General features: G+C 63.6%; 78 protein-coding genes and 3 pseudogenes. 44 read left to right on the forward strand and 37 right to left on the reverse strand.

Annotation, left to right across the window (positions count from 1 at the left end; all coding sequences use genetic code 11):
* Nucleotides 1-59: 59 nt before the first annotated feature.
* From kynA to kynB, 3 genes are read right to left on the reverse strand one after another with little or no spacing between them, the layout of a single operon-like run.
* Complete coding sequence (gene kynA / locus BMI01S_RS19655) at nt 60-1004, reverse strand: tryptophan 2,3-dioxygenase (protein ID WP_028231433.1); 945 nt, start codon at nt 1002-1004, stop codon at nt 60-62.
* 10 nt (nt 1005-1014) lie between these two features.
* The gene (gene kynU / locus BMI01S_RS19660) at nt 1015-2265 is read right to left on the reverse strand and encodes a kynureninase (protein WP_028231434.1); all 1251 of its coding nucleotides are present in this window, start codon (nt 2263-2265) and stop codon (nt 1015-1017) included.
* 56 nt (nt 2266-2321) lie between these two features.
* Nucleotides 2322-2966 carry an arylformamidase gene (kynB, locus tag BMI01S_RS19665; RefSeq protein ID WP_028231435.1) on the reverse strand — a complete coding sequence of 215 codons (645 nt, stop codon included), beginning with the start codon at nt 2964-2966 and terminating at the stop codon, nt 2322-2324.
* 139 nt (nt 2967-3105) lie between these two features.
* Between kynB and BMI01S_RS19670 the strand changes: the two genes are divergently transcribed.
* Nucleotides 3106-3612: an Lrp/AsnC family transcriptional regulator gene (locus BMI01S_RS19670; RefSeq protein ID WP_028209519.1), complete on the forward strand. Its 507-nt coding sequence runs from the start codon at nt 3106-3108 to the stop codon at nt 3610-3612.
* A 60-nt stretch (nt 3613-3672) separates the two neighbouring features.
* On the opposite strand, the gene BMI01S_RS19675 is transcribed toward BMI01S_RS19670, so the two are convergent.
* Entirely contained in the window at nt 3673-4185 is a 513-nt protein-coding gene (locus BMI01S_RS19675; protein WP_028209520.1) for a flavin reductase family protein, read from the reverse strand.
* Between the two features lie 180 nt (nt 4186-4365).
* Here BMI01S_RS19675 and msrA point away from each other — a divergent pair, with 180 nt between their 5' ends.
* Complete coding sequence (gene msrA / locus BMI01S_RS19680) at nt 4366-4914, forward strand: peptide-methionine (S)-S-oxide reductase MsrA (RefSeq protein WP_028231436.1); 549 nt, start codon at nt 4366-4368, stop codon at nt 4912-4914.
* A 44-nt stretch (nt 4915-4958) separates the two neighbouring features.
* On the opposite strand, the gene BMI01S_RS19685 is transcribed toward msrA, so the two are convergent.
* From BMI01S_RS19685 to pdxH, 3 genes are all read right to left on the reverse strand, one after another.
* Complete coding sequence (locus tag BMI01S_RS19685) at nt 4959-6428, reverse strand: DUF72 domain-containing protein (protein WP_081723458.1); 1470 nt, start codon at nt 6426-6428, stop codon at nt 4959-4961.
* A gap of 123 nt (nt 6429-6551) precedes the next feature.
* On the reverse strand, nt 6552-7766 hold the full coding sequence (locus tag BMI01S_RS19690) for an SAM-dependent methyltransferase (RefSeq protein WP_028231437.1): 1215 nt from the start codon (nt 7764-7766) through the stop codon (nt 6552-6554).
* A 203-nt stretch (nt 7767-7969) separates the two neighbouring features.
* The gene (pdxH, locus tag BMI01S_RS19695; protein ID WP_028209523.1) at nt 7970-8605 is read right to left on the reverse strand and encodes a pyridoxamine 5'-phosphate oxidase; all 636 of its coding nucleotides are present in this window, start codon (nt 8603-8605) and stop codon (nt 7970-7972) included.
* A gap of 175 nt (nt 8606-8780) precedes the next feature.
* Between pdxH and tcdA the strand changes: the two genes are divergently transcribed.
* On the forward strand, nt 8781-9653 hold the full coding sequence (gene tcdA, locus BMI01S_RS19700) for a tRNA cyclic N6-threonylcarbamoyladenosine(37) synthase TcdA (protein ID WP_028231438.1): 873 nt from the start codon (nt 8781-8783) through the stop codon (nt 9651-9653).
* Between the two features lie 96 nt (nt 9654-9749).
* On the opposite strand, the gene BMI01S_RS19705 is transcribed toward tcdA, so the two are convergent.
* The gene (locus BMI01S_RS19705) at nt 9750-10484 is read right to left on the reverse strand and encodes a Crp/Fnr family transcriptional regulator (protein ID WP_028231439.1); all 735 of its coding nucleotides are present in this window, start codon (nt 10482-10484) and stop codon (nt 9750-9752) included.
* A gap of 746 nt (nt 10485-11230) precedes the next feature.
* Between BMI01S_RS19705 and BMI01S_RS19710 the strand changes: the two genes are divergently transcribed.
* A complete protein-coding gene (locus BMI01S_RS19710) occupies nt 11231-12736 on the forward strand; it encodes a mannose-1-phosphate guanylyltransferase/mannose-6-phosphate isomerase (RefSeq protein WP_028231440.1) in 1506 nt (501 codons plus the stop codon).
* Nucleotides 12737-12801: 65 nt separating this feature from the next.
* Here the strand turns inward: BMI01S_RS19710 and trxA are convergent, their stop codons facing one another.
* Nucleotides 12802-13650: a thioredoxin gene (trxA, locus tag BMI01S_RS19715; protein ID WP_028231441.1), complete on the reverse strand. Its 849-nt coding sequence runs from the start codon at nt 13648-13650 to the stop codon at nt 12802-12804.
* A gap of 133 nt (nt 13651-13783) precedes the next feature.
* The gene (locus BMI01S_RS19720) at nt 13784-14665 is read right to left on the reverse strand and encodes a pirin family protein (protein ID WP_028231442.1); all 882 of its coding nucleotides are present in this window, start codon (nt 14663-14665) and stop codon (nt 13784-13786) included.
* A gap of 214 nt (nt 14666-14879) precedes the next feature.
* Here BMI01S_RS19720 and BMI01S_RS19725 point away from each other — a divergent pair, with 214 nt between their 5' ends.
* Complete coding sequence (locus BMI01S_RS19725) at nt 14880-15776, forward strand: EamA family transporter (protein WP_028231443.1); 897 nt, start codon at nt 14880-14882, stop codon at nt 15774-15776.
* 133 nt (nt 15777-15909) lie between these two features.
* Here BMI01S_RS19725 and BMI01S_RS19730 read toward each other — a convergent pair whose 3' ends face one another.
* The gene (locus BMI01S_RS19730) at nt 15910-17484 is read right to left on the reverse strand and encodes an N-acetylmuramoyl-L-alanine amidase (RefSeq protein ID WP_028231444.1); all 1575 of its coding nucleotides are present in this window, start codon (nt 17482-17484) and stop codon (nt 15910-15912) included.
* Nucleotides 17466-18068, reverse strand: a complete 603-nt coding sequence (tsaE, locus tag BMI01S_RS19735) for a tRNA (adenosine(37)-N6)-threonylcarbamoyltransferase complex ATPase subunit type 1 TsaE (protein WP_028231445.1) — start codon at nt 18066-18068, stop codon at nt 17466-17468. Before tsaE ends, BMI01S_RS19730 begins: the two co-directional genes overlap by 19 nt.
* A gap of 143 nt (nt 18069-18211) precedes the next feature.
* Between tsaE and queG the strand changes: the two genes are divergently transcribed.
* From queG to BMI01S_RS19765, 6 genes are all read left to right on the forward strand, one after another.
* Nucleotides 18212-19504, forward strand: coding sequence for a tRNA epoxyqueuosine(34) reductase QueG (gene queG / locus BMI01S_RS19740; RefSeq protein WP_081723464.1), 1293 nt, complete (start codon nt 18212-18214; stop codon nt 19502-19504).
* A 111-nt stretch (nt 19505-19615) separates the two neighbouring features.
* Nucleotides 19616-20101 (forward strand): methylated-DNA--[protein]-cysteine S-methyltransferase, encoded by a 486-nt coding sequence (locus BMI01S_RS19745; protein WP_028231447.1) that lies wholly within the window; start codon nt 19616-19618, stop codon nt 20099-20101.
* 10 nt (nt 20102-20111) lie between these two features.
* Nucleotides 20112-21086: a site-specific tyrosine recombinase XerD gene (gene xerD / locus BMI01S_RS19750; protein ID WP_028231448.1), complete on the forward strand. Its 975-nt coding sequence runs from the start codon at nt 20112-20114 to the stop codon at nt 21084-21086.
* Nucleotides 21087-21127: 41 nt separating this feature from the next.
* The gene (ybaK, locus tag BMI01S_RS19755) at nt 21128-21619 is read left to right on the forward strand and encodes a Cys-tRNA(Pro) deacylase (protein WP_028209535.1); all 492 of its coding nucleotides are present in this window, start codon (nt 21128-21130) and stop codon (nt 21617-21619) included.
* A gap of 175 nt (nt 21620-21794) precedes the next feature.
* Entirely contained in the window at nt 21795-22415 is a 621-nt protein-coding gene (gene plsY / locus BMI01S_RS19760; RefSeq protein ID WP_028231449.1) for a glycerol-3-phosphate 1-O-acyltransferase PlsY, read from the forward strand.
* Nucleotides 22416-22616: 201 nt separating this feature from the next.
* Entirely contained in the window at nt 22617-24416 is a 1800-nt protein-coding gene (locus tag BMI01S_RS19765) for a methyl-accepting chemotaxis protein (RefSeq protein ID WP_028231450.1), read from the forward strand.
* A gap of 170 nt (nt 24417-24586) precedes the next feature.
* Here BMI01S_RS19765 and BMI01S_RS19770 read toward each other — a convergent pair whose 3' ends face one another.
* The gene (locus BMI01S_RS19770; protein WP_028209548.1) at nt 24587-25072 is read right to left on the reverse strand and encodes a YajQ family cyclic di-GMP-binding protein; all 486 of its coding nucleotides are present in this window, start codon (nt 25070-25072) and stop codon (nt 24587-24589) included.
* A gap of 268 nt (nt 25073-25340) precedes the next feature.
* Here BMI01S_RS19770 and murB point away from each other — a divergent pair, with 268 nt between their 5' ends.
* A complete protein-coding gene (murB, locus tag BMI01S_RS19775; RefSeq protein WP_036045415.1) occupies nt 25341-26396 on the forward strand; it encodes a UDP-N-acetylmuramate dehydrogenase in 1056 nt (351 codons plus the stop codon).
* Nucleotides 26397-26432: 36 nt separating this feature from the next.
* Here murB and BMI01S_RS19780 read toward each other — a convergent pair whose 3' ends face one another.
* Nucleotides 26433-27260 carry an EAL domain-containing protein gene (locus BMI01S_RS19780; RefSeq protein ID WP_028231452.1) on the reverse strand — a complete coding sequence of 276 codons (828 nt, stop codon included), beginning with the start codon at nt 27258-27260 and terminating at the stop codon, nt 26433-26435.
* Nucleotides 27261-27514: 254 nt separating this feature from the next.
* On the opposite strand from BMI01S_RS19780, the gene hmgA reads away from it, so the two are divergent.
* Entirely contained in the window at nt 27515-28864 is a 1350-nt protein-coding gene (gene hmgA, locus BMI01S_RS19785) for a homogentisate 1,2-dioxygenase (protein WP_036045417.1), read from the forward strand.
* Nucleotides 28861-30174 (forward strand): fumarylacetoacetase, encoded by a 1314-nt coding sequence (gene fahA, locus BMI01S_RS19790; RefSeq protein WP_028231454.1) that lies wholly within the window; start codon nt 28861-28863, stop codon nt 30172-30174. Before hmgA ends, fahA begins: the two co-directional genes overlap by 4 nt.
* 81 nt (nt 30175-30255) lie before the next feature.
* On the opposite strand, the gene BMI01S_RS19795 is transcribed toward fahA, so the two are convergent.
* Complete coding sequence (locus BMI01S_RS19795; protein ID WP_028231455.1) at nt 30256-31413, reverse strand: MFS transporter; 1158 nt, start codon at nt 31411-31413, stop codon at nt 30256-30258.
* Nucleotides 31414-31538: 125 nt separating this feature from the next.
* The gene (locus BMI01S_RS19800; protein ID WP_028231456.1) at nt 31539-32723 is read right to left on the reverse strand and encodes an MFS transporter; all 1185 of its coding nucleotides are present in this window, start codon (nt 32721-32723) and stop codon (nt 31539-31541) included.
* 349 nt (nt 32724-33072) lie between these two features.
* On the opposite strand from BMI01S_RS19800, the gene BMI01S_RS19805 reads away from it, so the two are divergent.
* On the forward strand, nt 33073-33339 hold the full coding sequence (locus tag BMI01S_RS19805; protein ID WP_028209557.1) for a hypothetical protein: 267 nt from the start codon (nt 33073-33075) through the stop codon (nt 33337-33339).
* Nucleotides 33340-33402: 63 nt separating this feature from the next.
* On the opposite strand, the gene BMI01S_RS19810 is transcribed toward BMI01S_RS19805, so the two are convergent.
* Nucleotides 33403-35223, reverse strand: a complete 1821-nt coding sequence (locus BMI01S_RS19810) for a winged helix-turn-helix domain-containing protein (protein ID WP_028231457.1) — start codon at nt 35221-35223, stop codon at nt 33403-33405.
* A 228-nt stretch (nt 35224-35451) separates the two neighbouring features.
* Entirely contained in the window at nt 35452-36252 is an 801-nt protein-coding gene (locus BMI01S_RS19820; RefSeq protein ID WP_028231459.1) for a crotonase/enoyl-CoA hydratase family protein, read from the reverse strand.
* Between the two features lie 115 nt (nt 36253-36367).
* On the opposite strand from BMI01S_RS19820, the gene BMI01S_RS19825 reads away from it, so the two are divergent.
* Nucleotides 36368-36928 carry a plasmid fertility inhibition factor family protein gene (locus BMI01S_RS19825; protein ID WP_063619603.1) on the forward strand — a complete coding sequence of 187 codons (561 nt, stop codon included), beginning with the start codon at nt 36368-36370 and terminating at the stop codon, nt 36926-36928.
* A 76-nt stretch (nt 36929-37004) separates the two neighbouring features.
* On the opposite strand, the gene BMI01S_RS19830 is transcribed toward BMI01S_RS19825, so the two are convergent.
* Nucleotides 37005-37985 (reverse strand): LysR family transcriptional regulator, encoded by a 981-nt coding sequence (locus BMI01S_RS19830; RefSeq protein ID WP_081723459.1) that lies wholly within the window; start codon nt 37983-37985, stop codon nt 37005-37007.
* Between the two features lie 113 nt (nt 37986-38098).
* On the opposite strand from BMI01S_RS19830, the gene BMI01S_RS19835 reads away from it, so the two are divergent.
* Nucleotides 38099-39232, forward strand: coding sequence for an RNA-guided endonuclease InsQ/TnpB family protein (locus tag BMI01S_RS19835; protein WP_028231460.1), 1134 nt, complete (start codon nt 38099-38101; stop codon nt 39230-39232).
* A gap of 645 nt (nt 39233-39877) precedes the next feature.
* On the opposite strand, the gene BMI01S_RS19840 is transcribed toward BMI01S_RS19835, so the two are convergent.
* Complete coding sequence (locus BMI01S_RS19840) at nt 39878-41122, reverse strand: MFS transporter (RefSeq protein WP_042290269.1); 1245 nt, start codon at nt 41120-41122, stop codon at nt 39878-39880.
* Between the two features lie 456 nt (nt 41123-41578).
* Here BMI01S_RS19840 and xdhA point away from each other — a divergent pair, with 456 nt between their 5' ends.
* The 4 genes from xdhA (at nt 41579) to BMI01S_RS19860 (ending at nt 46539) form a co-directional block, all read left to right on the forward strand.
* Nucleotides 41579-43120, forward strand: a complete 1542-nt coding sequence (gene xdhA, locus BMI01S_RS19845) for a xanthine dehydrogenase small subunit (protein WP_028231461.1) — start codon at nt 41579-41581, stop codon at nt 43118-43120.
* Between the two features lie 20 nt (nt 43121-43140).
* On the forward strand, nt 43141-45513 hold the full coding sequence (xdhB, locus tag BMI01S_RS19850) for a xanthine dehydrogenase molybdopterin binding subunit (protein WP_028231462.1): 2373 nt from the start codon (nt 43141-43143) through the stop codon (nt 45511-45513).
* Nucleotides 45510-46100: a xanthine dehydrogenase accessory protein XdhC gene (gene xdhC, locus BMI01S_RS19855; RefSeq protein WP_042290271.1), complete on the forward strand. Its 591-nt coding sequence runs from the start codon at nt 45510-45512 to the stop codon at nt 46098-46100. Before xdhB ends, xdhC begins: the two co-directional genes overlap by 4 nt.
* A 172-nt stretch (nt 46101-46272) precedes the next feature.
* Nucleotides 46273-46539 (forward strand): AbrB/MazE/SpoVT family DNA-binding domain-containing protein, encoded by a 267-nt coding sequence (locus tag BMI01S_RS19860; RefSeq protein ID WP_042290274.1) that lies wholly within the window; start codon nt 46273-46275, stop codon nt 46537-46539.
* 38 nt (nt 46540-46577) lie between these two features.
* Here BMI01S_RS19860 and BMI01S_RS19865 read toward each other — a convergent pair whose 3' ends face one another.
* From BMI01S_RS19865 to BMI01S_RS19880, 4 genes are all read right to left on the reverse strand, one after another.
* The gene (locus BMI01S_RS19865; RefSeq protein WP_028231464.1) at nt 46578-47570 is read right to left on the reverse strand and encodes a LysR family transcriptional regulator; all 993 of its coding nucleotides are present in this window, start codon (nt 47568-47570) and stop codon (nt 46578-46580) included.
* 152 nt (nt 47571-47722) lie between these two features.
* Entirely contained in the window at nt 47723-48376 is a 654-nt protein-coding gene (locus BMI01S_RS19870) for a 2-hydroxychromene-2-carboxylate isomerase (RefSeq protein ID WP_028231465.1), read from the reverse strand.
* Nucleotides 48373-49785: an RNA-guided endonuclease IscB gene (iscB, locus tag BMI01S_RS19875; RefSeq protein ID WP_028231466.1), complete on the reverse strand. Its 1413-nt coding sequence runs from the start codon at nt 49783-49785 to the stop codon at nt 48373-48375. Before iscB ends, BMI01S_RS19870 begins: the two co-directional genes overlap by 4 nt.
* A 364-nt stretch (nt 49786-50149) precedes the next feature.
* A complete protein-coding gene (locus tag BMI01S_RS19880) occupies nt 50150-51619 on the reverse strand; it encodes a TAXI family TRAP transporter solute-binding subunit (RefSeq protein WP_028231467.1) in 1470 nt (489 codons plus the stop codon).
* A 585-nt stretch (nt 51620-52204) separates the two neighbouring features.
* Between BMI01S_RS19880 and BMI01S_RS19885 the strand changes: the two genes are divergently transcribed.
* Both BMI01S_RS19885 and BMI01S_RS19890 read left to right on the forward strand, forming a co-directional pair.
* Entirely contained in the window at nt 52205-52558 is a 354-nt protein-coding gene (locus BMI01S_RS19885; protein ID WP_028231468.1) for a BON domain-containing protein, read from the forward strand.
* A gap of 319 nt (nt 52559-52877) precedes the next feature.
* Nucleotides 52878-53138: a hypothetical protein gene (locus BMI01S_RS19890; RefSeq protein WP_028209568.1), complete on the forward strand. Its 261-nt coding sequence runs from the start codon at nt 52878-52880 to the stop codon at nt 53136-53138.
* A gap of 63 nt (nt 53139-53201) precedes the next feature.
* Here BMI01S_RS19890 and BMI01S_RS19895 read toward each other — a convergent pair whose 3' ends face one another.
* Nucleotides 53202-53990 (reverse strand): sulfite exporter TauE/SafE family protein, encoded by a 789-nt coding sequence (locus BMI01S_RS19895; RefSeq protein WP_028231469.1) that lies wholly within the window; start codon nt 53988-53990, stop codon nt 53202-53204.
* 325 nt (nt 53991-54315) lie between these two features.
* Here BMI01S_RS19895 and rarD point away from each other — a divergent pair, with 325 nt between their 5' ends.
* The 3 genes from rarD (at nt 54316) to BMI01S_RS19910 (ending at nt 56985) form a co-directional block, all read left to right on the forward strand.
* A complete protein-coding gene (rarD, locus tag BMI01S_RS19900; RefSeq protein WP_028231470.1) occupies nt 54316-55203 on the forward strand; it encodes an EamA family transporter RarD in 888 nt (295 codons plus the stop codon).
* 154 nt (nt 55204-55357) lie between these two features.
* Nucleotides 55358-55738, forward strand: coding sequence for a DUF5594 family protein (locus BMI01S_RS19905; protein WP_028231471.1), 381 nt, complete (start codon nt 55358-55360; stop codon nt 55736-55738).
* A gap of 278 nt (nt 55739-56016) precedes the next feature.
* The gene (locus BMI01S_RS19910) at nt 56017-56985 is read left to right on the forward strand and encodes a quinone oxidoreductase family protein (protein ID WP_028231472.1); all 969 of its coding nucleotides are present in this window, start codon (nt 56017-56019) and stop codon (nt 56983-56985) included.
* A 63-nt stretch (nt 56986-57048) separates the two neighbouring features.
* Here the strand turns inward: BMI01S_RS19910 and BMI01S_RS41985 are convergent, their stop codons facing one another.
* A complete protein-coding gene (locus BMI01S_RS41985) occupies nt 57049-57504 on the reverse strand; it encodes a host attachment protein (RefSeq protein WP_028231473.1) in 456 nt (151 codons plus the stop codon).
* 313 nt (nt 57505-57817) lie between these two features.
* On the opposite strand from BMI01S_RS41985, the gene BMI01S_RS19920 reads away from it, so the two are divergent.
* Nucleotides 57818-58510 carry a pyridoxamine 5'-phosphate oxidase family protein gene (locus BMI01S_RS19920; protein ID WP_036045421.1) on the forward strand — a complete coding sequence of 231 codons (693 nt, stop codon included), beginning with the start codon at nt 57818-57820 and terminating at the stop codon, nt 58508-58510.
* A 26-nt stretch (nt 58511-58536) separates the two neighbouring features.
* Here the strand turns inward: BMI01S_RS19920 and BMI01S_RS19925 are convergent, their stop codons facing one another.
* From BMI01S_RS19925 to BMI01S_RS19935, 3 genes are all read right to left on the reverse strand, one after another.
* Entirely contained in the window at nt 58537-59640 is a 1104-nt protein-coding gene (locus BMI01S_RS19925) for an MraY family glycosyltransferase (RefSeq protein ID WP_028209574.1), read from the reverse strand.
* A gap of 463 nt (nt 59641-60103) precedes the next feature.
* Complete coding sequence (locus tag BMI01S_RS19930) at nt 60104-61396, reverse strand: calcium-binding protein (RefSeq protein WP_244884660.1); 1293 nt, start codon at nt 61394-61396, stop codon at nt 60104-60106.
* Between the two features lie 206 nt (nt 61397-61602).
* Nucleotides 61603-61854 carry an acyl carrier protein gene (locus BMI01S_RS19935; protein WP_028231475.1) on the reverse strand — a complete coding sequence of 84 codons (252 nt, stop codon included), beginning with the start codon at nt 61852-61854 and terminating at the stop codon, nt 61603-61605.
* Between the two features lie 319 nt (nt 61855-62173).
* Here BMI01S_RS19935 and BMI01S_RS19940 point away from each other — a divergent pair, with 319 nt between their 5' ends.
* The 9 genes from BMI01S_RS19940 (at nt 62174) to BMI01S_RS19980 (ending at nt 74117) form a co-directional block, all read left to right on the forward strand.
* Complete coding sequence (locus tag BMI01S_RS19940) at nt 62174-63238, forward strand: sugar transferase (protein ID WP_028231476.1); 1065 nt, start codon at nt 62174-62176, stop codon at nt 63236-63238.
* Between the two features lie 119 nt (nt 63239-63357).
* Complete coding sequence (locus BMI01S_RS19945; RefSeq protein ID WP_036045425.1) at nt 63358-64596, forward strand: polysaccharide biosynthesis/export family protein; 1239 nt, start codon at nt 63358-63360, stop codon at nt 64594-64596.
* A gap of 55 nt (nt 64597-64651) precedes the next feature.
* A complete protein-coding gene (locus tag BMI01S_RS19950) occupies nt 64652-66892 on the forward strand; it encodes a polysaccharide biosynthesis tyrosine autokinase (RefSeq protein WP_028231478.1) in 2241 nt (746 codons plus the stop codon).
* 47 nt (nt 66893-66939) lie between these two features.
* Nucleotides 66940-68025: a glycosyltransferase gene (locus BMI01S_RS19955; RefSeq protein WP_154671304.1), complete on the forward strand. Its 1086-nt coding sequence runs from the start codon at nt 66940-66942 to the stop codon at nt 68023-68025.
* A gap of 236 nt (nt 68026-68261) precedes the next feature.
* The gene (locus BMI01S_RS19960) at nt 68262-69365 is read left to right on the forward strand and encodes a glycosyltransferase family 4 protein (RefSeq protein ID WP_028231480.1); all 1104 of its coding nucleotides are present in this window, start codon (nt 68262-68264) and stop codon (nt 69363-69365) included.
* Nucleotides 69353-70570 carry a glycosyltransferase family 4 protein gene (locus tag BMI01S_RS19965; protein WP_028231481.1) on the forward strand — a complete coding sequence of 406 codons (1218 nt, stop codon included), beginning with the start codon at nt 69353-69355 and terminating at the stop codon, nt 70568-70570. The genes BMI01S_RS19960 and BMI01S_RS19965 overlap by 13 nt, the downstream gene beginning before the upstream one ends.
* A gap of 85 nt (nt 70571-70655) precedes the next feature.
* Nucleotides 70656-72044, forward strand: a complete 1389-nt coding sequence (locus tag BMI01S_RS19970; RefSeq protein WP_042290277.1) for a hypothetical protein — start codon at nt 70656-70658, stop codon at nt 72042-72044.
* 28 nt (nt 72045-72072) lie between these two features.
* Nucleotides 72073-73011 carry a glycosyltransferase family 2 protein gene (locus BMI01S_RS19975; protein ID WP_244145375.1) on the forward strand — a complete coding sequence of 313 codons (939 nt, stop codon included), beginning with the start codon at nt 72073-72075 and terminating at the stop codon, nt 73009-73011.
* Nucleotides 73008-74117, forward strand: coding sequence for a glycosyltransferase family 4 protein (locus tag BMI01S_RS19980; RefSeq protein WP_028231484.1), 1110 nt, complete (start codon nt 73008-73010; stop codon nt 74115-74117). Before BMI01S_RS19975 ends, BMI01S_RS19980 begins: the two co-directional genes overlap by 4 nt.
* Before the next feature lie 14 nt (nt 74118-74131).
* On the opposite strand, the gene BMI01S_RS19985 is transcribed toward BMI01S_RS19980, so the two are convergent.
* Entirely contained in the window at nt 74132-75298 is a 1167-nt protein-coding gene (locus BMI01S_RS19985; protein WP_081723461.1) for a glycosyltransferase family 2 protein, read from the reverse strand.
* Nucleotides 75282-76826, reverse strand: coding sequence for a flippase (locus tag BMI01S_RS19990; protein WP_028231485.1), 1545 nt, complete (start codon nt 76824-76826; stop codon nt 75282-75284). Before BMI01S_RS19990 ends, BMI01S_RS19985 begins: the two co-directional genes overlap by 17 nt.
* Before the next feature lie 356 nt (nt 76827-77182).
* Here BMI01S_RS19990 and BMI01S_RS19995 point away from each other — a divergent pair, with 356 nt between their 5' ends.
* The 3 genes from BMI01S_RS19995 to BMI01S_RS20005 all read left to right on the forward strand — a co-directional run bounded on the left by BMI01S_RS19995 (nt 77183) and on the right by BMI01S_RS20005 (nt 80687).
* Entirely contained in the window at nt 77183-77968 is a 786-nt protein-coding gene (locus tag BMI01S_RS19995; RefSeq protein ID WP_028231486.1) for a glycosyltransferase family 25 protein, read from the forward strand.
* Nucleotides 77969-78038: 70 nt separating this feature from the next.
* A complete protein-coding gene (locus tag BMI01S_RS20000) occupies nt 78039-79163 on the forward strand; it encodes an SGNH/GDSL hydrolase family protein (protein ID WP_244145374.1) in 1125 nt (374 codons plus the stop codon).
* Nucleotides 79164-79646: 483 nt separating this feature from the next.
* Complete coding sequence (locus BMI01S_RS20005) at nt 79647-80687, forward strand: cupin-like domain-containing protein (RefSeq protein ID WP_244145373.1); 1041 nt, start codon at nt 79647-79649, stop codon at nt 80685-80687.
* A 747-nt stretch (nt 80688-81434) separates the two neighbouring features.
* Here the strand turns inward: BMI01S_RS20005 and BMI01S_RS20010 are convergent.
* A pseudogene (locus BMI01S_RS20010) lies at nt 81435-81809 on the reverse strand (integrase core domain-containing protein); the annotation flags it as partial.
* A 231-nt stretch (nt 81810-82040) separates the two neighbouring features.
* Between BMI01S_RS20010 and BMI01S_RS20015 the strand changes: the two are divergent.
* The 3 genes from BMI01S_RS20015 to BMI01S_RS38175 are packed head-to-tail and all read left to right on the forward strand — an operon-like array spanning nt 82041 to nt 85916.
* Complete coding sequence (locus BMI01S_RS20015; RefSeq protein WP_154671305.1) at nt 82041-83570, forward strand: hypothetical protein; 1530 nt, start codon at nt 82041-82043, stop codon at nt 83568-83570.
* A 42-nt stretch (nt 83571-83612) separates the two neighbouring features.
* Nucleotides 83613-84800, forward strand: coding sequence for a glycosyltransferase (locus BMI01S_RS20020; RefSeq protein ID WP_036045428.1), 1188 nt, complete (start codon nt 83613-83615; stop codon nt 84798-84800).
* Between the two features lie 54 nt (nt 84801-84854).
* Nucleotides 84855-85916: a glycosyltransferase gene (locus BMI01S_RS38175; RefSeq protein WP_081723462.1), complete on the forward strand. Its 1062-nt coding sequence runs from the start codon at nt 84855-84857 to the stop codon at nt 85914-85916.
* A gap of 280 nt (nt 85917-86196) precedes the next feature.
* On the opposite strand, the pseudogene BMI01S_RS39135 reads toward BMI01S_RS38175, so the two are convergent.
* From BMI01S_RS39135 to BMI01S_RS20040, 5 genes and pseudogenes are all read right to left on the reverse strand, one after another.
* A pseudogene (locus tag BMI01S_RS39135) lies at nt 86197-86480 on the reverse strand (IS3-like element ISAzo10 family transposase); the annotation flags it as partial.
* Between the two features lie 204 nt (nt 86481-86684).
* Nucleotides 86685-88181 (reverse strand): glycosyltransferase family protein, encoded by a 1497-nt coding sequence (locus BMI01S_RS39140; RefSeq protein ID WP_081723463.1) that lies wholly within the window; start codon nt 88179-88181, stop codon nt 86685-86687.
* 525 nt (nt 88182-88706) lie between these two features.
* Nucleotides 88707-91004: a condensation domain-containing protein gene (locus tag BMI01S_RS20030; RefSeq protein ID WP_244145372.1), complete on the reverse strand. Its 2298-nt coding sequence runs from the start codon at nt 91002-91004 to the stop codon at nt 88707-88709.
* Between the two features lie 18 nt (nt 91005-91022).
* The gene (locus BMI01S_RS20035; RefSeq protein ID WP_051381451.1) at nt 91023-100952 is read right to left on the reverse strand and encodes a hybrid non-ribosomal peptide synthetase/type I polyketide synthase; all 9930 of its coding nucleotides are present in this window, start codon (nt 100950-100952) and stop codon (nt 91023-91025) included.
* A 420-nt stretch (nt 100953-101372) separates the two neighbouring features.
* A complete protein-coding gene (locus tag BMI01S_RS20040) occupies nt 101373-102053 on the reverse strand; it encodes a 4'-phosphopantetheinyl transferase family protein (protein ID WP_244145371.1) in 681 nt (226 codons plus the stop codon).
* Between the two features lie 700 nt (nt 102054-102753).
* Between BMI01S_RS20040 and BMI01S_RS20045 the strand changes: the two genes are divergently transcribed.
* A complete protein-coding gene (locus tag BMI01S_RS20045; protein ID WP_244145370.1) occupies nt 102754-103641 on the forward strand; it encodes a glycosyltransferase family 2 protein in 888 nt (295 codons plus the stop codon).
* Between the two features lie 130 nt (nt 103642-103771).
* Nucleotides 103772-104042, forward strand: a pseudogene (locus BMI01S_RS43075) (IS5/IS1182 family transposase); the annotation flags it as partial.
* Nucleotides 104043-104090 lie beyond the last annotated feature (48 nt).

The following is a 104090-nucleotide window of genomic DNA, read 5'->3' on the forward strand; positions in this document are numbered from 1 at the left end:
TCGACTCGCTTGCAAAAGTCAGGCTGACCATAGATTTTTCTTTGTGTGCGGCTTTTGCGTTACAGCACCGTGCGCACGTGCCAAAGCTCAGGGAAAAGCACGATATCGAGCATCTTGCGCAGATACGGCGCACCGTTCGTACCGCCCGTGCCCTGCTTGAAGCCGATGATCCGCTCGACCGTCGTCACGTGGCGGAAGCGCCATTGACGGAACGCGTCTTCGAGATCGACGAGCTCTTCGGCCATCTCGTACAAATCCCAGTACTGCGAAGGATTGCGGTAGACCTCGAACCATGCCGCCTCGACCGTCGCGTCGTGCGCGGTCGGCAGCGTCCAGTCGCGCGCGAGACGCTCCGGCGCGATCGCGAAGCCGCGCCGCGCGAGCAGGCGGATCACTTCGTCGTAGAACGAAGGGGCTTCGAGCGTCGCCTTCACCTGCGCGTGAACCTCGGGCCGATGCTCGTGCGGCTTGAGCATCTGCACGTTCTTGTTGCCGAGCAGGAATTCGATCTGCCGGTACTGATACGACTGGAAGCCCGATGAAGCGCCCAGATACGGCCGCATTGCCGTGTACTCCGAAGGCGTGAGCGTCGACAGGACATTCCACGCCTGCACCAGTTGCTCCATGATTCGCGACACGCGCGCGAGCTGCTTGAACGCGGGCGGCAGCGCGTCGCGATGCACGTTGGCGAGCGCCGCGCGCAGCTCGTAGAGCGCGAGCTTCATCCACAGCTCGCTCGTCTGATGCTGCACGATGAACAGCATCTCGTTGTGATCGGGCGAGAGCGGATGCTGCGCGTTGAGCACGGCATCGAGCGCGAGATAGTCGCCGTAGCTCATCGACTTCGAGAAGTCGAGTTGCGCGTCGTGCCAGCCTTCGCCCCCGGCCGTCGCGGGAGCGGGCGCTGCACCGTGCCCGAACGGGCAGCCGCCGTGTGCCGCGCTGTCGGTCGTGGTGGTCTCGCCCGCGTCGGGCATGCCGGGAATCTGCATGTGATCGTTCATGTTCCGCTCCTCAGGTCACCGCGCCGCGTTCGGCGAATTCGGGCTTGCGCCAGGACTCGGTGGCGAGCACGTCGCGCAGCGTCTCCACGGCGTCCCACACATCGACGTAACGCAGATACAGCGGCGTGAAGCCGAAGCGCAGCACGTGCGGCTCGCGATAATCGCCGATCACGCCGCGCGCGATCAGCGCCTGCATTACCTCGTAGCCGTGCGGATGCTCGAAGCTCACATGCGAGCCGCGCTGCGTGTGCTCGCGCGGCGTGACGAGCGTGAGGCCGTATTCCTTGCAGCGCGTTTCGACGAGTTCGATGAAGAAGTCCGTGAGCGCGAGCGACTTGCGGCGGATGGCCTGCATGTCGGTTTGGAGGAACACGTCGAGACCGCATTCGACGAGCGCCATCGAAACGATCGGCTGCGTGCCGCACAGATAGCGGCCAATGCCGTTGTCCGGACGATAGACCGGATTCATCTCGAACGGCGACTTGTGGCCCCACCAGCCCGAGAGCGGCTGCGAGAACGCATCCTGATGACGCCTCGGCACCCACACGAAGCCCGGCGAACCGGGGCCGCCGTTGAGGTACTTGTACGTGCAGCCCACGGCATAGTCGGCGTTCGCGCCGTTCAGGTCCACGGGCACGGCACCGGCCGAATGCGCGAGATCCCACAGCGCGAGCGCGCCCTGCGCGTGAATGTGTTCGGTGAGCGCGCGCATGTCGTGCATCTCGCCGGTGCGGTAGTTCACGTGCGTGATCATCGCCACGGCCACGTCTTCGCGGATCGCGGCGCGCAGTTCGGAAGCGTCGTCGACGAGGCGCAGCTCGTAGCCGCGGTCGAGCTGCTCGATGAGCCCTTGCGCGATGTACAGGTCGCTCGGGAAGTTCGAGCGCTCGGAGACGATCACGCGGCGCTTCGGGTCGCGCGCGTTCTGCATGCGCAGCGCGGCGGAGAGCGCCTTGAAGAGGTTGATCGAGATGGTGTCGGTGACGACGACTTCGTCGTCGGCCGCGCCGATCAGCTTCGCGAGCTTGTTGCCGAGGCGCTTGGGCATGGCGAACCAGCCCGCGCTGTTCCAGCTGCGGATGAGGCCTTCGCCCCATTCGGCGCCGATCACGGCTTGCGCCCGCGCGGCCGAGGCCGAGGGCGGCACGCCGAGCGAGTTGCCGTCGAGATAGATGGTGCCGGCGGCGAGCGTGAATTGCTCGCGCAGGGCGGCGAGCGGATCGGCGCGATCGGCTGCCAGGGCTTCGTTGCGGTCGTTCATGTCTACGTTTCTTCGTTTCGCGGATTGAGCGGGATAGCGGGGATTCGGTCGTCTCTTCAGGATGCGGCTGGCGATGGCAGCGCGCGCAGCACGGCGCGCACGGGGCTTGCATCGAGCGTGGCGAACTTCAGCGGCAAGGCGATGAGCTCGTAGTCGCCGGGCGCAATCTCGTCGAGCACGACGCCTTCGAGTATCGCCATGCGATGCGCGCGGATGCGGTGATGCGCGTCCATCGTCTTCGAGTCCTGCGGATCGAGCGAAGGCGTGTCGATGCCGACGAGGCGCACGCCGTGAGCCGCGAGCAGATCGATGGTTTGCGGGGCGACCGCGCAAAACGCGCTGTCCCAGCGGTCTAGCGGCGCGTGCGCGTAGGTGCGCAGCAGCACGCGCGGCGGGATGCCTTGCAGCGCGCCTTCCACGTGCTCGGGCAGCACCAGCGGCGCGGCGCCTACACAATGAATCACGCGGCACGGGCCGATGTACGTTTCGAGCGCCACCGCGCCGATCGGCGCGCCTTCGGCGTCGTAATGGAGCGGCGCGTCGGTGTGGGCGCCGGTGTGCGGCGACAGCGTCACGCGCGCGACGTTGACCGGCGAGCCGGCCTCCATGCGCCACACGCGCTCGATGCCAACGGGCGTATCGCCGGGCCAGACGGGCGTTTCGGGGCGAATCGGCGGGGAAATGTCTTTGATCTGTGTCATGTCAAAGGCGTCTTGGGTACGTTGTCACCTGATGCTTCGAATGATAGGCAACCCCACGCGAAATGTGCTTGCGAAAAAAGCGCCGCAAACTTCTTTTGTTGGCACATAATTTGTCTCAAGCCGCGAAAGGAGACCAAATATGAACGCAATCTCGCTAGATGCTACCGATTGCCGTATTCTCGCCGTGCTGCAGAACGAGGGACGGATCAGCAATCTCGATCTGGCGGAGCGCATTTCGCTCTCGCCGTCGGCGTGTTTGCGCCGTTTGCGGCTGCTGGAAGAGCAAGGCGTGGTGGAGCGTTACCGCGCCAGCCTGAACCGCGAGATTCTCGGCTTCGAGATGGAGGCGTTCGTGCAGGTGTCGATGCGCAACGACCAGGAGAGCTGGCACGAGCGCTTCGTCACGGCGCTACGCGACTGGCCGGAGGTGGTGGGGGCTTATGTGGTGACGGGCGAGACGCACTACTTGCTGCGGGTGCTCGCGCACAACCTCAAGCACTACTCGGACTTCGTGCTCAACAAGCTGTACAAGGCGCCGGGCGTGATGGACATCCGCTCGAACATCGTGCTCACGACGCTCAAGGTGGAAGCGGGCGTGCCCGTGGATCTGATCGCGCAACGCGAGCCCAAGAGCACGCAGGTATAGGGTAGAGCGGGCGCGGCGGGCGCTGTGTCTGAGCGCCCTTGGCTTACCCGAAGCGCCGGATCAGAGCGACTGGATCTGGTGAAACGCGCCGCCGTGGAACACGAGCGGCGAAGCGTCGTCGCCATCTTCGCGCACGCCGCAGCGCTCCACCTCGCCCACGAAAATCACGTGGTCGCCTTCGTCGTAGCGGCTGCGGTTGTGGCACTCGAACCATGCGATCGCGCCGTCCAGCACCGGCATGCCGGAGTCGCCGGCCGCGTGGGAAACCCCCTCGAAGCGGTCGCCCTTCACGGTCGCAAAGCGCTTGCACAGGTCGAGCTGCGACGCGGCGAGCACATTGATCACATAATGGCTGTTCGAGCGGAACACGGGCATGGAAGCCGAGCGCGTGGCGAGGCTCCACAGCACGAGCGGCGGATCGAGCGAGACCGAGTTGAACGAGCTGGCCGTGATGCCGATAAGCTGGCCGTCGGGGGCGCGCGTCGTGATCACGGTCACGCCGGTGGCGAACTGGCCGAGCGCGCGGCGGAACGCGGCGGCGTCGAAATTGGGCGGGCTGGCGTGGCGGGTCATCGGCGCAGGCCCTCGCGGGGCGCGCGAGCGGCGGCGGGAGCGGAAGTCGGAATCAACGTCATGTGGAAATTCGGCGAATTGCCACAATTTTAGCGGAAGCGGCGGACGGCGGGTCTCGCGGGCTACCGCGCGGCGATGTCCGCGATTGTGTCCGCACTCACGATCAAAGGAGCGAACAGCATGAGTCAGTCAATCGAAACGGCCACCCTGGGCGGCGGATGCTTCTGGTGCCTGGAGGCGGTGTATCTGCGCGTGAATGGCGTGAGCGCGGTGGAGTCGGGCTACGCGGGCGGCCACGTGGCGAACCCGGGCTACGAGCAGGTCTGCGACGGCGACACCGGCCACGCGGAGGTCGTGAAGGTGGACTTCGATCCCGCGACGATCAGCTATCGCGAGATTCTCGACATCTTCTTCGCGATTCACGACCCCACACAGCTGAACCGCCAGGGCAACGACGTGGGCACGCAGTACCGCTCGGCGATCTTTACGCACTCCGAGGCGCAGCGCGAGACGGCCGAACAGGCGATCCGCGAGCTGGCCGCCGAGGGCGTGTACGACGGCAAGATCGTCACTCAGGTGCTGCCGCTCGACGGCAACTATTTCCCCGCAGAGGCGTATCACCAGAACTACTTCGCCCAACACCCGAACCAGGGCTATTGCTCGTTCGTGGTCGCGCCGAAGGTCGCGAAATTCCGGCAGAAGTTCGCGCACCGGCTCAAGCCAGAGTAAGCGGCGAACCGCGCGCGGGCGGTTTTGTTCGCATCCCGCGCGCGTCAGCCGTCTTCTCGTTTCTCTTCCTGTGCGCCGGGCTGCACGTCGTCCGGCGCATCTGCCTGTCCGACCGTTGGCGGGCTCGTCGCTTCCAGCATCGTTTCCCCGCGCAAGCGCTCCATCTCGTCGGCAATCGCCCGCGCGAGCTTTGCGCACGTGAGCGGCGCCGAGCCCTCCGCCTTGTTGTTGGTCGTGATCAGCACGGGCTGGCCCGCCATCGCGTAGCGCGCAGCCAGTTCGGCAAGTGTGACGCACGTATGCGGGTCTTCGTCGACGAGCTTGTCGAACGGCTCGTAGCGCGCCTTCGCCTGCTCGTACTTGAAGCCGCTGTGCAGGCTCCAGCGCACGATCAGCGGCCCGGCGGGCGTTTCGCCGTCCATCAGCGCGAGCGCCGCGGCCTGGCGCAGCGGATCCGGCATGCGCGCATGCAGGCCCACGCAATAGCGCACGCCCGCGGCGCGCAGCATGCGCACGAAGCGTGGCGTGAGGAGGATCGCGTCGCGGATTTCGACCGCATAGCAGGGGCCGTCGACGCCCTCGGCGGGTTCGGGCAGCGGGGGCAACGCGGCGAGAAACGCCGCAAGGCGCTCGACGAAGGCCGCCGGGTCGGCGAGCAACGGGTCGGGCAGCGGCGGAAACTGGAACACGAGCGCGCCCGCCTTGATCCCAAGGCCCGCGAGGCATGGTTCGACGAACTCGCGTGCGGCCAGCTCCGCGTTGAGAAAGCATGGGTTCGCCGAGACGGGCTCGCCACGCTCGCCGCGCACGCTGGCGTCGGTGACGAGCGCCGGCGCCTTCACGATGAAGCGGAAGGAGTCGGGTACCTGCTGCGCGTAGCGCAAGTAATCGGTGACGGTGAGCGGCGCGTAGAACGAGCGGTCGATGCTCACCGAGCGCAGGAGCGGATGCGCCCCGTAAGCCGAGAGGCCGTCGCGCGCGAGCTTCGACTGGCTGTAATCGTCGCCGTAGACGATGCCGCGCCAGCCCGGAAACGACCACGACGAGGTGCCGAGGCGCACGCTCGCGGGCAGCGCGGCGGCCGTGTCGAGCGTGTCTTGCGTCGCCACGGCAGGCAGCACGCCGCGGCCGCGGCCGCGGCGTTTAGGGGCGGCCGGGTTGGCAGCGGGCTCCTTCGGCGGTTTCGCGCGCGGTCCGCGTGGCTGTGGCTCGCCTTCGTCGCGTTCTTCGATTTCGGCGTCGTCGTCCGTGGCGCGGGCGAGGCGTTTCGTGGCGGGCTTCGGCGTGGGCGCGGGTGCTGCAAAGCCGAACAGATCGGGCTGCGGCTCGGCGCGCGTTTCGGTTGTCCGCGCCATGCGGCGCGCCGCCTGGCACAGGCCGTCGCGGCCGGAATCGTTCGCCGCCGCGCGCGGCCCTTCACCGGCTGGGCCGCCCGTCGTATCGCCAAACAGGTCGTGACCCGCGCCGTGGCCCAGATCCTGGCCCAGATCGCGGCCGTCGTCGCGTTCGTTCATGCAGTTGCGTCGCGCTTTGCGTTGTGATGGCGGTCGAGGGGCGAAGCCGCTCGTGCCACGCTCAACTGCCGGGCAGTCGAATCGCGGGCGGCGCAGCGAGCGAGGGCCGCCGCGCCGCTTGCGTCAGAGCGGCTTCTCGTACATATACCGGCGCGACCACGGCAGCGTTTTCGCGCTGCGGCCGGCCTTGCGGCAGACGATCTGGAAGATCGACACGTCGTCGTGCTCGAACGCGTACGCGCAACCCGCCAGATAAACGCGCCAGATGCGGAACTTCTCGTCGTCGACGAGCTTTCTCGCTTCCTCGGCGCGCGCCTCGAAATTCTCTGCCCAGATATCGAGCGTGTGCGCATAGTGACGGCGCAGGCTCTCCACGTCAACCGCCTCCAGGCCGCCGCGCTGCGCCGCTTCGAGCGCGAGGCCGATGTGCGGCAGCTCGCCGTCGGGGAACACGTAGCGGTCGATGAACTCGCCGCCGCCGAGCGCCGTTTCGCCCGAGTCGGCGTCCGACGAGGTGATGCCGTGGTTCATCGCGACGCCGTCGTCGGCGAGCAGGTCGTGGACCTTGCGGAAATAGCCCGGCAGATTCTTGCGCCCGACGTGCTCGAACATGCCCACGCTCGTGATGCGGTCGAACTGGCCGTGTATGTCGCGATAGTCCTGCAGCCGGATCTCGATGCGGTCTTGGAGGCCCGCGGCCTTCACGCGCGCGGTGGCGAGATCGAACTGGTTCTGCGAGAGCGTTACGCCCACGCAGCGCGCGCCGAACTTCTGCGCGGCGCGCAGCACGAGCGCGCCCCATCCGCAGCCGATGTCGAGCAGCGTCTGGCCTTCCTCGAGCTGGATCTTGGTGAGGATGTGGTCGATCTTCTTCAGCTGCGCGGTGGCGAGATCTTCGTCGCCGTTTTCGAAATACGCGCACGAATAGACCATGTTCTCGTCGAGCCACAGCTTGTAGAACTCGTTCGAGACGTCGTAGTGATACTGGATGGCCCGTTTGTCCGTGGACTTCGAGTGCGTGAAGTAGCGGCGCACGCGCGCGAGCTTGCTGGCGTTCGTGACGGTGCTGCGCGCGAGCGAGTAGCTGATGTTGATGATGTCGGCGAGCTTGCCCTCGATATCGATCTTGCCCTTCACGTAGGCCTCGCCGAGGTTGTCGAGGCTCGGCTCCAGGAGGAGCGGCAGCGCCGCCGCGCTATTGACCTTGAGCGTGACCTGCGGCGCGGCGAAGTGGCCGAAATCGTACTGCTGGCCGCTCCACAGGACGAGGCGGGCGGGCAGATCGGCCCGGTTGCGTACTTCTTCTACCCACTGTGCGAGTTTCTTCTCCCAGAACATGCGTTTCTCTCCATGTCAGATGAACGGTTGAAGCCCAATGACAAAAGCGAATTGCGATGCTTGATATCTGGCAACGGCGTCTGGCAACAGCGTTTTTTGCAGCAGGGTTGTGGCAACAGCGATGTAGCAAAAGCCAGCTACCCACGAGGGTGAGACGAAAACCCCGTCGCGCGGCGCGCGTGTGCGACGCCGCGCGCATGCGCTCAGGGCGCGAGACGTTCGATGCGCCAGAGCGCGCCGTCCCGAACGTAGTGGATGCGGTCGTGCAGCCGCGAGGGCCGGCCTTGCCAGAACTCGATGGCGCTCGGCACGAGCCGGTAGCCGCCCCAGTGCGGCGGGCGCGGCGGCGCTTCGCCATATTGCGCGGCGATCTCGCGCTCGCGCGCTTCGAGCGCCTCGCGGTTCGCGATCACCGTGCTCTGGTCCGAGGCCCACGCGCCGATGCGCGAGCCGAGCGGGCGCGAGTTGAAATAGGCGTCGCTTTCCTGGGCGCTCGTGAGCTCGACCTTGCCCTCGATACGCACCTGCCGCTCCAGTTCGATCCAGTAGAAGAGTAGTGCCGCATGCGGATTCGCGGCCAGCTCGCGGCCCTTGCGGCTCTCGTAGTTCGTGAAGAACACGAAGCCGCGCTCGTCCACGCCCTTGATGAGCAGGATGCGGGCGGCGGGGCGGCCCGCTTCGTCGACCGTTGCGACCGTCATGGCGTTGGGCTCGGGCAGCTTCGCGTCGAGCGCCTGGGCGAACCAGGTCTGGAACTGGCGAATCGGATCGGGATCGACGTCGGCGACGTCGAGCGAGCCGAGCGAGTAGTTCTTGCGGAGATCGGCGAGGGTTGTCATCTTTTATGCGGATGCTTCAGTGGGGACGAGTATAACCGGCATGAAACGAACAGGCGGCGAGGCAGGGCGCGCCGGGCCTCAGGGTGGCCCAGCGGGCGCGATCAGGCAAAATACGGGTCTTGCGAGGACTGCTGCGCGCCGTGCGCGGCCGGTCCGCTCACGATTGCCAACTGTCATGACCCTTACTCCGCTTTCCCCCGCCGCCGGCTCCGACGATCTTACCGCGAGCCCTGCCGCCGATGTTGCCGACCGGGCCCGCCGATTCGGCGGAATCGCGCGGCTTTATGGCGCACCGGCGCTCGACGCGTTCGAGCGCGCCCACATTGCCGTGATCGGCATTGGCGGCGTGGGCTCGTGGGCGGCCGAGGCGCTCGCGCGCAGCGCGATCGGCAAGCTCACGCTCATCGACCTCGACAACGTGGCCGAGAGCAACACCAACCGCCAGATCCATGCGCTCGACGGCAACTACGGCAAGCCGAAGGTCGAGGCCATGGCCGAGCGTATCAAGCTCATCGATCCGGCGTGCGATGTGCGGCTCGTCGAGGATTTCGTGGAGCCGTCGAACTTCCAGGCGTTGCTCGGCGGCGGCTTCGACTATGTGATCGACGCCATCGACAGCGTGCGGACCAAGACCGCGCTGATCGCCTGGTGCGTCGAGCATCGGGTGCCCCTCATCACGGTGGGCGGCGCGGGCGGGCAGCTCGACCCCACGCGCATCCGCATCGACGACCTCGCGCTCACGATCCAGGATCCGCTGCTCTCCAAGGTGCGCGGCCAGTTGCGCAAGCAGCATGGCTTTCCGCGCGGGCCGAAGGCCAGGTTCAAGGTGAGTGCGGTGTATTCGGACGAACCGCTCATCTATCCCGAAGCCGCCGTGTGCGATATCGATCCCGAGGCCGAGCACGTGAGTACGTCGCCGGGACATCATGGGCCGGTTGGATTGAACTGCGCAGGCTTTGGCTCCAGCGTGTGCGTGACCGCGAGCTTTGGTTTCGCGGCGGCGTCGTATGTGCTGCGGGCGTTGGCGCATCGCGCCGTGGTGCGCTGACGCCGGGCGGCGGGGACGGACAAAGCGTGCCTCGCGAGGCACGCTTTGGTGTAGCCGGGGAAACCGGGCTGGCGGACGAGCCCGGCACCAGCCGGCTTATTCGACGGCTTCCGCTTCGTGCAGGCGCGGAAGCAGGCGATCGAATTCGCGGCGCACGAGGCCGTAGCATTCGCAGGCGCGCGCTTCGAGGCGCGTGCGGTCGAGCACGCGAATCTTGCCGCGGCTGTGATGGATCAGGCCTTCGTCGTGGAGCTTACCGGCCGCTTCCGTGACCCCTTCCCGGCGCACGCCGAGCATGTCGGCGATCAGTTGCTGCGTCACGGTCAGGTCGTTCGAGTCGACGCGGTCCACTTCGATCAGCAGCCAGCGACACAACTGCTTGCTCAGCGAATGATGACGGTTGCAGGCGGCCGTTTGCGCGACCTGGGTGAGAAGGGCATGCATGTAAAGGAGCGTGATGCGGCGCAGGAGGTCCGAGCGCGCGAACTGTTGCTTGAGCGCGTGTGCGCTGATGCGATAGGCGAAGCCGGAGCTTTGCACCTGCACGCGGTTCGGCATGGTTTCGCCCCCGGTCAGCACCGGCACGCCGGTCATGCCTTCACGGCCCACGGCTGCAATTTCGACGGAGCTGCCGTCTTCCATGGTTGAGAGCATCGAGATGACGGCCGTCGTCGGAAAGTACACGTGATGAATGCGCTGGCCGCAGTCGCAGAGGAGTTGTTCAGTGCGCAGTTGAACGAGCTCGAGATGCGGCGCCAATGCCTGCCACTCGTTGGACGGGAGCGCGCCCAGCAAATGGTTGCCGTGCAGATCGGATTGAAGGGTCAACATGATTGGTCCTCGCGTGAAGCGGCGCGCCGCCACCTGTTCTTTGTGATTCCGGTCGCCGAACTTCTTGTTATCGCCGCTACCCGTACGGCTATTCGTTCGTTGCGCCGGCCCCATAAGCCCCGTAGCGTTTGGCGATCTCGTTTGTCGGCGTCCGCGCCTCGGTGGCCAGCTCTACTTAGCAGGGCTTGTGCCAGCAACGGCGAAAGTGAGGACGCGTGCGGCTTGGCGAGGTGATAGCTATTTCGGAAGCGACGCAATGCCGCATTTATTGTTTCAGTTTTGTACTGCCTCCGCGCCGCGGTACTTGTGAAGTCACCGAAGTTTGTTTTGTCTAACTCTTTGATTTCGTGCGATTTTTTCGTTCTATATGCGGGAGAGCGGAAATGAGTCCTCCCTGAAACATCGTCGAGCGACGGCCGTGAAGACATTGCACGATGGCCTCTGAGGTGGCGCGGATTCGGTTCAGTTCTGTTGGGGCTTCGCAGACAACTCTCACAGAAACGTTCGGATGTGAAACATCACGTCGCGCTGCCGCATTCGCACATCGTGCGTTGCCGCACATAACGACGGCTGAGCCACCAATGGCCAGAAAAAGTTCGTGGCGGTCGCTGCAATCAATGTGGTTGCGCGAACAGATTCGCCTGATGCGGCTTGTTCAAATGCTAACCGTACCCGACTCAACAACGGCCAGGCGAATTGCTGCGGGAGCGACTCGAATGAACAACGATGTGACGTCTGCTGGCCTGATGGCCGCGTTCGACAAAGGTGAAGCCGAGCTGATCGTTCAGCCCGTCGTGCTGGCGGGTGGATCCGGCACGCGGCTATGGCCGCTTTCGCGCGAACACTGTCCAAAGCAGCTGATCGATCTGCTCGACGGCAAGTCGCTTCTCGAGGCGACCGTGCGGCGCCTCGATGGCGTGTTCCAGTGCGCCGGCGCCACGCCTTCCGAAATGCACACACAGGTTCGGAAAATTGCGCCCTTTGTCGTGAGCAGCGAGGACCTACGCCATCTGACCGCGGACCGTCTTGGGCGTAGCGGCTTGCCTGCACGCTTCGTGCTGGAACCGCTCGCGCGAAACACGGCGCCCGCATTGACGGCGGTCGCGCTTGCCGCGAGCGCTGACGGCGATCCCGTGCTGGTTGTCACGCCAGCTGACCACCTGATTGCCGATGGCGCCGCGTTCGCCGCCGCCCTCGAAGAAGCCGTGATCCATGCAGCCCGCGGCGCCATTGTCACGCTCGGCGTGCCGCCGCAGCGTGCCGAAACGGGCTACGGCTACATCGGCGCAGGCTTGCCGCTTGGCAGCAGCGGGGCGCGAAGCATCGAGCATTTTGTGGAGAAGCCCGATGCGGCGCGCGCGGCGAGCTATGTCGAATCGGGCAATTATCTTTGGAACAGTGGCATTTTCGTTGTGCGTGCATCGGTCTGGCTCGGGGCGATCGCACACAGCAGGCCACTCATCGCGGCGCAGTGCGCGGCGGCTTTCGAACGCGCGGTTTTCGACGCCGACGGCACCGTTCATTTGGACCGCGATGCGCTCGCTGCCTGTCCGTCCGATTCGATCGACTACGCTGTGATGGAGTCGGTCGGCGTGAATGCGCGGCTCGCGGGCGTGGTCGTGCCGCTTCGTTCGGGCTGGTCAGATGTCGGGGCGTGGGATGCACTCTGGCAGGTCTCGGAGAAGGATGAGAACGGCAACGTCGCGCGGGGGCACGTACTCTTCGAAGACGCGGCGGATACCTTTGCGCACTCGGATGGCCGGCTCGTTGCTTGCGTGGGCGTGCGGAGCATGGTGGTCGTGGAGACGGCGGATGCTGTGCTCGTTGTCGCGAAGGACCGCGTACAGGACGTCAAGGCGGTGGTCGCCAGACTGAAGGCGCAGCACAGCGAGGTGGCGCGCCAGCACCGGCGCGTGGAGCGCCCTTGGGGCTGGTACGACTCGGTCGATCAAGGCGAGCGCTTTCAGGTCAAGCGCATCGTTGTGAAGCCGGGTGGTCGGCTCTCACTGCAGATGCATCACCACCGCGCGGAGCACTGGACCGTGGTGCGCGGCACGGCGCGCGTGACGCGCGGCGACGAGGTGCTCCTGCTTTCCGAAAACGAATCGACCTATATCCCGCTTGGCATGACGCACCGGCTGGAGAATCCGGGCAAGACGGCGCTCGAGATCATCGAGGTGCAGTCGGGTTGCTATCTCGGCGAAGACGACATCGTGCGTTTCGACGATCAGTACGGTCGCGTTCTGGCATAGCCGGCTGAGCGCAAGACGAGCACGCAATGCGGAGGGCGCGCGCTGCGTCCTCTGCGCGCGCAAAATCAATTCAACGTCGCACTCAGCTTGCGGCGCCACTCGCTCACGAGCTGCGGCTGGTGCGCCGCGAGGTCGAATACGGAGAGCATGGTCCTGCGGCCCACGTCGTCGCGGAACGCGCGGTCGCGCTTGACGATCTCCAGCAGATGCTCGAGCGCGCCCGCGTACTTGCGACGCGCGATCAGCGCGTTCGCCAGATCGAAGCGCGCTTCGAGATCGCCGGGGTTGGCGGCCACCTGGGCCTCGAGCGCGTCGGTGGGAGGCAGGTCCGCGGCGGCGTCGAGCGCGTCGAGGCGCGTCTTGATCGCGTTGAAGCGCGCATCGATACCCTGCGTGGTCCTCGGCGAGAGCAGTTCGACTTCCTTTTGCGCGTCGTCGCTGCGGTTGTCGGCGAGCAGCATCTCGATCAGATCCATACGCACGTCATCGTTGCCCGGATCGAAGGCGAGCGCGGCCTGCAGCGCTTCATAGGCTTCGTCGCGGCGGCCCTCGGCCAGCGCTTCCTGCGCGGCTTGGCGCGCGGCTTCGGCGCCGTCGGGGATCAGGCCGTCGAGGAACTGGCGCAGCTGGCCTTCCGGCAGCACGCCCACGAACTGGTCGACCGCCTGGCGATCCGCGAAGGCCACGACGTGCGGGATGCTGCGTACGCCGAAATGCGCGGCTAGCTCCTGGTTTTCGTCGACATTCACCTTCACGAGCTTCCACTTGCCCGCGTATTCGGCCTCGAGCTTTTCGAGCATCGGGCCAAGGCTTTTGCAAGGGCCGCACCAGGGCGCCCAGAAGTCGACGAGCACCGGCGCCAGCGCCGACGCTTCGATCACGTCTTTTTCGAAAGTGGCGAGAGTGGTGTCCATTGCGTCCTCGTTGAGAAATCCGTCATGTCGGTAGTTGGGGACGAAACGCCGGGATTTCAATCGGCGACTTTTGCGGCCAATTCACCGGCAACCACCGGCAACCAGCGGCACCGGCGGGCACCAGCCGGTACCTTCAGCGCGGCTTCTTCTCCGGCAGCGGAATCCATTCCGTTTCGCCGGGGACATGCCCCATTTCCTGGCGCGTCCATGCCGCCTTGGCGGCTTCGATCTTTTCGCGCGAGCTTGCCACGAAATTCCATTCGATGAAGCGCTCGCCTTCGAGCTTCTCCCCGCCGAGAAGCATCACCCGTGCCCCGCCCGCGCTCGACAGCGTGACGGTCTCGCCGGGCACCAGCACGGCCATCGTGTGCTGCTCGAGCGGCGTGCCGTCGACGGCGAGGTCGCCTTCCACGAGGTAGACGCCGCGCTCTTCATGCTCCGCGTCGAGCGCGAGCGCGCTGCCCGGCGTGAAATCTGCTGCCACGTAGAGCGTGCCGGAGAACGTCTCCACCGGCGAAGTCGCTCCGAACGCCGAGCCCGCGATCACCCGTATGGACACGCCGTTGCGCTCGATCTCGGGCAGCGTCGCGGCGGCGTGATGGAAGAACGACGGTTCCGCGTCTTCGTGATCGAGCGGCAGCGCGACCCAGGTCTGGATGCCGTGCATGACGAGGCCGGTGGGGCGGTCCTCGTCGGGCGTGCGCTCGGAGTGGACGATGCCGCGCCCGGCCGTCATCCAGTTCACGTCGCCGGGGACGATCTTCTGGCTGGAACCGATGCTGTCGCGATGCATCAACGCCCCGTCGAACAGGTACGTGACTGTGGCAAGGCCGATATGCGGATGGGGACGCACGTCGACGCCCGACCCCGGCGCGAGCGTGGCGGGGCCCATGTGATCGAAGAAGATGAACGGGCCGACGAGCCGTGCCGCGAGCGCGGGCAGCACGCGCCGCACATAGAGATTGCCGATGTCGCGTTGATGAGGCTTGAGAACCGCTTTGATCGATGAGGACATGAGGCTTCCTTGATGGGTCGTACGGCGTAATGGTGTTGGCGAATCGGTGTTGGGGAAATCGACGCGCAGGCAGCGCGTGAGGCAGGTTGGCGCTCATTCTAACGCCGGCCCTACCGACGTGTGGCTAAGGCGTTGGCGCCGCGGCGCCCCTCGCGACGAGGCGGTAACATTGCTGACTCGTTTCGCAAGGGTCGACGTAACAGGAGGAGCAGGGATGTCGCCGAAGGACTTGTTGCTCGCGATGGTGGTGGTGCTGGCTTGGGGTGTGAATTTCGTGGTGATCAAGGTGGGGCTGCACGGCGTGCCGCCGCTTCTGCTCGGCGCGCTGCGCTTCATGCTGGCGGCCTTTCCGACGGTGCTGTTCGTGAAGCGTCCGAAAATGCCGCTGCGCTGGTTGATCGCCTACGGCGCGACTATCTCGCTCGGCCAGTTCGCGTTCCTCTTCACGGCGATGTACGTGGGCATGCCCGCGGGGCTCGCCTCGGTCGTGCTGCAGGCGCAGGCGTTCTTCACGCTCGGCTTCGCGGCGCTCTTCCTCCACGAACGCTTTCACGCGCAGAACGTGATCGGACTGCTGACCGCGGCTGCCGGCCTCGCGCTGATCGGCCTGGAATCGACCGGGGCCGCCGCGCAAGGCATGACCATCGCCGGCTTCCTGCTCACGCTGTGCGCGGCCTGCATGTGGGCGCTCGGCAATATCATCACGAAGAAGGTGGGCAAGGTGGATCTCGTCGGCCTCGTGGTGTGGGGAAGCCTCGTACCGCCGTTGCCGTTCCTGCTGCTTTCGTACTGGATGGAGGGGCCGCAGCGCATCGGGCAGGCGCTCGCGGGCATCGGCATGACTTCGGTGGGCGCGATCGTCTATCTTGCGTTCGTCGCCACGTTGCTCGGTTATAGCCTGTGGAGCCGCCTGCTCTCGAAATATCCGGCCAGCCAGGTGGCGCCATTTTCGCTGCTCGTGCCCATCGTCGGGCTGGCCTCGGCATCGCTCCTGCTCGGCGAGCGTCTCACGGCCGCCGAGATCGGCGGCGCCGTGCTCGTGATGGGCGGCCTCGCCGTCAATGTGTTTGGCGGGTGGGTCAAGCAGCGGGTTGCCGACGCGCGCTCCTGAGCCGGCTCGCCATCCCGTTCCGAACCCGGTTTGAATCCCGTTGAATCCACGATTGAACCCGGAATCCCTTAGCGCCAAATGACAACGCCGCGCAGCCCGAAGGCGTGCGCGGCGTGCTCCGGGCTGCGGGGGGTCAGGTCATGCGGCTCTTCGCGAGCGGCGGATTGGCAGCGAAGTAGCGCTTGATCCCCTTGAGGATGGCGTTCGCCATCTTGTCGCGATAGGCGTCGTCGTTGAGCTTGCTCTCTTCCTCGGGATTGCTGATGAAGGCCGTCTCCACGAGGATCGACGGAATGTCGGGCGCCTTGAGGACCGCGAAGCCCGCTTGCTCGACGGAGCCCTTGTGCAGCTTGTTGATCTCGCCGACTTCGTCGAGCACGAAGCCGCCGTAGCGCATCGAGTCGCGGATCTGCGCCGTCGTCGACATGTCGAAGAGCGCGCGGTTCACGGCGGCGTCGGCCGTTTGCAGGCTGATGCCGCCGATCTGGTCCGACGAGTTTTCCTTGGTCGCCATCCAGCGCGCCGCCGCGCTCGAGGCGCCGTGCTCCGAAAGCGCGAACACTGACGAGCCGCGCGCGGCGGGCGTGGTGAACGCGTCGGCGTGGATCGAGACGAACAGGTCCGCGCCCACGCGGCGCGCCTTCTGCACGCGCACGTTCAGCGGCACGAAGAAGTCGGCGTCGCGCGTCATCATCGCGCGCATGTTGGGCTGGGCGTCGATCTTCGCGCGCAGCTTCTTCGCGATGTCGAGCGCGACGTGCTTCTCGTAGGTGCCCGCGCTGCCGATCGCGCCCGGGTCCTCGCCGCCGTGGCCGGGATCGATCGCGACGGTGAGCAGGCGCGTGGTGTTGCCCCGGCCGGACTTTGGTGGCGCCGTGAAGCCGTAGCTGTCGTCGGTATTGCCATCGACGTTGCCGCCGTTGTTACGCTGCGCGACGACGGGCGGCTGCGGCCTGGGCGCGGACTTGCCCGGACGCGGCGCCGCCACGCCAGGCGTCACCGGCGGCACCGGCGGAACCCGCGACGAGGAACGCGGCGCGGCGCTCGTGTCGTTCTGCGCATAGCGCTCGAAGAAGGCGTCGCTATTGTCATGCGCGGGCGCATTGGGGCCCGCGAGCGTCGACGGCGTGGAAGGCGGCGCGCTGTCCTTCATGGCCTCGTTCGCGTCGAGTTGCTGCTGCTTGCGCTCGGTCTGCGCGAGCAGCTCCATGAGCGGGTCGGGCGCAACCGCGGGATAGAGGTCGAACACGAGCCGGTACTTGTACGAGCCGATAGGGGCAAGCGTGAACACCTGCGGCTTCACTCCGCCCTTGAGGTCGAACACCATGCGCACGACGTGCGGCTGGTACTGGCCCACGCGCACGGCCTGGATCTGCGGATCGTTCGGCGTGATCTTGGAGACGAGGTTCTTGAGCGCATCGTCGAGATCGAGCCCGCTCAGATCGACGACGAGACGGTCGGGGCCCTGCAGCAATTGCTGCGAGTTCGAGAGCGGCTGGTCCGATTCGATGGTGACGCGCGTGTAATCGCGCGCGGGCCATACGCGCACGCCGATGACCGAGGCGGCCCACGCGAGGCGCGGCGCCGCAAGACCGAGCACGAGCGTGGAGGCACCCGCCTTCAGGATCTGCCGGCGGCGCCAGTTGTGCGTGGCGGTGGCGGCCGATTCGATCGAGCGGAACGGTTTGATCAACATCTTTCTAGACATGCCTTTCCTGATGCACTGTATGCGTAGGCGGTGAGCACGCGGCCGTCGCCGCTTGCGTCCGGCTCGAGCGAAAACACGAGATCGGGCACGCCCAGCAGGCCGCCCGCGCGTTGCGGCCATTCGACGAGGCACACCGCATCCTGCGCGAAGTATTCGCGAAAGCCCGAGTCCGCCCATTCGGCCGGATCGCTGAAACGGTACAGATCGAAGTGATAGAGCGGGAGTTCCCCGCTCGGTGTTGCCGCCGTGTACGGCTCGACGAGCGTGTAGGTCGGGCTGCGCACGCGCCCCGTGTGGCCGAGCGCGCGCAGGGTGGCGCGCACGAGCGACGTTTTGCCCGCACCGAGGTCGCCGTGCAGTTGCACGTGCAGGCCGTGGAAGGGCGGCGTGCCGCGATCTTGCGCGCCGGCTTGTGCAGCGTTGTGCGCATCGTTCGCGCGCAGCGATTCGAGCGCCTGCGCAAAGCGTGCGCCGAAGGCGTCGGTGGCGGCTGCATCTGCGAGATCGAAACGGCGTTCGAGAAGAACGTCGGCAGAGCGTTCAAGCGGAAGCGGCGCGTGGTCGTGACCGGGCGTGTCGGGCATTCTCGTAAAATGACATGATGAACCCCACGCATTCCCCTTCCAACTTCGCGCAGGACGTGCGCGCGTCTTCGGAGGCGCTCGACCCGACGTCTCATCAAGCGCATGCGCTGCGAGAATCGTCTGTGCCTGCTGCTGAGCAGGCCATGCCGCTCAATGACGCGGCGCTCGCCGCGCTCGCGGCGCGCATCCGGACGTGGGGGCGCGAGCTGGGGTTCGGTGCGATCGGCATCAGCGACACCGACCTTTCCCATGCCGAGGCGGGCCTCGCCGCGTGGCTCGAAGCAGGCTGCCACGGCGAGATGGATTATATGGCCAAACATGAGATGAAACGCGCGCGGCCCGCCGAGCTTGTGGCCGGCACGCGACGCGTGATCACGGCACGCATGGCCTATTTGCCCATCGATACGCTCGCGCCGAATGCGACGGGAAAGCGTCACGAAAGTGCTTCGCAAGGCGGCGACGAGGCAAGCGCCGCTGCTGGCACCCGGGCTGGCGCCCCGGTCGGCACCACGGGTGAGTCGGCACCCGGCACGGACGTTGCCAATGAGAGCCTTCATGCCATCCACGCCGACTGGCGCCTGCGCGAGCACGCGCGCCTTGCCGACCCGAATGCCGCCGTCGTATCGATCTACGCGCGCGGCCGCGACTATCACAAGGTCTTGCGCGCTCGTCTGCAGCAACTCGCCGAGCGTATCAAGGCCGAGATCGGCAAGTTCGGCTTTCGCGTGTTCACGGATTCCGCACCTGTGCTCGAAGTCGAACTCGCGCAGAAGGCCGGCGTGGGCTGGCGCGGCAAGCACACGCTGCTTTTGCAACGCGATGCGGGTTCGCTGTTTTTCCTCGGCGAGATTTACGTGGACGTGCCGCTGCCCACCGACGCCGACGACCCGGCCAGCGCCGCGCCAGAAACGCCCGGCGCGCATTGCGGGAGCTGCACGCGTTGCATCGATGCATGCCCGACGGGCGCGATCACCGGTCCGTATCGCGTGGATGCGCGCCGCTGCATTTCCTATCTGACGATCGAATTGAAGGGCAGCATTCCCCTGGAATTACGCGAGCTGATCGGCAATCGTGTGTATGGCTGCGATGACTGCCAGCTCGTCTGCCCATGGAACAAGTTTGCCCAGGCCGCGCCGGTGGCGGACTTCGACGTGCGCCACGGGCTCGACCGCGCGAGCCTCGTCGACCTGTTCGGCTGGAGCGCCGCGCAGTTCGACGAGCGCATGCAGGGCAGCGCGATACGGCGCATCGGCTATGAACGCTGGTCGCGCAACATCGCGGTCGCGATGGGCAACGCGCTGCGCGCGACGCGAAAGCGCCCGGCGAATGCGGACGATGCCGCGCGCGATGCCATCGTGAAGGCGCTGCGCGCGCGCGAGCATGACGAATCGGCGATCGTGCGCGAACACGTGCAGTGGGCGCTCGAAGCGGCCTGAAACGACGATGCGAGGAAGAACATGGGCGTGAAAATGCAGAGCGGCGTGCTGGAAATCGCGCGCGCAACGCGGCACCATGGCGTGCAACGCTCGCGCACGAAGGAGGCAGCGATGTTCAACGCAGTGATCGACGCACCGTTCGGCAAAGTCGGCATTCGCACCGGCGGCGAGGCGCTGCGCGAGATCGTCTATTTGCCGGCGCACACGGCGAGCGTCGAGCCCGATGGCGAACTCGCCGCGCGCGCGGCCGCGCAGATCGCGCGGTATTTCGAAGACGCCGACGCCGGCTTCGACCTGCCGCTCGCGCCGCTTGGCACGCCGTTCCAGCGGCGCGTGTGGGACGGCATCTGCGCGATCGAAGCGGGCGAGGTGCTCACCTATGGCGAACTCGCGAAGCGCATCGGCAGCGACAGCGCGCGCGCCGTGGGCCAGGCCTGCGGCGACAATCCGTTTCCGATCGTCATTCCGTGTCATCGCGTGGTGTCGGCGAGCGGCCTCGGAGGTTTCGCCCATCATGGGGGCGAGGGCTTCTTTCGCGACGTGAAGCGCTGGCTGCTGGCACACGAATGCACGACGAACCGGTTTGAGCTCCGATAACACGATGACGATGACGACGAACCCGCCGCCGCTTCCCGAGAGCGAAGCCGCCGAAGAAACGGAGCAAGCGCTCGAACCCGCTGCCGCCGAAGCGCTCGCAGCGAGCCTCGCCTCCATCGACACGTTTTGCGACGCGATGTGGCTCGAGCACGGCCTCTCGCGCAACACGCTCGACGCCTACCGGCGCGACTTGCGCCTCTTCGCGCAATGGCTCGCGCGCGAGCGCGCCAATTCGCTCGACAAGACGCGCGAAGACGATTTGTTCGCCTACAGCGCGCGCCGCAAGGACGACAAATCCACGTCGGCGAACCGGCGCCTTTCGGTGTTTCGCCGCTACTACGGCTGGGCGTTGCGCGAGCAGCGCGTGCATGCGGACCCGACCGTGCGCATTCGCTCGGCGAAGCAGCCGCCGCGTTTTCCTTCCACGTTGAGCGAGGCGCAGGTCGAGGCGTTGCTCGGCGCGCCCGATGTGAACACACCGCTCGGCCTGCGCGACCGGACGATGCTCGAGCTGATGTATGCGAGCGGCTTGCGCGTGACCGAACTCGTCACGCTCAAGACCGTCGAGGTGGGCCTGAACGAAGGGGTCGTGCGCGTGCTCGGCAAGGGCTCGAAGGAGCGCCTCATTCCGTTCGGCGAAGAGGCGCACGCGTGGATCGAGCGTTACTTGCGCGAGGCGCGGCCCGCGTTGCTCGGCGCGCGCACGACCGACGCACTGTTCGTGACCGCGCGCGCCGAAGGCATGACGCGCCAGCAGTTCTGGCACATCATCAAGCGCCACGCGGCGGCGGGCGGCGTGCACGCGCCGCTCTCGCCCCACACCATGCGCCACGCGTTCGCCACCCATCTGCTCAATCACGGCGCCGATCTGCGCGTCGTGCAGCTGCTGCTCGGCCACAGCGATATCTCCACCACGCAGATCTACACGCACGTCGCGCGCGAGCGGCTGCGCTTGCTGCACGAGAAACACCATCCGCGCGGGTGAGCCGGCACCGCCCGTGCGGGCCGTGCGATTACAATGCGCCGATGAGCAAAACGAAACATGTCTCCGAAACGCCCGCCACGCAGATGCTGCGCCGCGCGGGCGTCGCCTTCGGCGAACACCCCTACGAGTATGTCGAGCATGGCGGCACGGGCGAGTCCGCGCGCCAGCTCGGCGTGGACGAGCATCGCGTCGTCAAGACGCTCGTGATGGAGGACGAGCACGCCAGGCCGCTCGTCGTCCTCATGCATGGCGACCGCAAGGTTTCGACGAAGAATCTCGCGCGCCAGATCGGCGCGAAGCGCGTCGAGCCCTGCAAGCCCGAAGTGGCGAACCGGCATTCGGGTTACCTGGTGGGCGGCACGTCGCCGTTCGGCACGAAGAAAAGCATGCCCGTGTACGTCGAATCGACCATACTCGACCTCGACCAGATCTGGCTCAACGGCGGTCGGCGCGGTTATCTGGTGAGCCTCGCGCCTTCGGTGCTCACGACGCTGCTCGACGCGAAGCCGGTGCAGTGCGCGAGCGTCGAGTGACGCACGAGGTCCCGGACCCGCTTCACTTTGCTTCCCTGAATACCCTGGCTTGCGGCGCCTGCGTGGGCAGCTGGCGCCCGCGCTTGGGTAGAATGAGCGCCGTCGCGCGTCGCCGGGCGGGAGCGCCAAGTCTCAAACCCGGCGCGCATCGTTCCACTTTCTCCGGGTTTCGTGCATGTACAACCTGTTCGTCGCCGTTCTCGCCTATCTGATCGGCTCGATTTCGTTCGCCGTGATCGTGAGCGCCTTCATGGGCCTCGACGATCCGCGCTCCTACGGCTCCCGCAACCCCGGCGCCACCAACGTGCTGCGCAGCGGCAACAAGAAGGCCGCGATCCTCACGCTGATCGGCGACGCCTTCAAGGGCTGGCTGGCCGTCTGGCTCGTCGTGCGCTTCGGCCCCCGTTACGGTCTCGGCGACGCGGCGATTGCGCTGGCCGCCATCGCCGTGTTCCTCGGGCACCTGTACCCGGTGTTTTTCCGCTTCAAGGGCGGCAAGGGCGTCGCCACCGCGGCCGGCGTGCTGCTCGCCGTGAATCCGATCCTCGGCGTCGCGACGCTCGCCACCTGGCTCATCGTCGCGTTCTTCACGCGCTACTCGTCGCTCGCGGCGCTGGCGGCCGCCGTGTTCGCGCCGCTTTACTACGTGTTCATGTTCGGCCCGCGCATCGTCGCGCTCGCCATCCTCGCCATGAGCGTGCTGCTGTTCTGGCGGCACCGCGCGAACATCGCCAAGCTGATCGCGGGCAAGGAGAGCCGCATCGGCGAGAAGAAGACCTCTGGCGCCGTGAAGTAGCCTGCCAGCGGTCATGGGGCACTGCGTCATTAATCTGACTATTTCGCCCAACCTGAGGCTATCTTCGGGCAAGTAGCGAAAAGTGGCGCGCGTTCTGCAGTGGCGCCCTCAAGAATGCCGTGCGGCCTGCCGTAATCCCGGTTGTTTTCCGACCAGGTTTTTACGGCTTTCCTCTTCATTTCCCACACGGCAATCCCCCCCATGTTTTCCACCATCCGCTCGCGCATCGTCGCGCTATGCGTCGTCATTGTCGTGGCCGCACTCGCCGCGAATACGGCGCTCAACTATTTCGTCGCGGATTCGCACAACAAGGATTCGATCGACAGCACCCTCTCGGCGCTCGAAGAGAGCCACGCGCAGGGCATAGGCGAGTGGGTCGCGACCCACACGCGGATGATCGACTCGCTGCAGGACGCCGTGCTCGGTGCGGACCCCGTGCCGGCGCTCAAGCAGATCGCGGCGGCAGGCGGCTTCCAGAACGTCTACGTGGGTTATGCCGACCGCACGGCGAAGTTTTCCGACGCGAACGGCATTCCGCCCGACTACGATCCGACCGGGCGCCCCTGGTACAAGCAGGCCGTCGCGGCCGGCAGGGCGGTCGTTACGCCGCCCTATGTCGATGTCGGCACGGGCAAGCTCGTGGTGGCGTTCGCGGAGCCGGTGATTCGCGACGGCGCCGTGAAAGGCGTCATCTCCGGTGACGTGACGATGGACAGCGTGATCGCCAACGTCCGCTCGATTCATCCCACGCCGGCGAGCTTCGGCATGCTCGTCGACGCGAGCGGCGCGATCGTTGCGCACCCGGACGCGCAACTCACGCTCAAACCCGTCGCCGAACTCGCGCCCGACCTCGCCGGCGATCGTCTGAACGCATTGTTCGCGGCCAACGCGCCGTTGCAGGTCGACGTAAAGGGCGATACCAGGTTCATGCGTGCGCAAACGATTCCGGGCACCGACTGGCGCGTGGTCGTCGCCTACGACCGCGCCGATGCGACGGCCGGCATGCGCTCGCTGCTCACGGCGTCGCTCATCGCGCTCGTGGTGATCGCGGTGGCGGCTGCGGCGATCGTCGCGGCGGCCACGGCCGTGTCGTTCCAGCGCCTTTCGCGCGTGCGCGACGCGATGGACGCGATCAGCGCCGGCGAGGGCGATCTCACGAAACGCCTTCCCGCCGTGGGCAACGACGAAGTCGCGCAGATCGCGCGATCGTTCAACGCGTTCATGGACAAGCTGCGCGACGTGATGCGCAACATCCGCGACGCGAGCCAGTCGGTGCGTACCGCGAGCGACGAGATCGCGGCGGGCAACGTCGACCTGTCGGGCCGCACGGAGTCGGCGGCGGCGAGCCTCGAAGAGACGGCCGCGTCGATGGAGCAGATCACGGCGACGGTCGCGCAGTCGGCCAACGCGGCGCAGCAGGCCGACGTGACGGCGGCAACGGCTTCGCAGGCGGCCTCGCGCGGCGGCTCCGTGATCGGCGACGTCGTGCATACGATGGGCGACATCGAGAAGGCTTCGGTGAAGATCGCCGACATCATCGGCGTGATCGACGGCATCGCGTTCCAGACCAACATTCTCGCGTTGAACGCCGCGGTGGAAGCCGCGCGCGCGGGCGAGCAGGGCCGCGGCTTCGCGGTGGTGGCGGGGGAAGTGCGCAGCCTTGCGCAGCGCAGCGCGCAGGCGGCGCGCGAGATCAAGGCGCTGATCGAATCGACCGTTTCGAGCGTGACCTCGGGCTCGCAGCTCGTGCGCCGCGCTGGCACGACGATGGACGAGATCGTGGCGAACGTCTCGAACGTGACGACCATCATCTCCGAGGTCACCAACGCGGCCAGCGAGCAGACGCGCGGCATCCAGGAAGTGAACCGCGCGGTGAGCCAGCTCGACGAGATGGTTCAGCAGAATGCGGCGCTCGTCGAGCAGTCGACGGCCGCAGCGGCGGCGCTGCGCAGCCAGGCCGCCAGTCTCGCCGACGCGGTGGGACAGTTCAGGCTCGATTGACGAGGGAACTCGCAGGCAGTGAGAAAGCGGCGCCGCTTTCTCACCTTCAAATATGGCGCTGTCGAATTTGAAGACGCCGGAGACGGCTCGCGGTGATAAAGGAAAGTCTTGCGAAGCGCCAGGCCAGCGGGGCGGGCCATGCCGCCTCGCCGTGTGCCTGAGAGGCGGATTTAATCGCGGAAGTTGTTGAAGTCGAGCGGCGTGTCGGTCACGTCCTTGCGCAGCATGGCGATCACGCTCTGCAGATCGTCGCGCTTGGCGCCCGTCACGCGCACGGCGTCGCCCTGGATGCTCGCCTGCACCTTGATCTTGCTGTCCTTCACGAGCCTGACGATCTTCTTCGCGAGGTCGCCCGACACGCCCTTCTTCACGGTGATGACCTGCTTGACCTTGTCGCCGCCGATCTTCTCGATCTTGCCGTAGTCGAGAAAACGCACGTCCACATTGCGCTTGGCCATTTTCGAGACCAGCACGTCCTTCACCTGGCCGAGCTTGAAATCGTCGTCGGCGAACGCGGTCAGTTCGCGCTCCTTCTGCTCGACGCGCGAATCCGAGCCCTTGAAGTCGAAGCGCGTGGAGATCTCCTTGTTCGATTGCTCCACGGCGTTCTTCACTTCGATCATGTTGGCTTCGCTGACGACGTCAAACGATGGCATTGTTTTCTCCCAAAAGTACGAGGTGCAGAACGACTGCGCAAATCACGACGCTAACGAGCGAGGCAAAAGCGACGCAAACGAACAACGCAAAAGCGACGCAAACTGCGCGCCCGGGCGCTGCGGCTGCATTCGTGGCCGCATTTTGAGGCAGCGGCTCGCACACTCGCTATAATCACGGACCGACGCCATTCTACCGGCGCGGTTGCGTTTGCCCAAGGCGGCTTTTCCTGCCTGATTTCGTCCGCTGTCCGTGTTCCGTTCTCCCCCAATGCCCCTCGTTCCAACGCCCGTCGATACGTCTCCCGTGTGGTTTGCCGCCGGCTATCCGCTGCGCGCGCACAACACGTTCGGCTTCGACGTGCGCGCCCGCTATGCGTGCCGGGTCGAAAGCGAGGCCGATCTCTCCGCTGCCGTGCGCGATCCGCGCGCCCAGGGCTTGCGCACGCTCGTGCTGGGCGGCGGCAGCAATGTCGTGCTCACGCGCGACTTCGACGGTCTCGTGCTGCTCGTGGCGCTCCGCGGCAAGCGCATTGCCCACGAGGATGGCCAGTCATGGTACGTGGAGGCGGCCGCGGGCGAGAACTGGCACGATTTTGTCGCCTGGACGCTCGAAGCCGGTATGCCGGGCCTCGAGAATCTGGCGCTGATTCCGGGCACGGTGGGCGCGGCGCCGATTCAGAATATCGGCGCGTATGGCCTCGAGATGGCGGAGCGCTGCGTGTCGGTCAGGGCCATCGAAATGGCGACCGGCCGAGCGATGGAGTTCGACGCGGCCGCCTGCCGCTTCGGCTACCGCGACAGTTTCTTCAAGCGCGAGGGGCGCGCTCGTTTCGTCGTTACGTCGGTGACGTTCCGCCTGCCGAAGGTGTGGCAGCCCAACGCGGGCTATGCCGACCTCGCGCGCGAACTGGCTCAGTGCAACGCCGGCGAGGCGCCGCATGCGCGCGCGGTGTTCGACGCCGTGGTGGCGGTGCGGCGCGCCAAGCTGCCCGATCCGCTGCAACTGGGCAACGCGGGCAGCTTTTTCAAGAATCCCGTGATCGAGGCGTCGCAGTACGACGCGCTCGTCGTGCGCGAGCCGCAGATCGTTTCGTACCAGCAGTCGGACGGGCGCGTGAAGCTCGCGGCCGGCTGGATGATCGACCGCTGCGGCTGGAAGGGCCGCGCGCTGCGCGCCGCGGCCGTGCACGAGCGCCAGGCGCTCGTACTCGTCAATCGCGGCGGAGCCACCGGCGCGGACATTCTCGAACTGGCAGAGGCCATCCAGCGCGACGTGCTCGCGCGCTTCGGCGTCGAGCTCGAGCAGGAACCCGTCAGCCTCTAGGTCGCGCGTCAGCCCGCCTACGCGCCGGAATCACCCTCAAACCACCTTGTCCTGGGCCGCGAACACCGGCCCCTGCACGAAGCGCACGTCGTACTGCTGCAACTGCTCGAACTGCGCCGCATCGGTCACGCGGTTGAAGATCAGCGGGATGCGCAGCCGCGCCGCATAGCTCACGAGCGGCTTCACCATCGAATCGCGCAATGCCGACGACGCGTCCATCTTCAGGAAGTCGGGTCGCGGCATGTCCGATACCGAGAGGATTTGCCCGGCGTTCGGCAGATTGCCCGCCACCTTGAACCCATAACGCTGATAGCTCTTCGTGAGATAGCTGAGGAAGGTGCGGTGCGCCACCGCCGCCGGCGGCAGCTCGATCACGATGCGCCCGGGATTGAGCCCGAACGACACCAGCACGTTCGAGAAATGCCGCCCGTGGTCGTACTTCACGCTCTTGAGCAGCCGTTCATGCACGCGCAGGAAGAGCAGCCCGTGCTGCTGGCCCCCCAAAAAGTTGATCGCGTGCAGCGCGCGCACCATGCGGTCCAGCGCGACCAGCTCGGGATCGTCGAGCGCGTCGCTGAACGGGTCGAAGGGCGCAAGGGCGCCGTCCTGTTCGCGCAGCGTCACCGCCTGATACCCGAGTTCGTCGCCAAAGCGCGAGGCCAACGAGAGGTCGGCGGTGAGCGACTGCGCCCCGCTGTGCACGCTGATGTCGTAGATCGGCTCGTAGGCGCTCAGCAGTTCCACGCTGCGCCGCCGCGCTACGGCCTCTTTGGCGTGCACGCCGCTGCCCATCGCGAGGTGCTCGCCCAGAAACGGATGGTCGGCGGCACGGGCGACGAGCTCGGGAATGGTGGGAGCAATCATGGTGGTGTAGCGGGGCGCGAGTGAGAGGTGCGAGCCCGACCCGGGGCCGCATGGACCGATGGTAGCAGCCCGCAGCCGCGCCGGATGGACTGTTTGGTCATAACGTTATCGGCCGCGCCCGCGCTTTCTGGAGGCCTGCCGGCGTTTGGCAGGGATTGCCAGGGTATACACGTAATTTCACTAAACGTAATTCGTTTTACCATCCGTAAATCGCGTGACCTGATGTCATGACCCGAGAACGTGGAGAGACGGCAATGAATGCACCTTTGCGGCACCCGACCGAAGTCCAGCACGGCTACATGAGCGGCTTCGCCAACGAGTTCGCGACCGAGGCGCTGCCGGGCGCGTTGCCCGCAGGGCAGAACTCGCCGCAGCGCTGCGCCTACGGCCTGTATGCTGAGCAGCTTTCCGGCACGGCGTTCACCGCGCCGCGCTCGCACAACCGCCGCACGTGGTTCTACCGGATCCGTCCGGGCGCCGTGCACCAGCCGTTCACGCCGCTCGCTTCGCATCCGGACACGAACGGGGCGCCGCGCCTCGTCGCCGATTTCGGCGACGTGCCGCCCACGCCGCCCAACCAGTTGCGCTGGGACGCGCTGCCCATGCCCGCCGAGCCCACGGATTTCATCGACGGCTGGGTGACGATGTCGGGCAACGGCTCGGCGGCGTCGATGAGCGGCTGCGCGATCCACCTGTACGCGGCCAACCGGCCGATGGTCGACCGCTTTTTCTACAACACCGATGGCGAACTGCTGATCGTCCCGCAGCAGGGGCGCCTTGCGATCCGCACCGAGATGGGCCGGCTCGACGTCGAGCCGTTCGAAATCGCCGTGATTCCGCGCGGCGTGCGCTTCACGGTGGATCTGCCCGACGGCGAAGCGCGCGGCTACATCTGCGAGAACTTCGGCGCGCTGCTGCGTTTGCCCGATCTCGGCGTGATCGGCTCGAATGGCCTCGCCAATCCGCGCGACTTCCTCACGCCCGTCGCCGCCTACGAAGACCGCGAAGGCAATTTCGAGCTCGTCACGAAGCTCAATGGCCAGCTCTGGCGCGCCGACATCGGCCATTCGCCGCTCGACGTCGTGGCGTGGCACGGCAACTACGCGCCCTACAAGTACGATCTGCGCCGTTTCAATACGATCGGCTCGATCAGCTACGACCATCCCGATCCCTCGATCTTCCTCGTGCTGCAGTCGCCGACGGACACGCCCGGCGTCGACGCGATCGACTTCGTGATCTTCCCGCCGCGCTGGCTCGCGGCCGAGAACACGTTCCGGCCGCCCTGGTATCACCGCAACGTGGCGAGCGAGTTCATGGGTCTCGTGCACGGCGTGTACGACGCCAAGGCCGAGGGCTTCGTGCCGGGCGGCGCGAGCCTGCACAACTGCATGACGGGCCACGGCCCCGATGCCGAGACGTTCGAGAAGGCCTCGGCTTCCGATACGACCAGGCCGAACAAGGTCGACGACACGATGGCCTTCATGTTCGAGACCCGCACGCTGATCCGCCCGACGCGCTACGCGCTCGAAACGAGCCAGTTGCAGGCGAACTACTACGAGTGCTGGCAAGGCCTCAAGAAACACTTCAATCCGGAGCAGCAATGAGCAGCACGATGACGGACGAACTCAAGGCGACGCTCGATCCCCAGCGCAAGAGCTGGATCGAGCGTGCGAACGACGCACAGTGCGATTTCGCGATCCAGAACCTGCCATTCGGCGTGTTCAGCGATACGGGTAACGGGAACGCGCGCGTGGGCGTGGCGATCGGCGCTCTCGTGGCCGATCTCGCGGTGCTGCACGAAGCGGGGCTGCTGCGTCTGCCCGCGAGCGCGCCGCAAGACGTGTTTGCGCGCCCCGCGCTGAACGACTTCATCGCGCTCGGTCGCGACGTGTGGCGCAGCGTGCGCGTGCAGCTTTCGTCGCTCCTCGCACGTGAAACGCCGACGCTGCGCGACGACGCGGCGCTGCGCCAGCGCGCCTTCGTCAAGCTCGCCGATGCAAAGCTGCATCTGCCCGTGCAGATTCCCGGCTACACCGACTTCTACTCGTCGAAGGAACACGCGACGAACGTCGGGGCGATGTTTCGGGATCCGAAGAATGCGCTGCTGCCGAACTGGTCCGAGATGCCGATCGGCTATAACGGCCGCGCTTCGTCGGTGGTGGTGAGCGGCACGCCGGTGCGCCGCCCCAATGGCCAGTTGAAGCTTCCCGATCAGGAGCGTCCGGTGTTCGGCGCGTGCCGCAAGCTCGATATCGAGCTGGAGACGGGCTTCATCGTCGGGCGCGGCAATGCGCTGGGCGAGCCGATCGCTTGTGAAGACGCCGAGGATCACATCTTCGGCATGGTGCTGCTCAACGACTGGAGCGCGCGGGACATGCAGCAGTGGGAATACGTGCCGCTCGGGCCGTTCAATTCGAAGGGCTTCGCCACGACGATTTCGCCGTGGGTCGTCACGCTCGACGCGCTGGAGCCGTTCCGCGTCGCGCAGCCCGCGCAGGAGCCGCAGCCGCTCGAATATCTGCGCCACAAGGGCGATCACGCGTTCGACATTGCGCTGGAAGTGACGATGCGGCCCGAAGGCGCGACGGATGCGACGACCATCGCGCGCACGAACTTCCGCCACATGTACTGGACGATGGCGCAGCAGCTCGCGCATCACACCGTGGCGGGCTGCAACACGCGCGTGGGCGACCTGATGGGCTCGGGCACGATCTCGGGCCCGACGCCGGACTCGTTCGGCAGCCTGCTCGAACTCACGTGGAACGGGAAAAATCCGCTGGAATTGAAGAGCGGTGGCACGCGCGCTTTCATCGAGGATGGCGACGAGCTGACGCTCGCGGGCTGGTGCCAGGGCGATGGCTATCGCGTGGGTTTTGGCGCCTGCACAGGCAAGATCCTGCCGGCGCTGAAATAACGAAAGCTCAAGTCTGGAAAGCAGGACGGCCGATGCGCTACAGAGGCGCATCGGCCGTCTTTCTTTGTCGGTTGGACGACGCTACGCGCGCGCTTGCGCCAACCCTCGCGAGCGCTCCCAGCGCAGCGCGCCGAGAAAGACGAGCGCGCCCGCGAACAGCACCCATAGCATCGAATCGCGCCCCGCGTGCTGCATCAGCGCGCCGGTGACGATCGGGCCACCGAAGCTCGCGGCGCTCCACGAGGCGCTCACGAGCGCGCTCGCGGAGACGAGCGCGATGCCTTCGAAGCGCTCCCCGCACGCGACGATGGCGAGCGTATAGATCGACCCCGCCGCCGCGCCGAGCACGAAGAGGAGCGGCCAGCGCAGCCACGGCGTATCCACGGCGAAGGGCAGGAGCGGCAGCAGCGCCGCGACGATCACGCCCATGAGCGCATGCACGCGCTCGCGGCCCAGGCGATCGGCGAGCCAGCCGATGGGGAACTGCATGGTCGTGTCGCCGAGCAGCACGACCGAGGCGAACAGCACGGCCACCTCGCTGCCGATGCCGTGACCCATGGCAAAGAGCGGCAGCAGCGAAAGCGCGAGCGTGTCGAAGAGCGCGAAAAAGCCCGTCGCGACGATGAGCGCCGGCATCTTCGGCATGACGTGACGCCAGCTGCCGTGCGGCTCGTGCAGATCGGTTTGCTGCGGATTCGAGCGGATTGCCGCGAGCATCGGCAGCGCAATGAGGAAGAGCGCGCCGCAGATCGCGAAGCGCCACGCCGTGTAGCCCGCGATCTGGCTCACGAGCACCGGGCCCGACATCTGGAACAGCGTGAACGTCGTGGCATAGATGCCGACCACGCGGCCGCGGTTCGAATCGTCGGCGAGTTCGTTGACCCACGCTTCGCCGATCGTGAAGAGCAGCATGAGCGCCGCGCCGCAGAGCATGCGCAGGAGCGCCCAGAGCCACAGGTTGGCGCTCGCCTGCATGAGCGCGGTCGCGATGGCGACGGTCAGCACCGAGCCGACGATCACCTGGCGTGAACCGAAGCGCGTGGAGATCCACGCCGTGAGCGGCACGACGGCCAGGCCCCCCAGCGCCTGCGCGGCCGTGAGCAGCCCGACGATGGCGGTGCCGTAGCCGGCGTCGGTGAGGGCGAGAGCGGTGAGCGGGAGCGTCGCGCCGGAGCCGAGGCCGACCACGGCCACGCTCAGGATCAGCGCGAGGAAGTCGCGGGTGAGGACGGTTTTCATCGGCCGCAATGCTACTACGGGGCGGCTACAGCCGCGTGCGTAGCTTGCTGCAGCCGCGCCTCACGGTGGGCAGTCGCGGTGTGGCACCGCCACGCGTGCCGCCCGCAGGAACGCATAGAAGCGCATCAAGCGCAGGAAGTCGGTCCCGAGACCGCCACGCGCCGTCGCGCGCGCCGGTCGATCTGCGCCGAGACGAGCGTGAGCCCGAGCGCCGCGAACGCCGTTGCGACGCCCACCCACGGCAGCGCCGTGAGCGGCGCGCCCGCGCTGATCGCCACGCCGCCGATCCACGCACCGCCCGCGTTGCCAAGGTTGAAGGCGCCCTGGTTGAGCGTGGAGGCGAGGTTGGGCGCGTCGCTGGCGCGGTTCACGATCAGCATCTGCAGCGGCGGCACGATCGCGAACGCGAGAATGCCCCAGACGAAAATCGTCGCCATCGCGGCGATCGGCTCGTGCATGGTCAGCGAGAAAACGGCGAGCACAACGGCGATCGAGGCGAGGAACGTGAGCAGCGAGCGCATGAGCTTCCAGTCGGCGAGCTTGCCGCCCAGCGTGCTGCCCACCGTGAGCCCGAGGCCGAACAGCAGCAGCACGAACGTGACTTCGTGCGGCGAGAAGCCCGTCACGTCTTCGAGGATCGGCGTGATGTAGGTGAACACCGCGAAGAGGCTGGCCGAAGCCAGCACGCTCATGCCGAGCACCATGAGCACCTGCGGATTCCTCAGTACCCCGAACTCGTGCACGAGGCTCGCCTTCTGCATTTCGATCTTCGCGGGCAGGCACACCTGCAGCACCGCGGCCGCGAGGACGCCGATGGCGGTCACGGCCCAGAACGTCGTGCGCCAGCCGGCGATCTGCCCGAGCGCGGTGCCGAGCGGCACGCCTAGCACGTTGGCGAGCGTCAAGCCCGTGAACATGAGCGCGATGGCCTGGGCGCGGCGGTTCGGCGCGACGAGCCCGGCCGCGACCACCGAGCCGATGCCGAAGAACGCGCCATGGCAGAACGCCGTGACGATGCGCGCGGCCATCAGGATCGAATAATTCGGCGCGAGCGCGCACAGCAGGTTGCCGACGATGAAGATGCCGATCAGCCGCATGAGGGCCTGCTTGCGCGGCACGTTGGCAACGGCGATGGCGACGATGGGCGCGCCGATCGTCACGCCGAGCGCATAGGCCGAGACGAGCATACCCGCCGCGGGGATCGAGACGCTCAGGTCGCGCGCGACGTCGGGCAGCAGGCCCATGATGACGAATTCGGTGGTACCGATACCAAAGGCGGCAACGGCAAGGGCGAGGAGAGGCAAGGGCATGGCGTGGGCTCGGCGCGGACCGGCGGCGGGGCAGGCCCGAAGCCGTGGTCATTTAAGTCAACGCGGAATTGTACTGAAACCTCACGCCTCGCATACGGCACGCTTTTCTTCGCTGCCGGGAAAACAACAGCTTTTCCGGGGCGGCGGGGATCCACCATTCGTCTTATTTCTTGACGATTTCTACAGGTTGTCTGCATGGTGCATCGCACTCGCGCGCAGCACGATACCGACACGAACCAGCGCGGCGAAGCTTCCCTGTCCGGGCCGCCCGCCGGCATGGCACCGCCTTGGCCTCGTCCGTTGCGCGCATGACGGCCACGAACATGCGCGACCTTCCTGGAGCGATGACATGAACACGATGAATACCGTACGCATCGCGGTGGCCGCTGCGGCCGCCTTCTTCGCAGGTAGCGCGCTCGCTCAGTCGCAGAGCGATCAGCAGACGCAGGCCAGTGCGCCGCCGCCTGCGCAGGACGTGGGCGGATCGCCCATGTCGACGGGGGCTGCGGGGGCGCCAATCGCGCTCACGCACGCGCAGGTCTATCAGGATCTAGTGCGCTCCCAGCAATCGGGCCAGCAGAAGGCCCTGACTGAAGGGCTCTATCACGGCAACTGAGCGAGGGGATGCTGGCGTTGCAGGACGGCGACCCCACACGCGTTCGCGAACCGCGCCAGTCGCTCAGCGCGTCGGGCCGCCGGCAATATGTTTTTCGATGAGCCGCATGCGCCCGGTCGGGCGCCATGGCGCGAACCACGGATTGGTGCGCAGTTCGCATAGCCGCGAACTGCGCTCGGCAAGCGCGGTTTCGAGCCAGTGGAACATCTCGTCGGGTTGCGCGACGCGCGCATAGGCTTCGGCGATGAGCAGCGGCGACGTGTACCGCGAGCGCCGTCGAGCGAGCAGATCCTCGAGATACCAGCGCAGCACCGCGTCATAGCCGCCTGCTTCCCAGCGGGCGCGAATCGTCGTGGCGCGCGCGTGCTGGTTGCAGTGCTCGAGCGCCTCGACGGTGGCGTCCACGGCCTGCGCATAGAGCTTCTTCACTTCGAACGCCGTGGCGAGCAGCTGATAGACGAGCGGCGGATGCTCCATGTGCCCCGGCGCGAGATATTCGTTGACCACTTCGGCGTGCCTGCCCGACATCACCATGCCGAACGCGCGCGACCCCTGGAACGCCAGCGGATCGATCCGCTCGGCGCGCTCCATCGCGGCGTCGCCCTCGGCGCGCCGCCCCGCCGCGACGAGCATGCGCGCGTACAGCCGATGCGCCTCCGGATAGCTCGGATTGCGCCGTAACGCCTCGCGAAAACCGGCCTCTGCCTGAACCCAGTCCCAATCGTAGAAGTAACGTACGGCCGCGAGCGCATGGTGCGCCTCGGGCAGGTCCGGGTCGAGTTCGAGCGCGCTTTCGGCGAGTGCGCGCGCGACCGGCCAGCCATCGTCGGGCGCGATGAAACCGTGCACCACCGTCGATCCGTAGTAGTTCGAAAGACCTGTGTAGCCGAGCGCATAACTCGGGTCGCGCTCTAGCGCGGCCTCGAAGTACGCGCGGCTGCGCACGAAGTCTTCGCCGCCCAGACCGTGATGCGCGGAAAAACCCGCCTCGAAATGCACGCGCCGATACCAGAAGAAGCGCCCGCGCACATACGCGTCGTGCGCGGCCGGATCGACGGGCAGGCGCCGCGCGAGCCGCGTGCGCTGCTGCTCGGAAAGCGTCGAGGCGAGGTCCGCAGCGAGCGCGGCGACCGCCTCCTTGAGGATCTCCAGCGCGCCCTGCGTGGCGCTCTCGTGCGCGCGGCTCCAGATCTGCACTTCGTCGGCGCAACGGATAAGACGCGTGAGAATGCGCGTTTGCTGCCCGGCGCGCGTGAGCGAGCCTTCGAGCACGTAATCGAGGGCCAGCTCGCGCGCGATCTCGCCGATGCTCTTTTGCGTCGCGCGATAGCGTGCCGCCGTGGTCCGCGCGATCGTGAGAACCCGCTCGGGGTTGAGCGCGCCGAGCGTGACCGAAATTTCGTCGGCGAGCGCGCAGCACAGGCTCTCCTGGCTCGCGTCGTCGGTGAGGTTGGCGAACGGCAGCACCAGCATCCGTACGGGGTGCTCGCCGCGCTCGCGCTCGCGCGAAGCGTGCGCGTCGTGCGCGGCGGCGAGACTGGCATCGTGCGCCTCGGCGACCGGGGGCAGGATGCCGTCGAAGCGGTAGCCCTTGCCTTTGACCGTGATGAGATGGCGCGGAGCGGCGGGGTCGTCGGCAAGCGCAATGCGGATTTTGCGGATCGCCGTGTTCAGGCCGTTATCGGTGTCGCGAAATGGACTGCCGGCCCACAGCCGGTCGACGATATCCGCGCGCGAGATCAGCTCGCCACGGCGCGAGGCAAGCAGGATCAGCAGATCCATGGGCAAGCGTTCCAGGCGAACCTGCACGCCTTCGCGACGCAGCTGGTAGCGCTCGACGTCGAGTTCGAAGTCCGCGAAGCGGATGATTCGATCCGTCGGCATGAAATCTCTCCCATGATGCGGCATCAGGGAAGGGGCGCCGGGGCGGTTCGTCGGAGGATGGCCCTGGACGCGAGCGTGCTCGACGTCGTAGGGGATCGCGGCAGGAGCGGGGGCTGCGGCGCGGATCAATTCAATCTAGTGCGTCTCGCGCGCGCCTTCAAGAATCAGGCGCGGCCCGCTGGCCATTGGCGTGTCAGTCCGGCAAGCCGGTTCTTTTCGCTAATTGCCTTACTCGTCTAGCGGCTCGCCGTGGCGACCCGCGCCGGCCGCGAAGCGCGCCGCGTGCGCGAGCCCTTCCTCGAGCACCGCGCGATAGCCGTGCGCACCTTCGCGGCGCAGCGCCTCGGCCAGATCGGGCAGTTCGCTGTGGTCGATCGCGGAGCGGCGGTCCGCGAGCAGCGCAGCCTGCGGAAGCGCCGCGAGTTGCGCGGCGATCTGCTCGGCCGCCTCGCGCGCGCCGCCTTTGGGCACCACGCGATTGGCGAGCCCGAACGCGAGCGCTTCGTGTGCATCGACGGCGCGCCCCGTGAGGATCAGATCGAGCGCGCGCGAAAGGCCGATCAGCCGCGGCAGGCGCACGGTGCCGCCGTCGATGAGCGGCACGCCCACGCGCCGGCAGAACACGCCAAGCACCGCGTCTTCTTCGACGACGCGCAGATCGCACAGCAATGCCAGTTCGAGCCCACCCGCCACGGCATAGCCCGCCACCGCCGCAATCACGGGCTTGCTGAGCGACATGCGCGTGGGGCCTAGCGGCCCGGGGCCGCTACCGTCCTCGCGGATTTCGTTGCGGCGCTCGGGGTCGGCGAGCGCCGTCAGGTCCGCGCCCGCGCAGAAGGTGCCGCCCGCGCCGTACAGCACGCCCGCGAGCCAGGCGGAATTGCCCTCGAAGCGTGTAAAGGCGGCTGCCAGCGCATTCGCCGTGGGCCTGTCGATGGCATTGCGCCGCGCCGGGCGATCGAGCACGATAATTGCTACACGTTCTTGGACTTCGATGCGCACATGTTCGCCGAAGGTTTCGATGGTCATGGGCATCTCCTCGATGCGCCCTGCATTCGTCATAAAAATTTCATGGTCCATCCGTAGCTTAGGCCGGTTTCAACTTGTCAACTGCTTTCCCGCCCCCTGCATGCAATCGACGTCCATGTCCCCCCTCGCATCCTTTCCGGATTCCTCGGCGTCTCCGTCTTGTGGACCTTTCTGGACCGTCCCGCTGCCCGCCCACGACGCGTACGACCATGTGCGCTTCAAACGTGTCTTCACAGCCGATGGCACGCGCCATGAAGTCGTGATCGTCGATTTGCACAAGCTGCTCGTCTGCGCCGATCGCGACGACACCGACTACGTCCTCAAGCCCGTCGACGACTGGCATAGCGGCAAGGTACGAGGCATTCGTGAATTTCTCGATCCCGACAACGAGCGCGTGCCGCAGATGCCCTATGTGACGATCTCCAAACGCCGCACGACGGGGCTGGCCGGATGGCTCCGCCTCGCGCACGAAGGCGTGGTGGCGTTCCGCAACGGCCAGCATCGGGCGCGCTACCTCGCGTGGGCAGGCGCGCTATGGCTGCCAGTGGAAGTGCACGAGCGGGAAGCCGCGCTGCTGCGCGAACTGTGTGGCGCGGCCGAGGTCCCGGTCACCTTCGACGACGAGCGTGCACCCCGTTCTGATGCTTCGAGGCGGCGCGAGCGGCGTGTTCGCTAACGGCTGCGCGCTGCCCTGGTGCATCGATATCGAACGTGTGCATCGCGCGCCAGCATGACGCGCGGCCGTTGGGTGTTCACGCGACGCTCATCGGCCTGATCGGTGCGCCAGTCGAATCCGCTTTCAATGACGATGGCGTCCCATTCGCAGCAGTGCCGGCACACGCACGATCGAAGTGCTCGAGCGCATAGTCGACGAAGGAGCGCGTCTTCGCAGGCACGTACTGGCGGTTCGAATAGACGATGCACATGCGCGAGTCGGGGTCGTCGATCTCGTAGTCGGGCAGCAGCCTGCGCAACGTGCCGGCGGCCAGGTCGTCGGCCACGAGCGGCGCGGGCAAGATCGCCACGCCCATGCCGGCCAGCGCGCCGAGCCGCAGCATCAGCACGTTGTTGACGGTGTAGCCGGGCAGCAGTGTGACCTGTTGCGCGCGCTCGTCAGGCCGCGCGAACTGCCACGTCGTACTGCGTTCCTCCGGCGGCAGCGCCACGGCGGGGCACTGTGCGAGTTGCGCGGGCGTGCGCGGCTCTTCATGTTCCGCGAGCCACGCGGCCGACGCGCATGGCACGAACGCCGTGGTGGCCAGCGCGCGTTCCACGAACGCGCCGTGGCGTGCGGTGGCGCCGACGATGGCCACGTCGAAGCTGTCTTCCACGAGATCCACAGGCCCTTCGGCGAGCGTGAGGCGTACATTCACGCGCGGATAAAGGCGCCGGTAGCCGCCGATGAGTGGCGTGAGCGCGGCGAGCGAAGGCGTGCCGGCGGCGATCACGCGCAGGGTTCCGCTCGGCTCGCTTTCCGTCTGTGCGACGCTGCTCTCGAGATGATCGAGTTCTTCGAGCACGCATCGGCAGCCTTCCAGATATCGCAGGCCTGCCTCCGTCAGCGAGAGATTGCGCGTGGTGCGGTTGATGAGCCGCGTGTTCAGGTGCGCCTCGAGCATGGCGATCGAGCGCGTGACGAGCGCGTTGGACACGTCGAGCTGCTGTGCTGCACGACGAAAGCTCTCGGTTTCCGCAACCCTCACGAAGACGCGCATTGCGTGTATCTGGTTCATCAGCTGTTGCTCCCAGAAATCCGGTCGTTCAGGCCGGGGAGTGAAAGGAGCGCGGGCGAAGCCCGCTTTTCCGAGGATGGGTGCACACACAACCACGTGATATTATGTGACGCGTGGAAATTAAACGCGCCTACCGCTTCCGGTTTTACCCGACGCCCGAGCAGAAAATGGTTCTTGCCCGGACGTTTGGTTGCGCCCGTTTCGCCTATAACCACATGCTCCAGTTTCGTACTGACGCGTGGTATCAGCGTCAGGAGCGCATCGGCTATCACGAGACCTCCGCTGCGCTCACGGCACTTAAGAAGACGCCCGAGTATGCGTGGCTAAACGAAGTCAGTTCGGTTCCGGTGCAACAGGCGCTCCGGCACCTGCAAACCGCATTCGCTAATTTCTTCGCCAAGCGCGCCAAGTACCCGAACTTCCGTTGTAAAGATGGCATGCAGTCGGCCGAGTACACGACGAGCGCCTTTAAATGGGATGGCAAAGCGTTGACGCTGGCGAAAATGAGAGAGCCGCTGGCGATCCGCTGGTCACGAACCATCCCCAAGGGGTGCAAGGTAACGACCTGCATAGTGTCGAAAGACGCCGCAGGTCGATACCACGTATCGATGCTTTGCAAAGATGTTGTGTGCCCAAAATCCGAAGTCGACGCGAAGGTTGGCGTCGACTTGGGCCTGACGCACTTTGCAATCCTATCGACGGGCGAAAAGATCGGAGCACCGAACGCGTTCCGCAAGAGCGAGAAGAAACTCGCGAAGCTGCAACGCAGGCTCGCGAAGAAGCAGAAAGGCTCGGCCAATCGCAACAAGGCAAAGCTAAAGGTTGCACGCATGCATGCGAAGATAGTGGATGCCCGCAGAGACTTTCTGCACAAACTTTCGACCCGGCTGATAAACGAAAACCAAGTGATCGTCATCGAAAGTCTTGCCGTCAAGAACATGCAGAAGAACAGCCGCTTGGCGAAGTCGATCAGCGATGCAAGCTGGTCTGAGTTCCTCAGGCAATTGAAATACAAGGCGCAGTGGTACGGGCGTACGTTGGTCCGCATCGATCGCTGGTATCCGTCCAGCAAGCTGTGCTCAGACTGCGGGCATACGGCGGCGAAGATGCCGCTATCCGTCCGCAGCTGGACGTGCCCGGAATGCGGGTCGATCCACGACCGCGACATCAACGCTGCGCGCAATGTTTTGGCCGCCGGACTGGCGGTGTCAGCCCATGGAGAAAGCGTAAATCCCATGTCTCTTTGAGGTGATGTCGGGTTGCATTCTGCGAAGTGGGAATGCCCTCCCTTCAGGGAGGGGGATGTCAAGTCTAGCCTCGTATGCATATCGGTTGAATGCGCACTGCTACTGCTGGCGGAAGTGCCTGAAGAAGCGGCCTATGGCCTCGCTCTCGCCAATGAACCTCGAAAGCGGAACCTCGGTAATCCAGTAAAAATCATATTGGCAGTTTGTGAGAATTACAATGTTGTCCCAGCAAATGTCAGCATTGCGCCGTTGTAAAAGATTCAATAATTCTCAAGACGCACAACAGATTGACGAATGCGACTGTGCATATCGCATATTCAATTGGGCGCCATTCCGGATAGCGGGTTCGCCCGATTCATGCCGGCTCTCACACGTTGCTGCGGGGCGTGCACGTGCGAATCGCAACGGGTATGCAGTAAATTTCATAGGATGGTGAGCCATTGCACTTCGCGAATTAGACCTGATTTGCAAGCCGGCAATCAGCGCGCGTGAATTTCCATGTCATGCAAAAGAATGATTGTGCATGACATGGCAATGGCTTGAATGTTATTTAATATGCATTCCCGTCCGTTCTTCGATAGCGCTTTCAAGAGAACTAAAGCGTATCCCGGCAGCCGCGAGCCGCCCCTGCTGCATGCGGTTGCTTTATTCGCCGTGTTGGGCGGGGGATGCGGCCGTGCCTTGCGCGGTGCCTGCGCTTCGCGCGCGCAGGCTCTTGCGATGGAGCGAAACCGAAAGCGCCACGGCGGACGCTGCCGCGATCGCGGCGAAGAGAAAGACCGAGCCATACCCGAACAGATTTGCGACATAGCCCGCGAGCGGTCCGGTAATGCCGAGCGAGAGATCGAGGAACACCGAGTAGGCCGAGAGCGCCGCGCCGCGGCTCGCGGGCGGCACGAGCCCGACCGCCTCGACGCCGAGCGCCGGAAACACGAGCGCAAAGCCGAAGCCGGTGAGCGCCGCGCCCGCGAGCGCGATTTGCGGCGTGGGCGCGAGCCAGAGCAGCAGCAAGCCTGCGCACTCGAACGAGAACGAGGCGATGGCGACGCGGAAACCGCCGAAGCGTTTGATCGTGTTCGCGAACAGGAGGCGCGCGCCGATGAACATCACGCCGAACACCGTGAGGGTGAACGCCGCGTTGGGCCAGTGGCGCGCCGCGTAGAACAGCGTGACGAAGGTGGCGATGGAGCCGAAGCCCGCCGAGCCGAGCGCGAGGCCAATGCCGTGCGGCAGCACGCGCGTGAACACGCTGCGGTACGACATGCGCTCGCCGTGTACGAGCGGCACCGGCGCGATCGGGCGCGCGAGCCAGAAGCCGAGCGCGGCCAGCGCGATGACCGAAACGCCGAGTGCCCAGTAGCCGAGGAAACGCCCCATCTCCACGCCGAGCGGCGCACCGATCGCGAGCGCGCCGTACGTGGCGATGCCGTTCCACGAGATGACCTTCGCGTTGTGCGCGGTCCCCACGCGGCCGATGCCCCAGAGAATCGCGCCCGTGCCGCACAGGCTCTCGCCGCACCCGAGCAGCAGGCGGCTCACGACGAGCAGTGCGAGCGCGAGGCCGGGCCAGTGATCGACGAGCGTGCCGAGCAGCAGCAGCACGCCGCTCGCGCCGCAGATCGTCAGGCCGATCGTCACGGTTTTCTTGGGACCGAGCGTATCCGCCGAGCGGCCCGCGAGCGCGCGCGAGCAGAGCGTGGCGATGTACTGCACGCTGATCGCCGCGCCCGCCACCACGGTGCTGAAACCGAGATCGTTGTGCACAAAGCCCGGCAGGACGGCGAGGGGGATGCCGATCGTCAGGTAGCAGAGGAAGGTGAAAAAGACGACCGGGATGATCTGCAGGGTCGTCGATGCGGCGTTGCGCGGGGGCGCCAAATCGGCAGACATGGGGAAAATGCGGATAGCGAACGGCGGGAAAGGCGTGATTGTCCCATGGAACCGGTTCTCGTGCAGAAATGGACAAGCGTTGCGGATACGCGGAGCGCGCTTGTTTCGCGCTGAGCCAGTGCGCTGCCTGGCGGACGCTACCCTTCGAAGATGCCGCGACATCACGGGACGTTGGCCGCAATTCGTGCAGATTCTGTCTCTGTGTCCGACCGTTCGTGCCGAGGGCGACGTCAATCGACCGTGTCCGCTACTCGCACATCCACCAGAAAACCGCGCAATCGAGCCATCCGAACATAAGTGCGGCGTCATCGCAGCGCACGGATTTATCGATCCAGCGATATATCCCCCATGCTCCCCTAGCTATGGGTTGCCAATATTGGCAGTGATAGTTTTCGAAGCGTCCACTCGAGCGGCACACGCCTTTTGCGAGCCGCAGCCAACGACGAGCCAGAACCCATGAGTCAGCCGATCCGCTTCTATCACCGCAACGCCATCCGCGAAGTCAGCGACGCGGGCGTCACGCGCACCGTTCTTCAATATCTGCGCGAAGACGCGCGCTGCACCGGCACCAAGGAAGGCTGCGCCGAAGGCGATTGCGGCGCCTGCACCGTCGTGGTGGGCGAACGCGACGAAGCGGGCGGCGTGAGCTTCAAGGCCGTCAACGCCTGCATCCAGTTCCTGCCGACGCTCGACGGCAAGGCGCTCTTCACCGTCGAAGACCTGCGCCAGCCCGACGGCTCGCTGCATCCCGTGCAGCAGGCCATGGTCGACTGCCACGGCTCGCAATGCGGCTTTTGCACGCCGGGCTTCGTGATGTCGATGTGGGCGCTCTACGAGAAGTATGGCCACGAGCACGGTGGCCAGGCCGGCAAGGGCGGCTGCGCGGGCAAGGGCGCGTGCAGCGCGCCTTCGCGCGACGAGATCGCCAACGCGCTCACGGGCAACCTGTGCCGCTGCACCGGCTACCGGCCGATCCTCGACGCCGCCGAGCGGATGTTCCAGATGGATGCGCCAAAACAGCCCGTCGACGTGAAGGCGCTCACGCAGACGCTCGCGACGCTCCAACGCAAGGACACGTTCCACTACGAGCACCGCGGCCAGCGCTACGATGCGCCGCGCACCGTCGAGGCGCTCGCCGCGATCAAGGCCGAGCGCCCGAGCACGCGCATTCTCGCGGGCAGCACCGACATCGGCCTGTGGGTCACGAAGCAGATGCGGGAGCTGGGCGACGTCGTCTATGTGGGCCAGATCGATGCGATGCGCGACGTCAAGGTGAGCGACGCGTGGATCGAGATCGGCGCGGGCGCGACGGTCGAGCGCGGCTATGCCGAGCTCGCGAAGCATTACCCCGAACTCGAGGAGATGTGGCTGCGCTTCGCCTCGCTGCCGATCCGCAACGCGGGCACGATCGGCGGCAACGTGGCGAACGGCTCGCCCATCGGCGACTCGATGCCTGGTCTCATCGCGCTCGGTGCGCGCGTGGTGCTGCGCGGCGGCGAGATCGAGCGCGAAATGCCGCTCGAAGACCTTTATCAGGCGTACCAGAAGAAGGACATGGCGGAGCACGAATTCGTGCTGACGCTGAAGGTGCCCACGCGCACCGGCGCGCGCGCGAACCTGCGGTTTCGCACCTACAAGATTTCGAAGCGCTTTGATTCGGACATCTCGGCCGTGTGCGCCGCGTTCGCCTGGATCGCCGATGGCGACGTGATCCGCGAGCCGCGCATCGCGTTCGGCGGCATGGCCGCGACGCCGAAGCGCGCGAGCCACGCGGAGGCCGTGCTCGCCGGCGCGCAATGGCACGAGGCGACGGTACAGGCCGCGATGATCGCGCTAGGCGACGACTACGCGCCGCTTTCCGACATGCGCGCGACGAGCGAGTACCGCCTCGAAGCCGCAAAGAACACGCTGTACCGCTTCTGGCTCGAAACGCGTGCGCACGATCCGCTCGCGCCACAGGCGCTCAATGTGCGCAACGTGACGGCAGAACCGGCCTGAGATATTCGGAGAACGAAACAATGAACCAGCAAGCCGAACCGTTCCTGGACGAACTGAAAGCGCACGACCCCGTCGAGTCGTTCACGCAGGTGCACGTCTCGCGTCCGCACGAATCCGCCCATCTGCATGTGAGCGGGCGCGCCACGTACACCGACGACATTCCGCTCGTGGCAGGCACGCTGCACGCCGCGCTCGGTCTCTCGCAGAAGGCTCATGCGCGCATCGTCTCGATGGATCTCGCGAAAGTGCGTGCCACGCCGGGCGTGGTGGCCGTGCTCACGGCCGACGACATTCCCGGCGTGAACGATTGCGGCCCGATCATCCACGACGATCCGGTTCTCGCCGATGGCGTCGTGCAGTACGTCGGCCAGCCGATGTTCATCGTGGTGGCGGCTTCGCACGACACGGCGCGCCTCGCTGCGCGCCGCGCCGAGGTGCGCTACGAAGAGCTGCCCGCGGTGCTCACGGCGCAGCAGGCGCGCGCCGCCGGGCAATCCGTGCTGCCGCCGATGAAGCTCGCGCGCGGCGAGGCGTCCGCGCGTGCCGCACGCGCCGCGCATCGCCACGAGGGCGAGATGCTGCTCGGCGGGCAGGAGCAGTTCTATCTCGAAGGGCAGATCGCGTACGCGGTGCCGAAGGACGACGACGGCATGCACGTGTGGTGCTCCACGCAGCATCCGAGCGAAATGCAGCACCTCGTCGCGCACGTGCTGGGCGTCGCCTCGCACAACGTGCTGGTGGAGTGCCGCCGCATGGGCGGCGGTTTTGGCGGCAAGGAATCGCAGTCGGGGCTCTTTGCCTGCTGCGCCGCGCTCGCCGCATGGAAGCTGCTTTGCCCCGTGAAACTGCGCCCCGACCGCGACGACGACATGATGGTGACGGGCAAGCGCCACGACTTCCATTACACCTACGAAGTAGGCTACGACGACGCGGGCACGATCGAAGGCGTATCGGTCGACATGACTTCGCGCTGCGGCTTTTCCGCAGATCTTTCCGGCCCGGTGATGACGCGCGCCCTCTGCCACTTCGACAACGCCTACTGGCTGCCCGACGTATCGATTTCCGGTTTCTGCGGCAAGACCAACACGCAGTCGAATACGGCGTTTCGCGGCTTTGGCGGCCCGCAGGGCGCGTTCGCGATCGAATACATCATGGACGATGTCGCGCGCTCGCTCGGCCTCGACTCGCTCGACGTGCGCCGCCGCAACATCTACGGCAAGACGCACAACAACGAGACGCCCTATGGCCAGGTCATCGAGGACAACGTCATCCACGAGCTGATCGACGAGCTCGTCGAAACGAGCGGTTACCGCGCAAGGCGTGCGGCGATCCGCGAGTTCAACGCGAACAACGAGGTGCTCAAGAAGGGCATCGCGCTCACGCCGGTCAAGTTCGGCATTGCGTTCAACGTCACGCACTTCAACCAGGCGGGCGCGCTCGTTCACATCTACACCGACGGCTCGGTGCTCGTGAACCACGGCGGCACCGAGATGGGCCAAGGCCTCAACACGAAGGTCGCGCAGGTCGTGGCGAACGAGCTCGGCATTGAGTTCGGCCGCGTGCGCGTCACCGCCACCGATACGAGCAAGGTCGCCAACACTTCGGCCACGGCGGCCTCGACGGGCAGCGACTTGAACGGCAAGGCCGCGCAGGACGCCGCGCGCCAGCTGCGCGAGCGCCTCGCCGCGCTCGCGGCGACCACGTGGGGCAAGGGCGAAGTCAATGCCGCCGACGTGCAGTTCGCAAACGACTGCGTGATCGTGGGCGAGGAGATCGTGCCGTTCGAAACGCTGGTTTCGAAGGCGTATCTCGCGCGCGTGCAGCTCTGGTCGGACGGCTTCTACGCCACGCCCAAGCTGTACTGGGATCAGGCATCGCTGCGCGGGAGGCCGTTCTACTACTACTCGTATGGCGCGGCGGTGTCGGAAGTCGTGATCGACACGCTCACCGGCGAAATGCGCGTGCTGCGCGCCGACGCCCTGCACGACGTGGGCGCTTCGCTGAACCCCGCGCTCGACGTGGGCCAGGTGGAAGGCGGTTTCATTCAGGGCATGGGCTGGCTCACCACGGAAGAACTCTGGTGGAACGCGGACGGCAAGCTGATGACGCATGCGCCCTCCACCTACAAGATCCCGACCGTGAACGACACGCCCGCCGAATTCAACGTGAAGCTCTTCAAGAACCGCAACGCGGAAGACAGCATCCATCGCTCCAAGGCCGTGGGCGAGCCGCCGCTCCTGCTGCCGTTCTCGGTGTTCTTCGCGATTCGCGACGCCGTGGCGAGCGTGGCCGACTACCGGTTCAATCCGCCGATGAATGCGCCTGCCACCGCCGAGGAGATCCTGAAGGGCGTGCGCGCGGTGCGGCGTGAGGCGCGGAGTTTCGAACCATGAATCGTCATCCTGAACATTGTGTGCGCGTCGACGAAACCGGGCGTGTGGTCATCGGACGCCGCAGCACGCCCGTGCCGCACTACGGGCCCATGCATATCGTGCTGTTCGGCGCAGGACACGTGGGCCACGCGCTCGTCACGCTGCTCGGCATGCTGCCGTGCGTCGTGCAGTGGGTGGACGAGCGCGACGAGCTGTTCCCCGACGAAGTGCCCGCCAACGTCCAGATCGAGGCCACGGACACGCCGGCCGCGATCGTCGACGAGGCGCCGGCGGGCGCGTACTTCCTCGTGATGACGCACAATCACGCGCTCGATTTCGAGCTGACCGAGCGTATCATGCGCCGGCGCGATTTCGCATGGTTCGGGCTGATCGGCTCCAAAACGAAGCGCGTGAAGTTCGAGCGGCGGCTTCTTGATCGAGGCATCGCCGCGGAGCAGCTTGGCGAGATGACCTGTCCGATCGGCGTGGCGGGCATCGTCGATAAGGCGCCTTCGTCAATCGCGGTGGCCGTGGCCGCGCAGCTCATGCAGATGCGGGTGGCGCAGCGGCCGGCCGTTGTGAAAACGGTTGCGCTCGAAGGAGGCTGAGCGCAAGCATGCGCGGCCGTGTTGCGCTGCATCTGCAAGCCGTTGCCGAAACTGATTCCGGCGATAGACGCTTGCCGATATCGCGTCTCGTTGGCGGCATGGGGCGTCGACGGTTAGCCTTGGCATTTCCGTTTGCCTTACGTTAGAGTAAAGGCGTCTCGGAGGTGCCTTTATGACTGCAGCAACGATCACTTCGAAGGGCCAGGTCACGATCCCGGTAGACGTGCGCGACCAGCTTGGCCTCCAGGCGGGAGACCGGATCGAGTTCAGTTTCAATGAGGCGACGGGGCGCTATGAGATCTTTCCGGCCACGCTCTCGCTTGCGTCGCTCAAAGGCATCGTGAAGAAGCCCGCGAGACCGGTCTCGATCGACGACATGAACCGGGTCGTCGCCGGGCGGGGGACGATCTCAACAAGTCATCACGGCGCGAGCCGATAAAAAACGCGGCAGGACGAGAAGCGAGACCGGCGCCTCGTTCAGTGAGGCGCCTCGTCGCCAGCCGCGCGTGCGGCCCTGTTCGCTCCCGGGCGCTTTCTTTCGCGCTCGGCCGTCAACCTCTGCGACACTTCATCGATCAACGCCCGCAGCCATCCCACATCGCTGGGCCTGTCCGGCTGCGGATGCCACATCTGGTAGCAGCGAATGCGCGGGAACGCGAACGGCGTATCGATCACGGCAATGGGCAACAGCTTCGCGTAATGCTGCGCGAAGCGCCGCGTCGTCGTGAAGATCAGATCCGACTGCATCAGCACCTGCGGTACGAGCCCGAAGTAGGGCAGCGTCGCGACGATGCGACGCTCGGCTTTTGCCTTCGCGAAGCCCAGATCGATCGCGCTCGCGTGTGCGCCCGTGTACGGCGTAGGCGCGAGATGCGGTGCGGCGAGATAAGCCTCGCGCGTGAGCTCGCGGCGCGCGAGCGGATGATCCGCGCGCATCATGCATACCACCTTGTCCGAGAACAGGTCGCTGCGCGTGAAACGCGCTTCGGGCTTCGGCCAGTTGCCGATCACGATGTCGAGCTCGCCTGCGTCCAGGGCGCCGTGGTGATCGAGCGTCGGCGAGAGCGAGAGAATTTCCAGCCGCGCCGCGGGCGCCGTCTCGCGAAAGCGCGCGATGAGCGTCGGCATGAAGAAGTCGTTGAGATAGTCGGGGGCGGCGAGGCGAAAGGTGCGCTTCGAGCGCGCCGGGTCGAAATCGCCGTGCGGCGTAGCCACGAACTCGACATCGCGCAGCACGCGCTGCGCGTGTTGCAGCAGCGACTCGCCGTACTCGGTCGGCACCATGCCGGCCTTGCCGCGCACGAGTATCGGGTCGCCCAGGATTTCGCGCAGCCGGCGCAGCGCCGTGCTGATGGCGGGCTGCGTCTGGTTCAGGCGCAACGCGGCCTGCGTGACGCTGCGCTCCACCAGCAGCGTGCGCAGCACGCGCACCAGCCAGATGTCGAGGGAGAGGGCGGTATCGTCGTCCATGGAGTCGTGGCGGGCAAAGACGCGTGCGCGCATCGACACGAAAGCGCGCACGGATTCAGCCATAACCATAAGCCGGCTCGCGCGCCGCCGCCATAGGGCGCGCGGCATGCCGGGAATCAGACGGGCGCGCTGCCCGTCACTCCGCTACTCCGTTACTCCGCTGCGCCCTTTGCGAGTCCCGAAGGCAACGCCGTGATGCGCCTGACTTCGCGGGAATCGAGCCAGTTCGGCGAGCGAGCGCAGTAGAGCACCATGGGCAACGCGTCCTCGCCCCAGAAGAGCTGCTTGTTCATCCAGAACGTCGGCACGCCGAACACGCCCATCGCGATCGCGTCATTGGTGTTGCGGCGCAATTGCGCGCGCACGGCTTCTTCTTCGATCAGCGACTCGCCGTGCGCGATGCCCACGCGGTCGCAAAGCTGCTCGAAGCCCTCTTCGGTCGACGGGTCGCGCCCCTCGCGCCAGATGAAGCGGAAGATCTCGCGCACGCACGCGAGGTCGCCTCCGGCCGCGATGGCGAGCAGCATCGGCTTGATCGAGTCGAACGGGTGCGCGGGCGGCATCTTGAACGGTATGCCGAGCTGCTCGGCGCGAAAGAGCGCGTGCCGGTAGGTGAAGACGCGTTTGGCCGGGATCGCAGAGCTGAGCGGCTGGCCCCAGTGGCGGTACAGCTCGGAGAGCAATACCGGCGTCGGCACGAAGTCGAAGCCGGGCCACTTGTCGTGCTGCTCCAGCAACAAATACGAAAACGGCGATGCGAAGTCGTAGAACCAGGTTGGCTGGTTGGCGTCGATGCCGTTGATCATCCGATTGCGCGAGAAACCTCGGCCTTCAGGCCGGGGAGGGATAGCGCGGACCGCGGCGAAGCGGTCCCTGTTCCCGCGACTCCTTCTGGAGTGGCTATCCTTGAGTACGCGTAGCCATCACTACGCTGAACGAATCGGCAATGACGGTGTGCAACGCCCTGCACCACGCCGCCAGCCCCCTGAATGTTGAAGCTGCCCGAGGCCCGCACCGCCACGCGCCCCACATAAGTACCGGCCTTCTTTCCGGTGGGCACCGACGCACGCACCAGATCACCGGTCTGAAACCCGAAATGCTGCTTCTCGCGCGTCAGATAGCCGCGCGGAAAACCATACTTGTCCAGGCGCGTGCGCTGATAGCTGCCGCGCCCGGAGCACTTCACCGCCAGCGTCGGTTTTTGCCAGGCGACGATATGGGCGAGCTCGCCGACGCAGGCCGCATCGAGCGCGTGCGTCTTCGGCACGCTGAGCATCGCCCGGTTGAACTTTGTCCGGCCGCCGGAGGCAAATTCTACAGGCAGACCAGTGGCTCGAAGTGCATTGGCCAATGCCCAGCGCGTCACGTTGACGGCTGCCGCATCCTTGAGTGGGCGCTTCGCCTGCGCCAAGATGCGCGCCAGGCGCTTGGGATCCTTCGCCAGAAACACCTCGACCGGCAAGGCTGCCTTGGCCTTGTTGCAGCAGCGGCACGCCAGCGTCAGGTTGCTCATGCGGGTTGAGCCACCGCGGGCTTTTGCCACGATGTGCTCAACTTGCAATGGCACATCGGTCTTGTCGCAGTATGCACACTGACGACACCACTTCTCGAGCAGATACTCGCGTACCTCGTAGCCAGCGAGCGTGCCCTGCTGATACTCGATGCCGGATATCTCCGGATTCTCGAGCGCCTGCATGTCGAAACGCACCAGCTCGCTTGAGAGCGCCGTCACCGGCGCCCAGCGCTGTATGCGCCGCACCCATGCCATCGTTGAGTCGACCCGATGCTGCAATGACGGCGGGAGCCAACCGGTCTTTCTCGTGCGGTTCAGAAAGCGCGGGGCGCGATACCGCAGGCTGCTGCGCCGGCGACGGCGCATCGCGCGCCGCGCGCTCAGCGCTTCACTGATTTGCCGGCCGCGATGTACCAGTTCGAAAAGATTGAGCACTGCCGCGCCGCGCTGGATCTCTCCGCTATCGGCTACGACGACTTCACTGTCACGCACCAGCGCCATGCCTGTGGTCTTGCTACCCGGATCGAGCTTCAGGCGCAGGGGCTGGGTTGCGCACGAGTCGCGGTGGCGGTCGACGAGCCGAATGACAAAGGGCATGACACGATGTACGCGTGCGCGGCTACGCGCGAGCAACAACCTCGCGCGCTTCTCGCTACACGGCATCAATGGACTGCCTTGTTTGTCCAGCACGAACACCGACATTGCGGCTCCTTGTTAATCCAGGCCGTCTTTCCGGCTGTCAGCCCTTACGGGCCTTGTGACGGACGCCTTGCGGCGCCGCTCCCCTCGACCATGTTGTGTAGCAGGTGGTGAGTTGCCTCACCGGTCGCAGCCCGTTTCGTGCCTACCCGGGGCTTGTCTGCTGCTGCGACTTCCAGTTGCACCGGACTGAGGAAGCATCCGGCGGTGGGTCTGCTCGCTTCTACACAACGTAGCGCCTTGCGGTGCTCGGTCTGTTCAAACTCGAGCTAGTGAATGACTTCACAAGCTCCGGCCTTCAGGCCGGGGTGTTTGACACTGTTCCTCCGCTCTAGCGCGCAACTGGTTCAAAATTCGTGCGGCGGCGCTAGTGCGTGCGCTCGCCTGTGTCGTTGCCGCCGCTTTCTTCTGCATGGCTCGCCTCGTTGCCTGCTGTGTCCGCTTCCTGGCTTTCGCCTTCCTGCGCCGCTTCCCCTTTGGCGCGATCGGCGGCCCGCGTATCGCGCGCCTCCGCGAGCCGCGCGCGCACGAAGCCGATGTGCTCGCGCAGGACGTAGAACTGCTCGGCGTACGCTAGCGGCATTTTCATGCCGTTCACCGACTCTTCGATGGAGTCGAGCCGGCGCAGCAGCGCTTGCCGCTCGGCTGGCGAGATGTCGGCCATGGCCGCGCGCTCGAGCGCGATGAGCGAGCCGTACCAGCGGTAGATGCGCGATTTTACCCGCCAGGCGTAGAGCGACGGCACGATCCGCATGCCGGGAATCAGCACGACGATGATCGGCACCAGCAACACGACGAGCCGGTCGGCTAGGCTCGCGACCCAGAACGGCAGCACGCGGTACAGGAAGCTCTTGCCCGACTTGTAATAGCGCGCGGCGTCGGCGCTAATCGGGAAGTCCTGGGCGCGCGGCGAAGGGAACTCGCCCGCGCGCTGCAGCAGCGTCGAACGGCCGTGTACTTCCTTGGCCGCTTCGATAAGGAGGTCCGAGAGCGCCGGATGCAGCGAGTCGCGCGCCACCAGCTCGGCCGTGGGCGCGATGAACTGCAGCGGCTCGGGAGGCAGATTGCGGCCGAAGTCGAACGCGCCCATCGGAATCGTGATGGCCGTGAGGTAGGGGAAGCGGCGCGCGTAGGCGTCGGCCTGCGTGAAGTCGAAAAAGCGCACGCCAGGCGTGCGCATGAGGCGGCCCATCACCGGCGGCTGCGCGGAGTCGCCTGCCAGAAAGGCGACGTCGGTCTTGCCTTCCACGAGCGCGCGCGCGGCGTCCTCGCCGGAGAGCGGCAGAAGCTTCGTTGAGCCGCCCGGCTCGATGCCGTTCGCCTTCAGCAGGGTGAGCGCCAGCTCGCGCGTGCCGCTGCCTTCCGCGCCGATGGCGAGCCGCTGGCCCGCGAACTGCGAGAGCCGCGTGGCGACGGGGCCGTGGTAGAACACGACGAGCGGCACGTAGGCCACGCTGCCGAGCGAGACGAGACCGTCGGGCACCTTGCTCGCGAGGCCGTCCTGCACGAACGCAACGTCGACGTGCGCGTCCGGATCAGCCACCCGATGCAGGTTCTGCAGCGAGCCTTCCGATTCGAGCACGGTCAGCGCGATCTTGTTGCGCGCGAGGATTTCCTTGTACTTCTGGGCGGCGTTCCAGTACGTGCTGCCCTTGGGGCCGGCGCTCATGGTGAGCGTGTTGGGCGGCGCGGGCTGGATGAGGCGCACCGCGAGCCAGATGGCCGCCGCGCTCACGAGCAGGATGGGGCCGAACGTGACGGCCAAGTCGCGCCACGAGATCGCCACGAAGCGCGCGACGAGACGGGGACGAGGTTTGCGGCCGGTGGGGGACTTCATCGGGGTGGAGCGGCCTTGGGTGGTTCGGGGTGGGTCCGGGTTGGGTGATGGCGCGCATCGCGCGGCCTACGTGCGCCGATGGTACATGAGAATCGACGTTGCGGCGGCATGCGCCGTGCCTCGCCCAACACACTGCGCACACACAACGGGCGCCTGCGCTAAAGTCTTTGCGCTTGTGGCGCGGCCAGGCTAAATTGTGTCTCGCTTGCTCGCGTGAGGCTTGCGGCGGCGCACCGAAAGGGCTTCGGGCGCGGCGCGAGCCACCCTGCATGACAAGCAGGAAACGGGCGTAGACCCGTCCCGGTGGGCGCAATCATTAAATCGCGTGAAGAAGCCCGCATCGTTCACGCGCCGTTCTGTGTCCTTCATCCTTGCCTCTCGCATCGCGTCCAGACCCTGGCGGCGCTTGCACGCGCGCATTGCGCCTGGCGCTGCCATCGGTGGTCGTAACGAAGCCGTCGGACCATGGCTGACGGGCGGCACTCGAGCCGTCCGCCGGCGGGGAAGGCGGTCCTATTTCCAGGCAGAAGCCCGGAAACAACCAGTGAAACAACCGGCAACAACGCGAAGACACAAGGAGAAAACATGAAATCGGTCGCTATTCTGAAGACGCTGGGCGCGGCACTCTGCCTGACGGTGGCTTGCAGCGCGTCCTATGCACAGGACGAGTCGGCGAGCGCCCCCGCCGCCACGACCTCGGCCGCTCCGGCGCCGTCGGCCAAGAAGGCCGATCAAAAGCTGGGTTACGCGGTGCGCAAGGCGCTTTCGAAGACCAAGGGGATCGACGTTTCGGATATCCATGTCCGCTCACACGGCGGTGCCGTGACGCTGAGCGGCACGGTGCCGGATCAGGGTCAGATCGACAAGGCAGGCGAAGTCGCGAAAGGCGTGACGGGCGTGACGTCCGTGACGAACAAGCTGACGGTCAAGCAGCAATAAGCGCTGAGGGCGTCCCGCGCAGGGGTGCCAGCGGCACAGCAGCAGGACAAGGCAGAAAAAGGAAGCCCCGGCTGCCGAGGCCGGGGCTTCCTTTTTGCACGCGTGGCGGGTGACTGGCTGGCGGCGGCCCGCCGGCATCCAACTTGCGTGGCCCACTGATGCCGCCAGCTCGCGGGCGATATGCGAGTCCTCGATGTTGCATCGCCCCCATCCCGTGTGGCGTGACACACAGTTTTCCCGCAGTTCGGGGTATACCGTGGTTATCGCGCGCTTTTCCCGAGGTCGAGCGCGGCCTCTTCGCCGAAAGCAGGAAATCGCCATGACCATTCATACCTATACCGACTTGCCGCTCGTCGACCGGGCGGCCTTCGAACTGGCCTGTGCGCGGCACGGCTTCGCGCCCATGCAGTTCGACATTCATGGCGAAGCCGATCCGAACGACCCGGAGCATGGCGACGTCCTGATCGTGCGGCGCGGCGCCTGGGCGCAGGCGTACCGCATCGACGCGCGCGGCCAGTGGCTGCGCGAGTTCGAAGTCGATCTCAACGGGAAGTTCTTTCGCCAGGCGCCCCACGCCTGAGAGTGCCGGCGCGCCGGGAATCGGCGGACTTGACGTCGCCGACGTGGCCGATGTGCCCCCTGCTCAGGAAAGCACGAGCCGCACGCCCACCAGCGTGAGCGTCGCGGCGAGCAGCACGCGCAGGAGCTTTTCGGGTGCTTTCGAAGAAAGCAGGCTGCCGATCACGATGCCCGGCAGCGACCCGCATAGCAGCGAGAGCAGCATCTGCCAGTCGATCGAGCCGAGCAGCCAGTGGCCCGCGCCCGCGAGCAGCGTGAGCGGCACCGCGTGCGCCACATCGGAGCCGACGATGCGCAGCGTCGGCAGTGTTGGGTAGAGCAGCAGCAGCACCGTCACGCCGATGGCGCCCGCGCCCACCGAGGTGAGCGAGACGAGCGCGCCGAGCACTGCGCCAGTCAGGATGGTGAGGAACAACGTGCGCGCCTCCCCCGGCGCGTGGCGATGGTGCGAGGCGAATGCCGCGAGTTGCGGGCGGAAGATGAGCGCGACGGCCGTGATGAGCAGCGCCACGCCCAGCACGGCCTGGATCAGATGCCCCGCGCGCGGCGTGTCCATGCCGAAGCGATGCAGCAGGATCAGCGTGATCGTCGCGGCGGGCACGCTGCCGGCCGCGAGCCGCAGCGTGACGCGCCAGTCCACCGACCCCTTGAGCCCATGCACGAGCGTGCCCGCCGACTTGGTCGCGGCCGCGTACAGCAGGTCCGTGCCGACTGCGGTGGCGGGGTGCACGTTGAAGAGCAGGACGAGGATCGGCGTCATCAGCGAGCCGCCGCCCACGCCGGTCAAGCCGACCAGAAAGCCGACGAACAGGCCGGACAGCGAATACAGCAGATCGATATGGGGGAAGGACATCGCGTGCGAGGAGGCCGGTTCGGGAGGCTTCAGTGGACGTTAGGGATTTCGGCGCTGTCCGCGCTAGCGGCCAGCGCGCGCTGTAAGCGTTGCGTCAGGCTGGACAACGGGCAAGGCTGGCGGCGAAAATCCGCTATTGTCGCAAAACCGGCGCCCAGGCGCTGGGTAAAGCAAAAACCCGGCAAAAACCCGGCAAGAACTCCGGCAAGAGCCGGCGCAGCGCGGCCGCCTTTCGACTGCCTTCGCGCGAAGGACTGGCGAGTCGCGGGCCTTCAGTGCGGCGCCGGCGTGCGGCTCGCGCTCGTGCGCCATCAACAGAACCAATATGAATCCCGGCATCCTCTACGCGTTCGCTGCCTTCGCCGTTTGGGGGCTCTTCCCCATCTATTTCAAGACGCTGCACCAGATTCCCGCGCTCGAAATGCTCGCCCACCGCATGGCGTGGTCGCTCGTGTTCGTGATCGCCGTGCTCGTCGTGCGCCGACACTGGCGCTGGCTCGGACCCACGCTGCGCGACCGGCGCCTGCTCGGGCGTTTCGTGGCGAGCGCCGTGCTGCTTTCGGCCAACTGGGGCATCTATATCTGGGCCGTCAATGCGGGGCACATCGTCGAGGCGAGCCTCGGCTACTTCATCAATCCGCTCATCAACGTGCTGTTCGGCTATGTGTTTCTACGCGAGCGGCTGCGCGCGCTGCAATGGGCGGCTGTGGCGCTGGCCACCGCGGGCGTCGCGTGGCTCACCTGGCAAAACGGCGCGCCGCCCTGGATCAGCCTCGCACTCGCCGTGACCTTCGGCGGCTATGGGCTCTTGCGCAAGACCGCGAAGCTAGGCGCGCTCGAAGGCCTCGCGCTCGAAACCGTGCTGCTTTTTCCCGTCGCGATCGTCTATCTGACGATCGTGGGCCTCGCGGGCGCAAGCCATTTCACGCACGCGCCGCGCGGGCTGCAGCTGCTGCTCGCGGCCTCCGGCCCAATCACGGCCATCCCGCTGCTGCTCTTCGGCGCGGCGGCGCGGCGCATTCCGCTATCGATGCTCGGCCTCATCCAGTACGTCACGCCCACGCTGCAACTGCTCACCGGCGTGCTCATCTACGGGGAGCCGTTCGGTGCGGTGAATGCCGTGGGCTATGGCGCGATCTGGGCCGCACTCGGCGTCTATTCGCTCGAAGGCGTGCGCAGCCTCGTGGCCGCGCGGGAGCGCCGGGCGGCGTGAGCCCGTTGCATGCGCCTCGAGGCGTTGGCTGATGCGCTGACGGCGCGGTAGCATCCCGGGACGGTGCGCGGGATCGGCGCGATCGAATTGCGTGAAGTCCATCGCCGCCGGCAGCCCCGTCACCCTGGCCAATCCTCTCTGGAGTGCCTAGCGCATGAGCATCGAAGCCGTTCGCCGATTCGAGGAAGAATTCGCACCGCGCATCGCGGCGAAGCTGGCGCAACAGTTCGGCCCGTCCGTGCACGTCGATGTCGTGCCGGGCGCCGGGCACCGTCAGCCCACGCGCGTGCGTATGCGCGGCCTCGCGAACGAGCACCGTCATCGGTATGTCTATCCGCTGAATGTCTCGCTCACGTGGGACATCGACGAGATCGAGAGCCTCATGGGGCCCGGCGGCGAAGCGCGCTTCGAACACTACCTCGAAGCGACGGTGCGCAAGATGGCGTCGTGGGAGTCGGCGCGTCCCGTCGATTTTGCTTCGCGCACCCAGGGCGAGCCGGAGGTGCTCATCGGCGGGCTCGATTTCGAGGGGTGATCGAGCGATGATCGTTGGTGGTGCTGGCGTGACGCTGTTCACAGCATTTGTCTCGTCAATCATGCGGCCCGCTCGTCCTGTCATGATTGGCGTGTATTTCAGGTCCCTAGGGTGGCGCGGTTCAGCGCTGATTGAAGGGATTCATTGCGATCGGCGCCGCAGTCCGAGTATGGCCTAGCGCGCATACCCCCGGGATGCCATGCAAGCTAGACTTCCGTTCCATGCGCTGACGCCTGTTACCCGGGATGCGCGCGCGCCCGAATCCACGGAGTCCCCCCATGAAGGCCATCCAGTTCAAGACCTTCGGCGAGCCCGAGGTGCTCGAATACGTCGATCTGCCCACGCCCGCGCCCGGCGCGGAAAGCGCGCTAGTGCAGATCCTGAGCGCCTCGGTCAATCCGAGCGACGTGAAGAACGTCTCGGGCCATTTCGAGCACACGGTGCCGCCGCGCGTGCCGGGTCGCGACTTCAGCGGCGTGGTGGTGGCGGGTCCGCAAGCCTGGCTGGGCGCCGAGGTCTGGGGCACGGGCGGTGACATCGGCTTCACGCGCGACGGCACGCACGCCGAGTTCGTCGAATTGCCCGTGGCCGCGCTCGCGCGCAAGCCTTCGGGCCTCTCCCATGCGCAGGCCGCGTCGATCGGCGTGAACTTCGTGGTGGCGTGGCTGGGCACCGTCGATTACGCGCGCCTCACCGAGGGCGAGACGATTGCCGTGATCGGGGTGTCGGGCGGCGTGGGCGGCGCGGTCACGCAGATCGCGAAGGCGCGTGGCGCGCGCGTGATCGGTGTGGGCCGCGCGGCGCCGCTCGCGGATTCACCGGCCGCGCGCCTCATCGACGCTTTCGTGGAGATGGACGAGCGCGCCGCCCAGCGAGTGCGCGAACTGACGGGCGGCTCAGGCGCGGATGTGGTCTACGACGCCGTGGGCGGCGTCGCCTTCGAACTCGCGCTCTCGCTTGCGAAGCGTCGTGGCCGCGTGGTGGAGATCAGCGCGACCGGCAACCGGCGCGTGGAGTTCGATCTGATCGACTTCTATCACAACGAGACACAGCTTCTCGGCGCCGACAGCGCGAAGCTCGGCGTGGCCGAATCGGCGACGCTGATGCGCGCGATAGCCGAAGCGTTCGAAGCGGGCCAGTTCGAGGCGCCCGTCGTGGCCGCGCACTTTCCGCTTGCCCGGGCGCGCGAAGCCTACGAGGCGGTCGCGGCCGGCACCCAGGGGCGCGTCGTGATCGACATGACGTGAGCGCCGGACGAACCGCATGCCCAGCCCGCGGTTCGAGCCCACCCTAAGCCTTTGCCAGAACCGTCACGCCTCGGCGCGCAGGAGCCGCTCGGGCAAGCGCGCGCGCAGTTCGCGTGCGTCGAGCGCCGCGAGATCCTTGTCGAGTTCGAGCGTGACGAGACTGCGCGTTTGCGCGTCGATCGCCTTGCGCAGCGCGCCCAGGAACGCGGGCGGCGCGGCGAGCACGAGTGTGCCGTAGCGGGCGTCGTTGCGCGCCTTCGCGAGCGTCGTCGCGATTTCCGCGGCGAACACCGTGGCTTCGTGTTCGTGCTGGGTGGTGTCGGGATCGGTCGCGCTGCGGGCGAACCCGACGCGTTCGGTGGTGCGCCCCGGCTTGTCGGTCACGAGGCTCCCGTCCGGCATGCGGCCTTGCAGATGCAGCAGCGTCTCCACTTCGTCGATGCCGCCGAGCGGGCTTTCGGCGGCGAAGATGCGCGCGGTAGCACGGTTGGCGACGACAATCCAGATCGTTTTCGACATGTTCGACTCCCTGCCATGACGCCCGGCGCAGGCGGCCCCGGGCGGTTGAGTGAACTCGCGCCACGCGGCGTGAACACGTAGGGTAGCGCGCTTCGCGCTCCATGGGGCGCCGGGTGTAACCGGGCTCGTGCGCCTTTTGGCGTTTTCGCGTGGTGAAAGCGCCGGGACGGCGAGCCGCGTGCCCGACAGCCGACTATTCTCCCGGAATTCGGGAGGACGCTTCTCATCGGCGGCGGATTCTCTTCTGCGCTGGAAGGCCCTACGCTTGCGGAACCGTCCATCAACCCCACAGCCTGCGGCGAAGGAGTTTGAGATGAGCCCGAGCGCCCCGAATACCGAGCCCGTCCATCGATATCCCAGCGACATTGCTTTCACGCCCACGGTCAAGGCGATGCAGGAGCGTCTCGGATCGCGCGAGCTCTATGCCCGCATGGAGCGCGAGCGCGGCTGGGGCGTGGCGATCACGCCGGAGATCGAGGCGTTCATCGGCGCGCAGACCAGCATCTTTCTCGGCACCGCGAACGCGCAAGCGCAGCCGTACATTCAGCATCGCGGCGGCCCGGCGGGTTTCCTGCACGTGGTTGACGAGCACACCATTGCGTTCGCCGATTTCATCGGCAACCAGCAATACATCACGCTCGGCAATCTGACCGACAACCCACAGGCGCATCTGTTTCTGATCGACTATGCGCGGCGCCGGCGCGTGAAGCTCTGGGGCCGTGCGCGCGTGGTGGATGCAGCGGAAGACCCGGCGCTCATCGAAGCGCTCATGCCGGCGGGCTACAAGGCGCGCGCGGCGCGGGCGATCGTCTTCACGGTCGATGCGTGGGACATGAATTGCCCGCAGCACATTCCCCAGCGTTTCGAGGCGGCGGACGTGAAGGCGGCGTTGGACGCGCGCGAGGCGCGCATTCGGGAACTGGAGGAGGCGGCGGCGAAGCGCGAGGAACGCGTGCGCGAGCTGGAGGCGCAAGTCGCGCGGCTGAGCGCGGGCGCGTCGGCGTGAACGGGTCGTTGCGCGGGTGACGCGGCTCAGTGCCGGCGCGTCCTGCGCACCACGAGCCACTTGGGCGAGCGAAAACGCACGATGCTCACGTAGAGCCACACGTAGGTGAGCGCGAACACCACGACGAAGCAGAACAGATGCAGCGTGTGCCGCCAGAACAGCGTGGCGGGAATCACGGCGATCAGGCAGAGCAGCCACAGATACGGCGAGGTGAGCGAATTGCGGCGCGTGAGCTCGCGTGCGTTGCGCGCGCCCACGACCCAGCGCATGAGCCGCTTGTAGACGAGCATGTGCAGGTGCACGCCGTCGGGAATGCCCGGCGACATGCCGCGCACGAACTTCTTCCGGTAGATCGAGAAACAGGTCTCGAAGATCGGATACATGAAGAGCAGCACCGGATACCACGCCGACACGTCCCGGTTGCGCATGACGAGCAGGATCGACAGTTCTGCGAGCATGAAGCCGATGAAATACGCGCCGCCGTCGCCGAGGAAGATCAGGCCAGCGGGGAAATTCCACATGAAGAAGCCCAGCACCGCGCCCATCATGATGAACGACGCCGAGAGCACCACCGGGTCGTGCACCTGGAAGGCCACGTAGGCGAGCGAGGCGAACATCATGAACGCGACCATCGAGGCGAGGCCGTTGAAGCCGTCGATGATATTGACCGCGTTGGCGAGCGCCGCGACCGCGAGCACGGTGACGACGAAGGAAATCGCCGCGTAGGAGAGGAGAAAGTCGAGCGGCGGCACGCTGATGCGCGTGACCGCGATGCCGAGGAACCAGAACGCGAGCGCGGCGGCGGCCATCGTGCAGAGAAGGCGCGCGAGCGGCGAGACACGCTTGGTGAGATCTTCGACGAGCCCCGAGCCGAACGCGGGCAGCCCGCACGCGGCGATGCCGAGGATGCCGCCCGAGACCGCCGGATATGCGCCGTGAAGTTGCGCGGCAGCCACGATGAGCCCCGCGAGAATGCCCGTTCCGCCGATGCGCGGCACGGGCCGCACGTGGAATTTCTGCACGCCGGCGAGATCCGAGTCGACGGAGAACCTTTCATGCAGATGCGCGTAGCGCACGATCAGCAGCGTGACCAGCAACGAAACGAGGAAGCCTAGGGCAAAACTGAGCATGAAAGGAACGCGCGACCGGAAAGTGGAATGCGCGATTATACAAAGGCGGCGGGGCGCCGCTTTCGACGCCCGGGTGGCTGCCGCCGTGCGCGATGCGGGTTTTCGACGCTTAGCGCGCCGACGGGGCGGGGTCAGGGCCGGCCAATCCCAGGCCGAGCATCCAATCCAAGAGACAACTCCTGCATCAATCCATTTTCCCGCGCGTGCAGGCCAATCATTGCCGATGCCCCAAGGCTAGGGACACGCCGAACGCACAGCGCGTCCCGCGAACGACGCTACGCGCGCGCTCGTGTCGATGCTGCTCTTTGCCTACACCCAAGCCAGCGTGGTCGCCGACGCAATCGCGGGTGCGCTTCCGCAGAAATCGCGCGCGTGAAGCTCATGACCGCCTTCGGTCTCGTTGAGTAGGAGCAGCTTCAGCGCGATGCGCCAAACTGCAAAACGCTAAAGCTGTCAGCCAGGGTCATAAGCGCGGCGGGGCACCGGGTGTCACTTCCAGCAGCAGCGGGTGGTCGGGTACGGACACGCTGATTTTACGTACGTCGCGATGACTCGCGATCGGCGCTTCTGACACATTCGGATCGTAGAGGTCGACGCGGCTAGCCGTCGTTCCAAAATCGACCTCCACTTCTGCCGGCGGACTGCTGAGCGGAGTTCCTTTCGCGCGGTCCCAGATTCGCGTTTCGTTCCACAGCACCAGTACGAAGCGGCCGTCCTTCTTTCGCAACAGCAAGCTGTTGGCCGACACCGGCATGCCCGACAGCGTGTAAGTGAGCGCACCGGTCGCGGCAACTCTTGTGCGTTGCACCGTGCTGGTGTTCAGGATGGTCGTGAGATTGCGAATTGCGTAGGCCACGAGCTTCGGGCTGTTGTCGTTGCGAAAGAGTCCGTAGTGCATCCCGTCGTTCTTGTTTTGCGGATCGGGCTTTTCGTCCAGCAGTTCGTAGACGTAGGTCCGTTTCACGCCTGCCGCCGCAGCGTCCATGTAGCCGTTGAGCACACCTTTCGCTTGGGTCGGCTCGTCGACGCCGAGCATGTACCAGCCCGCTTGAGGCGATGAGAAGTAGCCGAATTCGGTGATCACGAGCGGCAACTGGTATTTCTTGAGCCCGTTGATGGCATTGCCCATCCACGTGTCGCCGTTCGCTTCGTAGGTGGGCTGTTCGCCGTTCTGCGGGTAGACGTGCTGATTCGCATAGTCGGCGGAGTTCACGCGTGATTCGACCTGCTTGGGTTCGAAGCCGGTGAGATCGTAGACGGGCACGCCCGCGAACCCCTGCGTGTCGTGTATGCGCGTGTAGACCTCGCGCTGCGCGGCGAGTCCGGCGGCGATGCCCGTCAGGCCGTGGTAGCTGACCGGCCAGTTGTTGATCTCGTTGAAGCCCTCGACGGCCGCGACGCTGCCGGGTACGGCGGTGTTCAGGCGCGTCACCTCTTCAATCGACTGCGTGATGTTCTCGTGCATCAGGAAGTTGAACTTGACACCGCGCTGCGCGAGATAGACATAGCTCGACAACGGCGCTGCGCCGCTGCCCGGCGACGCGTCGCGAACATAGCGGATGCCGAGCCATGCCAAATCGTCGCCGACGTTACGCACGTTTGCATAGGCGCCGTCCGTATAATTCACGTGCGTGTTGACCGCGAGCGTGTCCAGAAAGGCGTCTACGGGCATCGCCTGTACCGCATTGCCTGCCCGCGCCGGCGTTACGCATGCGAGCGCGCAGAGGCCCGTAATGAGGCCTTCAGCAGCGTGCATGCCAAGCCGCCTGTATGCCGTGGCGAGGCGCGCATATCGTGAGTCATGCGAGCCGTATGAGACTTTCGTGCGAGCGCGCAGGGCGTCGGCGGCTCTTTCAAGATGCTTCACGGTGTATTCCTTGCCTTGAGTTGGTTCACGGAAAAGATGATTCGGACTCTTAATAAAAATCAACTTTCCCTGCATCGCGTTGCATGGAAGCGCGCTCAGATTGCCGCTTTCGGCTGCAGCAGCTCGGTCAAGGCGGCGGCGAGCGAGTTGATGCTCGAAAAGAGCCTGGGGGTGAGCATGCGATTGGGAATCTCAATGCCGAACTCGTCTTCGAGGGTGAGCATGAGCTGAATCGCCGCGAGTGACGACAGACCGGCGGCGTAGAGGTCGTCGTCGTCGGCTAGCGTATCGACCGGCACATCGAGATGGTCGAATTCGCAAAGTACGCGGCGCAGCGCGGTTTTCATACCGAGTCCCCCAAGGCAGTGGCTGCATCAGGTCAATGAATTAGACGGAAACCGGAAAGACGTGTAAGTGCGCTAGCGCACTCATATTCCCCGCATTGGCCGTGTATCGACACCTGTGCATGTGCAACGAAGCAGGCGCGCGATGGATCGCGCGGAGTCTGTGGGATTGCGCACGGACCCTTTACTGCACGCTCCTTAATGTGTCGATGTGGGGTGTTGAGGTCGGTGGTCCGAATATATGGCAATGAATTCGTCTGCAGTAGACGACCGCGCAACACCACAAACGTCTGACGAACACGACATGCACTGAGGCAGGAAAATGTCAGATCTAACGCAACGTACGGTCGATGTTGTGCTGATTGTGCTGGGCGCCGTATGCGCCCTACACCTTAATCCGAACTTCACGCCGATAGGCGCGGCGCATCACCCCGATCCCACGCTGGTGGCGTTTTGCGCGGCGCTTGCATTGTCGGTATTTCCCGCTTGCGGGACCTACGGCACGCGCGGAACCCGCTCGCTCTTCAGTGTTGCGGGCCGTACGGCATTCGCCTGGCTCGCCGTTCAACTTTGCGGTCTCGTGCTGCTCTATGCGATTCATCACGATCATTTGCTGGCATTGCCGTGGTTTATCTACTGGACGTTGACGACCGGCATTGCGCTGCTGGCATCGCACACGTTGTTCTTTTCGCAGTTCAGCGTGCTGCGCCTTACCCGTGCATGGTGGCAACGGGAGCCGCTCGCGGTCGAGCCGCGCAGTCCAGTACGCAGTGCCGTCGTCGGCCATGCGTTGAAGCGCGTGTTTGACATTGTGGCAGCGCTCAGCGCGATCGTCGTGCTCTCGCCGCTGCTGATCGTCATTGCGTTGCTGGTCCGGCGCGACGGCGGGTCGGCGCTTTACGGGCACACGCGCGTCGGTCGCCATGGAAAGAAGTTCCGTTGTCTGAAGTTTCGCTCGATGGTGGTGAATTCGGAGCAGGTACTCAAGGATCTGCTCGCGCGCGACCCGGAAGCGCGCGCCGAATGGGAGCGCGAATTCAAGCTCAAGAACGACGTGCGCATCACGCGCATCGGCCACTTCCTGCGGCGCTCGAGTCTCGATGAATTGCCGCAGCTCTGGAACGTTCTGCGCGGCGAGATGAGCTTTGTCGGCCCACGCCCGATCATCGACCAGGAACTGGAGCGCTACGGTGAAAACAGTAAGTACTACCTGATGGCGACCCCAGGCATTACCGGACTATGGCAGGTGAGCGGGCGCAGCGACATCGACTACGCGACACGAGTGTCGCTAGACGTTTCCTATGTGACGAACTGGACCTTCCGGCTGGACATCGGGATTCTGTTCAAAACATTTTTTGTAGTGGTTCGCGGTAGCGGCGCTTATTGAGTGTGAGCGGAGTCGACGTGGAGTAAATGCGCAACAGGGGCCAATGCGCGTGGCAATCCTCGTATCCGGGTCGAACGGAATGACCCGGATACGAGGGTAATGGAATTGGGGGTGTTGCGATGAGATTGGGTACGAGAAAGCCGATCGGCGAGGCGCTGGCATTGCGCCGCGCTGCAGTGTCCATTTTGTGCCTGGCGCTCGCCGGGCTCAGCGGCTGCGCGCTCGCGCCGGGCATGTCGTACTCCGGCGGGAGCAGCTACGCCAGCCCGAATGCGGGCGTCAGCGGCTCGAATGCGGGCATCAGTGCCACGGCGGGCGCGGCCTCTGGCGCAACGGTGCCGGATAGTGTGGTGGCCAAGGGCATCGCAGGCGCGCCATCCGGCACGCTCGTGGAGATCACGAGAGATCTGGTCGACAAGGAAGCTGCGGAACGGCCTACGAGCATTCCCGCCGACGTGGAAAGCCTGTTTGCCAAACCCACGCCATACGAGATCGGGCCCGGCGATATTCTGACCATCGTCGTCTGGGATCACCCCGAGCTCAATCTGCCTGCGTCAGGCGGCGGTGGCGACAGCTCGGGGGCCAGCTCGGTCTCCGCGGGCTATACCGTTGATACCAATGGATTCATTCAGTATGCCTATATTGGCCCGATGAAAGTTGCCGGCCTTTCGGAGATGGGCGTGCGCGATGAACTCGCGCAGAAGCTCGTCAAATACGTGCGTCAGCCGCAGGTCACGGTTCGCATTGAGAGTTACCGCAGCAAGCGCGTGTATCTGGACGGCGAGGTCAAGACGCCGGGCGTGCAAGTGCTCAACGACAGACCCATGACGCTGCCCGAGGCGATCAACCGGGCCGGCGGTTTTACCAGCACGGCCGATCGTTCGCAAGTCGCGGTGACGCGCGGCGACAAGACCGTGGTCGTGGACATGCCGGCGATGATCCGCAAGGGCTTCAATCCCGATCGCATCATGCTGCGCGACGGGGACCTCGTGCGTGTCTACGCGCAACAGGACAGCAAGGTTTTCGTGGTTGGGGAAGTGGAGCGCCCCGGAGGTGTGATGTTCAACAACGGACGGATGACGCTGAACGAGGCGCTCGGCAACGCGGGCGGGATCAATCAGGCGTCGGGCGATGCCTCCCAGGTCTACGTCGTGCGCGGGCGCGATACCAGCAAGCCGATCGTGTTCCATCTCGACGCGAGCAGTGCCGCCGCGATGGCCACCGCCGATTCGTTCGCGCTGAAGCCCAACGATGTCGTATTTGTCGATACGTCTTCTCTCGTGAAGTGGAGCCGTGTCATCAGTCTGATATTGCCGACGACCCAAGCCGCGGCGGCTACCCGAGCGGTGGGTTATTAACGCCTGCATGAATGCGAGCCGCGTCACGTAGCGCGTTCGCCACAGAGAGGACAAGATGAAGCAGCGCGAATATACGCTGGAGGGACCCACGGAGACGGTCATGCCGCTCGCACCTGACGGCGGACACATGGGTAACCTGCTCGACACGCTGTACGCCGGCCGCAGGACGATCCTGATTGTGACGGCGATTTGTACGCTCGTGGGCTGCGTATATGCCTTGCTGGCGTCTCCCGTCTATCAATCAGACATGCTAATTCGGGTGGAGGAAGGCACGAACCCGGCGAAATCAGCACTCGCCGATCTCTCCTCGCAGTTTGCGATCAAGACCGCGGCATCGGCGGAAATCGAGGTGCTGCGTTCGCGGGCGATCGTGTCGTCCGCCGTAAATGCGGCGAAGCTTTATATTCACGCGACGCCGCGCTATTTCCCGGTGGTGGGCCGCTGGGCCGCACGCCATCTGAACCTGGCCGGCTGGTCGGGATGGGGTGGTTACGCCTGGGGTAGCGAAGCCATCGAGGTGACGCAATTCGACGTGCCAGTGCGTCTGGCGGGCACGCCATTCGTTCTGACTTATCTGGGCGACGGTGCCTACACGCTCAAGTACGGCAGCGTTACATTCACAGGGAAGGTCGGCGAAACGTTGCACGCTCCGGTCGTGGGCGGCGCCATCGACCTCGTCGTAAGCCGTATCGAAGCGCCGCCGGGCTCGATCTTCGACCTGATGCGCACGTCCGAACTGAGTGCGATCCGGTCGCTGCAGGCCGCGCTTGCGATTTCGGAAAAGGGCAAGGAATCCGATGTGATCGGCGTTGCACTGGAAGGCGCCGACCCAGTCTTGACCAGTAACATTCTTAATGCGATCGGCAACGAGTACGTGCGGCAAAACGTGCAGCGCACGCAGGAAGAAGCCGAGAAATCGATCGCCTTCTTGGACCAGCAACTGCCGCTGCTCAAGGCCCAGCTCGAGAAGGCCGAGAACGAGTACAACAGCTTCCGTTCCGAGCACGGAGCAGTGAATCTGGGTGCCGAAGCTACGGCACTCCTGCAGAGTTCGGCGATAGCGCAGCAGCGTATCGCCGATTTGCGCCAGCAGCGTGCGCAATTGATGGCCCGCTTTGGCGACGACAATCCCGCTCTGGTTGCCGTGAACGGACAACTGGCCGAAGCGGACAAGTCGCTGGAAGAACTCGCGGGGCAGACACGCGCGTTGCCGCCGGTGGAGCAGCGCCTCGTGCGCCTGCAGCGAGAAGTGACGGTCGATACGAACATTTACACGAATCTTCTGAACAACCGCGAGCAATTGCGTCTGCTGAAAGCGGGCCGTGTGTCGAATGTGCACATGATCGATGCGGCGGTGCCGGCGGAAGGCCCGATCCGTCCCAAGCGCGGGGTGCTCGTGATCGCCGCGTTCTTCACCGGCTTGTTTGTCGGCGCCGCGATCGTGCTGCTGCGTCACAGGCTGAATCGCGGCCTCTCGCTCGTGGAAGAAATCGAAGTGGGCACGGGGTTGGCCGTCTTTGCGGCTGTGCCGCGCAGCCGCATTCAGCATTCGCTGAGGCGCCGGCTGCCCAACAATGCGGTCGGTGCGACCGCCGTCCTCGCGCGTACGGCCGTATTCGATGCGGCGATCGAGAGTCTGCGCAGCTTCCGCAGCGCCCTCGAGTATTCGCTGAAGAATGCGGACAATCGCGTCGTGCTGCTGGCAGGTCCGACGCCGATGGTGGGAAAGTCGTTCGTCTCGGTCAATCTGGCGGCGGTGTTCGGCGTAGCAGGCAAGCGGGTCCTCCTGATCGATGCGGACCTGCGGCGTGGCTCGTTGAACCGGCACGTGGGTGTGCCGAGTACGCCCGGTGTGACGGACCTCGTTGGATGCATGCAGCGCTACGACGAGGTTGTATTCCGCGAAGTGATGCCGTGCGTCGACTTCGTTGCCACCGGTGGCTATGTGCGGAATGCCAGCGAGCTGCTGCGTGAAGACAGTTTCAAGGATTTTGTGGACTGGGCCAATGATACGTACGACCTTGTGCTGATCGACGCGCCGCCGATCTTGCCCGTGGCGGATGCAGGGATCATCGCCAAATTGGCGGGCACGGTCTTCATGGTCGCGCGCCAAGGCGCCACGAGCCTCACCGATCTACGCGAGTCAGTGCGTCGGTTAGAACAGGTTGGCGTGCCGGTTCGCGGCGTAATCTTTAATGATATGACATCGCGCCCGGGCCGCTATGGCAACGAATATGCTGCGTATGGATATTCGAACTACAGTTTTGCGCAGGATGTGGGGACGGTCGACCGCTAGTGGTACAGGCATTCTATCGCCTGAATAATAATGATTTGGAGGGGGTCATGCCAATTGATGTCGACTTCTCGCTGGCACTCAATGAGCGTACCGGGAAGTTTTTTCTGGGCAAGGACATCATTTCTACTCTCGGCAACAGAATAAGCAGGATCCACTACGGGCGGTTCTACGGCTTCCCGCACAACGACTTCATGCGCCGTGTCGTGGGCCGACTGACACATCAGGAAACGATTGCGAGAGTCTATAAGCCCTGGGCGGTGTCGCTGGTGCCTGCACTTCGCGACCCTCGCCCCACACTGCACCTCGATCCGCTCAGCGTCGTGCGTCATCGGCTGGAAGCAAGGGATATCGTGCTTTGCCATGATGTCGGTCCGATTACGCATCCCCAGTACTTTGCACCGGGCGTCAAGGGCCTCTACGCACAGGCTTATGAACAGATTGAGCGCGTAAAACCGCACATGGTATTTGTCAGCAAGACATCACAGCGGGAATTTCATCGGCTGTACGGCAAGAACTACAGCTCGTCGAATGTCATCTATATTCCAACTCGCCTGGAGATGAAGACGGGCGAGGGACAGCGACTGCAGGGCGTCGAGCCCCCCTTTCTGCTCACCGTGGGAAGTATCGGTGACCGCAAGAACCAGGCACGCTGTATCGAAGCTTTTTCAGCAAGCAAGCTCGCCGGGAATGGGTGGCGGTATGTCATTGTCGGCGGACGGGAGCCTGGCGCGGACACTGCCTTCGAGCTCGCGCGGCACACGCCGGGTGTCGTGTTGCCCGGCTATTCGACGGACGACGAGCTTCGCTGGCTTTACGCCAATGCATCCGGCTTTGTGCTGATGAGCCTTCTAGAAGGATTCGGCATGCCGGTTGTCGAGGCAATCGAGCACTATTTGCCGTGCCTCGTGTCCCGATCCAGTATTTTGACGGAGATCGGCGGCGACGCCATGCTCAGTGCCGATCCATTGAACCTGGAATCCATCGCGTCCGGCATGAAATCCCTCGCCGAAATGACGGACGAGGAGCGTCTCGTGCGGAATGCCCACGCCCGTGCACATTTGCAGAATTTTACCCGCGAACCTATTCTCAATCGCTGGCGAGAACTGGTTGAAAGATGTGTATTAGCGGTTTGAGCTGGGTCTGCCTCTTTGCCTGAAGTACAGGTTGGAAAACCTGCGCTTGCCGATTTGAGCATCTATGTGCGCGAACTGGCATGACGTGAGCGACGGCGAACATTCTTTTTCCGGCGCCCCGTTGAAACTTTGAAGAATATGACTTGCACGAAGTAGCCCGTCGAATCCGGTCCTGTGTCGCGGTGACGATGCGTACGGAAAACGAGCTGGCCTGTGCGATGCCTTGGAACCCGTCGATGAAATCTGCGCTTTCCCCAAATCTGCTGATCAACGGCCGCTTCCTCGGTCGCCGCGCGACGGGCGTCGACCGCTTTGCGATCGAGACCATTCGGGCGATCGATCAGTTGCTCGAGTTGAGCGATCCACTCGTCGCAGGATTGCGCGCGGAAATCGTCGTACCTGAAGCACTGGGCGGCATGGCGAACGCGTTTCGGCACGTCGGGCTGCGTGCGAGCGGTAAAGGCGGAGGTTTGCGCTGGGAGCAACTCGCGTTGCCGAAGGCGGCGCGTGGGCGGCTATTGCTTAATCTCTGCAATTCGGGGCCATTGCTCTACCGACACCAGGTGACAGTGCTACACGACGCAGCGCCCACGCGCGTACCCGATAGCTACAGCCGCTCGTTTGTCGCGTGGTACCGCCTGATGGCGCCGCGCATTGGCCGCATATCGCAACGCGTGATCACCGTATCGGAATTCTCGCGGCGTGAGCTGTGCGACGCTTACCGGATCTCGGCCGCAAAGATTGGCGTCGTTCCGGAGAGCGGTGAGCATATGTTGCGCGTGCAACAGCATGAGTGCGCGATGGCGTCCGAACTGAACGGGCGTGCATTCGTCCTCGCGGTGGGAAGCCTCAACCGGCACAAGAATTTTCAGCTCGTGGCCGAGGCTGCACGTCTCATCCGTGATGCACAGTTCGACATTGTGGTAGTTGGCGGGGGAGATGCGCGGGTGTATGGGACAGGCCAGGCCGTGTTGCCCGGGTTCGTGAAGCACTTGGGGTACGTGAGCGATGGCGAGTTGGCAGCGCTTTACCGGAGTGCTGCGTGCTTCGTCTATCCATCGCGCTATGAGGGCTTCGGGCTGCCGCCGGTCGAGGCGCTGGCGCTGGGCTGTCCCGTCATTGCCTCGAGATTGCCCGCGGTGCAGGAGGCGTGCGGCGATGCTGCGCTCTACACCTCGCCGGACGATCCCGCGGAGCTTGCGCGACTGCTAGAACGGATCACGACCGACGCGGCGTTACGTGCGAGTCTGCGCGAGCGTGGTCGCGCGCGGACGGCGGAACTGACCTGGCGCGCCACCGCTGTCAAGCTGATCGAGGAGATCTCGCCGTGGCTAATGTAACGCTCGCTCCAACCTTTAGTTACGACACGCGCCGTTTCGGCCGGGTGGCGGTCGTGCATGACTGGCTCACAGCCTATGCCGGTTCGGAGAAGGTGGTGGAGCAGATTCTTCAGTTATTCCCACAGGCTGATCTCTACAGCATCGTCGACTTCTTCCCGGAGTCGCAGCGGTGGGCACTGGGCGGCAAGCGTGCGACAACCTCGTTCATTCAGCATCTTCCGTGCGCGCGCCAGTCATTTCGCAACTATCTTCCACTCATGCCGCTGGCCATCGAGCAGTTCGACCTTTCGTCATACGATCTCGTGATTTCGTCGAACCATGCTGTGGCCAAGGGCGTGCTGACCGGACCGCATCAGGTGCATGTGAGCTACGTGCACTCGCCGATTCGCTACGCGTGGGATCTGCAGCATCAATACTTGTCCGAAGCAGGCCTGCAACGCGGCGTCAAGAGCTGGGTCGTGCGCTCTTTGCTTCACTACTTGCGCATCTGGGACCAGCGCACAGCCCATGGCGTCGATGCTTTCGTCGCCAATTCGGCCTTCGTGGGGCGGCGCATCCACAAGGTGTACGGCAGCGAAGCCGCCGTGGTCTATCCGCCGGTGGATGTGGAACGGTTCGAGCTGTGCACTGAGCATGAGGACTTCTATCTGATTTCCTCGCGCATGGTGCCTTACAAGCGCATTCCGCTCATTGTCGAGGCTTTTGCGGCAATGCCCTCGCGGCGTCTCGTGGCGATCGGCGATGGCCCCGATATGGCGCGTGCCAAGGCCTGCGCAACGGAGAACGTGACGCTGCTTGGCTATCAGCCGGACGCGGTGCTGGTGGACTACATGCAGCGTGCGCGCGCGTTCGTCTTCGCAGCGGAGGAAGACTTTGGCATTTCTGTTGTCGAAGCGCAGGCCTGTGGTACGCCGATCATTGCTCTAGGCCGTGGCGGGGTGCGCGAAATCGTTGTCGAATCACCAGACCCCGAGCGCGCCACGGGGCTCTTTTTCAGCGAGCAGAGTGTGGAGTCCATCGTCGACGCGGTGAAGCGCTTCGAGCAGCATCAGCCGATTCGTCCGGAAGTTTGCCGCCGCAACGCGATGCGATTCACGGCGGAGTTGTTCAAGCGGGAATTCCTTGGTGTCGTGGAGCGCGCGATGGAAGCCAGCGTGCCGTTCGCCGATATCCCACCGGCGGTCCGGCGCTGGCGCTCTGCCTGAAACGGTGAACGACAAGATCGTTTGCGCGCGCGCGTGCAGAGAACGGATGGGGGCGTGACCAGTGGGACTATCGATATTCGGAATCGTGGTAATCGTCTCCGGGCTGGTGGCGCTCTACGTGTCGCATCGCGGTGCGATTTACTTGATGGTGGTGTACACGCTGTTCGGGTGCGCGCTTGCGCTCGCGCTGGGTGGTATTGGCGTGATGCCCGCCCAGCTCTTTCTCGCTTTCTTTGCACTCCGGGCCTTCAATCTCGTCGGCGGCAAGAAACTGGCCGATGCGTTCTCGGTGGACAAGCCGGGATTCTGGCTGCTTTGTACCTGCGTGTGGGGTGTCTTTGGCGCCATCGTCCTACCGCGCCTGCTGGGCGGCTCGACGCTGGTATTCGCTGTCGACCGCGATGCCACGGGCGCTGCGGAGGCGCTGCTGCTGCGCCCGCTCGGCCCCGTTTCCGGTAATCTGTCGCAGGCGCTCTATTGTGTTGCTGACACCTTGGTGTATTGCTGTATGTACGCGTTTTTACAATATCGCGGTGGGTACCGGACGCTTGCTAACGCCATATTCCTGCTCGCCGGGCTGGACGCGCTTGCAGGTGTGATCGATATTGTTTCGCACGCTGCTGGCGTCGATGTGCTTTCGGTCGTGAAGACAGCACAGTTCGCTTATTTGACCGGCGTCGAGATGGATGGGCTTGTGCGCATTAGCGGTACATTCAGCGAAACGTCCGGATTTTCGGGCTTCACGCTTCCGCTCTTTGTCTTTTGTCTCAATCTCTGGCTGGTCGGCTATCGTCCGAAAACGACCGCTATGCTTTCTGCCGCATCGGGAATACTGCTGCTGCTGTCCACATCGGGCAGTGCCTATGTGGGGTTAGGCGGGTATATGTTCGTACTGCTGTTTAGCCGGCCCGGCCTTGTTGCACGTTCCGCTGACGTGCGCAAGCGGCGTTTTTGCGTCATTTCCGCATGCATAGGCGTGCTGGCGGCGCTCTATATCGTGGTTTTTATGCCGACGGTATCCGATGCGCTCGTGCAATTCGTCGACACCACGATCCTGAGCAAGGCCGACAGCGATTCTGGCGTTGAACGAATGGGGTGGAACGCGCAAGGGGTGACTAACTTCTTCGATACCTACGGGATAGGCGTCGGACTCGGCAGCATTCGCGCATCAAGCTTTTTGGTGGTGGTGCTGGCAAACCTGGGTGTTGTGGGTGTAGTTTGCTATGGACTATTCGTGGGCAAGTCTCTCTTTTCATCCGTGTCGGCCCATTATCCGTTCGTCGAGCGTGCCGTTTGCTATGCGGCACGACATAGCACTATTTCCGCGTTGATCGTTGCTTCGGCTTCGGGTTCGGTGTTCGAGCTTGGCTCGTGTTTCTACGTAGTTGCGGCCGCGGCAGGCGCACTCACGCTGCGTGCGCCGCGACGCGTGCTCAGGGCGCAAGGGATGAACTGCCAGGGGGTTCATGAGTAAAAGCCTGCATTGGCTGATGAGGTGAGTGATGGATTCGAGTGTCGGTCAGCGAGCAAATATGTGCAGAAAAATGAATGAGCCATCGCCCGGAAAACATCCGAAAATTTGCCTGATTTTCGCAACCCGGGGTCGTGCCGAACTCCTTAAACTTGTCATTGCCTCCGTCGATTCGCAGACCGTGAGACCAGACCTGATCATGGTTTCCTGTGTGTCGGACGAGGATGTCGGGGACGTTGCCAGTCGCCCTGGCCTGCTCGTGGTTAAGGGGCGGCCCGGCCTAACAGTACAACGTAATACCGCATTGAGTCATGTGCCGGGTGACACCGACGTTGTGATTTTTCTGGACGATGATTTCCTGATGCATCGCACTTGGATTGCTGAAATCCTCGATGCGCTGGAGAGCGATGCCTCCATCGCCTGTATCACAGGAACGGTCCTCGCAGACGGTATCCACGGGCCGGGTTTTTCTTTCGAACAGGCTCGGGCCATTCTCGCGGGGATGAGTTCGTTCCCGGAAAGCAAGACCACGGTTCCGACCGGTGGTCCCTACGGGTGCAATATGGCGTTCCGCGCCAGCAGCATTGTCGGCCTGCGCTTCGATGAGCGGCTCGTTCTCTATGGCTGGCAGGAGGATCGCGATTTCGGTGGCCAGATCTGGAACCGCGGCGGTCGTGTCGTTCGCATCAATACCGCACTAGGTGTGCATATGGGGACAAAGGGCGGCAGGGTGTCCGGGCGCAAACTGGGCTATTCGCAGGTTATCAATCCGCTCTATCTGGTGAGAAGGAAGACCATGCCTTTGCGCGATGCGCTCGATCATGTCGTGCGTAACGTCGCCAGCAATATCCTGCGCAGTTTCGCGCCGGAGCCCTGGATAGACCGTCGCGGTCGTCTGAGGGGAAATCTGATCGGATTTTGGGATTGTGTGCGCGGAAGGTTGACACCGGAACGAGCGGAGAAGCTATGAATGCGGTCGCATCTAAAACGATAGCGTTCAATGGCAAATTCTTTGGGGCGGCATCAACGGGTGTGCACAGGGTTGCCGAAGAACTTATCGCCGCGACGGACGCCTTGATTTCAGAACAACACGGTAACGGCGCTGACTTTGCTCTTGTAGTGAGAAATAGCGTTGAAACTCCTGCTTACCGCAATATTTCATGTATTCGCGAGAGTCGGCTGGCCCGCAGTATGCACCGAATCGCGTGGGAGCAATGCTATCTTCCCCTGGCGCGAAGAAAGGACTTCATTCTCAATCTTTGTAATCTCGGGCCACTGCTGCATCGGGACTCCGCGACGATGATACACGACGCCCAAGTTTATTCTTCGCCGGAGTCCTATTCCCTGAGGTTCCGGCTGTGGCACAAGTTTCTCTACTTTTTCATCGGCCGGCGCCACAAAATCATATTTACTGTGTCGGAGTTTTCGAAAAGCGAGCTCGTGCGATATGGCGTTGCCAGCCCAGACAAGATTGTGGTGGTACACAATGGCTGTGACCATATTTTGCAATTCCAGCCTGACGAGCATCCGCTCGTGACAATGAAGCTCGAACCGGGGCGCTATGTCCTCGCGCTCGCAAACACTCAGAAGCACAAGAACATTGCCGTTCTGCTGAAGGCCTTTGCAGGTTCTGAACTCAGGGATGTCGCACTGGTGCTCTTCGGTGGTTCGACGAGAGCCGATTTCGAAGATCTCGGGCTTGCGGTGCCCCGTAACGTGCGATTCGCCGGCCGGATTACTGATTCGGAGCTTGTTGGGCTGATGAGCAATGCCGGCGTGCTTGCCTTTCCTTCACTGACTGAAGGTTTTGGTTTGCCTCCTCTGGAGGCAATGGCGCTCGGCTGCCCCGTTGTGGCTGCACCGCTCGGTGCGCTTCCGGAAGTCTGCGGCAACGCCGCACTTTATGCAGACGCGTTCAGCCCGGACGCATGGAGCCTAAAGATTCGAACGGTGCTCGACGATGAAGCGGTGCGCCAGGCGCTGGTAGCTGACGGACGACGGCAGGCTGCCAAGTTCACCTGGAAGCAGGCAGCGCAAAACCTGTTTGAGGCGGTAAATGCTGCGACGCTGCAGTGACCCGAAGCGCCGGATCAGTACCATTCGCCATCGCCGACGATCAATCGATCGCGCACCAACGAGCGCCAACTCGCGAATCGTGCCGTCAAAGGGCCAACGAAATTGGTGCTGACCGCCTCAGTCCCAAGCCTCGACGTATAGGCGGCGTATTCGGCAGTGTGCTGTTGGCGTACCGCTTCAGCGTTCATGCGCTCGGCCATATCACCGAGAAACTTGAAATGCAGCAGTGCACCGCTGACCTTGCCGCCCGTGCGCGCCCTGGGCGCATTGATGCGATACGGCCAGACTTCATGTGCTGACTTGAGAAACGCATAGTGCCTGCGCCAGTGGATGAGCACTGTCTTGTTGAGTGCGGGCCCATTCCCTAAGGCACCATTGAAATAGACGCGTCCGCGCACGCCGCCACGAATCCAGGTCGTGCGGGTGCAGGAGTCGGTATACGCTCGGTAACCGCTGCTGTCATAGAGTGCGCAGACCGATAGCGGATCGACGCCGGGACCGCATTGGTTCTCTCTGGACGGGCGCTCGCTGTACATGTCCAGCATCAGTACGTTCATCGACTGCTGGCCGCTGCGCTCGAAATGATCGGTTAACATGCGAACGCTCGTCACGTCGCTGCGCGGAAATACGAGGAATTCGTCCGCATCGACAAAGAGAATCCATTTCCGATGGCAGTACTTCGACAGGATCGCGTTGACCCAGTCGACGCCGTAACGTGTGCGCCGATATTCGCCGTCTGCGTAGAAGTACGATACGCTGGGCTGGCCTTCGAGCAACTCGGCCACGCCATCGGTGGAGCGGTTGTCGACGATGATGAATTCGTCGATGCCGAGACTGCGGTAGTGCTTCAGAAGCGCCTCGAGGCGCAACGCTTCATTGTAAACAGTCAGGACGACGACATGAGTCGCGTCCTTCAGGCTTGGCGAAATCCGCGCGCGGGACAATTGGCGTGCATGCGCAATTCGACGGACGTGTGCCTTGGCGAAGTCCGTGACGCTGTGAAGTGTGCGCGTGAACCGGCTGACCGGTGCACGCTCGCAATCGGGTCCCTCCCAACGGAGGCCTGGTTCGTCGGGTGTTTGCAAGGCGTTGGCTACATCGCGCGAGTAGTAGTTCTCTACGCCGCTGTTCACGACCCCGGGTAATGTATCGGAAAGTATGTTGTTATCGACTGGATTCACCGGTTACTCCATTAGGGGAGATTTCGCCGCTCGCTGCCGCTGGCACGCCTTTGCGCTTGATACGTTCGCGGTTGCGCCGAAACACCGAAGCAAGCATGTGCGCGATTCGGGCGCTGGCCTCTGGTTCGGCGGAAATCGACCATGCTGCTGCTGTGCAGGTCAGACCGATCCAGACGGCGAGACCTAGTAGCGAGAGCGGATTCAGAACATACGCGCCGCCATAGGCAGCAAGAATCATCAGCCCAGGGACGCAAAGGTGGCGAAGGTGTTCGCGGCCGAAGCGCGCTGCCCAAAAGAGAAGCACGCCATCGAGCGCGCAACGCGCGCTCCACGCCAGTGCCGCACCCAGTACACCGAAAGTATTGAGTAACCACCAGAGGCCAGCGATGAAAAGGATAGTTTCGATAATTTGAAACCGCGCCACGATGCCCGGACGCCCAATCGCCTGTAGATGGCATGCGGGAATGGAGGCAAGGCAATTGATCCAGACGCCTAGCAGAATGGTCTCGCCGACAAAGGTTGCGTGGAGTGCGAAATCGTGTCCCACCCACATCGAGAGAAACGGCCGCATCAGAAAGATTCCGAACACGAGGACCGGCGTCAGCGCGGCGGTTAGCCCGCGTACGGCGAGGAGGGACAGTTGGACGGCATCTTCGCGTTGGAGCGCGGACAGGCGCGGGAATAGCGTCCGGGTGATGACGGACGGAAACAATCGCACACGCACGGCTAGGCTGAACGGCACCTGATAGTAGGCGACGGCTTGCGGACCCAGTACGCGGCCTATCAGCAAGCGGTCGGCGGTCTCGAGTACCGGCGCAGCGAAACTTGACACGCTCATCCAGGCGCCATAGGAAAAGAGTTGCCGGACGTGCCGCAATTGGGGCCCAGCGGCAAGGCGCAGCGGAAAAGCGTACGCCATCGCGCCAAATGTGATCGCGAACGAAATAACGCTGGCAAGCAGGGTTGCGTAGACAAGATAGTGCAAGCTTGGCCCGAAGACGATCGTAAAGCCTAGCGGAACAAGCTGGAACAGGACTACGACGGGAACCTGCACGGCGTTGGCGGTGCCGAAGTGCTCGCGCCCGGTCATCGCACCATTGCAGACACTGATCAGATTGGTGAGCGGAACGAGCGCACAAACCCACACCTGCGCGGGAAGCAGCTCCGCGGCCAGCGTTGGGCTGATGTCGAACTGCGAGAGCATGATATGCAAGAGCGCAAACAACACCAGCGCACCGACGAGACCGAACCCGAGATTGAGCAGCAGTGCGGTCCAGATTACGGATTCCCGCTCAGCCGGCGTCGCGTCCGAAAGCTGTGCCACGCGGTTGGCCGTGGCCGCCGTGAGGCCGAGGTCAAAGAATCCAAAATACCCTTGCAGCATCCAGAGAATGGCGAGTACACCGAAGCGCTCCGCGCCGATGTGATCCAGATAAATCGGCGTGCTGATGAGTGAAACTGCCGTGGGTAGCACGCTTCCCAGGAAGTTGAAAATCGCGCTTCGTGTGAGGCTGGGCTTAGTGGTCATGATGTGCGGCAGTCTGGGCCATCCAGAAACGGCGCATTCGGCCGCCCGGTTGCAGTTTGGATGGAATTGTGCCAACGGGAGCGTGCGTTGTTTGTGCGTAGGCGTACGCAGGTCGCTCTGGCGGCCCCGCGGCCTTTCACTCGCCCGGGTGGGAGTTGGTCGCCTTGAATCCGGCACGCGGCGTTTCGCCCAATATTGTTGGACAACCCACGGAACGGCTCCAGAAAGCCATCTTACTATCGCTCAGAGTACATCGCGCCGCTTGCTAACACGGGCGCCGATGCCGGAAACCCTGGTGATCGACGCGTGCCTTTTACTGTTGTCGCTGGCTGCTATCGGTGGTGTTTGGGGAATCAATGAAGATCTTTGTCATCAATCTCGACAAGTCGACAGACAGACTGAGCCACATGGCACACCAGCTTAACAGGCTGGGTTACGCTTGGGAAAGGTTTCCTGCAGTGGGCCCCTCACAGATCGAAGATATGAGCCGAACCCTGGAAATGCCGGTGCTGCACGGTGCGTGCACTACACCAGAAAAGGCGGTTGCGCTTAGCCACTATACGATTTGGAAAAAAGTCTTGGCCGAAGGTATAGACCATGCCCTCGTGCTCGAGGACGACGTTCATTTTTGTCGCGATGCGAGAACGCTGGTCGAATCCATAGAGGATGAAATCTCCCGGGGACTGTGCTACGACATCATCAAAGTGGAGACCTTCTTGGCAGGTATCTTCGTTGACCGGGAAGGCCTGCATTTGCTGGCTCGAACCAGGCTGCACCGGTTACGCAGCAATCACGCGGGGGCGGGCGCCTACATCATTTCGAAAGAGGGATGCCGCAAGATGATCGAGCGCTACGCGACCTCCGACCGCGCGGTCGATCTCGTCTTGTTCGATGGCGATCTGGAAGAGATGCGTGTATTTCAGTTGCACCCGGCTCCGTGCATCCAGGACATGTTGCTAAGCCGTGGAAGGACGGGGATCGTCTCCACGGTGGGAGCGGAAAGGTCCGAGAAAGATCACCGGCCTGTCTGGCTGGACAAATTAAAGTCTCCTCTGCGAGGCGCGTACTATGCCATTCAAACGATGTGCGCATGGAATAAGGGTAGGGTGAAGATCAGATCCAGATACGTTGACGGGATTTGAGTTGCGAGCAATTGAATTAACTTGACGTCGGGATAGGGGGGGGGGCTGGTCGATGTCTCGACTGCGCAGGGTGTTACTGATCGCGCTTTGCGGTGCACTGCCTGTCGTAGCCGGCCTGATCGTGGTTAGACTTGTTGTGCCCTACCTGTTGCGCCCGCTGCCCGCCGCTGCCGCGGCGCCTGAGCCATTTGGCAAGATACGTTTTGCAGTGCTCGGGGATTCCGATAGCCAGTCCTACCATGACACGCTGATGTTGGGGGATCCTCGCCTGCGAGGAGGCGCGAGGCGCGCGACCACCTGGCAGTGGACCGAGGTATTGAGCCAATTGCGGGGCGACCAGATCGACTTCGGCAAATGGGGAGCATGGGGAACCAACAAGTATCGCTCCTATTTCGACGAAGCTCTCGGTCTTCTCGCCCGAACGCCTCCCAAATATGACTACCGCTACAATTTTGCCGTCAGCGGCGCTGTCTGCAACCAGTTGATGGGACATCCGGCGCGCGAGGCGATCCGTCTTGTCGACTTGATGGACACTGAGCCACAAGTGTGGAGAGGCGGCGTAGTGTTGATCCGGATCGGAGTCAACGACGTCACCGCACCCGAGGTCGTTGACGAGATGTCCAGGGATCCATCTGCACCCCATTCAGTGGCCGTGATCCATGGCTGTATGGAGGCGATCGGAGAGGCAGTCGCCCTGATTCGGAAGCACCATCCCGATACCTGGATCGTGCTTGTGGGCGTGCTCAGTGATGCGGATTCGCCCGACAAATTCGGCAATTGGCGATCAGCCACGGAGATGGCCAGGATCGAAGCCGGTTTGGACCTTTTTGACAATGGCTTGCGAAAGCTGGCCGCGGCGGATCGGCACGTCTACTTTCTTGATGATCGCGCATGGTTTAGGAGCCTTTGGGGTAGTCGCGACGACCGGGGGCATCCGTTTTACAAGACAGTGCATCTTTCACCCGGCTGGGCGATCACTAACACGGCCGGTGACGATCCGCACAACGCCTCTCTTTCCGACGGTCATGCCGGCGTAGTCTGGAATACCCTTTGGGCGCAGCACCTCGTTACTTCCCTGAACGCCGCATTCGGACTGCACATCAGGCCGCTCACGGATGCCGAGGTGATCGACTTTCTGCAACCGAGCTTTGCAGCGCAATCAGGCTTGCCACTCGTCACATCCCCAGCGAAATAGCGTGGCATAAGCGATGGCGAGCGTTCCCCGCGGCGAAGAACGGCCAGACTCCAGGCGGTATGAAGTGCATGACAAGAGTATCGGAGCACATCGATGGAAGCACAGATCAGGCTCGCCGCCGACAAATATCCTGATTAATAGAGCGCCGCTGACGGCGGGCCCGAATTCGCTTGTCGTTCAAGACGTGGGACCCAATTCGTGTCGCTTGCTAGCTCTGCAATCGTTCGAAGCTCATTGCCGATTTTAGGCAACTGGGCTACAGCGTAATAGGAGCGGGAGGCAGCAGAACTCAGGCTTCCGGTGTTAGATCGGCCTTCCTCGCGCGTCAGGGCCTATACGGTCTATGGCTTGAACGGCTCTAGCGCTATGACGTCGATCTGGCGTCGCCGGCGCAGACGGGCGAACGCCGGCTGACAGTCAAAATGTACGTGGATGTTCGTCAACGCACATCTGGCCGACAAGTAGGATGGTAGGCTACAGGAAATGCTCTCCAAACTTGGAAGGTGTGCTATGTATGTGCCTGGCGATGGTACTGCGTTAGCTAATTTATCACGCCAGCTGGGCTCAGGCGAGAGAATTCTTCAGGCTTGCAAAGAAGAATTCAAAAGCAATTTTAATTTGCATTCCTTTAAATTCAAACATACGTTGGACCGGAGCGGCTTGTTCGAGATCCCAAGAATCGTCGAACTCGCACGGCGGATGATCGAACAGAATGGCAATATTTGCGCGCTTAACTTCAAGCATGGCTCGATAGCTACGAAGTTTGGCGATGGCTCTATGGGTACGCAGTCCAATGCCATGTCGCGAAGCGAGCGGCTGGACGAGACGGTTTCGCGTCTTGGCGAAAACGGCACATGGATCAAGCTGACCCGGGCGCAGGATTACGACCCCGACTATGCCCACGTTCTTGACGTCATCACATCCGAGCTTGAAGAGTTGTCTGGCTGGCCGCTGCGCGAGGACATGACCTACGTAGCGATGACACTGTTGCTCTCCTCGCCCAAGATCGCAACACCGTTCCATATCGATCACGAATCCAACTTTCTCTTCCAGATGCAGGGCGCCAAGGATGTATGTCTCTTCCCGGCGTCCGATCGCGAGCTGGTACCGGATGAGGAGGTCGAGCGCTACTACAGCGGCAACTTCGATGCCGCGTGTTATCGCCGCGAAATGCAGGATCGCGGTACTGTCTATCGGCTTGCCCCTGGCGAAGTGGTGCATCACCCGCCGTTAGCGCCGCACTGGGTAAAGAACGACGACAATATCTCGGTGAGTATCAGCATCAACTATTGCATGAAGTCCATCGAGAAACGTGCCAGGGTTTATCAGGCCAACTACTTTCTACGAAAAATGGGTCTAAAGCCGCTGCGGCCAGGGCTTTCACCGTTGCGCGACAGCTTGAAGAGAAGGATCATCTCGACGCTGGAACACCGCAGTCCAAAGACCTTTTCAGACGTCGTCCACACACCGGTGAACAGGTTGAAATCACCGTTGAATGCAGTTCGGCGCCTGGTCAAACGTTGACCGCGCCAGCCATGGCCTTCGATTCTTGCCCCATTTGCTCCTTTGTCTCACGCACTCTGGATCTACGACAATGATACCTTTTCCCTTGGCATCGAGACGACAGGTTCCCGAGTTGCGTATCCGTGACTACAGGAAGGTCGGGCCACCCTCTATGCCGGATGCCGTCAAGCCCACTTTCCGGTTGTCGCTTGACTTATCCCGAAGCGTTGTCGAGTCCTCGGTTTGACGCCATTGCAATTATCGAAACTTCTTCGATGGTTCACTTTGTTCGCCTCCTTTCTGCATACCTGACGGGATTCATCCCGCCTTTTCCTCAGACGCTCACCACACCAGCTCTTAACGAATGCAGCTCTGGGTGGTTTGGCATCACCGCCTGATCGGCGAAATCGTGGGGCCAACCCTCATCACGGATGCAGCATGTACAGCGACCTTCGGTCGCTTTCCTTCTTGGCACACCGACAACTAGCTTGACTCGCTCCGCGGGCACCGACAACCTTTATCACCGATGACTTCAGGTTGTCGGCACCGTGGTTGGTACCGGGCGGCTTGGGGGGTACACCGAGTTTGTGCAGGGAGTGATTGGCGGAAAAGATACGGCCGCGGGCCCGGCTCGCGTCAGTTTCGTAGACGAACGCATAAGAAACGCAGCGCTCAACGCCGGTTTGAACCCAATGGGGCGCGTCCTGCGGCTGATGAAAGCCGCAGCCGCGCACAACGCCGAATACATGTTTAAGGCTCGTGTCGCGCGTGACGTTCACGCGCCTGGAGGTATATGTGATGACGCGCGCGCAGGATTGCCAGATCCTCACCGGCATGACGCTGCGCGGGTGTCACATAGCGAATGCCGCTGGGGCGATGCGTGAAGTTGTACCAGTGCACGAAGTCGAGGCCCCAGAGCGGGGTGTCATCAAGGTCATCAAGGTCGGCAAAGCCGCTCGCCGCGAATTCCGGGCGGTACCTGGCCGTCTTGAACAACGATTCCACGAATGCGTTGTCGTCCGAGACGCGCGGGCGCGAGTGCGACGGTTTGGCGCCCAGCCCGTGCAGCATGGCCAGCGCAGCGGTGGCCTTGAGTGTACTGCCGTTATCGCCGTGTAGGACAGGCTTGCTGAAGTGCGCATGGATAGCCATACCCAGGTAAAACTTCGTGCGCTATCGCGCAGACCTGCGCACGTTCAAGACTTACGCTGAACCAGTTGCCAGGACGGCTGAAGTCTGGCTTATGGTTTGTACATCTAACTAATGCAACTCGCGAGGCGATGAGCTGGCAATGTTGGCTAATTTGGTCGGACATGAAGCTGGGATGAAATTGATTCGCTCCCTATTTAAATGGGCGAATTAATTGGGGGCGTTATGAGGAAATTTCTGATCCGATCGTTTGGCGAGGCAGTGCATGGTTGTCGAATCGCCTCGCTGGCAATGATGAAAACGCCGGTGAATGTGGTTTTGTGCCTCGCCGCATTGACAATTTTCTATGAGATTATCGTCGTCTCGGTGTTTGCCAAAGAAAACATAATGCTCTATGCGGATGGGGGCTGGTTCGTCTTTGCCTTATCAACGGGTAACCCATGGATTTTGAAGTGGCATGAAATTGCCACCCGTTTTACTACCTACGCATTGACAGTCTGGCCGGTTCTGAAATTGAGCCAGGAATTCAACCTTTCACCTACGGAAATCGCAGTTGCCAATTGCTTGCAGTTCTACGGTCTTCAGGTTGCGCTAACGCTCTGGGCATACTGGCTTGCCAGGAAGGTGAATCCTCGCCTTCTGGTATTTCCTGTCACCCAGACCCTGCTCTTTTCCCTTTTGGGTTGGGGATTCCCCTCGGAGTTGCTGCTGGGGCCGGGAATATTGTGGATCATCTTGCTCACTGCAGTAAAAAATAAAGGGCCTACCACGCTATTTTTGGTGGGTTTTGCGGCGCTGATTTTTACGCATGAGCTGGCATTGCCGGCGGCCGTGATCGCAGGGATGTTGGCGCTTTACCTTCAGTGGCGACGTACAAAAGCCAACTCAAGGTTTTGGCTGGCGTTTGGCGCAATGATTGCGACCTTTGCGGCGTTTCTCTGGGTACGCATGCACGGCGGCGGTGCCGGCAGCGACGCCAATGGCATTTATGTCTTCGACCCGCGCCGCGTCCTGAACAATCCGCTGTTGGTGCCGCTGGTTGTCGGCGCGTTGTTATTGCGCTCCACATCGAAAGCCAGATGGCCGCTCCTCTTGGCACTGAGTTGTTTCGGCTTCGCCATTGTTATGGCAATTGGCTTCGGTACTCCATTGAATTTTGACGCTCCTCGCTATGGCGCGAGAACGCTGATCGCCATAGGCATGCTGGTCATGGCGATCCTGTTTGTGTTCGCAGTTTTACAGAGCGAAGTCGATCGAGGCCGCAGCAGCGAACAGCACCAGATCGTAGGACAAGGACAATTTGGCCTTGCCAAGTGGTTGTTCCTGTGCCTCGGTTTGCAAGCGGGCGCAATTGGTGTTTTCGTGCATGACTGGATGTTGTCGAGCGCGGCCGAATCCGCCTGGCAAAGTCAGGAACCAGCGAAGCCAAAGGTCGTTGCGATCGCCAAGGCTCGGGAGGGTTGGGCACCTGCACAGCGCGACGCCAGTATTCGTTTGCAGGTTGAATGGTCGGCCCCCTATCGCCAATTTGTCTTGACGAACGGCCATACGCCGCAGGTGGTTCTTTACGACGAATCCAAATGGTACAAACCGACTGGATGTTTGAAGCAGGATCTGATTTTTGGAAACGCCTCACGCTTTAATGCCAAGGATTTTACGGTCTGGACGAGCTTTACATGCACTCAAGCCGAGCCGCAAAGGGTAGACACGCTGAAAGACCGTCTCATGCGCAAGATCAAGAATTTCCTTGGCTAGTCATTAGTCATCCGAATTTAATCCTATTTGAGATAGACGCTCATGACACAGACCCTGCAACTTACCGAACAGGAAGAACAGCGCCAGACGATCGTGACACAGACCCTGCAACTTGCCATCGTTCTGCCCACGCTCAATGAGCGAAAGAACCTGCGGTCGCTGGTCGGACGGCTGGATGCCGCGCTCGCCGGCATCGCATGGGAAGCAATCTTCGTCGACGACAACAGCCGCGACGGGACCGCCGACGAGGCGCGCGCGATCTCCCTGGAAGACCCGCGCATCCGCTGCATTCAGCGCATTGGCCGCCGGGGCCTGGCCAGCGCCGCCATCGAAGGCATGTGTGCCACCGCGGCGCCTGTTGTTGCGGTGATGGATGCCGATCATCAGCATGATCCCAAACTCCTGCCGCAAATGCTGGCGGCGATTGAATCGGGTCAATATGATCTCGCCTATGCCAGTCGCTTTGCCGAAGGCGCCAGCACAGAGGCATGGGGCAGGCCCGACCGCGTAAAGGCATCGGGCATTGCCAATGCGTTGGCCCGCCACGTGACTGGCATGAACCTTACCGACCCAATGAGCGGTTTTTTCATGCTGCATGCCAATACCTTGCGCGCCTACGCGCACCGCTTGTCGGGTGTGGGCTTCAAGATTCTGCTCGACATTCTGTCAACAGTTGATGTGCCGCTCAGGATAAAGGAACTTCCCCTTAACTTCGCAGCTCGTGCCGAGGGCGAGAGCAAGCTGGACAGGACCGTTGTATTCGAATTTCTCGTAGGTCTTTACGACAAGTGGCTGGGGCGCATCATTCCCACCCGCTTTGCCCTGTTTGGCACGGTGGGTGCGATCGGCGCCGTGGTGCACATGAGTGTGCTGGCGCTGGTGCTGTACCTGTTTGGGGCGGAATTTGCGGTCAGTCACTATCCGAAGGAAGCCGCTTTCATCGTCGGCCAGACGGCAGCGGCGCTGACGGCCATGACCTTCAACTTCGTGCTGAACAACGAACTCACCTACGCGGACAAGCGGTTGCACGGGCTACTACCGCTCTTGCGGGGCTGGTGCGGCTTTGCGGCCACCTGCGCCTTTGGCATGCTGGCCAATATTGGCGTCTCGACGGTGCTGGTACGGTTGGGCGTCTATGCCTACCTCGCAGCGATTGTCGGCATTGTCCTCGCTTCCGTGTGGAATTTCGCGCTGTCGAGCAAGTTCGTCTGGGGCAAATACGGTCATTGAGGATGTTGCCCGTCTCGCTTGCAAGACATCCCTCTCACTGCCGGAGGTCGATTCATGAAGTCTGTATCCGTGGCAATGGCTACCTACAACGGTGGCCGATATCTGCTCGAGCAACTCCAAAGTCTCGCGTCACAAATTCGTCCGCCGGCGGAACTGGTCGTCACGGACGATGTCTCGACTGACGACACGTTGGCCATCCTTGCCGAATTCTCCCATACCGCACCATTCCCGGTGCGCGTATGCGTGAATACGCAGAGACTCGGCTATCGCGCCAATTTCATGCGCGCCGCCAGTCTGTGTAGTTCGGACCTCATCGCGTTCTGCGACCAGGATGACATATGGCGGCCCGATAAACTCCAACGCTGTGTGGACGTGCTCGAACGCACAGACGCCTTAATGGCCTACCACGATGCGATTGTGACGGACAGCGCCCTGAGTCCCATCGGTACCCTTGCCAGGTTCGCCCCCCCCAACTCATACAACCCGCCGTTGAGTGTCGACCCCTTCATGGGCGTCAATGGCTTCACCCTCGTCTTCGACCGCCAGCTCGTACAGTTTTCGTCCCTATGGGATAGTTCTATCGATATGAAAGACGGCAAAAATCCGAACTCTCATGACCAGTGGTACTTTTTCCTCGCCCAAACCCTCGGCGCGCTCGCCTACGTTGACGCACCTCTAGCGCAGTACCGACGGCACGAGTCTACGGTGACGTCATCCAGTTGGATCGGCGGGTCGCGTCTCTCACAGGCCCAGCATTTTTTGTTCGAGTGCCTCGGTCGCTGGGAGCATCTTGCGCTTGTTTTCGAGCGACGCGCAGCAATCCTGGATGAGATTGCGCGAGAGCCCGCGATCCCCCAAGCGGCCAGCGCACGAGCCGGGGCAGAAAAATATCAGGCGCTTGCACGCATTTACCGCGAACGCATTGAGCTATATAAGGACGACAGGATTGTTCATCGGTTCCGGCAGTTCATGGGCATTCTCGCATCGGGTGGATATCGGTCCGGGGACGTATGGGCTAAGGGGCCCAAGAGCGGGATAAAAGATCTGCTTCTCGGCGTACTGCGCGTCAGTCGGATCGTGCCCGCCGCCGCGAAGATCAAACTGCGTGGATACTGAGCGTTACTAGATCAGGAAGCCTCACCGGTCCTTTGGGACAACGGCGGACTCAGGTTGGCAATCCAAAGGGACGCCGCCCCGGTGTACCGGGATCGCTTTCACGTGCGAGCGCTCTTGCTGCTAGGGCCTTCGATTCTCCCGAACGCGAGAGGCCCAAAAGGTGCTCCTTGCAACATACGCCTGTGCGCAATTAGGAAATTCTCCTTCTCCAGACGGGCGCCGTAGCCACGTGAGTGGTTGGCGCCCGCGATGACACAGGCGCTCGACTGCGACGGCGATGCCGGTTCTTGCCAGCCTTCGTCTCTCGATGGGTGGCGCGCGCGTCCTCGGGCTCAGCCAATGCCTGCGTGGCCGCAGCGCGCCACTGCTCCAGTTCATGGGGATCCACGCTGTTCACGCGACACCAGGCGCTCTTGCTGGTGTCATCCAGCGCATTCGCGCGCCAGCGTTCGAGTGTTGACATCGAAATCTAATCTCGTTGGCAACCGCTTCCACCGCAGCGCTCTCGGGCGGCAACAACCGCGCTATCGTTTTGCCCTTAAATGCTTGTCCGTATCTGGCCACTTCGTTCTTCCGTTATCGCTCCGCTGTTTCGTATTCGAGGCGACATCTATTCTGACGCATTCTGACCCGGGCCTCAAAGAGGAAAATGTTGCTGCAAATGCTTTGCAGGCGTTACGTGCAGGCCATCGCGTCGACGATTGTGTATAAGCCGATGCGCTCACCTGCCTCCAATACACACGCAGGGGCACTTTTATATTTTATATATTACATTCCCATTCGATTTCTGACTTCGTTCTCTAAATATTGCTTCCCAGAGTCGGGTTTGCATTCGCCGGAACGTTTGTAGATGCATAGACCAAGGAGGCCTTTGAAATTAGGGCTTTGCTGGCTCGGCGTCTTAACGCACTGCCCCAGAGAATATCCTTCCTGAAGAAGAAAGCTTTTATATTTTTCGCCAGCTAGAATTACATTAAAATATGTCTTTTGTGTCGAAAATTCATTGGTTAAGTCGGGATCTATAAACATATAGATAGGAATATCGCGATCGATATAAGCGTATGACGTAGGGGTATTGCCGCTCTTCAGGTCGTTGTGACTCGTCAAAGAAGCCAAACCACACATGTTCGGTTCATTGTGAAGCTCTCGCCATGCTCTGATCAGACCAAACGCGGTGGCCCTCTTGTCATGAACGCTGGCATATGCCCAATTGACCGAAAATACTCCCCATACCGCTACCAACAAAACGGATGCTACGATGGCGACCCGCCGGCGATAGCTCAGCACAAAAGAAAGTACATCCGCAGTTCCTATTGCTGCGAGGAAAATGCCGATCGAAATTGAAAGAAATATGAAGCGCGGTTCCTTGTGGCCGATCAAGGAGTGACTTAGCAAAGTTGCAATGGCGGCAAGGGCCATCACCGGAAAGCGTCGAGCCCCAATGGCGCTAAGAATCGTCACGAAAATCAGGGATGGTCCGCCATAATCATATAAAAAGGAAAAATAAAATGCGAAGGGTGAGACGCCGAAATTGCTGCTTCTGCCTAATATTAGATTATATTTGTAGTTCTCCACCATCCATTGAAGTGGATATTGACCATGCAGAACATCGAATACACCGGAAGATAGGAGCCCTATTATCCCGCCTGCGGCAATTGAGGCGAAATTTTTTACCTGCAATCTACTATAAAAAAATCCAGCCAGCACGGCGGCGGGCGCGTATTGGAGGCGTGCGGCCAACGTCAACCCCAAGCATATTCCTCCTGCGAGACCCAAACTTCTACGATTTTTCGATCTTTCCAGAAACGCGCAGGCAATGAAAAAGAAATTAGTACCGATCCCTTCTGAAATTGCCCTCGATGCAAACAAGATCGGCTCAAAAGAAACCGCCATTGCCAATCCCGCAAGAGCTGCATGCGTTTTTGAGATATTTTTCGAGATATAAATTGAAGAATAAACAATGGAAGTAGAAAATAATACAAGAAAGATACGCATTGTGAGCAGGCTATAATTCGTGTCTCCAAAAAATTCCTTTCCGATATATACAAAAGGTGCTAGAATTCCTGGTAGAAAATAACTCCTCATTCCCAGTCGATATTCCCACGTGACGATACTTCTGCCAAAGTCGAGCGCGTACGCTGGTTCTATGTACTGAAATACCTCATCTGCCACCAGCCAATAGTCTGGGATTGAAAGTATAATTCTCAAAACTAAAGCAATACAGATGATAACTGTAACGTAATTCCTATTTATTACCTTTATCATTTCATGCTCTCTTTAGAGTGCCGCGCGAGCTAGCAAGCTGCTGAAATAAGACCCTGTGGAATTTCGACGCTTCGAATGCGAATTAATAACAAGAACGCCAATAATTTCGCTTTCGAATCTTATCTCTCGCAAGCCTCAAGAACTCTTTCAGCCTGATGGTAGCGGTGTGATGTATCAGCCAACTCATCTTGCGCTTCCCGGTTGATCAGTTGTTCGGTTAGCGATGCGTCCTTCCCTGGATGTATAGCCTCACGCCGGAAGAGATGAACTGCAGACGCCACTAAAGCGTGGCCAAGCCCGACCAGCTTCGAGGCTCACCTTGCGCGACGCCACGAAGCGCGCGCTTTCCATGGGTCGCGGTTGCAGCGTCCTGAACCGAGCGCTCGTCTGCCAACGCCAATCCTCGGGCGGCAAGCAACCGATCCATCACTTTTGTATTCCGGACATAAAGGCCAACGCTTGGCCCGATCTGCTGAGATACATTCTCTGCAGTGCTTACGAAACCACTCCAAGCCTTGGTGCAGCTCAGGAATGCGGTGAAGCGTCCTGCTCGCCACTACTGGCTTCAACGCTATTCGCTTCGATCCTGGCCAGGCGCTCCCGCAATTGCTTGCCGATGACGCTAGCGCCGGCCGCGCGGAAGACCTGATCGTGCATGCCTGGCACCTCCGTGACGACCAGTTTTCCCGTTACCGCCTGATGCCATCCCAGGTCCCACGCGAACAGGCGCCCGTTGAGCACCTGGCCGCTGCGGAAGACCTGCACATCGCCGTCGTAGGGAGCGGGACGGTACTGCGCCTGCTGAGCCAGCAGATATTCGATGTACCAGCGATTCTCGGAGATTATATGCTCTGAAGCATTTCCCCTGATCAGACCGAGCTTGAGAGCAAGTTGCGCAATGCGGAGCGCGCGCACGATCCGGTACTGGCTGAGAAAGGCGACCATCGAGGTCTCGCCCCGCATGGCCTTGCGGAAGTCGCGCGGAATGTTGTCCGCACGCACCTGCATCTTGCGCAGTTGCCGATCGTACCAGGGCATCGACTCGCGATAACCTGGGCACCAGGAGTCGTTGAGGATGACGAGCTCCACTGTTTCGCCCTCACGCCGCAGCTGATGAGCCGCTTCCAGCGACATCGCGCCCAGCACGCAGTGTCCCATGAGGATATAGGGGCCCCTTGGCCGGGCCAGCCTGATCAGCCGCACGGCGTCCGCGGCGATATCCTGGAACGCACGTTGCGGGAACTCGCGCGGGGCGCCTTCCGGCATCATGGGAATGTCGATGAGGGGCCGTTCGGAGCCGATCTGCTGAGCCAGTCCATAGAGCACGGCCGTGTTGTTGAGCGCGATGATGGGCGTTGCCGGGCCATCCTCGTTGTATCTCACGATATTGCGTGCCTTCGCCGCCAGTTCTGCCTGACTCATGAAACCGCTGGCACCGACACCTCCCACGAATGTCGCCGTCTCGCTCGCGGGCGCGGTGGACAGCGGCCGTTCGGCCACGATCTCAACGGCTTCCAGGATTTCACGCCACTTCGCCAGATGGCGGTCAATGGTCTCAATGTCGTAAAGGTCCGTGTCGCCTTCGCAGGAGATGCGCCAGCCCTGCGGGCGCCGCACCATAAAGAAGTTGAGGTCGTAGAGCGCACCCGCATTGAAGGAAGGCGAAGTCGTCGCGGCGAAGTCCTGGCGGCGCACCTCGTCGCCCATGCCGACGAAGCTTTGCTGCAGGGCGAAATTGACCGAGCACAGCGGCGGCCGGTTCATATCGGACACCTCGCCCGCCATTTCAATCATGTCCTCGAACGGCAGATGAAGATGCTCGATGGCATCGCTGAGCTTGGCGCCACACTGCACGCTGATATCGGCAAGCGTGCTGCCTTGTGGCACGTCGAGGCGCAGGATCACCGTGTTGATGAGCGGCCCGACTACGCCTTCGAGTTCCTGTTGATCGCGCACCGACATCTGCGTGCCCATGGCGACTTTGGTCTGGCCGGTCGCCTTTTGCAGCGACATCGCGAGGGCTGCAGCCGCGACGCTGAAGAGCGTCACGCCTTGCGCCCTGGAGGCCGCGATCAGGCGTTCGCTCAGTGCGTCCGGTAATAAGATCGAGCGGATGACGCCCTGGAAGCGCCGCTCTGGTGGCCTGGGGCGATCGCCAGCAACGTCGAAACGGCTAAAGCCCTTAAGCTCCTGGCGCCAGTAGACGCGAGCGCAATCGATCGCCGCACTGGCCAGGAACTCGCCTTTCCACAGCGCGTAGTCGCCATGGTGAAGGTCGACGTCCGGGTAATCGGGATCGCGGCCCTCGTGCAGCGCCGCTAGTCCTTCGACGAGTTCGCGCACGAGGATCGCGAAGGACCAGCCGTCCATCACGAGCGAATGGAACGTTAGCTGCAACTCGCCTTGGGTGCTCGATCTCGGCAGCCACACGGCCCGGAAGAAGGACGCCGACGACAAGTCGAAAGGCGTGCGGGCCTGCTCCTGACCCACACGCTGCGCCTCGGCCAGCGCGGCCTGTTCATCCAGAGCGCCGAGATCCACCACCTCGAGCCGGAAGGGTGCGCGGCTCCAGACCTGCTGGCGCAGTCCCGCGCCTGTCATCAGGAAGCCGGTGCGCAAAATCTCGTGCCGCGCGACGAGCTCGCTGAGCACCTTTTCGATGCTCGCCCCCGTGAGCGGTCCCGACAATTGCAGCCGGAAGGCGATGTTGAGCGCGGAGGCCTTTGGCGACGCCTTCTGCTCGTGCCAGTAGCGTACCTGGCAGGCGGTCGCCGGGAAGAGGGCGTGGCCGGCCTCGACTTCCTGCACAGGTGCGATGTTCAAGGCTATTCCGTTCATCGCTCAGGCCCCTTCGGCAATCCTGCGCTTGAAGTTGAGGATCGATGGCCGTGCAACGGGAGGAGCTTCAACCAGCGCATCGTCCGCCGCGCCGTCCAGGCTCGCGGCCAGCTGCTCGATCGTGACGTTCTTCATGAGTTGCCGCGCATCCACGCCCAGGCCGCGCTCGTTCATTCGCGCGACGATGCGGAACAGCTGCAGGCTGTCTGCGCCGAGGCTGAAGAACTTCTGGTCGATACCGACATGCTGGAGGCCGAGCACCTCGCCCCAGATCGCGGCGATGGTGGACTGCGTCGGCGTCAGGGCCACGGGTTCGGCCGCGGCCGCGACGATCTGAGCCGGTTGGCTCGCCTCTGGGTCGATGGCTGCGGGTTCGATCGGCGCGGGCGTTTGCGGCACGACCTTCAGCGCAGCATGCGGCTGGCGCACTGGCACGGCCACCATGTCCGGCGTCGGCACGGGCAGCGCCTTGCGGTCGAGCTTGCCGTTCGTGGTCTGCGGCAGCGTGTCGAGCGTCATCCAAAGCGTCGGCACCATGTAGGACGGCAGCTGCCCGGCGACATGCGCCGCGACTGCGGCCTGGTCGGGCTTCTGGGAGCCGGAGCCGACCAGATAGCCCACGAGGCGCGGACTGCCCCCCACCGTATGCAGCGCGACGGCGGCTGCGGCGACCCCGGGCACCTTGCGCAGGGTGGCCTCGATATCCTCGATCTCGATGCGGTATCCGCGCAGCTTGATCTGCTGGTCGCGACGGCCCAGGTGTTGGAGCGAGCCGTCCGCGAGCCGCTTCGCAAGATCGCCGGTGCGGTAGAGCCGGCGCGGCGCAGCGCCTTCTATGGCGACCGCCTTGAAGGCCGCATCGGTCAGGTCGGGGCGGTTGAAATAGCCCTTTGCCAGGCCTTCGCCGCCAATCCACAGCTCGCCGCTCACGCCTTCAGGCGCCAGACGCAGGTCGTCGGTCAGCACGTGCAGATCGGTATTGGCAAGCGGCGCGCCGATCACTACCGGTGCGTTCGCAACGACACGCGAGGCGGAAGACCAGATCGTCGTCTCGGTCGGGCCGTACAGGTTCCACACCTCCGCGCCGGTCGCGAGCAGGTCGTCGGCAAGGTCGCGCGGCAGCGGCTCACCGCCGCAAAGGATCTTGAAACCCTTCGGCGCCTCGAAGCCCGCTTCGAGCAGCATGCGCCAGAGTGACGGCGTCGCCTGGAGAACGGTGGCGGCTTCTTCCTTCAGGCGCGTCACCAGCTCGAACCCGGTGCGCACCTCTGCCTGCCCTGCGATGAAGGTCCGCCCGCCGGCGATGAGCGGCAGGAACAGCTCGAGACCCGAAATATCGAAGGAGAAGGTCGTCACCGCGACGATGCTGTCCCTGACCCTGAAGCCCGGCGTGTGCGCCATCGAGAGCAGGAAGTTGCTCAGCGCGCGATGGCCGATCTCGACGCCCTTGGGCTGACCCGTCGACCCGGACGTGAAGATCACGTAGGCCGAATCCGCGTCGGTCACGGTGGGCAGAAGCATGGTCTCGTCGTCGTCCTCCGCGAGGAGTGCCGCCACGTCCAGCACGCGATGCGCGCCCGGTTCGAGCACCGATAGGCTTGCTTCATCGCTGAGGATGGCGGCGATATCGGCGCCATCGAGAATCTGGCGCAGGCGTGCAGGCGGCATCGTCATGTCGAGCGGCACGTAGGCGCAGCCGGCGCGCCACACGGCGATCATGGCGGCCACGGTCGTCGCCGTGCGTTCCATCGCGATGGCGACACGCGAGCCCGACGCGATACCTGCAGCCATGAGCCGGCGGGCGATCTGGTTGGCGCGCGCATGGAGTTCGCCGTACGTCAGGCTCGTCGACTCGTCCGACGCGGCCGTCGTATCCGGGGCCTGCCAGGCTTGCGCGGCGATCAGCGCCGGGGTCGTCTGCGAGAGATCGTAGTCATGCTGGGTCGCGTTCAGCTCGTCTCGGAGATGGTGGATTTCCGCATCGCTTAGCAGCGGCAGTGCTGCGACCGGCGTTTCGGGATCGCGCGCGATGGCCGTCAGCAGGGTTTCGTAGTAACCGAGCCAGCGCTGGATCGTCGTTTCGTCGTAGACGTCGGTGTTGAAGTCGCAGTCGAGACGCAGACCCTGCGCCGATTCGATCACGTTCAGGAAGAGATCGAAATTGCTGTAGGCCTTCGCGTTCGGCGTGAAGTGCGTGGTCACGCCGGCCATGTCGAGTTCGCCGTCGACCTTTTCCAGATTGAACTGCAGATCGGTCAGCGGCAGCCGGTTGAGATCGCGCTTGATGCCGAGGTCGCGCACGAGCGCACCGTAGGTGTAGTTCTGCCGGTCGCCCGCGTCGTAGACGTGATCGCGCACCGCCTTCATGTGCGCGGCGAAGGGCTTCTCGCGGTCGAACTTCACGCGCAGCGGCAGGAAATTGACACAGTGGCCGACCAGCAGCGCCTCGCCGGCCTGGGACTGACCTGCCATCGGCGCGGCGATGACTACGTCGTCATTGCCGGACAGACGGCCGAACAGCACCTGGGCCGCGCCGAACAGCGTGGCGAACAGCGAGCAGCCCTGCTTCGAGGAGGTGGTCTTGACCTGCCTGAGCAGGTCTGCGCCCAGATGGCGGGTCGTCGAGGCGCCGCTGAAGCTCTTGCGCTCCGGGCGCGGACGGTCGCCGGGCAAATCGGGTTGCGGCGCCGGGACGCGATGGACGTTCATCCAGAACTCGCGCGTTTCCTTGTCCACGCCGGCATCGTCCTGGGCCTTGGCGAAGGCGAGGAAGCTCTGCACCTCGTCGAGTTCCGGCTGCGTGCCCCAGACTTGCGCCGCGTAGAGGGCGGCCAGATCGCGCAGGATGATGTTGATCGACCATCCGTCGCACACGATGTGATGCGCCGTGAACACGAACGCCCACTTCTGCGGCTCGAGGCGCACCAATGCCGCACGCGCGAGCGGGGCCCGGGTGAGATCGAAGACCTCGCGGGCTTCCGCATCGATGATGGCCTTGAGCTCACCCGCCGGATCGGCGTGAGCGGAAAGATCGATCGGCACCAGGGGAACCGTCGTTGCAGCGTCGGCGAACATCGTGTCGCCGACGCGCGAGAAGTGGACGCGCAACGCATCGTGGCGCGCGACGGTCGCGGCGAAGGCGCGTTCGAACGCGGCCTCGTTCAACTTGCCATTGAGTTCGAGCGTGAACGACTCATTGAACGCGAGCGAGGCTTCGTGGCCTTGCTGGGCCGACATCCAGATTTCCTTCTGTGGCTCGGTGAGCGGGGACTGCGTGAGCGGCGGTTCGGCCTGCGTGAGCGCCGCCGTGCCTTGCTCGCCGCCGAGAATACCGACGCGCTGGAGCGCGTCGATGCTCGCGATGAAGGCGTCGCCGATCTTGCGAATGTCCTCGTCCGAATGGCTCGTCGTCAGGAAGCAGGGGAAGCCTTCCATGATATGAACGCCGAGGTAGCGCATATACGGATAGAAGAGGCTCCCAAGGCGATCCTCGCCCGAGAGATTCACATAGAACCAGCTCGAGAACGACTCCGCACGCGTGGCGATGCCGACCTTTTCCAGATGCGCGTTGACGCGCTGCACGAGGCCGGCCATGCGTTCGCCTAGCCCTTCCTGCAGCGCCGGGCCGGCCTCCTTGAGGTGCAGGAGAACGGCCTTCATTGCGGCCAGCACCACGGGGTGGCGCACGAACGTGCCTGCGAAGAACGTGGGCGGAACTTCGGGCACCGAAGCATCGCCGAATTGCCATTGCCCGCCGTCGAGCGCATCCATGTACTGCGTGGTGCCGGCGAGCACGCCGATCGGCAAGCCGCCGCCGACCACCTTGCCGTAGGTCGCCATGTCGCCCTGGATGCCCCACAGGCCTTGCATGCCAGCCGGATGGACGCGAAAGCCCGTTACGACCTCGTCGAAGATGAGGGCCGAGTCGTTGGCCGCCGTGACCTCGCGCAACTGCTGCACGAACTCCTTCGGACGCAGATTGGGATGACGCGACTGCACCGGCTCGATCAGGACGGCTGCAATATCGTCGATGTTGGCCTTGATCCACTCGAGGCTTTCGGGACGAGCGTAGGGCAGCACGACCATGTTGCCCACGGAGGTCTGCGGAATTCCGGGAGCAAGCGGGAACGCGCGCGGCACACCCGCTTCGCTGCCGGGCTTCACGAGCACTTCGTCGAACTGGCCGTGATAGTCGCCGTCGAAGCAGACGACCTTGTCCTTGCCGGTGACCGTGCGCGCGAGACGCATCGCCGCCATCACGGCTTCGGAGCCCGTGTTGCAGAACGTGACGCGCTGATGGCCGGTCATCTCGGAGAACATCTGGGCGACTTCGCCCGCGAGCGGCGACTGCGGTCCGATCGCGAAGCCTTCCGCCAATTGTGCGTTGACCGCGGCAACCACGAAATCGGGCGTGTGACCGAACGCGGTCTGGCCGTAGCCGTTGACCAGGTCGATATATTCATTGCCGTCCACGTCCCAGATCTTCGAGCCCTTCGAGCGCTGAGCGACGATCGGATAGACGAGCTCCTTCCATTCCTCGCGGAAGCCGCTGGCAGTGCGCGGATCGGCAAGCACCGCCCGGTAGGACTGCGTGCGCGCCTTGGAGGTGGCGGTTTTGGCCGAATAGCGCGCTGCGAGGTCGGCGATGAACGTCTTTTGGGCGTCGGTCATCTGGCCCGAGTGCGTGGCGCCGGGCTTGTACGCGGTGAAGCGCGATGGACGGCTTTCCTCGAACTTGATTTCAGGGCCTGCGGCGCGCGCGGGTGCGGCGGCAGGTGCGGGCGCGGCGGCTGCAACAACCGGTGCCGCTGCGACGGCTGCGGGCGCCGCGATCTGTGCCGCTGCCGGCTGCGGGACCGTCAGCGGCGCGCCTTGCAGCACCTCGAGTTGACGAGCCATCACCGACTGCATCGCGGCGAGCTGGTCGCGGATCACCGACTGGAGGTCGCCCGTCGCCGGCGCTGTCACAGGCACACCCGCCTGCACTGCCGCGACGGCGGCAGGTGCGGCCGCCGTTTGAACGGCGACTGGCGCAGCAACCGGTGCAGCAACGGGAGCGGGCTCGGCAGGAACTTCCGGATCTGGCGGCATCGCGCCATCGAGGAACTGCGCGAGGGCGGGCAGCGTCGGATAGTCGCTCATGATCTGACGGAAGCTGATCGTGACATCGTAGCGGCGGCGCAGCTGGCGGGACACTTGTCCCATGAACAGCGAGTCGTATCCGAGATCCCAGAACGTCATGTCCGGATTTGAGGTATCCGGTGCTTCGCCGGACATTTCGGCGAGCAGTGACGCCAGTTCGGCAATGAGACGCGGTTTGCGGTCGATTGGGACGGTTTGGGCCATGGCGGTCTGAGGAATCTCGATTAGGGCTTCGGACGGGCCTTCCGCGGCAGTGGCTGGGGCAACGGTCGTCGGCTGGCTGGAAGAAGCGGTTGCCGGGGCATCGATCCAGTGCCGTTCCGGCTCGAAGGGATAAGTCGGTAGCGAAACGCGGCGGCCACTTTCAGCTTGCAGCGTCTTCCAGTTCGGCTTGACGCCGTTCAGCCACAGACGCCCCGTCGCCTCGGCGAGGACGGCAAGCTCGCGCTCGCGCGTCGCGAAATCGGGCAGCGACGCAATCGCACCTTGATGCCGGTCCTTGGGCAGGCCCTGCAAGACAAAGGTCGAAAGCGTGCGGCCGGGGCCGATTTCGAGCAGCAGCGGCTTGCCCTCGGCCGTGATCGTGGCCAGCGCGTCGCTAAAGCGCACGACATTGCGGCAATGGCTGGCCCAGTACTGTCCCGGGACCGGCTGATCCATCGACGCCCATTGCCCGGTCACGGACGACACATACGGGATCTTCGGTCTCGCGAAAGAAAGGCCGTCCGCGACCTTGGCTAGTTCGTCGACGACACCGGACATCATGCGCGAGTGGAACGCATGCGAAGTGTGCAGACGTCGATGTTCGATATCGCGCGCCTTGAGCGTGGCCTCGAATGCCTCGATGGCCGCGAAGGGGCCTGCGACGACGCTGAGCGTCGGCGCATTGATCGCGGCGAGATCGACGTCGGCGGGCAGCATGGGGCTGAGTTCGGCTTCCGACAGGCGCACGACCAGCATCGCGCCCGGCTCGGCTGCCTGCATGAGCGCGCCGCGTTGCGCGATGAGGCACAGCGCGTCCTCGAAGCTGATCGCTTCGGCCACACAGGCGGCCACCAGTTCGCCGACGCTATGACCGATCATGGCTGCGGGCTGGATGCCGCGCGACATCCACAACTGCGCCAGCGCGTATTCGACGAGGAAGAGGGCCGGCTGTGCGTAGATCGTCGAGCGGATGGGGTGCGGGGTATCGTCGCCCTCCGGGGCTTCGCTCAACAGCATCGTCCGGATATCCAGCCCGAGATGCGGAGCCAGTGCCTCTGCGCCCTTGTCGATCCACTCGCGATAGACCGGCTCGGTGCGATAGAGCGCCGCTCCCATGCCCGGATACTGGGCCCCCTGGCCCGGAAACATGAAGACGACTGCAGGCGTGGCCTGCGGCGCTTGCGCCTCGATCGCGCCTTTCTGGAGCTTGGCCCGAGCCTGCTCCACGCTATCGGCGACCACTATCGCGCGGTGCGCAAAATCGCGACGGCCCGTTTGCAGCGTCGCGGCGACGTCGGCCAGCGCGATCTCCGGATGGTTTTCGAGATGCGTGGCGAGATTCGCCTTCGCGCGTTCGAGCGCCGCGGTGCTTCGCGCCGACAGCGGCAGGATATAGAGCCCCTGGCTTTGCGAGTCCGGGGCGTGACGACGAGGCGCCTCCTCCAGCACCACATGCACGTTGGTACCACCGACGCCGAGAGAGCTCACACCGGCGCGGCGCGGCGCGGGGCCGTCCGCCCACGGGCGCGCGGCCACGTTGAAGAAGAACGGGGTGTTGGCCGTGTCGATGCCGGGATTGGGCGAGCGGAAATGCGTGAGCGGCGGCAACGTGCGGTTGCGCAGGGCGAGCGACGCGGCGATGAAACCCGTCACGCCCGCGGCCGCGTCGAGGTGTCCGACGTTGGCTTTCGCCGAGCCGAGCGCGCAGAACTGGCCGCCCTCTGCACCGCCCAGGCGAAACGCCTGTACGAGTCCGGCGAATTCGATCGGATCGCCGAGCGGCGTAGCGGTGCCATGAGCCTCGACATAGCCGATCGTAGCCGGGTCGATGTCCGCTTCGGCGTGCGCGATGGCAATGGCGCGTGCCTGGGCGTCGACGCTCGGCGCGGTGAAGCCGACCTTGTCGGAGCCATCGTTGTTGATGCCGACGCCGCGGATCACGGCATAGATCGGATCGTCGTCGGCGAGGGCGTCTTCGAGACGTTTGAGCAGGACTACGCCGGCACCGCTGCCGAACACCGTGCCCTTGGCATCGGCATCGAACGGACGGCACACGCCGTCGGGCGCGCCCATGCCGCCTTCTTCGTAGAAGTAACCCCGCTTTTGCGGGAAGGTGATCGAGACGCCGCCTGCCAGCGCCATGTCGCAACGTCCCGCTCGAAGATTCTCCACGGCGAGGCTGATCGCGGTGAGCGAGGTTGAGCACGCCGTCTGGACGGAGATGGCTGGCCCCGTGAGTCCAAGCTTGTAGGCGGTGCGCGTGGCAACGAAATCGCCGGCTCCCACGAGCTTTTGATACTCGCCAATCTGGAACTGGCTCGTAAATTCGTCGATGACCGCGCGATCGGACAGGATGTGCTTGAGGAAGTAGGTGTTCATCGAGGTGCCGGCGAACACCCCGACGGGACCTGCGATCGTCGCCGGGTCATAACCAGCATCTTCGAACGCTTCCCACGCAATCTGGAGGAAGAGGCGCTGTTGCGGATCGGTGAGCGCGGACTCGCGCGCCAGCATGCCGAAAAAGCCCGCATCGAAACGGTCGACGTCCGCGAGAATCGGGCGTGCCTTGACGTAGCTTGTATCGCGGCGCAAACCATCATCGAAAGTGTCTTCGAGTTCCGCCACGTCGAAATGCGTGATGCAGTTGCGTCCCGCGAGGATGTTCTGCCAGAGTTCCGAAACATTGCGGGCGCCCGGAAACCGCCCGGCCATCCCCACGACTGCAATGGCTGCGCTTCGCACTTCCGGGCGTTGACGGATCGTCACCTTGCTTGCTGCCGGGAGCGTCGTACGCAGCTGCGCGGCCAGCGCCTCAACATTCGGATGGCGAAACAGATCCACCAGCGCGACCTTCACCGCTACGTCGCGCGCGATGATGGCGTGCGCGCGCATCAGATCGAGCGAGCGCAAGCCAAGGTCGAAGAAGTTCGCACGGCGATCGACGGGTTTGCCGAGCAGGCCTTCGAATACGGTCGCGAGCTTGTCGGCAACGTCGTCGTCGCCGGGCGACACCGTTGTAGATACTTCGGATTGCGTATCGATTTGCGCAAGCAGCGCTTTACGGTTGACCTTGCCGTTGGGCGTCAGTGGAAAATCCGGCAGGACGCGCAGCTCCGAGGGCATCATGTAGTCGGGCAGGGCGGACTTGAGATAAGCGCGGATTGCGTTCAGGAAGACGGTGGCGTCCCCGGCATCGGCTTTCACGAAGCCGGCGATGGCCTTGCCCATGCGGCCGTCGAACGCCGCCACGGCTGCGTCGGCCACGCCGGGCGCCGCGCGCAACGCATGTTCGATTTCGTCGAGTTCGATGCGTTTGCCCGCAATCTTGATCTGCCGGTCGTTGCGGCCGAGAAATTCGATCGCCCCGTCTGCGCGGCGGCGCGCGAGGTCGCCCGTGCGGTAGAGCCTCGCGCCAGGCGCGAAAACGTCGTCGACGAACTTCTCGGCCGTCAGCTCAGGCCGGTTCAGATAGCCGAGCGCGACACCGTCACCGCCCGCGACCAGTTCGCCGACCTCTCCATCGGCGACCGGCACAAGCTTGTCGTCCACGATATGGGCGCTCGTGCCCGCGATGGCGTAGCCGATGGGGATGGCTTCGCCACTGGCGAGCGTCTCGCCGTCACGCGGAATGCGGTAGCAGCAGGTGAAGGTGGTGTTTTCGGTCGGACCGTAGCCGTTGATGATCTGCAGGCCCGGATGGGCCTCCATGACCTTGCGAACATGAACGGGGGACAGCACGTCGCCGCCCGTGAGCGCCTCCTTGAGCGGAAGAAAGGCTTCCAGCCGATGGTCGGCGAGCGCATTGAAGAGGCCAGCCGTGAACCAGGCGCTGGTCGCGCCAAGTCGCGCTATCCCGGACGCGATCGTGTCGAGAGAGGGCTGGACCTCGTTGATGATGGCGGCGCAGCCGCCGTTCAGGAGCGGTCCCCAGATCTCCAGCGTGCTCGCATCGAAGGCGAGCGGCGCGAGGTTCAGGAAGCGCGTGTGAGGAGAAAGCTCGGTGAACGTCTGGCCCTGCACGAGGCGCAGAATCGCGCGGTGCGGCACGATCACGCCTTTGGGCTTGCCGGTCGAGCCCGAGGTGTACATCACGTAGGCAGCGTCGTCACGATTGCAGGCGTAAAGGGGCGCGGGCTCGGCCGCTTCGGCCGCCGCGACGACATGCTCGACATCGACCGACACGCCGCTCAGCTCACCGACGCTGGCAAGCGCCTCCGATTCAGCGATGATGAGCCTCGGTGAGCAGTCGGCAACGATGAAGTCGAGCTGCGCCTTGGGATAGGCGCGGTCCAGCGGGACGTAGACGGCGCCCAGGCGCAGAATCGCCAGCATCAAGGCCAGCGTGTCGCGGCTGCGCGAGACCATGATCGCGCAGCGCTCGCCCGGCTCCAATCCCATTTCGTGCAGGACGGTTGCGAGCCGCGCCGAACGTTCGCCAAGCGCGGCATACTGCTCCTCACCCGTGGCGTCAATCGAAGCAAGACGATTGCCGAACTCGGCACATATGGCATCGAAGCGCGCTGCCACGCCAGGCACATGATCGGTCCCGCCCGGCCAAACGCCTGAAAGTCCATCTCTGTGTGACATTTGCTACTCCCCCACGATTTTGGCGAAGGTCCGGTGCTAAGCAAGGCCTGGCGATGGGCTCGCGGCACTTGCGCAGAACGGCAGCCGGTCACAGGAAGCGCAAGCGCTAGGCGGCTTTGCGCACCGGCTCGTGTCCCAAGTTTGAAATTTGCTGTAGGAGGAAGTTAATCTTCCGCGGGATACCTATCCGTTCGCCGTCGCACACACGATGTGCTGCTGCAACACGTCGCGCTGGGTTGCGAGGGCGCATCCGCGCTCAGGATGCCGCCCGCTTTCCGCCATGCGGGCGGGATTGGCGGCGATTGCGGCGTGGGTTCTCAGTGCGTTTTTTCGGGGCGAAGACCGGTGATTCGGGTGTGGCGTTGTGCGCGGCAGCAAGCGGATCGCGACCATGACGGCGCGCCCGAGGCGTGGCCCAGCTCAGTTCATCTCGATAATCGACCAGCCATGGTGGCGGGCCGCCACGGCTCCCGCGCAGGTCGCACTGGGTGACAGGGAGCGAATGCACCAATGCGAGGCCTCCTGCGCCTCGCCGCCGACAAAGCGCGGTGTAGTGTCCCCGTGAACGGATAGATCGAACTCGAAATGCTCCGGCGGCAGGATGAAGCCCGTGCCGAGCGCCTTCAGGCAGGCCTCCTTGCGCGCCCAGGTTTCAAAGAAAATCGTTTGCCGCTCTGCCGACGGGAGTGCGTCGAATTGTTCGCGCTCTTGAGCGGAGAAGACTTCGAGCGGTATGCTCTCCTCGATCGGACGAATATGTTCTACGTCGATGCCTACCTCCAACCCGCTCGAAACGGCGAGCGCCGCCGTATTTTCGCTGTGGCTCAGGTTGAAGCAGATCCTCCATCCAGCGGGATGGCTCGTGCAAAATGGTTTGCCTTCCGGACCATACTCGAGTGCAACCGCCCGCGCAGAGAGCGCGGCATAGCGGCCAAGAATCTGCCTGAGTTTTCCCCGTCCGGTCACGTACCGGCAGCGATGCAGATCGAAGTGAAAGTTACCGGCCCGTTCGCGCTCCTGCTCGGAAAGCATCTCCCAGTATCGATCAAAATGGCTCCCGCAGGCGTCAAGGTCCCATTGCCAGACATGGACTTCTTGCATGGTTGGCGGCGTGAGTGGCGACGAGGACATTGAGGGCCTGGTTCGACTTGCGGTGGGAAGTGTCGGTGCGGCACCGGGCTTCGCGCGCCACCCGGTTGAATGCGCAACTAATGGCACACGCACCAGAGAATGTACAGATACAACTCGCGCGGATTTGTTGGGCAACCCACGGAACAACACTTGCGACACGGCCTACGATTCGTCAGAACGTGATGCAATTACGCTGCACCTGCGTGCGCGCATCCGTACGGAGATCGACGAGTCGACGCGGCAATTGCCGAAACGAGATGTCGACACAAAATCTGTGAGGCTCTCCGAAAATTAGCTCGGCTGCATGGTCCTTTGCGACTCGATGCGGCGCCGGACGAATCATCTATTGCTTTTGCTTCCGGAACGCCTCTCGCTTACGTTCGTTTTTGAACTGCGTCAGCTCCATGGCGTTTGAAAGAAACCGGGCCGAAGTCAGGGAGGAAGATTTGTCAATCATATATGTATGAATTAGTAAGTATGTTTAATGATTACGTAATGAATGTCGCGGCGTCTACAGTGGATGGATATGTTCCACGGTAAGGAAGGTAAGAATAAGTGTGGTCGACGTGCTACCAGATCAGGATCGATAGTCCTACTCTTTGCACGAGGAAATTGTCGAAATTCAGGTTCGAGGTGCGGGATGCGATGTGACTTTGACAATGGCTACAACGTGAGTGTGATAATTCCACACTACAAGAGCGTTGATTTGCTTTGGCTAGCCATAGAATCGATATCCAGCCAAACCCATGTTCCGCGGGAAATTATTGTTATAGACGACGCATCGGGGCTGCAATTCGACTTGCCGAGTCATTGCGGAGACGGAATTGCCTTGCGCCTGATCCGCGAGAGCGTGAATCGGGGGGCGGCGTGGTGCCGAAACAGGGGCATCGAGGAGGCCGCCGGCGATCTGATTGCTTTTCTGGACGCGGATGACCGTTGGCTGCCGAACAAGCTTGAACGATGCATCGCTGCGCTAGGCCCCAAGCCTCCCGAGAGCGAGGTGAAGGTGCTGTTCAGCAACGTCATGCTAATCGACGGAAGCCGGCGCGTGCTGGGCAACCGGTCGCCCTATGATGGCCAGCCGATGTTTGATTTCATCTTGCTCGAGGGCGGATACGTTCAAACCTCGTCCATTGTGATGTGGCGTCATCAGTATCCGTTAATTCGCTTCGATGGGTCTTTGCGTCGCCATCAAGACTGGGATTTTGCCATTAATGCTGAAATGGCGGGCTGTGCATTTATCTATGTGCATGATGCTTTGGTGGAGTATTCGTTAAGTGGAAGCCCAAGGCGGATATCGCGGGAGACAGATTGCGAGCCAAGTCTGGTATTTTTGGGGAAATACGACAGGTATATGTCAAGAGGGCATGCGTCCTCGTTTATATTCAACGTTTTGATTTGCAAGAATCTAAATCTTTTTCTAAGGCTAAATATTATAGGAAGAATAATATCGAGAGAAGTCGTCATTCCGGGTAAGGGCTGGTGGCTGTTGTTCGTGAAGCTGATTATTGGAAGGGATGGCGTGAATTTGATAAAGCGACTGACGTTGAAAATCTGAATCCGCAAACGGATTAATTGATGTATTCGTTGATTCGCCCTACTACCCGGCGGCATGACGCCGCTAGCAGGCGAATTGTTCAGGACCGGCTAGAGGCCAGTAAAAAAGATCCTGTGAGGGGCTGCTCAGCTACGGCGATCCCGGCTACGACCCCGACACACATCGCCAGCACTTGCGTGATCTTGGCATCAGACCGGTGATCGCACGACGTCGAACTGAACATGGCAGCGGTCTGGGGAAATTCCGCTGGATAGTGGAATGGACTTACTGGCGGCTCAACAACATCCGGCGTCTTTTGTATCCGATTCGATCATCGTAGCGACATTCACGAGGCATTCCTCAAATTTGCTTTCTCGCTCGTCTGCTGGAGCAAATTCAAACGAGCCGAGTCGGCTTTTTGAACCGGCCTCTTAGTTTTAGGAAAGAGTGGGGCGAGTGCGCAAAGAAGC

Origin of the sequence: Paraburkholderia mimosarum LMG 23256 = NBRC 106338, assembly GCF_000739815.1 — a bacterium.
Classification (GTDB): Bacteria; Pseudomonadota; Gammaproteobacteria; order Burkholderiales; family Burkholderiaceae; genus Paraburkholderia; species Paraburkholderia mimosarum.

Excerpts from the sequence above, each read along its gene's own strand:
- BMI01S_RS19930 (WP_244884660.1), bottom strand. The coding sequence starts at position 61,396 with ATGCACGCTGCTGAAGGCCTCATTACGGGCCTCTGCGCGCTCGCATGC.
- hmgA (WP_036045417.1), top strand. The coding sequence starts at position 27,515 with ATGAATGCACCTTTGCGGCACCCGACCGAAGTCCAGCACGGCTACATG.
- BMI01S_RS20005 (WP_244145373.1), top strand. The coding sequence starts at position 79,647 with ATGCTCTCCAAACTTGGAAGGTGTGCTATGTATGTGCCTGGCGATGGT.
- rarD (WP_028231470.1), top strand. The coding sequence starts at position 54,316 with ATGAATCCCGGCATCCTCTACGCGTTCGCTGCCTTCGCCGTTTGGGGG.
- BMI01S_RS41985 (WP_028231473.1), bottom strand. The coding sequence starts at position 57,504 with ATGTCGAAAACGATCTGGATTGTCGTCGCCAACCGTGCTACCGCGCGC.
- BMI01S_RS19990 (WP_028231485.1), bottom strand. The coding sequence starts at position 76,826 with ATGACCACTAAGCCCAGCCTCACACGAAGCGCGATTTTCAACTTCCTG.
- kynA (WP_028231433.1), bottom strand. The coding sequence starts at position 1,004 with ATGAACGATCACATGCAGATTCCCGGCATGCCCGACGCGGGCGAGACC.
- murB (WP_036045415.1), top strand. The coding sequence starts at position 25,341 with ATGCCCCTCGTTCCAACGCCCGTCGATACGTCTCCCGTGTGGTTTGCC.
- BMI01S_RS38175 (WP_081723462.1), top strand. The coding sequence starts at position 84,855 with ATGAAGTCTGTATCCGTGGCAATGGCTACCTACAACGGTGGCCGATAT.
- BMI01S_RS19795 (WP_028231455.1), bottom strand. The coding sequence starts at position 31,413 with ATGAAAACCGTCCTCACCCGCGACTTCCTCGCGCTGATCCTGAGCGTG.
- kynB (WP_028231435.1), bottom strand. The coding sequence starts at position 2,966 with ATGACACAGATCAAAGACATTTCCCCGCCGATTCGCCCCGAAACGCCC.
- BMI01S_RS19745 (WP_028231447.1), top strand. The coding sequence starts at position 19,616 with ATGTTCAACGCAGTGATCGACGCACCGTTCGGCAAAGTCGGCATTCGC.
- xdhA (WP_028231461.1), top strand. The coding sequence starts at position 41,579 with ATGAGTCAGCCGATCCGCTTCTATCACCGCAACGCCATCCGCGAAGTC.
- BMI01S_RS19870 (WP_028231465.1), bottom strand. The coding sequence starts at position 48,376 with ATGATCAACGGCATCGACGCCAACCAGCCAACCTGGTTCTACGACTTC.
- pdxH (WP_028209523.1), bottom strand. The coding sequence starts at position 8,605 with ATGACAACCCTCGCCGATCTCCGCAAGAACTACTCGCTCGGCTCGCTC.
- BMI01S_RS20015 (WP_154671305.1), top strand. The coding sequence starts at position 82,041 with ATGAGGAAATTTCTGATCCGATCGTTTGGCGAGGCAGTGCATGGTTGT.
- BMI01S_RS20035 (WP_051381451.1), bottom strand. The coding sequence starts at position 100,952 with ATGTCACACAGAGATGGACTTTCAGGCGTTTGGCCGGGCGGGACCGAT.
- BMI01S_RS39140 (WP_081723463.1), bottom strand. The coding sequence starts at position 88,181 with ATGATAAAGGTAATAAATAGGAATTACGTTACAGTTATCATCTGTATT.
- ybaK (WP_028209535.1), top strand. The coding sequence starts at position 21,128 with ATGAGCAAAACGAAACATGTCTCCGAAACGCCCGCCACGCAGATGCTG.
- BMI01S_RS19945 (WP_036045425.1), top strand. The coding sequence starts at position 63,358 with ATGAGATTGGGTACGAGAAAGCCGATCGGCGAGGCGCTGGCATTGCGC.
- BMI01S_RS19880 (WP_028231467.1), bottom strand. The coding sequence starts at position 51,619 with ATGAAGTCCCCCACCGGCCGCAAACCTCGTCCCCGTCTCGTCGCGCGC.
- BMI01S_RS19685 (WP_081723458.1), bottom strand. The coding sequence starts at position 6,428 with ATGAACGAACGCGACGACGGCCGCGATCTGGGCCAGGATCTGGGCCAC.
- BMI01S_RS19730 (WP_028231444.1), bottom strand. The coding sequence starts at position 17,484 with ATGTCTAGAAAGATGTTGATCAAACCGTTCCGCTCGATCGAATCGGCC.
- trxA (WP_028231441.1), bottom strand. The coding sequence starts at position 13,650 with ATGGACACCACTCTCGCCACTTTCGAAAAAGACGTGATCGAAGCGTCG.
- tsaE (WP_028231445.1), bottom strand. The coding sequence starts at position 18,068 with ATGCCCGACACGCCCGGTCACGACCACGCGCCGCTTCCGCTTGAACGC.
- kynU (WP_028231434.1), bottom strand. The coding sequence starts at position 2,265 with ATGAACGACCGCAACGAAGCCCTGGCAGCCGATCGCGCCGATCCGCTC.
- BMI01S_RS19670 (WP_028209519.1), top strand. The coding sequence starts at position 3,106 with ATGAACGCAATCTCGCTAGATGCTACCGATTGCCGTATTCTCGCCGTG.
- BMI01S_RS19860 (WP_042290274.1), top strand. The coding sequence starts at position 46,273 with ATGACTGCAGCAACGATCACTTCGAAGGGCCAGGTCACGATCCCGGTA.
- BMI01S_RS19710 (WP_028231440.1), top strand. The coding sequence starts at position 11,231 with ATGGCCGCGTTCGACAAAGGTGAAGCCGAGCTGATCGTTCAGCCCGTC.
- BMI01S_RS19885 (WP_028231468.1), top strand. The coding sequence starts at position 52,205 with ATGAAATCGGTCGCTATTCTGAAGACGCTGGGCGCGGCACTCTGCCTG.
- BMI01S_RS19975 (WP_244145375.1), top strand. The coding sequence starts at position 72,073 with ATGGATTCGAGTGTCGGTCAGCGAGCAAATATGTGCAGAAAAATGAAT.
- iscB (WP_028231466.1), bottom strand. The coding sequence starts at position 49,785 with ATGTCGGTGTTCGTGCTGGACAAACAAGGCAGTCCATTGATGCCGTGT.
- BMI01S_RS19830 (WP_081723459.1), bottom strand. The coding sequence starts at position 37,985 with ATGAACCAGATACACGCAATGCGCGTCTTCGTGAGGGTTGCGGAAACC.
- BMI01S_RS19995 (WP_028231486.1), top strand. The coding sequence starts at position 77,183 with ATGAAGATCTTTGTCATCAATCTCGACAAGTCGACAGACAGACTGAGC.
- BMI01S_RS19895 (WP_028231469.1), bottom strand. The coding sequence starts at position 53,990 with ATGTCCTTCCCCCATATCGATCTGCTGTATTCGCTGTCCGGCCTGTTC.
- queG (WP_081723464.1), top strand. The coding sequence starts at position 18,212 with ATGCCGCTCAATGACGCGGCGCTCGCCGCGCTCGCGGCGCGCATCCGG.
- BMI01S_RS19950 (WP_028231478.1), top strand. The coding sequence starts at position 64,652 with ATGAAGCAGCGCGAATATACGCTGGAGGGACCCACGGAGACGGTCATG.
- BMI01S_RS19675 (WP_028209520.1), bottom strand. The coding sequence starts at position 4,185 with ATGACCCGCCACGCCAGCCCGCCCAATTTCGACGCCGCCGCGTTCCGC.
- BMI01S_RS19865 (WP_028231464.1), bottom strand. The coding sequence starts at position 47,570 with ATGGACGACGATACCGCCCTCTCCCTCGACATCTGGCTGGTGCGCGTG.
- plsY (WP_028231449.1), top strand. The coding sequence starts at position 21,795 with ATGTACAACCTGTTCGTCGCCGTTCTCGCCTATCTGATCGGCTCGATT.
- tcdA (WP_028231438.1), top strand. The coding sequence starts at position 8,781 with ATGACCCTTACTCCGCTTTCCCCCGCCGCCGGCTCCGACGATCTTACC.
- BMI01S_RS19765 (WP_028231450.1), top strand. The coding sequence starts at position 22,617 with ATGTTTTCCACCATCCGCTCGCGCATCGTCGCGCTATGCGTCGTCATT.
- BMI01S_RS19705 (WP_028231439.1), bottom strand. The coding sequence starts at position 10,484 with ATGTTGACCCTTCAATCCGATCTGCACGGCAACCATTTGCTGGGCGCG.
- BMI01S_RS19910 (WP_028231472.1), top strand. The coding sequence starts at position 56,017 with ATGAAGGCCATCCAGTTCAAGACCTTCGGCGAGCCCGAGGTGCTCGAA.
- BMI01S_RS19720 (WP_028231442.1), bottom strand. The coding sequence starts at position 14,665 with ATGTCCTCATCGATCAAAGCGGTTCTCAAGCCTCATCAACGCGACATC.
- BMI01S_RS19935 (WP_028231475.1), bottom strand. The coding sequence starts at position 61,854 with ATGAAAACCGCGCTGCGCCGCGTACTTTGCGAATTCGACCATCTCGAT.
- BMI01S_RS19955 (WP_154671304.1), top strand. The coding sequence starts at position 66,940 with ATGCCAATTGATGTCGACTTCTCGCTGGCACTCAATGAGCGTACCGGG.
- BMI01S_RS19940 (WP_028231476.1), top strand. The coding sequence starts at position 62,174 with ATGTCAGATCTAACGCAACGTACGGTCGATGTTGTGCTGATTGTGCTG.
- BMI01S_RS19805 (WP_028209557.1), top strand. The coding sequence starts at position 33,073 with ATGAACACGATGAATACCGTACGCATCGCGGTGGCCGCTGCGGCCGCC.
- xdhB (WP_028231462.1), top strand. The coding sequence starts at position 43,141 with ATGAACCAGCAAGCCGAACCGTTCCTGGACGAACTGAAAGCGCACGAC.
- BMI01S_RS19960 (WP_028231480.1), top strand. The coding sequence starts at position 68,262 with ATGAAATCTGCGCTTTCCCCAAATCTGCTGATCAACGGCCGCTTCCTC.
- BMI01S_RS19690 (WP_028231437.1), bottom strand. The coding sequence starts at position 7,766 with ATGTTCTGGGAGAAGAAACTCGCACAGTGGGTAGAAGAAGTACGCAAC.
- msrA (WP_028231436.1), top strand. The coding sequence starts at position 4,366 with ATGAGTCAGTCAATCGAAACGGCCACCCTGGGCGGCGGATGCTTCTGG.
- xerD (WP_028231448.1), top strand. The coding sequence starts at position 20,112 with ATGACGACGAACCCGCCGCCGCTTCCCGAGAGCGAAGCCGCCGAAGAA.
- BMI01S_RS19780 (WP_028231452.1), bottom strand. The coding sequence starts at position 27,260 with ATGATTGCTCCCACCATTCCCGAGCTCGTCGCCCGTGCCGCCGACCAT.
- BMI01S_RS19800 (WP_028231456.1), bottom strand. The coding sequence starts at position 32,723 with ATGCCCTTGCCTCTCCTCGCCCTTGCCGTTGCCGCCTTTGGTATCGGT.
- BMI01S_RS19925 (WP_028209574.1), bottom strand. The coding sequence starts at position 59,640 with ATGCTCAGTTTTGCCCTAGGCTTCCTCGTTTCGTTGCTGGTCACGCTG.
- BMI01S_RS19920 (WP_036045421.1), top strand. The coding sequence starts at position 57,818 with ATGAGCCCGAGCGCCCCGAATACCGAGCCCGTCCATCGATATCCCAGC.
- BMI01S_RS19725 (WP_028231443.1), top strand. The coding sequence starts at position 14,880 with ATGTCGCCGAAGGACTTGTTGCTCGCGATGGTGGTGGTGCTGGCTTGG.
- BMI01S_RS19840 (WP_042290269.1), bottom strand. The coding sequence starts at position 41,122 with ATGTCTGCCGATTTGGCGCCCCCGCGCAACGCCGCATCGACGACCCTG.
- BMI01S_RS20020 (WP_036045428.1), top strand. The coding sequence starts at position 83,613 with ATGACACAGACCCTGCAACTTACCGAACAGGAAGAACAGCGCCAGACG.
- BMI01S_RS19905 (WP_028231471.1), top strand. The coding sequence starts at position 55,358 with ATGAGCATCGAAGCCGTTCGCCGATTCGAGGAAGAATTCGCACCGCGC.
- BMI01S_RS20040 (WP_244145371.1), bottom strand. The coding sequence starts at position 102,053 with ATGCAAGAAGTCCATGTCTGGCAATGGGACCTTGACGCCTGCGGGAGC.
- fahA (WP_028231454.1), top strand. The coding sequence starts at position 28,861 with ATGAGCAGCACGATGACGGACGAACTCAAGGCGACGCTCGATCCCCAG.
- BMI01S_RS19770 (WP_028209548.1), bottom strand. The coding sequence starts at position 25,072 with ATGCCATCGTTTGACGTCGTCAGCGAAGCCAACATGATCGAAGTGAAG.
- BMI01S_RS19820 (WP_028231459.1), bottom strand. The coding sequence starts at position 36,252 with ATGACCATCGAAACCTTCGGCGAACATGTGCGCATCGAAGTCCAAGAA.
- BMI01S_RS19980 (WP_028231484.1), top strand. The coding sequence starts at position 73,008 with ATGAATGCGGTCGCATCTAAAACGATAGCGTTCAATGGCAAATTCTTT.
- BMI01S_RS19825 (WP_063619603.1), top strand. The coding sequence starts at position 36,368 with ATGTCCCCCCTCGCATCCTTTCCGGATTCCTCGGCGTCTCCGTCTTGT.
- BMI01S_RS19810 (WP_028231457.1), bottom strand. The coding sequence starts at position 35,223 with ATGCCGACGGATCGAATCATCCGCTTCGCGGACTTCGAACTCGACGTC.
- BMI01S_RS19890 (WP_028209568.1), top strand. The coding sequence starts at position 52,878 with ATGACCATTCATACCTATACCGACTTGCCGCTCGTCGACCGGGCGGCC.
- xdhC (WP_042290271.1), top strand. The coding sequence starts at position 45,510 with ATGAATCGTCATCCTGAACATTGTGTGCGCGTCGACGAAACCGGGCGT.